Below are 115,343 nucleotides of genomic sequence, written 5' to 3'. Positions count from 1 at the left end.
CCTAGTGCTAGTTCACCATCGTTAGTTGCATAACCTTCGCACAATGGCTGACCTTTAGTTACACGCTGGCCTGTTCTCACAAGAGGAGTCAGGTTGATGCATGTGTCCTGGTTAGTTCTGCGGAATTTGATCAGTTTATAAGTTACATATTCAGCATCGAATGAAACCAGTTTCTCTTCATCGGTAAGGTCGTATTTAACAACGATCTTAGTTGAGTCTACGAAATCAATTACACCGTCGCCTTCAGCTATAACCAGCGCTCTTGAGTCAATGGCTGCTCTTCCTTCCAGACCTGTACCAACTATAGGAGCCTGTGGCTTCAGAAGTGGAACTGCCTGGCGCTGCATATTCGAACCCATCAGGGCACGGTTAGCATCATCGTGCTCAAGGAATGGAATCATTGAAGCCGCTACAGAAACAATCTGGTTTGGCGCGATGTCCATGTATGTATAAGTAGATGGTTCCTCTACTGGGAAGTCACCTTCGAATCTACCTTTTACTCTATCGTTGATGAAGTTACCTTTCTCATCGATCACAGCGTTAGCCTGAGCAATGTGGTGCGTATCTTCTTCCTCAGCAGTCAGGTATTCTACTTCACCGGCCACGTTAACTATACCGTCAACTACCTTACGATAAGGTGTTTCGATAAAGCCCATGTGGTTTACTCGGGCATGAACGCATAGTGAAGAGATCAGACCAATGTTCGGACCTTCAGGAGTCTCGATAGTACAAAGGCGACCGTAGTGTGTATAGTGAACGTCACGTACCTCGAAACCGGCACGCTCTCTAGAAAGACCACCTGGCCCCAGTGCAGATACTCGACGCTTATGCGTCACCTCTGCCAGCGGGTTCGTCTGGTCCATGAACTGAGAAAGCTGGTTTGTACCGAAGAACGAGTTGATCACAGAAGAAAGTGTACGCGCGTTGATCAGATCAACCGGCTTGAAGTCTTCGTTATCTCGAACGTTCATACGCTCTTTGATGGTTCTGGCCATACGTGCCAGACCTACACCAAATTGTGCATATAACTGCTCACCTACTGTTCTTACACGACGGTTACTCAAGTGGTCAATATCATCCACTACCGCTCTCGAGTTGATCAAGCCGATCAGATACTTAACGATCAGAACGATATCGTCATTCGTTAATACCTTCGCTTCCCAGTTAGTATCTTTACCTAGCTTTTTGTTGATTCTGTAACGTCCAACTTCGCCTAGGTCATAACGCTTATCAGAGAAGAATAGCTTCTGGATAATATCACGGGCTGTCTCTACGTCTGGCGCTTCAGTGTTACGCAACTGACGGTAGATCTGCTCTACTGCTTCCTGCTCTGAGTTTGAGTTATCTTTCTGGAGTGTATTATAGATGATGGCGTAATCAGCAATGTTTACATTCTCACGGTGTAACACAACTGACTTAACACCTGAGTCAACTATAACATTGATATCATCTGCCGTTATCTCAGAATCACGCTCCAGTAATACCTCGTTACGGTCAATAGAAACTACTTCACCAGTATCTTCATCTACAAAGTCTTCTGTCCATGTCTTTAATACACGGGCAGCTAACTTTCTACCAACCGCATTTTTAAGGTTTGTTTTGTTCGCAGGCACTTCTTCCGATAAACCGAACAGGTCAAGTATATCCTTGTCTGTTCCGTAGCCTATGGCACGTAGAAGTGTTGTTACCGGGAACTTCTTCTTACGGTCGATATATGCATACATTACGTTATTAACGTCTGTTGCGAATTCAACCCAAGAACCTTTAAAAGGAATAATTCTGGCAGAATATAGTTTAGTACCGTTAGTATGCTTGCTCTGAGCAAAGAATACACCTGGAGATCTGTGCAACTGAGATACTATAACACGTTCAGCCCCATTGATAACAAAGGAGCCTTTCTCAGTCATGTATGGTATATTACCCAGGAAAACTTCCTGCTCGATCGTCTCAAAGTCCTCGTTATCCTCATCATTACAGATAAGACGAAGTTTAGCTTTAAGTGGAACAGAATAAGTTAATCCTCTGTCAATACTTTCATCTACAGAATATTTAGGGGGATCAACGTGATAGTCAATGAACTCCAGAACGAAGTTCTCACGCGAATCGGAGATCGGGAAGTTCTCAGCAAATACTTTGAACAAACCTTCCTGTGCTCTATTTTCAGCTGCTGTTTCCAACTGAAAGAAGTCACGGAACGACTGTAACTGAACATCTAAGAAGTCAGGATAGTCTATTACCGGAGTGATAGAGGCAAAATTTATACGCTCTGTCGTTTTATTCTTAGCCAAGGCCATGGAAATTTAACGTTTACAATAAGTTCCGAGCTACCAAAGCTACGCTTAGCTATTGGCAAAAAAAGGATTCATATTTGAATCCGTATACAAACAGGAAAAGACCTGACTAATCCGCCAGGTCTACCTGTTCTCGATATGTTGATAAAGTGAGATTATTTGATCTCCACTTCAGCACCAGCTTCTTCTAAAGCTTTCTTCAGTGATTCTGCTTCGTCTTTAGCTACACCTTCTTTAAGAGGCTTCGGAGCAGCATCAACTACTTCTTTAGCTTCTTTCAGGCCAAGACCTGTAAGTTCTTTAACAAGTTTAACAACTGCTAGTTTAGATGCACCTGCTGATTTAAGGATTACGTCAAAAGAAGTTTTTTCTTCTGCAGCAGCTCCACCTTCAGCAGCACCACCACCAGCAACCATTACTGGAGCAGCAGCAGCTGGCTCGATACCGTATTCGTCCTTAAGGATTGTAGCTAGTTCGTTAACTTCTTTCACAGTTAAGTTTACTAACTGCTCAGCGAATGCTTTTAAATCTGCCATTTTTATTGAAATTAAAAGTTACTTATTGATTACGTTTTTAAAAAATTATTCTTTTTCAGATAGAGTTTTAAGAATTCCGGCAAGTTTGTTACCACCACCCTGAAGGCCAGAAATAACATTCTTAGCAGGAGACTGAAGTAATGCAATTACATCAGCGATCAGCTCAAACTTAGACTTGATTGTTGATAATGTATCTAGCTGGTTTTCGCCAACATAAATACCGCTATCAATAAAGGCACCCTTTAAAAGTGGAAGCGTGTGACCTTTTTTCCTAAAGTCTTTGATAAGCTTTGCCGGAGCATTGCCTGACTCAGTAGAAAACAGGATACCTGAAGAACCTTTTAATACTTCTGCAAGTGCAGATGTATCAGCGTCCAAAGTATCTAAAGCTTTCTTAATTAATGTGTTCTTGTAAACTTTGTATTCCAGGCCTCTATCGAAAGCCATTCTCCTGAATTGGTTGATACTTGCAACTGTCATAGTAGAAGCATCAGTGATATAGAAATAGCTAGTGTTTGCTAACTTTTCGCTCAGGTCTTGTACAATTATCTCTTTTTCTTCCCTGGTCATTTTCTTAGATAGTTGCGTTCTTATCAACAATTACGGCCGGGCTCATTGTGCTAGACAATGTTATGCTCTTTATGTAAGTTCCTTTCGCTGAAGATGGCTTCAGACGGTTGAGTGTAGCAATTACTTCTGCAGCGTTTGCAGCGATCTGCTCTGGTGTGAAAGACACTTTACCAACACTTGTGTGAATGATACCAGTCTTGTCAACTTTGAAGTCGATCTTACCTGCTTTTACTTCTTTTACAGCTTTCGCTACATCCTGAGTAACTGTGCCAGACTTAGGGTTTGGCATCAGGTTACGAGGACCTAATACTCTACCTAAACGACCAACTTTAGCCATTACAGCAGGCATAGTGATAATCACATCCACATCTGTCCAGCCTTTTTCGATCTTCTGAATATAGTCATCAAGACCTACAAAATCAGCACCTGCATCTTTCGCTTCCTGCTCTTTGTCAGGTGTTACTAGTGCCAGCACTCTAACCTCTTTACCAGTACCATGCGGAAGGGTAACTATACCACGTACCATCTGGTCTGCCTTGCGAGGGTCAACTCCTAAGCGTACATCTATATCAACAGAAGCATCAAACTTTGTAAAAGTGATATCTTTTACAACTGAGGCTGCATCTGTCAAAGAATACTCTTTTGTTAGGTCAGCCTTAGCTAAGGCCGCTTTCCTATTTTTTGATATCTTCGCCATTATCCTCTAACTGTTATTATTCTTTCCACGGAGCAGTACCAGAAACTGTAATACCCATGCTTCTCGCTGTACCTGCTACCATTCTCATGGCAGACTCCAGTTTGAATGCATTCAGATCAGGCATTTTCAATTCTGCGATCTCCTTTACCTGGTCCCAAGTAACTGAACCTACTTTGTTACGGTTTGGCTCTTTTGAACCTCCCTTAATTTTAGCAGCATCCATTAACAATACAGGAGCAGGTGGCGTCTTAACAACGAAGTCGAAGGACTTATCTGCGTACATTGTAATCAATACTGGTAACACCTGGCCTGGTTTATCCTGGGTTCTGGCATTAAACTGCTTACAGAATTCCATGATGTTTAGACCTTTAGAACCAAGTGCAGGTCCAACCGGTGGCGATGGATTCGCGGCACCTCCCTTTATCTGAAGTTTCAGATAACCTTTAATTTCCTTTGCCATTATTTATTTACTACGATTCTTTTTCTACTTGCATGTAATTCAGCTCAACTGGTGTATTTCTTCCGAATATTTTCACCATAACATTAAGCTTCTTACGCTCTTCAAACACCTCTTCCACAGTACCTGAGAAGCCGCTGAACGGACCATCCATTACTTTTACAGTTTCTCCAACTATAAATGGTGTATCCAGTATTTCAGCTTGCTCTTCGGCTTCGTCTACAGTACCCAGTATTCTGTTTACTTCTCCCGGACGAAGTGGAACTGGCTTTTTGCTTGCATCTCCTGTACCCGAACCAAGGAAACCAATAACACCTGGCGTACTGATAATCAGGTGTTCCGCCTCGCCGTGGCTTAGGTCAGCATTTACAAGTACATAACCAGGAAAGAAATTTCTTTCTCTGATTCTTTTTTTACCACCACGCATTTCATACACCTTCTCAGCAGGTATCAAAACTTGCGGCACATACTCACCCAGGTTGTGGCGTAATATCTCGTTTTCGAGATATGCTTTTGCTTTTTTCTCCTGCCCACTAACGGCGCGTACTACATACCATTTTAAATCAGCCATTGCTTCTTATTAAAACTGGTTGTAGAACCATGTTAGCGATGAATCAAAAACAAAGTCCATTGCACCTACTACTAGAGCAAAAACTAAAGAACCTATCAATACCAGCACAGAGCTATTCTGTAACTCTTTAAAGGTAGGCCAAGAGACTTTGTCTCTCATTTCTTCTACCGTTCCGTTTATGTAGTCTTTAACGTTGCTCATCGTATTAAATGCCTGAGTTATTAAACTTGCACGGGTGGAGAGACTCGAACTCCCAGCCAATGGTTTTGGAGACCACTACTCTACCAATTGAGCTACACCCGTAAAAAAATGCACTTCATTATTGAAATGGAGTGCAAATTTATTCAATTGTTTTTTAAAAACAAACCCGTTCCCAATTTTATTATCAGGAACGGGCTGCTTAAGTATAATTAGTCTAAGATCTCAGTTACCTGACCGGCACCTACTGTTCTACCACCCTCACGGATAGCGAAACGAAGACCTTTTTCCATTGCTACTTTGTTGATCAACTTCACAGTGATCGTGATGTTGTCACCTGGCATAACCATTTCTACACCTTCTGGAAGGATGATCTCGCCAGTAACGTCTGTTGTTCTGAAGTAGAACTGTGGACGGTATTTGTTAAAGAATGGCGTGTGACGTCCACCTTCTTCTTTAGAAAGAACGTAAACCTCAGCTTTGAACTCCATGTGAGGCTTAACTGAACCTGGCTTACAGATAACCATACCACGACGGATATCAGTTTTCTCAATACCACGAAGAAGTAGACCTACGTTGTCACCAGCTTCACCTCTGTCAAGGATCTTACGGAACATCTCAACACCAGTAACTACTGATTTCAAGTTTTCAGCACCCATACCCAGGATCTCAACTGGCTCACCAGAGTTGATTACACCACGCTCGATACGGCCTGTTGCTACAGTACCACGACCAGTGATTGAGAACACGTCCTCAACTGGCATTAGGAATGGAAGGTCAACAAGACGAGCAGGAATTGGAATCCAGCTATCAACTGCATCCATTAACTCCTCGATAGTTTTTACCCACTTCTCATCACCGTTCAAGCCACCAAGAGCTGAACCCTGAATTACCGGGATGTTATCGCCATCGAAATCATAGAAAGAAAGTAGTTCACGGATTTCCATCTCAACAAGCTCAAGAAGCTCTGGATCGTCTACCATGTCCACTTTGTTCATGAACACTACAAGCTGAGGAACACCTACCTGACGAGCAAGAAGGATGTGCTCACGAGTTTGTGGCATTGGACCATCAGTTGCAGCAACCACAAGGATAGCGCCGTCCATCTGAGCAGCACCAGTAACCATGTTCTTCACGTAGTCAGCGTGACCTGGGCAGTCAACGTGTGCATAGTGACGGTTCTCAGTAGCGTATTCTACGTGTGACGTATTGATAGTAATACCTCTTTCTTTTTCTTCAGGAGCGTTATCAATTGAAGAGAAGTCGCGTAGTGCAGCCAGACCTTTTTTAGCCAATACTGTAGTAATGGCAGCAGTCAAAGTTGTCTTGCCGTGGTCAACGTGACCGATTGTACCGATGTTTACGTGCGGTTTGGAGCGGTCAAATGTTTCTTTAGCCATTGTATGATATAAAATTAAGGTTAAAACGTTTAAGTTTAAGTTGTGCTCTTTAACACGAACAGACTTAGAGCCAACGATGGGAATTGAACCCACGACCCCTTCCTTACCAAGGAAGTACTCTACCCCTGAGCTACGTCGGCTTTTACACTTTCCTAAATCTTAAGTTATACTAAAAAGGAAATCCATATACATGAAATTCCTTCCTGCAAAAACCCGTAAGATTTAAAATCTGTTCTATTGAGCGGGAGACGAGGGTCGAACTCGCGGCCTATAGCTTGGAAGGCTATCGCTCTACCAACTGAGCTACTCCCGCTTTAAAACTTTAAATGATTGAATAAGTGAAGGAGCAAACAAAATTACGTTCCATTCATTTACTCAATCATTCAGTTTGTGGGGAGAGCAGGATTCGAACCTGCGAAGTCATTACAACAACGGAGTTACAGTCCGTCCCATTTGGCCGCTCTGGAATCTCCCCAAACGCTAAAATTAATCAGCTTTTCTCCTTAAAACTTTTGCGCCAGATGCGCTGTTCGTTCTAAGGAGATGCAAAATTAAGCGCTTTTTTATTACAGTCAAATAATCATTCAAAAATAATTCAAAAAATTTGATGCTTCTATTTTACAATGCCTGTTTATACATCTCTATCAGGCGTTTATCTTTTTCAGCAGCTTTAATTTTTTCTAATCTTTCTTTCACCTCCGGCTTGTCCGACATCACCATTAAGGCCTGGAAGGCTGCCATGCGCACATAATACAGGTTATTATTTTGTGCTATATCAGTTAACAAGTCTATAGTTTCAGGGGTGTTTGTGCTGTTATTGCTTGCCAGGTATGCCCCGAAGCTTTGCAATATGTAATACTTGCCGCTGCTTTTGCTTGTCTTTATCTTATCAACAAACCAGTTATACTTTTCGGGTCCGCCCTGCAAGGCATAGAAAGAAGATAATGCTATAGTTACTTCTTCGTTATCCTCTTTCTCAAACTTACTTAACTTCTGCTTGGCATCTTCAGCTCCGGTGCCAGCATACGCAATTATACCTGCAGCCACTACCTGGTAAGAGCTGTCTTTCAGGGCTACATCATATATGCTTTTATACTTATCCGTTCCCCAGCCTGCCAGTGTAAGTATAGCATCCGCTTTTACCGAGCCTTTCTTATCTTGTCTGGCCATTTGCTCGACCTGCGCAACTATAGCCGGGTTGGCATCGGGCTTTACATCTGCCAGCGCATTCAAAGCTATACTCCGGATAAACCAGAAATCATCTTTCAGCGCATCCTGTATCACCTTTAGTTCTGCTGTCGGGTTCTCGCCTAGTTTGCTTAGCGCCTCATACTTTGCCAGCATCTGCTTGCTGTTGTAAAACTGATAGCGTAGTTCTTCTGCTGATTTTTCATGCTCTATTACGCCCAACAGTTGCTGATCACCATCAAATAGAACCAGTTGTGGCTGTGCTGCTACCGGAATGGAAAACGTCTGCGAAGCTTTTGTGATCTCGATTGGGTGTTCTGTTCTTTTACCACCAGTCCAGACTGCTACTTTAAGTGGTAAGCGGTAAACAGGCATATAGGTCGTGTCCTGCAACTGTTGTACCTGTATGCTGAGTTGGCCATTCTGGTAGGTATGTGCTACTTTAAGTTCCGGATGACCAGGCTTCATAAACCATTGGTCAAAGAACCACATCAGGTCCTCGCCGGTCACTTCTTCAAAAGCCATTCGCAGTTCCGCTACTTCTACATCTGTAAATTTATTCTGCGTCAGGTAACGGTTAAGGGAAGTGAAGAAAGCTTCGTCGCCGATATACTTGCGGAGCATATGCAGTACGCGGCCACCCTTGGCATACGAGTGACTGTCAAACATATCTTCCCTATCACCATAACGATAACGGATAAGCGGCTCCCGTTTGGTTTGTGCTTCCTCCAGGTACTGGCTCATTTCATTCATTTGCGCGTAAGCTGCTTCGTCGGCGCCAAACTTATGTTCTGCCCACAGGTACTCGCTATAGTTTGCAAAAGACTCGTTTAACGGCAGGTTGGCCCACGACTCTGTGGTTACATAATCGCCGAACCACTGATGAAAGAGCTCGTGTGCGATGATGTTGTCCCAGTTCTTATCCAGCAGTTCGCGCTCATTCAGTTGCAGGTCTTCCATAAAAGTGGAGGCGGATGTATTTTCCATTGCACCGGACACAAAATCGCGCACTACCACCTGCGAGTACTTTGCCCACGGGTAGTTTACACCTAACTTTTTAGAGAAAAACTCCATCATTTCCGGAGTATTACCGAAGATCTTTTTGGCTGTACCTTTATAAGCTGGCTCTACATAATAGTTAACCTCCAGATTACGCCATTTGTCTTTTATCACGGCAAACTCCCCTATGGCCATCATAGCCAGATATGGGGCATGCGGCAGCTCCTGTTTCCAATGCTCGGTTTTGGTGCCATCTGCGTTCTGGCGCGAAGACATAAATGTACCGTTAGAGAGCGTGGTGTATTTCTTATCGACGTTGATGTAGATGTCCTGCGTCATGCGCTCGTTAGGTGCATCTATAGTTGGAAACCAGGCAGAGCTTGCTTCGGTCTCCCCTTGTGTCCATATTTGGGTTGGCTTATTGGGATCCTGGCGGAGTGGGTTTATAAAGTATATGCCTTTGTTTTCTGTGATGGCATCGCTTCCTTCGGAGGTCAGTTCGTTAGGCTTCGCGGTATAGTCTATCTCAATGGTATACTTGTCGTCGCGGGTATAAGTCTTTCCTAAATCTATCGTTAACTTTTGTCCATCATAAGTATACTTCAGCGGTGTGCCGTCATACCCTTTCATCAGGTTTATACTATGGATATCAAAGCCTTTCGCGTCCAGCACTAATGTTTTCTGCGGGTAAAAGTATGGCTTTAAGGTAAGCTCGGCTATTCCATTTAGCTGCTGTTTCTGCCAGTCGAAGCTGACGCGCAGGGTAGTGTGCAGCAGGTCATGTTCTTTGGTCCGGGATGGATTGAAGGCATGTTGCTTGGGTGCCCAGACAGGCACATCGCCTTTTGCCGTAGCAGCCTGATTAGTGCTTTTGTTATTTTTTGAGGCGTTGGTTGCTTCTTTATGGGTAGCGCAGCCGCCTGCAAATGCCATTGCCGTTGCCAGGCCAACTATGCTCAGAAAGCGATGATTCATGATGGGATGTTTTATTTTTGACTTCAATTTCTAAAATTACTCTGAGAATTCAACTATCTTTAGGCTCCAAAACCAGAAATAAGAGATGCTGCAGGTAAAAACCGCTAACGACAAAACATGGCAGGTTGACATACAAAAAGATGCTATTCTTCTCAACGAAACTCCTTTCAACTGGGATATCACACCAATAGGCGCCAACACCTACCACATTATTCACAACTATAAATCTTATACTGCAGAGCTGGTACAGGCCGATTATCAGGCTAAAGCTTTCACGTTTAAGATAAACGGAACTACCCATACGGTAAGCGTTAAGGACCAGTTCGACCTGTTGCTGGATAAGCTGGGTATGAGTAATGCCAATGCCCAGAAAGTGAATGATGTAAAGGCGCCGATGCCCGGACTTATACTTGAGATTAAAGTACAACCAGGCCAGGAAGTAAAAAAAGGTGACCCGATCATGATACTGGAGGCGATGAAAATGGAGAACATCCTGAAGTCGCCGGGTGATGGTGTGGTAAAAGAGATAAAGGTAGCCGTAAAGCAGAACGTAGAAAAGAACCAGGTTCTGATCTTATTTTAATTTTTTTGTGTTGCCAACCGGGCAGCACGTCTGCCGCCCGAAACACAGTAGAAAGTATCCATAAACTATACAAACTATAGATCGTGAAGTATAAGAGAATTTTGTTAAAGCTAAGCGGTGAGGCGCTAATGGGTGAGCAGCAATACGGTATCGACTCTGAGCGGTTGATGCAGTATGCGCAGGAAATTAAAGAGGTAGCAGCGCTGGGTGTAGAAGTGGCAGTAGTTATCGGGGGTGGTAACATTTTCAGGGGCGTGCAAGCCGAAGAAGTTGGGCTGGACCGCGTACAAGGCGACTACATGGGTATGCTGGCTACTGTTATTAACAGCATGGCTTTACAAAGTGCTTTAGAAAAATTAGGTGTTTATACACGTTTGCTTTCCGGGCTTAACATACAGCAGGTGTGCGAACCTTACATACGCCGCCGTGCAGTGCGCCACTTAGAGAAAGGCCGCGTGGTAATTTTCGGTGCCGGTACCGGTAACCCATACTTCACAACCGACTCTGCGGCTAGCTTACGCGCTATTGAAGTAGAGGCTGAGGTAGTTTTAAAAGGAACACGCGTAGACGGCATTTATTCTGCCGATCCGGAGAAAGACCCGAATGCTATTTTCTACTCTGACATTTCGTTTAAAGATGTGTTTGAGAAAGGCCTGAACGTAATGGACATGACGGCTTTCACGCTTTGCAAGGAAAACGACCTGCCTATTATTGTATTTGATATGAACACGGCAGGTAACCTGAAGCGCATTGTGCAGGGCGATAAAATTGGTACTCTGGTTTCGATGGACGAGGCGGTGTAACCAGGCCAAAAGTATAAAGTGATAAAATTTAGTATTTTTGCAACCACAACGATTAACTATAGTTTAACAAGAATCTTAAGCTACAATTGATATGACGGAAGAAATTCAGTTTTACCTCAGCGAAGCAGAGGAGTCTATGCAGAAAGCAGTACAGCACACTGGCGCAGAATTAACAAAGATCAGAGCCGGCAAAGCATCTCCTGCTATGGTAGAACACCTGAAAGTTGATTATTATGGAACGCCAACTCCACTTACGCAGGTTGCAAATGTTGCCACTCCGGATGCACGTACCATTCTTATCAAGCCTTGGGAAAAGAACATGCTGGGCGAGATCAACAAATCTATTAAGAACAGCGACCTTGGCCTTAACCCGCAGCAGGAAGCCGATGCTATTCGCCTTAACATTCCGGCACTTACAGAAGAACGCCGTCGCGAACTGGTAAAACAGGTTAAAAACGATACAGAGTCTGGTAAAGTAGCTATCCGCAACATCCGTAAAGACGTGAACGACTCGCTGCGCAAACTGCAGAAAGAAGGCACTTCAGAAGATGCTGTGCGTGACGCAGAAACCAGAGTACAGAAAATGACGGATGCTTATATCGTGAAAATTGATGAACTGCTTACCAAAAAAGAAGCAGAGATTATGACGATCTAAGTATAGCTCAACTATAATTTTAAAGGCCCCGCTGTGTCAAACAGCGGGGCCTTTTGTTTTGCCTACTTATGCGTACAACTGCTGTTAAACTGCAATTTCAACTACTGCATCCTAAACCCGTAAACAGGTGTAAACTATAACTCTTATAACTATGGAAAGATTTTATACAAAAGCACTTGCAGGTTTACTGATACTTGTGTTCCCGTTTATAGTTGGCTGTTCCATTATTGGTGGCAATAGCTACTCCAGCGACCCCAACATACGCAAGCAACAGGAAGAAATAGAACGCCTTGAATCAGAGCACAAAGACCTGAAGCGTTTAGCAGATGAGGCCATTCAGCGGGAGAAAGCGGCCAAGGCCAGGTTAAAAGCTGCTGAGCACGAACTAAAAGCCATGAAATCGCAGTTGGATGCCAATTAAAGCGACACTGTGTTTTGAATTGCTAAAGACAACTATAGTTTTTGCTTTTAGAAAACGAAAGCAAGCATCGAAGTAGAGAAAGCTAGTATAGTTAAAAAGCCTGTCACTTTACGTAACAGGCTTTTTAACTATAGTTTACTTACTGGTACAGCTTATGGACCTTGATGTATGCAATCACCTCGTCGGGCACCATGTACTTTATGCTTTTCTCTTCCCGGATACACTGCCTGATAAACGTAGCTGAAATATCCAGAATAGGTGCTTTCACAAACTTCATGTTCGGATAAGTAGCTATTTCTTCCAGCACAGAACCGGAGCGCGGGTACACATATACCTGATGATATTCCAGGATGCGCTCGTAGTTCTTCCACTTCGGAAACAAGGCCAGGTTATCCTCCCCCATGATCAGCACAAACTCATAACTCGGATACTTCTCCTGCAAATAGGTAAGCGTATCTATCGTATAGCTTGGCTTGGGCATACTGAACTCGATGTTCGATACACCCAGATTCGGATTATCTGCAATAGCCAGTGTTACCATGTGTAGCCTGTCGAACTCGTGCAGCAGCGTATTGCTAGGCTTAAACGGGTTTTGCGGCGACACTACCAACCAAACCGTATCCAAGTCGGTGTTGGTGGCCATGTAGTTGGCAAGAATCAGGTGGCCGGTATGGATCGGGTTAAAAGAACCAAACAGTAGCCCTACCTTCATACTATGGCCGGCTCTGACTTCAGGAAATCGTTTACCAGTTTTTCGGCTTTGGCGCAGGCAGCTTCCAGGTTGTCATTCACTACCACCTCGTCAAACTGATCTTCAAAGCCCATCTCAAATTTAGCTTTAAAAACGCGACTGCTGATACTTGATGCCGAATCGGTGTTGCGGGCTTGTAAACGGTTGGCCAGTTCCTCAATAGAAGGTGGCTTTACGAAAACGGCAAGTGCTCTTTCTTTGTAAAAATGCTTTATACTTAATCCTCCTTTAACGTCTACATCCAGTATGGCGTGTTTGCCACTTTGCCAGATGCGCTCTATTTCTGATTTAAGTGTGCCATAAAAGGCGCCTTCGTATACTTCTTCCCACTCCACAAATTCATCATTACCAATCCGTTTCTTAAAATCTTCCGGGGTGATAAAATAATAGTCTTTTCCGTTTACTTCGGTGCGGCCACGCTTGTCGCGGGTGCAGGCAGATATGGAGAAGCCTAGATTTGGGTTTACGCTAAGCAGGTGCTTTACAATGGTGGTTTTACCGGCACCGGAGGGCGCCGAGAAGATAATGATCTTTCCTTGCATCAGGGTGTTTAAATTGTTTCCTGTATTTTGGCTTTAATGGTCAGTGCCAGGCTCTCGGGCACTATAACACGCTTGAGGTGACCACTAATAAGGCTTTTAAGGAGTTTTTGCTTCTGATGGTTCTCGAAGCAGCTCACGCATTCTTCAAGATGGCTATTAAAGAAGCTTTGCTCTTCTGCAGACGCTTCCCCGTCTACAACTGAGTCCAGCAGGTCTGCCACTTGCCCACACGCTCCATCCTTCTCATCGGCAGGTTCTTTCTGATACATTTCCGTAAATTTCGATTCCATCTTAACTCAACTCTTAAGTATTTTACTAACTGTTATAACCCATAGTTTTAGCGTATTTTTCTAGTTTCTCTTTCAAGGAGTTTCGCGCGCGGTGCAACCTGGATCGTACAGTACCAATCGGGATGTCCAGGATCTTGGCCATTTCCTCGTAGGTAAACCCTTCCAGGTCACAAAGTATAATCACAGTTCTGAAGTCTACGGGCAGGGTATTTAAAGCACTGGCCACTTCATCTCCTATCAGGTCCTGCACACTTTCGGAGCGCATGTCGGTTGTTGTGGCCACGCCATTATCCCCTTCTACGTCTTCGGTGTTATAGTACCCTTCTACTTCGCTATAGTCTACCTTAGCGGGTTGCTTGCTCTTTTTCCGGAACTCGTTAATAAATGAGTTCTTCAGGATTCGGAACAGCCATGCTTTGGCATTAGTTCCTTGTTCAAAGTAGTCAAAGAAGCGGTATGCCTTTAAGTAGGTCTCCTGCACCAGGTCGTTCGCGTCGTCCTCGTCTAAGGTGAGTCTGTAGGCAAAGTTGTACAGAGGATCCAGCACGGGCAGTAACTCGGCCTCGAACCTGGCATCTTTTTCCTCTTTACTCAATTGTTTACCTGTTTGCTCGCTCATCTACGTATGGTTTATACTATCAGTAAAATCCCTCAATGGCGTATTATACGCAAATATAGGAATTTAAATTACATACCTCTCTTGCCACTTCAGGGTTGCACTATCTAAGCCATACTATCAGCAGGCAGGTATTTAACTGCCATATACGCATTTAACGTGCACATTGCTCATATTTTGGCCATACTTTTATACTATAGCACTTTATAATCTTTACTTCTGCTGCAGCCTGATGTTAAAAGCTATAGTTGTTTCTTGTACTTTTGCCAAACTGCTCCTAAAATTATACCTGGCAGTAAACTGTAAACAGGCATGCGTATACTTCAGTTGGTTTCGGAAAAGTCGTGGCGCGGTGGCGAACAACAGGTAGCTTACCTGCTGGAAGAATTGCGCCGCCTGGGCATAACCTGCCATGTGTGCTGCCGCAAAGGCTCTGCTTTCGAGGAGTATTGCAGGCAAAATGGCTTTCCGTATATCGCCCTCTCTTTCAATAAAATCTTCCCGATACCTACGGCGCTGCAGTTAAAAGATTACATTAACAAGCACCATATAGAACTTGTGCACATGCAGGCCAGCCATGCGCATACAATTGGTGTATTAGCGCACAAACTAGGAGCCAACTGCAAACTGGTACTTAGCAGGCGTGTCGAGTTCCCGATTGGGAGTAGCTTTCTATCGAAGTATAAATACAATTACCATGGCATAAAACGGATCATTTGTATCTCGGAAAGAGTGCGCGACGTACTGGCAAAAAGTATAAAAGACAGCAGCAAATGTGTTACTGTGTACAGTGGCATTAACCTCGATCGTTTTAAAGACCTGCCAACTATAAAAACAGATTATCTGCGCCGTACTTATAATATCCCGGCCAACAACCTGCTCATTGGCAATATCTCAGCGATAGATGTACACAAAGATTACTTTACCTTTCTGGAAACAGCAAAGCTCCTGAAAGAAAAAGGCGTAAAGGCTACCTATTTTGCTATTGGCACTGGTAAACTAGAGCAGGAAGTAAAAAAATATGCCACTGACCTTGGCCTGTGGGAGAATGTGGTGTTTACTGGGTTCCTGAAGAATGTACACCAGGTTATGCCGGAACTGGATATGTTTGTTTTTACAACTATAAAAGAGGGCCTGGGAACAACCGTGCTGGATGCATTCGCTAGCCGCGTGCCTGTTGTGGCCTCTGCTACGGGCGGCATACCCGAAATGGTAGAAGACGGCGTAACCGGTATGCTTGCCCCTGTTAAGCAACCAGCAATTTTTGCAGAAAAGGCGTTACAGCTTATAAACAACCCTGACTTAAGAAATGCTATAGTTGCAAATGCAAGCCAGCGGGTACGCAAATTTGCAAAAGAAGAAACAGCCCTGCATACACTTGCCATTTACAAGGATATACTATCTGTTCACTAATTTCCGGAAACCTTTTCTTAAACACCTACTTTTTCAGAACATCTCCGTAGTACAATAAACACTTGCAAAAGTTTAATTAATCTAACCTGGTTATAGTTGCCCTTTGGTACTTCTCCAGCTTTGCCGGATTTGTTGTATGCGCCTTATTTGTTTTTTGTGCTTCTGGGTGGTTACCGGAAATGCTGTACTCGCGCAGCAGTATAATTTCCGTAACTGGACTATAGCAGACGGGTTGCCGCAATCTAATGTTGTAGATATTATACAGGACCAGCGCATGCAACTATGGGTGGCCACACTCGGGGGCGTCAGTCGCTTCGATGGTAACACCTTCCATACGTACAACAAGCAACAGGGCCTGGCCAGCAATACCACCACCTGCCTTTTCCAGGATAGCCGCAACCGCATCTGGATAGGAAGTGCCGACAAAGGACTAACCCGATTTAACGGCGTCAGCTTTACTGTACTAAACACAAACCACGGTCTTCCGGCTGCAGCTATAACAAGTATAACCGAAGATAAGCTAGGTAAACTATGGGTAGCAACTGATTCGGGAATTTACGTCTGGAGTGGCAAAAAATTTAACAGGTCGCCTCACTTTCCGGCACAGCCCTACCAGGTTATCTTACCCGGTGCAGGTGGTGCTATGTGGGCCGGTAGCAAAAACAAAGGGCTTTATAGATTACAGCAAGATAAGCTCCAGCACTTCACCAGCGAAAGCTATAGTTTACCATCCAACAATGTTACAGTTATCTACGCCGAGCCTGGCACCGATAACGTATGGGTGGGCACCACAGAAGGGCCTGCTGTAGTTACTGACGACAAGGTAACTACACTCCCGTTACCACCTTCCGTTACCGATGCGGCTGTTTCAGATTTTGTAAAAGATGGGTATGGCAAAATGCTTATAGGCCTACAGCAGAGTGGTATTTTAAAGATCGACGGCGATGAAATAAAGCACCTGACCAAAGCAAATGGCCTAACCTCTTTGCATATTACATCGCTGTATGTAGATAAGGAGAATAACATCTGGATAGGAAATGAAGGCTATGGTTTGCAGCAATGCAAAGCGCAATGGTTTCTGCACTTTTTTGAACTGGGAGATATAAAAGACCCAAAAATTACGGCCCTGGCCCAGGATACCAAAGGACGCCTGTGGTTTGGCACCGATAACGGAGATGCCGCTTACATGCAGAATGGTAACCTGACCATGCTGGAAGCTAAAGTATGGCCGCCGGGCACCAACCTGTATGGTATGTGGGTAAAGTCAGAGAAGGATGTCTGGGTAAGTACAAGCCAGGGAATTTGGAACTTAGTGCCCGGCAAAGCCAATCATTATACTACCGCACAAGGGTTGCCCTCTGATGAAGTATATACTATAATTACTGATACACAGGGCAGGTTATGGGCTGCCACCTCTACAGGCGTAGCATACCTGCAGGGCAATACGTTTCATGCGGTACCGGTAGCGGGCAACTATAGTTTTACCAAGGCTTACCATCTTTTCCGGGATGGGCAGAACAGAATTTGGGTGGGTACCGATAACGGCATTTACCGGGTTAAAAATAATCGGTTAGAAAAAGTTAAGCTGCTAAAACAACCTTTCGCCGGAGTTATGTCTGTTGCTGCAGATAATAACGGGTGGCTATACTTTGGCGGCTACAACTATGGCCTGCTGGCTTACCACGAAAAAACCGGCAAAGCAAAATTGTTTACCTCTGCTAACGGCCTGCCCAACGAAGGTATAAAAACCCTTTACACCGACCGAAGCAACAACCTATGGGTGGGCACCAACAACAATGTGCTTAAAATAGACCTGCCTTACTTTCATCAGACCCAAAAGTTGAGGTTCAGATCCTATGGCGGCGAAAATGGTTTCAGTGGATTTGAGGTATCGAACAACGGTATTACCCAGACGCCTGATGGGAAAGTATGGTTTGGTACTACCCGAGGGCTAACCCAGTATAACCCCGAAATGGACCGCATCAATACAGCCTCGCCGGAGCTGATGCTCACGGATATTAGCCTGTTTATGCGCCCCACCAACTGGAAAAAACAAGGTTTTAAAACTGATCCGGCAACCGGGTTACCCGTTAACCTGCGCCTCCCTTTCAGAAAGAATCACATTACCTTCGATTTTCAGGGGATTAGCATGGCTGCACCTGCCGGGGTGAAGTACAAATACAAGCTAACCGGCCACGACCAGCAATGGTCCGAAACTACCGACCAGTCTTTTGCTACATACGCCAATTTAGAGCCGGGCACTTATACGTTTAAATTGAAAGCACAGAACAGCGATGGCTACTGGACCCAGAAACCGCTGGCTTATAAGTTCTCGGTTATACCGCCGGTATGGCGGCGCGAGTGGTTTATAGGCATTTTGCTTTTGCTGGCTACAGGTATAGTTATAAGTGTTGTACGGCTGCGTGAAAAGAGCCTTGTTAAAATGAATGCCCTGCTGGAGATGCGTGTAAATCACCGGACCCGGATGCTGGAGCGCAAACACCGCGAAAAAGAACTGCTGCTGCAGGAAGTACACCACCGCGTAAAAAATAACCTCCAGATCGTGATCAGTTTGCTTAACCTGCAGGCCCGCCATATACAAGACCCGGCCACCAAAGAAGTTATGCAGGCCATACGCAGCCGGGTACGGTCTATGGCGTTGCTGCACGAGCGCCTTTACCGCCATAACAACCTTGAGCACATTAACCTGGAAGAATATTTCAGGGAGATATGCGAAAGCCTGTATGCCGCCTATGGCGTGTCAGAAGAAAACGTAACCCTATACCTCAAAATTCCTGATGTAACTATAGACCTGGATTCGGCAATAACACTTGGGTTAATTGTGAACGAACTTATCTCTAACTCGTTAAAATATGCATTTCAGGATGCTGCCACCGGCAAGCTAGGGATAGAACTCCACCAACTGGAAAATGACCATTACCAGCTGATGGTATGGGATAATGGCATTGGCGCTGCTGAAGGGCTTAACCAACAAAAATCTTTCGGTTTACAACTTGTGGCCTCGTTAACTAAAAAGCTTGGCGGGGAGATTAAATATGAAAATAACAATGGCACTAAATTTATATTATATTTTGTTTTGCCATCATAAATTAAAAAATCACGTATGTACCTAATGCTATGACTAAACCTAAAATTCTCATATCAGAAGACGAAGTAATAATTGCAGAGGATATTGCTGCATGCCTGGAGGACATGGGGTACGAGACGTGTGCCATAGATACAGGAGAAGATACGATTGATATGATTCGGGAAACCCAACCCGACCTTGTATTGCTGGACATTAACTTAAAAGGCAATTCGGATGGCGTGGATATTGGCTCCCGCATCAAAGAAGAGTTTAACATACCTTTTATTTACTTGACAGCCTATGCCGACAAATCTACGATAGACCGCGCTAAGAAAACCGAACCAGACGGGTTCCTGGTAAAGCCTTTCGACGAAAAAAGCCTGCGCTCTACCATCGAAATAGCTTTATACAAGCACGACCACCTGAAGCTGAATGGCAACGGAAACGGGCATAGCAAAGCCACCCCGGACGATGCTGTGCAAAAAGAACCGGAGACTTCGCAGGATTACATCTTTGTTAAAGTAAAGCACCGCATTATTAAAGTAATGTACAGCGACATACTTTGGGTAGAAGCCTATGACAATTATTCTTTTATTGTAACTTCTGATCAGAAATACCTGGTAAGCTCTACGTTAAAGGATATGGAACACAAGCTGCCATCGCATAATTTTGTGCGTGTGCACCGCTCCTACATCGCCAACCTGGATAAGGTAGAAGCCCTGGAAGAAAATGCTGTTTTGTTCAGTAAAGGCGAAATACCAATCGGCAAGTCTTACAAAAAAACGCTGATGTCGCGGTTTAACATACTATAGCTATAGTTACTAACTATAGTTGCTGCTAAAAACAAAGGCCGGTGCATTGCTGCACCGGCCTTTTATAGTTTCAAGGGCAAAGCCTATACTTAGTATCTATAGTATTCCGGCTTAAACGGACCTTCTACTTCCACACCAATGTAGGCAGCCTGGTCAGGCGTAAGTTCATCCAGCTCCACACCAATTTTACCTAGGTGCAGACGGGCTACTTTCTCATCCAGGTGCTTAGGCAACGTATATACTTTATTTTCATACGCCTCTGCGTTTGTCCAAAGCTCCAGCTGCGCCAGTGTCTGGTTGGAGAAAGAGTTAGACATTACAAACGACGGGTGACCTGTAGCACAACCAAGGTTTACAAGGCGGCCTTCAGCCAATATAATCACATCCTTACCTTCGATGTTGTAGATATCTACCTGCGGCTTTATTTCGTCTTTTGTGTGACCGTAAGCACCGTTTAACCACGCCATGTCGATCTCGTTGTCGAAGTGGCCGATGTTACAAACGATAGCCTTATCTTTTAATGAACGGAAATGCTCTTCTGTGATAATGTCTTTGTTACCGGTTGCCGTAACTACAATGTCAGCTTCTTTAATAGCATCAGCCATTCTTTTAACAGCAAAGCCATCCATAGCAGCCTGCAGCGCACAGATCGGGTCGATCTCGGTAACTATAACACGGGCACCCGCACCACGAAGCGAAGCAGCAGAACCTTTACCAACGTCACCGTAACCAGCAACTACAGCAACTTTACCAGCCATCATCACATCTGTAGCACGACGGATCGCGTCTACCAACGACTCTTTACAGCCATACTTGTTATCGAACTTAGATTTTGTAACCGAGTCGTTTACGTTAATGGCAGGCATAGTAAGTGTTCCGTTCTTCATGCGCTCATACAGGCGGTGCACACCGGTAGTAGTTTCTTCTGAAAGGCCTTTGATGCCCGGAGCCAACTGCGGATAAACATCCAGCACCATGTTGGTCAGGTCACCACCATCGTCCAGGATCATGTTCAGTGGCTTGCGGTCTTCACCGAAGAAAAGGGTCTGCTCAATACACCAGTCAAATTCTTCGGCAGTCATACCTTTCCAGGCGTAAACCGAGATACCGGCAGCAGCAATAGCAGCAGCGGCGTGGTCCTGGGTAGAGAAAATATTGCATGATGACCAGGTAACTTCAGCACCCAGTTCAACAAGCGTTTCGATCAGCACAGCTGTCTGGATCGTCATGTGCAAACAACCGGCAATGCGGGCTCCGGCAAGTGGCTTGCTTGGGCCATACTCCTCACGGATGGCCATCAGGCCTGGCATCTCAGCTTCAGCCAGTTTTATCTCTTTGCGGCCCCACTCAGCCAGCGAAATGTCTTTTACTTTGTACTTCAGGAATGTATCAACCATTTTATCTATTTTTTCAGATGAAAACTCAAAAATACGGATTTTGTTACGCAACATCAATAATTTGTTAACTATAACAGGTACAGCCAACTATAACTGCATAAAAAACGCCTGCTGTGGGGCAGGCGTTTTAAAGTTAACAAACCAATATCGTGCTATTTTGGCGAAACGTTAGTAATGATCTCAGCACCAAGTGTATTGGCATTGCCTTCGCGCGGTGTAGCAAAACCTTTCGCATAAATAGTATAAATACCACCACTCACCAGCGACACGTTAGCTACTTTAAGAGCCTCAGCACCACCATCAGAAACCAGCACACGCAGGTTATACACGCCAGTTGGCACTTCCTTAAACTCCGTAGCTTCCCGGAACATCACATCATCAAACAAAATGGCCTCGTCTGTAGAGGTAGCAGCAGTTGCTGCAATGTCTACCATGGGCGCATCCGGAGACAGGTGTATGAAACGCACTTTTGCAGTACCATTAGCCGGGGCTGCCAGGTCATCTTCTACTACCAGTGGCTCAATATCATCATCTGCCAATGACCCTGTAGCAAAAATGCTATAGTTCATATCTTTGGTAAAGGTTAACATGCCGTTTATAACGGAAGTCTGTGTACCGGCTGCGTTTACTTTTATGTTTCGCTCGCCGGCCTCCACTGCCAGGTAACCTGTATTAGACGGGTAATTGAGAGCCGATGTGTTTACTTTTTTGTCATCAACCAGCAGGTCTACGCCCGGTGCATCAGGCGATGCGTGCACAACCATTACTTTTGCTTCGCCCATCGAGCTTGGTGGCAGGTCATCGTCTCCGTCTTCGTCGCAGCTTACTAGCATTGCCGCTGGCAGTATGGCCAGCAACATTAATTTCATCCAATTCTTCTTCATAGCGTAATTCGTTTAAGTAATAATTTAATATCCACAACCATATAACTTGATTGCGAAAATTTTGTTTAATCTTTTTTAAAAAAAGTTTAACAAATTATAAACAGGCACCGCACAGATTAATACACTATTTTTGCTGCACAGTCTGAAGATAACGCCCGAAAACCTGGCTGCAGTATGCGTATTTATACAGAAACCGAAAAACAGTTTATAGTTGAGCACCTGCACGAGCAGCCTGCTGCACTTATGCTGCAAGCCCGCCGTTATCCCCAGCTGCCAGTTGCCGAACTGGTGCAACAAATACAGGCGCGCCAGAAAGCTATGACTAAACTCCCGCGTTGGGCTGCAAACCCGGAGTTACGTTTTCCGGCAAATATTTCGGTAGAGCAGAGCTCGTCGGAGGCTACGGCAGCTTTTAAAGCAACTTTAGTTAGCGGTAACTTATTGGCAGACCTGACAGGCGGTTTTGGTGCCGACAGCTACTACTTTTCGAAAAGCTTTGAGAAGGTGGTACACGTGGAACAAAACCAGGAATTGTCTGAGATCGCAAACTATAACTTTGGGGTATTGGGTGCGGCAAACATACAAGCTATAGCTACCACGGCTGCGCAATTTTTAGACAGCTTTACCGGCCACGCCGATGTGTTTTACCTTGACCCCGCCCGCCGTGGTGACCGCTCCGAAAAACTGCACCTGTTACAGGACTGCGAACCCGACATTTTAAACTTACTGCCGATATTGCTGCAAAAAGCTGATAAAGTGTTGCTGAAAGCTTCACCGATGCTGGACATTGACCTGGCTATAGCGCAGTTGGGGAAAGTGGCTAAGGTGTGGGTAGTAGCCGTGCAGAACGAGTGTAAAGAGGTTTTGTACCTGTTGCAGCAAAACCCGCCGGCCCAGATAGTCCGCGAGGCTATTAATATAAAAGCCGATGGAAGTATAAGCACTTTTACTTTTACAAGCGAGCACGAGCAAACTATAAACCCGCCTTACTCCGATCCGCTGGATTTTGTGTATGAGCCAAACGCCGCTATATTAAAAGCCGGTGCTTACAAAAGTTTAACACAACACTATAATGTAAGCAAACTGCACCCTAACAGCCACCTGTATACTTCAGCTATAGTTGTGTCTGACTTTCCGGGGAGGATATTCAGGTGTGTGGGCACAAGCCGTTACAACAAAAAAGAGCTGCTGGCCAGGTTACCTCATAAGCAGGCCAATATCACGGTGCGCAACTTCCCCGATACGGTGGCCAGCATCCGCAAGAAGACCGGTATCCGCGAAGGCGGAAATTTATACCTGTTCTTTACAACAGACATGCATCAGAAGCCGCTTGTGGTATACTGCGAAAAGCTAACCTAGTTTTTTTACACTTATTTTGCTACCAGTTCCAGGGTAATAAAAGCTGCTCTTCCTTAATTTGTGCAGCTATAGTTTAGCCAGATAACAGTGCTATTTTACCCCCGAAGTAGTTACATTTCAATTACATACATCTTTTGTTATAGTTTTATACCCCTATATACACATCTGATAAACTATAGCGGTTAAGTACAACCTCGATCTCCCGGCCAATCTGTATAAAAGCTTAACTGCCTGGAATTTGCCTCGTAAAACAAGATGCAACCCGGAAACGGGAGTATGTTTTACCTAAATTTAAAAGCTATGAAACGCAATAATTCGAGCAATCAGTCTCAAAACAAATCAGGTTCAAATAATAATAATAACTCGCGTAATATGAGTGCTTCCTCATCATCCGGTAGCAGCATGTCATCACAGGGCGGCTCATCCAGCTCCGGACAAGGACGCGGCTGGCACGGCGACTCGCAGGGACATGCCAAAGCAGGAAGCCAAAGCCATAAAAACTCTTCGTCATCTTCTACCAGCAACCTGAATGCATCACGCGGAGGCAGTTCACAGTCTCAGGGCAGAAGCAGCAACCAGGGTGAGGGCAAAGGCTGGCATGGAGACCCACAAGGGCATTCAAAAGCAGGTAGCCAGGGTGGTAGAAATAACAGTGTATCTTCTTCATCCGGATCATCAGACAGATCTGGCAACCGCTAACAGACTATAGCTAAAAACAGGTAAATGGCTCCGGAATGCACCGGGGCCATTTATAGTTTATAAGCAACAACGTAAACCTGAACGCCATGAAAAACAAACAGAACCGTACGATGCAGGACGGTAAAAGCAAACCGGGACCTGCTAACCAAAGCAACGAAAAAGATATCTCAAACAGCCTGGAGAAGGATGCAATTGGTAACCGCGGCGCAAACAACTACACGCCCATGAACCAGACCGATAACGAACTAGGTACTGAAAAGCGCAGAAACAACCGTTAAGCAAATAAAAAGCAACATATGGAGAGCAGTTATAGCCAAACTATAGCTGCTTTTTTTATGCCTATAGTTCTGATTTATAGTTTATATTTACTTTTATTAATATTAAGATATGAAAAGAGAAAACTTAAATACAGGGTTACTTTTAATCTGTGCGGTTCTGTTAGCTGTCTGCACTTATGGTATTCTCACACGACCTACTTTACAAGAGATAGACCAAAGAATCATGTATTGGAATCAGCATTACGGCGCCCATTTTTCAGAAACTATAAAACAGGGTAAATAAGACTAACCTATGCTCAGCCAACGCAATTCCCTTTTACTTAACTCACTTGTACTTGCCTGTTTTATACTCCTGAAGTTTGTGTTGCAATATGTTTTGGTTGATGCAAGCTATGACCTGCACCGCGACGAATTTCTGCACTTAGACCAGGCCAACCATCTGGCAGCAGGGTATGTATCGGTGCCGCCCTTTACGGCTTTTGTGGCGTGGGTTATACAGGCGTTGGGCAACAATTACTTTTGGGTGCGTTTCTTTCCGGCGTTGTTCGGAGCGTTAACTATAGCTACCGTTTGGCTTATAGTTGATGAACTGAAAGGCGGGCTTTATGCGAAAATATTGGGAGCTACAGCTATACTACTGTCGGCGATGCTGCGGATCAATATGCTGTTTCAGCCCAACTCCTTCGATGTACTTTGCTGGACGCTGACTTTCTACCTTTTTATCCGGTTTGCAAACTCGCAGCAAAACAAATGGCTGTACTGGCTGGGTGCGGTTATCGGCTTGGGTTTCCTGAACAAGTATACCATTCTGTTTCTGGTGGCAGGACTGGCCGTGGCCGTGTTGCTTTCGCCGTACCGCAAATTACTGACCCAACCTAAACTGTATGTAGCGGCCCTTATTGCCTTGGTTATTGCTTCGCCCAACATCATCTGGCAGGTGCAGCACAACTTTCCTGTTATCTGGCACATGCAGGAACTGAAAGCGACCCAACTGGTAAACGTAAAGCCCTCCGATTTTTTAAAAGACCAGTTTATCTTCTTCATCGGGTCGGTATTTTTGCTTATTGCAGCGCTGGTGGCTTTTGTAGTGTATAAACCTTTCAGGCCGTACCGGTTTGTGGGTTGGTGTTATGTGCTGGTGCTATTGTTGTTTTTGCTGCTTAAAGCTAAAAGCTATTATGCCATTGGCCTGTACCCGGTGTTGCTGGCTTTTGGCAGCGTGTACTGGGAGCAGCTTTTCAGCAGCGGGTGGCGGCGCTACACCATGCCTTTCTGGGTGTTGGCAAGTATAGCAATTTTTATCCCGATCATTACAGTGGCGTTTCCGGTGCTAAGTCCCGACCAGATACATGCCAAAGCGGAAAAGTTTAAGGACCTGAACCTGCTGAAGTGGGAAGACGGCAAAGACCACCTCCTGCCCCAGGATTTTGCCGACATGCAAGGCTGGAAAGAACTGACAAACATCGCCAACGCAGCTTACCAAACTATACCCGAAACCAGCAAGCAGCACACCCTTATACTTTGCGACAACTATGGCCAGGCAGGCGCCATTAATTTCTACGGCAATAAAACCCTGCCACGCGCCGTGTCCTACAATGCCGATTACATTTACTGGTTCCCGGATTTACAGACTATAGAGTACATTATACTTATAAAAGAGGCCAACGAAGCTCCTTTGCAGGAAGCGGAGAAGAAGTACATCGGGAGTATAAAAAAGGTGGGGCGCATTGCTAACCCTTACGCCCGCGAGGTAGGCACCGCTGTGTATTTGCTAAGCGGTTTAAACCCCGTTGTGAAGAAAGCACTTTACCAAAGGCTAGCCGTTATGCAGCGCAAACCCTTCCCGGTTTCAGATTAACTTATTTTTTGCTTACCCATTTGCTGCCTTTCACATAAAATCGCCACGGAAGCAGGGCATCGTCGCCGGCGTAGTCTATGCCCACACGTGGAACAGCCATTATTTCTTCTTCGGGAATGGTGATGCCTTTATCTTCAAGCCAGATGGTGTTGCCGGTCAGGTCTTCGCCATAATGTTTGCGTTTAATGCCCAGGGCTATACTTAGCACGCCCGGCCCAGCCGTAAGGTTAGGTTTTATAGTTGGCATATTCCGGCGCAGCAGCATTTCTTCTGTGCCAATTTCCGGCGCTATGGCTCTTATCAAAACTGCATCGGCTTTGCCCTCTACGTTTGTAATGATGTTGAACAGGTTATAGATGCCATACACCAGGTACACATAAGCCACACCACCTTCGTGGTACATAATTTCGGTGCGGGCGGTGCGGCGGTTTAAATGCGCATGGCAGGCACGGTCATTCTCCCCCGAATATGCTTCTGTCTCCACAATCATACCGCCGGTCAGCATGCCATCTATAGCGGTATACAGGTATTTGCCCAGCAGTTCCTGCGCTACGTGCACCACATCGGGGCGGGTGTAAAAGTCTTTTGTAAGCTTCAATTTTTAATGATTAATTAGTAATGACTAATTGCTATTGAACCTTGGTACGCATTAATCCTTCCAAAGTAAACATTCGTCTTTTGCTTTATTATTCATTATTCACTCGTGATAATTCATTCTTCATTAATAATTATTCATTACATTTGCTCCCGATTGGTGGCTGTAACTATAGTCTGTAGTTCCGGCCTTAAAAGGGAAACAGGTGCAATACCTGTGCTGTTCCCGCAACTGTATTCTTCATAAAAGGGGTTAGCTCAACACCAAAGCCACTGTACAACAAACCGTATGGGAAGGCGGGCTAACTGAAGAGAGCCAGGAGACCTGCCAGTCCGGACACTATTTGTCGTATGCTTTCGGGTAAAGAGCTGCACAGTTTATGCCAAGCCTGGCTTTTGCTGCACACGTTTCTGGCCCATAAGTATGCTTCGGGATGAAAGCATTATAGTTGTGGCAAACCGCATTTTACTTTTTATAGTTCTGGCTATAGTTGCCTGCCCCGCTTTGGCGCAACAGGATACCTCGCATTACCAGCTGCAAAGCGTTCATGTTTTTGGCAAACCTGCCGAAGTATATTCCGCCGGCAGCCGCGTTACAACTATAGACAGCGCCTACCTGCAAACCTACACCAGTAGTTCACTGGCCGATGCCCTGCAGGCACGCACACCCGTTTATTTCAAAAGCTATGGCGTAAGCGGACTTTCGAGTGTATCGTTTAGGGGAACCAACGCTTCGCAAACGGCCGTGCTCTGGAACGGGCTGAACATTGGCTTACCTACCCTGGGGCAATCTGATTTTTCGACGCTGCCGCTGAGCGGATTTGGAGATGTTTCGGTACAAAGCGGGTCGGCGGGCGCCACATATGGCAGCGGGGCTATTGGGGGAGCTGTTTTGCTGAACTCTCCAACCTATACTACCAAAGGGTTCGGGCTAGACCTGCAACAGCAGTTTGGTGCTTTTGAAGGCAACTTTACAAAATCCGGACTTTCATGCAGCGATATCAGCAGCTACTTCAGTAATGGCCGCATCAGCTATGGCAACGATAAACTACAGGTGGGCATAGGCGCTTACCACAAATCTGCTGAGAATGATTTCATGTACAAAGATCTCTCGCGGGCAGGTAAGCCGGAGCGCACCCAGGACCATGCTGCCCAGCAACAATACGGTTTTACCCAGGACCTTACCTGGCAATTAACACCAGGTACTAAAATAGGCCTGCATGCCTGGTACACCTTTACCGACCGGGAACTACAGCCGGCCATGGGCTCGGCAAGCGGCGCAGAACAGCTCGACAAAAACCTGCGCCTGCTAACGCAATTGCAACACGATGGCAACTGGGGAACTACGGATGTAAAGCTGGCTTACTTTAAAGATTTCCTGAACTATACGGATGACGCAACAAACTCTGTAGCCGATGTGCAGACCTACCAATTGCAGGCTGAACAGACCTATACCAAAGGCAAAAACTGGAGCCTGCGCGGTGGCGTAAACCTGCAACACTTTGTAGCTGAAAATGATGGTTATGCCCAAACAGAACAGGAGAACAGGGCAGCTTTATTCGCGCTTTTCCGTTACGACCCTACCCAAACTATAGACCTGAGCCTGAACCTGCGCCAGGCTTTTGTAACAGACTATAACCCCGCTCCTACGCCAGCCCTGGGCTTTAACTGGAAATTTTACCAACAGGCCCAACACCAGTTGTTTTTAAAAGGAAATGTATCGGGCAGCTACCGCGTGCCTACCTTAAACGACCGCTTTTGGGTCGGCGCCGGCAACCCTACCCTTAAACCAGAACAAGGCTGGAGCAAAGAAGCCGGCTTGCGCCACCTGTTTATAGTTGGCAACACGCTGCTCTTGGAAACCGAAGCCACCACCTACCACATGCTGGTTGACGACTGGATACAATGGACGGAGGATGAAACCGGACGCTGGCGACCTATAAATCTGCAAAAAGTACGGGCAATGGGCCTGGAACTAAGCCAGCAACTGACAGCAACTATAGGAACCCTGAAACTTACCGGCTCGGCGGGCTATACTTATACTTCGTCGGAGCAGGTGGCAGTGTACGAGGGCCAGGGCGACAAAGGCAGGCAACTGATGTATGTGCCACGCCACAAGGCCGTGGTAGCAACCGGCCTTACCTATAAAAACTGGCAACTGCACACCGATTTGAACTATACTGGCCTGCGCTATACTACCAACTCCGAAACCAGGCCCCTCGAAAGTTTTATACTGATAAATGCTGCTCTTAGCAAGCAATTACACCTGAACCAATGTAAGCTTATCCTTTCGCTTCGGACAGAGAACATTACCAACACGGTTTACCAGACCATGGCTTACCGTGCTATGCCGCCCCGTGGCTATACTTTCAGTTTACGATTCATCATTCCTTAACTATAATTATCTAAAACTATAAAAATGAAAAATACTCCCTTGTTCCGCAGCTTTTACCTGGCTGTTCTGCTCTTTACAAGCACTTTTGTATTTACCAGTTGCGACAGCTCCGACACTGAAGAACCCTTCTCGTTATCCGGGAAAGGCGTTTTTATAGTAAACGAAGGCAATTTTGGTACACCCAATGGTTCTGTATCTTTTTACCACAAAGCCAGCAGCCATTTTGAGAACGACATTTTCAGTAAAAACAACGATGACCAGCTGCTTGGCGATGTGGTTCAATCGATGACGCTGTTTGAAGACCATGCCTACATAGTTGCCAATAATAGCAATAAAATAGAGGTAGTAGAAAAGCAGACCTTCAAATCTGTAGGAACTATACAGGGCCTGAAATCGCCGCGCTATTTTGCTGCCTTAAATCATAACAAAGGCTATGTAACAGAATGGGTAGCTTTTGGTGGAAACGGCCGTGTATCTGTCATCAATCTTGAAACCAATACTGTTATTAAAACAATTCCTGTTGGTGCTATGCCAGAGCAACTGATACTGGCAAATGGCAAACTTTATGTAGCCAACAGCGGCGGCAATACTGTTTCGGTCATAAACACGGCTACCGACGTGGTCGAAAATACGTTCGAAACTCCTGACAGCCCATCAGAATTTGTGCAGGACAAAAACAACCACATCTGGGTACTGTGTTCGGGCAAAGTTGTGTATACCGACGACTGGTCTGCGATAGATTACACGAAAACGACACCAGGCGCGCTAGCGAAGCTCAACACAACAGCCAATGCCATCGAAACTACCTATACTTTCCCAAGCAATCAGAGCATTCCTAAAAACCTGTCTGTAAACGGCGCCGGCGATAAGCTGTACTATACTTACCTGGGCAAAACGTACTCGCAGGCAGTAACGGCAACCCAACTGACCTCTACCGTTGTGCTTGGCCGCAGCTTTTACGGCATGGAAGTAGACCCTGAAACAGGAAACATCTATGGCTCCGACAACAATAACTTCAGCAGCGATGGAACTGTGTTTATCTATAGCCCAACCGGCACGAAACTACAAGAGTTTAAAGCCGGAATCGGACCTAATGGCTTTGTTTTTAATTAAGTAAAGTTGGTTGTTTAGTGAAAGCTGCTTCTGTAATGGGAGCAGCTTTTTTTGTTTCGGGTTTATAATTTTATAGTTGCCGTGGTCCAGCCACCCCTAACCCCTCAGAGCAATGCCCACTACTTTCCAACTCTCGTTCTCGGTAGTCAAGGGGGGAGTTTTTACCTCACCCCAGCCCTCTCCTTTTAAAGAGGGCCCCTACCCCCAAAACAGGAGAGGGAGTTTCTGCTACTTTTCTTTTGTCATCCTGGAAGGATCTTGTGAGAAGATACGTTAAGACTTTACTATAACACACCCCTGCCCCTCTCAAGAGGGGAATTTCTGCCTTACCAATTTTTAAACTATAGTTCTATAGTTGCAGTCCAAGATCGGACAGGTCTCGACCTGTCCCTACGGAACTATAGCCACGATCAATCTCGAAGCTTACCAGTTCAAACTATAGATACAGGTAACTATCGAATTGATATCAGTCTTTGGGTTGAGCGCCTTGTAGATTTCTGGTGGCGCAGCCATTTAGAGGCACGAGAAAAAGAAATGTACACAGCGCGATGCCCGAAGACGAGGCCTCCCGGCCGTGAGGGCACCAAAGTGTAATTGAAACGATAGGCAAGTAGAGCTCCCAGGATTGGAAGTAGCTATGAAAGAAAATGTTTGGTATGAGTAAGTATAGATTGCAACTATAGGATTCAGATTTCTCACGCTGTTCGAAATGACGAACTATAAACTTCAACTATAAGCTGAGATAGATCCCTCGGCTGACGCTCGACATGAAAAAAGATCAACTATAGCATGACCTGCGCAAGCGCCAGGTCTTTACCAAAGCCCTACAAAAAAAGGAAGTATAACTTACATTACACTTCCTTTTAATAAAGACAAAAATATATTGCTTTATTGCTTTTCATCAACATCCTCTCTGTCAACACCATCACTTTTACCATCACCGGCGTGTACAGCTCCTTCGGCATCGTTGTAAGGTGCAGCCATGTCAGTGGTATCTGTATTGCTTTCGTCTGAGTTATACCCTTCGTTCATCGAGCCTTCTTCTACGTGGTCGCTGTCTTCGGTATTTGCCTCGCCGGGGCGCTGGCCGGTATCGCAGGCAGTTATAGATAAGCCACCGGCAAAAAAGGCAGCTAACAGTATCGTTTTTAATGGTTTGCTATTCATAGTTGTATTGTTCTGTTTAACATACCTTTTCTACGACCGCATTCAATTTATAGTTAGTTATCCCCGTGCTCCCCAAAACCGTATGAGCAGTATAAACCTCTATAACCAATAGCTATGAAACAGAACAAACCCGTAGACCCACGTAAAGAAACCAGCAAAGACGATTCTTCTGACATCAATAGAGTAAAACAGCAAACACCGTCTGCGCCACCGCAGGCGAAAGCAACTACAACTAACAAAAGCAGCCAGCAGCGCGAGGAGGAGGAAGCACAAAAAGGCCACTCATAAGTTGCCCAACTATAGTTGCCGGTTGTACCTTTGCAGCTATAGTTTAACCACCCATGAAGAAGGCGCTTATCTCTGCACAACTTAAAACCAAACTGCTGGTCATCCTGATCATCAGTATTTTGCTTGCGTCTGCCCTGGAGCTCTATACCTTCGGCATTCCATCTGATTTTATAGTTCGCTGGTTTAATTCCTTTTTCGTTATCTTCTTCATGATCTCGATAACTGTGCTGGGTATTGTGCCTGCTGTAAACTACGCCGTAAACAAAGCAGCAGGCCGCTAACCTATAGTTTCAGATTATTTCCGACACCCGGGTCGCCTCTCATTCCTGGCTCGGAAATTATTTCCGTGACGAACTATAAAGTCGAATCTCAGATTCGACTAAGCCGGGATGCCCAAACTATAGTTTGCTACAAGCGAAGAAGCTTGCCTCAACTATAGCCTACATCTTACCTATAGAACTGAACCCGCGGCTACCTTTCAGCTGTTTCAAAACACTATGCCATAAAATCTGTACTTTTGCAGGACAGGCTTATACTTTAATTTTTATACTTTGGAAACTACGCCCACCATACTGCTCATAACGCCACCACTTACCCAGCTGAATACACCTTACCCGGCTACGGCCTACTTAACCGGCTTTTTGCGCGGACAGGGCTTCAACGTGGCGCAGGCTGATCTGGGCATTGAGTTGGTATTGCGCATGTTCTCCAAAGCAGGTCTGTCAAAAATATTTGGAGCTATTGAAGCGGGCGACTATGAGTTATCGGATAACAGTTTCCGGATTTTGAAGCTGAAACGCGAGTACCTGAACACGGTGGAGCCGGTCATCCGTTTTCTGCAGAACAAAGATTTAACGATAGCCCAGCAGATCAGCTACAGCCGTTATTTACCTGAAGGATCTCGATTTGACCAGGTGGAAGACCTGGAATATGCGTTTGGCAGCATGGGCATTACAGACAGGGCACGTTACCTGGCTACGCTGTACTTAGAAGATCTCGGTGACCTGATCAAAGAAACTGTCTGCCCTTACTTTGCTTTCAGCCGCTACGCCGAAAAACTGGCTTTGTCGGCCACGTCGTTCGACCCTTTGGAAGAAGAACTGCAGCAGGAACCGAACCTGGTAGACCAGTTTTTATTAGAGATTCTGGAAGAGCACTTGCAGCAGGTACAGCCAACTATAGTTGGTTTCTCTATTCCTTTTCCGGGTAACTTGTATGGCGGTTTACGGCTGGCGCAGCATATCAAAACGAACTACCCAACTATAAAAACGGCCATGGGCGGCGGCTACCCGAACACTGAGCTCCGTGGGCTAAAAGAACCGCGCCTGTTCAAGTACATCGATTTTGTAACGCTGGATGATGGTGAAGGTCCGTGGCTGAAACTGATTGAATACCTGCAGGGCAAACGCGAAGCAGAAAACCTGCAACGCACGTTTATGCTGCAAAATGGCGAGGTTACCTACATCAACAACTGCACCGACCCGGATATACCACACACCGAAGTAGGCACGCCCGACTATAACGGCCTGCCGATAAAAGATTACCTGTCGGTGATAGATGTGGTGAACCCAATGCACCGCCTGTGGAGCGACGGCCGCTGGAACAAACTGACCGTAGCGCACGGCTGCTACTGGAAACGCTGCTCCTTCTGCGACATTACCCTCGATTATATCCGCCGTTACGATGTGGCACCGGCAACCTTACTGGTAGATAGAATTGAAGAGATCATTGCCCAGACTGGCCAGACCGGATTCCATTTTGTGGATGAGGCAGCACCGCCTGCTCCGCTCCGCGACATGGCCATTGAACTGTTGCGCCGTGGTGTAAAAATAAGCTGGTGGGGAAATATCCGTTTCGAAAAGACTTTTACGCCCGACCTGTGCCGTTTATTGGCTGAGTCGGGTTGTATTGCCGTTTCGGGGGGATTGGAAGTAGCTTCGGACCGATTACTGGCTTTGATGGAAAAAGGCGTAACGATAGCGCAGGTAGCCCGCGTAACCGACAGCTTTACGCAAGCCGGCATTATGGTGCACGCCTATCTGATGTATGGCTTCCCGACCGAAACTACCCAGGAAACAGTTGACTCCTTGGAAGTAGTGCGGCAGTTGTTCGAGAATAACGTAATTCAATCCGGTTACTGGCACCGTTTCAGCATGACAGCCCATAGCCCGATCGGCAAGAACCCCGAAAAGTATGGCGTGGTGAAAGTGGGCCCCGAAGAAGGCGGCTTTGCTTACAACGACCTGTGGCACAACGACCCGAAAGGTACCGACCATAGTTTGTTCAGCGCTGGCTTAAATAAATCACTTTACAACTACATGCATAGTGTAGGACTGGAAGAGCCGCTCTCGTTCTGGTTCGATTTTAAGATTCCTGGTACAACTATAAAACCGGATCTCATAAGCAGTGCCATCGCACAGCCGCACCGCCCCGACAGTACCCGCATGAACGCCCGCGTACTATGGCTGGGAAGCATCCCGGAAATAGACTTTACCATGGTAGCCCGAAAAGGCCAGACCATAGAGCGCTGCGAACTTACCTTCTACGAAAAAGGCGAAGACTTCCAGGTAAAAACAACCGCAACTATAGGCCAGTGGCTTGTGGATACTATAGAAAAAGTTTCGTTGGAAAGCGCCGAAGCCTATAGTTTGAAGCAGCTGCAGGAGAGTTACCCGGCAGAAGCACATCTTACTTTTGATGAGTTCCTGGCATCACCTACCTGGTTTGAACTGCGCGAAAAAGGACTACTGTTGCTGTAGTCCTTTCCGGTATAGTTAAGCTATTACGCTTTCCTGTTTTGTAATTGCCGCTTTTGTTTTATTGGTATGAGTAGTTTTAAGATAAAGGAAGTTAACGATACAGGCGCAAATACCTATAAACACCAATCCGGTATCAAGCGGACCCCAGAAAAAATCTTCGGTGCCATTGTTAGCTAGTTTGCGCATAACTACAAACCAAGTCCCTGCAAATCCTAGCCCAAGGCCAAGACAGTATAACCTATGCTTATATCTGGCATCTTTCTTTTGTATAAGTTTTATGGTATTAATAACTGCCAGCACCAAATGTGTCAATGCCTGAAGCAAAATACTTAACCCCAACAAGTACATCGTTATTTCGCCCAATGCGCTTCTATTCTCATAAGCCTTATAGATAACACGCTTATCCATATAATAGAAAAGAATGACAGTGGCTAAAGCTGTTGTAATCAGGAAAAAATGTATAATCCTACGTTGCATAATCATTAATATATAATTAAGACTTATTCATAATAGATAGAGAGAGCAATATATTCAAATGACGTTAGTCTCAAACACCCTTTCTTCATTTTTTCCAAAAATTATAACAAAAGTCATTTTTGATAGTAACCTACGTCATACTATAAGACCATTTTAAGAGCCAATATTGTATTGTCTTTAACTATTAAAACTTACAGTATGAAAAAGGTAACTCTTGCCGTAGTAATAGCCATGGGCGCTATGCTGGCATCTTGCAATTCATCAGAACAACAAACCGCAACTACTGAACCACAACAGGAAGCGACAGAAACCGAAGCAGCTGCAGGCGGACAATCAGCAGTGCAGGACGACGAGTCTCAGAAAAACGTAGTGCAGGTAGCAGCCTCGTCTCCGGACCACACCACGCTGGTAACTGCCGTAAAAACAGCCGAGTTGGTAGATGTGCTTACAAATGCAGGGCCGTTTACAGTATTTGCACCTACAAACGCTGCTTTCGAGCAACTGCCTGCGGGCACTGTAGAGGGTTTATTAAAACCTGAAAAACGAAGCGACCTACGCAATATTCTGCAATACCATGTGTATGTTGGTATCCTGAATGCAGACAGCTTTGAAGATGGCCAGAGCCTGGGCCAGGTAAACGGTGGCCGTGTTACGATGGGCGTAAAAGATGGCAAAGTTACTGTAAATGGTGCTAACATCGTTGCTTCCATCCCAACATCAAACGGCGTCATCCACGTAATCGACAAAGTGCTTTTACCGCAATAATTGTTGATACAATAAAGTACATCATCCCCCTACCCCCTTCAAAGGGGGACACTCAGCAATGCGTGGTTCAAAAGTATTGTTTTACGTGAGCAAATAAAGTCCTACTTTGAAGATGACAGGGATGACTAGCCTACAACAAAAAGCACCTATAGCCAAACTATAGGTGCTTTTGATTTTAGAACCCTCGTTAGTAAGACGCAAACTACAGCATCTCTATAAACACAACTTTCTAACTTTCTAACTTTTTAACTTCTAAACTTTCTAACTATAGCCTAGTCTCTTTTTGTCTTAAGCAGGTTGCGGAGTTCTGTTAGTTCGTCTCTGTACTTGGCAGCCTGCAAAAAGTCGAGGTCTTTGGCAGCAGCTTCCATTTGCTTCTCTGTTTTTTTGATGAGCTTCTCCAACTCATCTTTCTTCATCATCTGTATCACAGGTTCAGCCGCTATAGACACTTCCTCCGGACCGGCATACATTTTCACTTCTTTCTTAATGTTATCAGCAACCGATGTCTGCTCCAGAATCTCGTCGCTTGTCTTAAGTATAGTGCGTGGCGTAATGCCGTGTTTCTCATTATAGGCCATCTGGGTAGCACGACGGCGATTGGTCTCATCTATGGCACGCTGCATAGAGCCCGTCATGCGGTCGGCGTACATAATAACTTTGCCTTTCTCGTTACGTGCGGCACGGCCCATAGTCTGTATCAGCGAGCGCTGGTCACGCAAAAAGCCTTCTTTATCTGCATCCAATATAGCAACCAGACTTACTTCCGGTAAATCCAGACCTTCGCGCAGTAGGTTAACGCCTATCAGTACATCAATTACACCTAAGCGCAGCTCCCGCAAAATCTCTACACGGTCCAGGGTTTTTACTTCGGAGTGCAGGTATTTTACTTTTATGTTCAGCCTCTCCAGGTACTTGGCCAGCTCCTCCGACATGCGTTTGGTAAGTGTTGTTACCAGCACACGGGCACCTTCTTTCACGCGCTCATCAATCTCATCCAGCAGGTCATCCACCTGATTGGTACTTGGGCGCACTTCAATCACAGGGTCAAGTAAACCGGTTGGGCGGATGATTTGCTCAACTATAACACCTTCCGATTTCTGTATTTCGTAGTCGCCGGGCGTTGCACTTACAAACACCACCTGCTTCATCATACTTTCGAACTCGTTAAAGGTAAGCGGGCGGTTGTCCATAGCAGCCGGTAACCGGAAACCATACTCCACCAAAGCTACTTTCCTGGATCTGTCGCCGCCCCACATAGCGCGCACCTGTGGCACCGTTACGTGGCTCTCGTCAATCACCATCAGGTAATCATCCGGAAAATAATCAAGCAAACAGAACGGGCGTGCACCCGGCGAACGACGGTCGAAGTAACGGGAATAGTTCTCGATACCGGAACAGTAGCCTAGTTCACGTATCATTTCCAGGTCGAACTCGGTGCGTTCCTTTATGCGCTTGGCTTCAACAGGCCTGTCTTCACGTAAAAAATAATCGTGCTGCGCTACCATGTCGTACTGTATCTCCGAAATGGCTTGCTGCAGCGTGTCTTTTCCGGTAACAAAGAGGTTAGCAGGATATAAGGTGATGGCTTTTTCGTCGGCTAGTTTCTTACCAGTAGCCGGGTCAATGCGGTGTATCTGCTCCAGTTCATCTCCAAAGAAATAAAAACGGTAAGCGAAGTCTGCATAAGCCGGGAAAATATCAACCGTATCGCCTTTCACCCGGAATGTTCCACGTGTAAACTCGGCTTCGGTGCGGCTGTAAAGTATCTGCACAAACGTATAAAGCAGGTTATTGCGACTATAGCGTTGCCCAGGGGCCAGGTGCAAAACGTTCTTCCCAAACTCTTCGGGGTTACCGATACCATAGATACACGACACCGATGCCACCACAATCACATCACGGCGCCCCGAAAGCAGTGCCGAAGTAGTATGCAGACGCAGCTTCTCGATCTCCTCATTTATAGCAAGATCTTTCTCGATAAATACATCGGATGAGGCAATGTAGGCTTCGGGCTGGTAGTAGTCGTAGTAAGAAATAAAATACTCTACCGCATTATCGGGGAAGAACTGTTTGAACTCGCCGTATAGCTGCGCGGCCAGTGTTTTGTTATGGCAAAGTACCAGTGTTGGCTTGCCCGTATTTTTGATAACGTTAGCCATGGTAAAGGTTTTACCGGTACCGGTGGCACCCAGTAAAACCTGAGCAGGCTCTCCATTATTTACTCCTTCTGTGAGTTTTGCAATAGCTTTGGGCTGGTCGCCGGTCGGCTGAAACTCTGATGTTAGCTTAAAATCCATTCGTCGGTTTTACGAAATTAACGATAAAGTATAACATCTGAAACTGTACGTAAGTTTAGCTTTTACAAACATAATCTGGTAACTATAAGTATAAATTTGAACGCACAAAAAAAGCCTGCCGCAAAGCAACAGGCATTTCCAAGTCAGTCAGTTTTAATAATTCAAAATCAATACGTAACCTGGCGTTAAACTATAGTTTATAGTTAGCCCTGCGACCGTGCCGGCTGGCACACGCGGGTTACTTTTACGGCCGGGTACATTACGGTTACCGTTACACAGCGTGGGCCATATTCCCCGTTCAGTTCCAGGGCTGCCTCCAGTTTTGTGCCCGGTTGCCTGTATGCTTCCGGCAGGTTATCAGTAGTCACGTACCCGTTCTGCAACTGCCCCAGGTAATTACCCTGCTGGCCATTTGCATCAGCACCTTCTATTTTAAGAATGTACCAGCTCGAGTCGCAATCCGCCCCGATCACTTCTACTTGCAGGCAGGCTGGGGTCGGGTCTTCTTCTTTCTGGCAGCTAACTGTAAGCAGTGCCAGTGTTAGGTACAGAAAAAGTATTTTAAAAGAATTTTTCATGTTTTATAGTGTACTAACGGATTGCGCAGAAGTATAAACTGGTAAGCTATTGATATAAATAATAAGTATCTGTAAAAGTGGCATAAGGGTCTTTGCCCATGTAAACGCATTCCAGCACCAACTTGCCAGGCTGGTTTTCCTTAACTATATACTTTGCCGACCAAAACCCACGGGTTAACACAATTGCTTCCGGTGAGCTATAGTCTGCTTTAAAAGCATCGAACTGCCGGTTACTGTCAGTGGTATAGTTTAAAAAGGCACTGTCAGCCCTGAACTCGAAATAATCTTTGGCAGCACCGCTATAGTTTGTGGTGTTACAACTGTTTTTGCGGCACACCTTGTAAGCTATCTTTGCTATGCTCCATCTGCCCAGCATTGCTAATTTATTAGACGGGGCAATTGCATTCGGATATATCTGGTCATCGGTCTGGCAGCTTAAACAAAGCACAACCAACAGAAGGACTAATGTAGTCCCGCAACTGCTTTTTTTCATAGCTATAGGTTAGGTGCGTTTAGTTTGCTGTGCCCGCAACAGGTTGCAGACAGGTAAGCTTTATAATTTTAGCTTTGGGTAGGGCAGCCATGCAGGTATAGATGTTATCGTACCTGTTATCGCGTTCTACCTCTATGTAACCAAAACTATATTTTTGCCCAGGCTTAAGGGTTTGCACTGCCGTAGCATTTACCCAGGGTTGCAGGTAAGTGGTATCGTTTAGTTGCAGCCAGGTGTTCTGAAATGCGCCATATCCACAGGCTATAGTTACGGCAGTGCCCTGCAGCACACAATCAGTAGTCGGGAAACAGCCATCCAGTTTTTCTTCTTCTTCCTGCTGCATTATATCGCAACCCGACATAAACAACGAAAAAAGGAGAAGGGCCAACAGCATATACCAACCGGACAAATTTGCTTTCACTATAGCTGTAACATCAGAGAATGCTACAGGTACCGGGCGCATTTTCTTCATAGTTTTAGTAGTACAGGGGTTTGGTTAGAACAGACGGTTAAAAGTGCTGTTGCCCTTCTTCTACTATCAAGAGTCGGTAACGCGGCTGATGGTTGCACCAGCTCTAAAAAATTTATGTATTATTTGCCTGCCTGGCCCAGCATATAATTTATACCCATGTTTACACCTATAGTGTAGGGTTTGCCTTGTTTGGCGTTGGCGTACTCGCTGGCTAGCAGCGACGAAAAGAAATGACGGTATTCCGGACCGAACGAAATGCTGACGGCATCAGTCAGCCGCTTGCCCAGGCCCAACCCTGCATTGCCCGAGAACTGTACTTTCCGGAACGGCGAATCATCACCAGGGCCGTAGCTTACATCAGCTATTTCGGGGTTATCCGCTTTTATAGTTGATTGCATGATAACGTTTGCAGCGCCACCGCCATGTGCGTACCAAAACCATTTCTGCCCTATAGCACCCTCTACCTGCACTTCCAGTGGCACAGACAACATCTGGTAACTATAGTCTACATTAAACGGCTCTTTGGTTTTTATTACACTCACCGAGTCGGTAGTAAACGTGTGCAGCGATGGCAGGAAAACCGTAGTTGGCTTAAGCTTGGACCGCTCATTGTTTCGGGGATTAAACAAAAATTGCTCTACAATATAGCTCGTTCTGGTTTTAGAGGTGTTTTTACTATATCCAAGTCCAGCTAATACCTTAAAACGCTTGTTCAGCCTGAAGCCGGCTTTGGCATCTACATTTATCGCATTGGCGGCCTGTGTATTATCTTCAAACTCTTTATAGGCATTCACCAGGTTTTCTGCTGTCTCTACCGAAACAATCGGGCCTGTATGGCGCATTATACCCGGTCTTCCATCAGAAGCGGCCAGATACTGTTCCGGTATATCAACATTCTGTGTAAAATAAGACGATGCCACACCCATTCCTACATTCCAACGGCTGTTTTTGGTAGCTTTCTCAGCTGTTTCACTTTCTGTCGGCTTATTTAAGGCAAGTAAGAGCTCATCCTGCTTTTGCTGCACTGCACTTTCCGGCACATTCCCGCCTGCTGCTATGGAGCCAAGTGTTGCATTACGGCGCAAAAGCGGATTTAAAACAGTAGGGCTTGTATAGGTATCCGGCACAACAGCTATAGCCTGGCTTGCTGGCATATAGCCTTGCACTTGTGAGCCGGTAACTGAAGGAACCGCATTATTTGCAGTGGTAGCTGCCAATTGCCCAGCACTATAAACGCCTGGTTGCGTAGCCATAGTTGCAGTAGTAGCTGCTACAGTAGTATAGTTTTGTCCGGCGTTATTTTGAACTGATTTGTTGCTTGCTTTAGAATTCCTACTGAACAGAGTAGCCTCTTCCTCAGGTTCAGCATAACTATAGTTTGTTGATGGTACCTGTGCATTGGCAGCTATAGTTCCTTCTTCAGCTTTGGGCAAAGTATAATTTCCGGATGGCTGGGCTGCTTCGGTAGTTGGAGTTGAATTTATAGTTGCGTTGCCAGCAATGGGTGCCTTAGTTTGTGGCTGCGGTTGTTCTGCTGAGGCAAGTAGCTCCTGTTCCTGGTCCTGCTTAAAATGTAGTACCAACGCCGACCCGGAAAGCACAAAAAGTATAAAACATGCAGCCGCCAGTTGCCTGTAAAACAATGCGCGTTTTTTATACTTCTCATTGTCCTGCATGGCAAGCGCATGGTCTATGCGCGACCAGACCTCCGGATCCGGCATAGCTTCCGCATCCTGAAAGCGGCGCCACATGGCCTGCTCCAGATCTCCGTAATCTTTATTATCTGGTGATGACATTCTCTTGATATGGTTTATCCTGGCTTAAGAGCATATTCTGAAGTATAGCCCGTGCTCTTGAATACTGAGATTTTGATGTACCTTCCGAGATCTCGAGCATCTCCCCGATCTCTTTATGGTTGTACCCTTCGATGGCATAGAGGTTAAACACCATGCGGTAACGCGGCGCCAGGCTCTGGATCATGCTTAGTAATTCATCCATACTATAATCGTTCAGGTTATAGTTGCCGGAGCTTATGTTCTCCACTTCCTCTGTTTCATGCGATACGGTAAGCAGCGATTTTTGCCGCAGGTATTTCAGGGCCGTGTTTACGATAATTTTCCTGACCCAGAACTCCAGCGGGCAATCCTTTTTAAAGTTCTGGATGTTGGCAAACACTTTCACAAAACCCTCCTGCACAATATCTTCTGCCTCAAAAGTTGTAGGAGCGTAACGCATACAGACCATCATCATCTTTTTAGCATACAGGTCGTAGAGGAGACGCTGCATATCCCGTTTGCCGGCAATGCACCCATCAATAAGCTTTTCCTCTTCTGACTTGTTACTGGTAAAAAGTTTCAACTGCTGACTGTTTACAGCTCTTACTCACATGAGCCCAATTTCCGGGCAAAGGTTGCAAGGCCGGGTAAATATTTCTTACAGGGTATAATGTAGCCTAAGTATAAAGTGGTCAGTATACTTACGACAAGTAAATGTAAGAAATATCAGCGATTGTAGTGCTATACCAAGAAACTGAAAATCAAGATTATCGACGAAGCGGCAAAAGTGGTAGCTAAACCCATAAAATAAAAAGCGCAGCCTGTTACAGCTGCGCCTTTAAAAGCAAATTTATCTAAAACTGTCAGGCTATTCCCAGGAAAAACATTTTATATACCAGTACGGCCACCACAGTAGCTACCAGCATCCACACGTACCCAATAATTTTGTAAGCTGTAATGCCGCTGCCTGCTACACCGCCCAATGTTTCATAAGCTTGTATGCGGGCCTGGTCCAGCACCAGCTTCGAAATTAACTGGTACGAAAAACCCAGCCCCAGCGTAACGACTACCACATCATCCAGAAACCCGAAAACCGGCACCAGATCAGGCACCAGGTCTATCGGGCTAATGGCATAGCCAATGGCAACAGCTAAAAGCAGGCGCACATACCACTTTACACGCACATCGCGGTACGATAGGTATAAAGCGTAAATTTCGGCATTTAAGGTGTGTGTTTTCTGCTTAAGGGTGGTTAGCTGCGTCATGGTAAAGGGTGGTTAGGGTGGCTCTGTTTATCAGGCTTTTACGAGCACCTGCACGCCTTATGTTACAACAATTGCCAACTATTTTGCTAAAAATAAATTGCATTTCGTTTTAGGCCTTTTGCCAGATCATCCAGGCCGCTTCTGCCTGCCCATGTAGCATGGCAAGGCCGTTTATAGTTTGAGCCCCGACTGCTTTGCCCTTCTGTAAAAAAAGTGTTTCCTCAGGGTTATACACCAGGTCATAAAGGTAATGTAGGGGCGTTAAAGCCTGATAAGGCAAATCGGGGAAGGTTTCTACAGCAGGATACATACCAAGCGGCGTGGTATTAATTATGAGCTGATACTGTGGCATGCGCTCAGGCGTGAGCGTACTATAAGTTAAGTGTCCCGGCTTGGCGGTGCGTGATAAAATTGTATAGTTTATATCCAGGTTTTGGAGTGCCGCGCATACAGCTTTTGCTGCGCCGCCTGTGCCTAATACTAAAGCCCTGCTGTGTTTCGTTGCGGGGTAAAACCGCTCCAGAGAATCCCTGAAACCAATATAATCCGTGTTGTAGCCTTTTGTTTTACCGTTGGTTATTTTAATGGTATTTACGGCGCCTATCCTTGCGGCCGTTTCGTCCAACTCATCCAAGTAAGGGATAACTTCTTCTTTGTAGGGTACGGTTACATTTAAGCCAACCAGTTCCGGGTTTGCTTGCAGCAGTTGCGGCAGTTCGGCTATAGTTGGCAGTTCGTATAGTTCGTAAACCGCATCGGTTATACCTTCCTGTTCAAACTTTTGTGTAAAGTAGCGCTTTGAGAACGAGTGCCCCAGCTTTTTACCAATCAGACCAAACTTATGCATATAGCTATAGTTGTACTTAAAACAAAATTGCCCGCCAGACTTAACTAACGGGCAATTTATACTTTATATCCGAATTGAATTAACTTTTCAGGCCGGCATCATCCATGTTAAGGAAGTGGTGGAAGGTATCGCCACGCAGACCTAATCGGATAGTTTCTAAAGGTATCACTTCGCTTGGCGCAATGTTACCAAGGTTTACGTTAGCACCCAGTAGTTTTATAAACCATACCTGCTGTGCTTTCTGCGGCGCTTCCCACAATATCTTCTCAAACGGGATCTTCGTCAGGATCTCTTCAACCAGACCGCTACGTACCTCGCCCGTTGAACGGAACAAACCAACGTTACCACCTTCGCGTGCTTCACCAATCACTTTCCAGGCACCGGCATCCAGTTCCGATTGCATCAGCTGTATCCACTTATAAGGCGGAATGATCTTCTCCGCATCTTTAGAACCTACTTCTGATAACACGGTTACCTGCTCGGCCAATGTCTGAATATACTGCAGTTTCTCTTCATGGTTCATCTCCAGCGAACCATCCGATACTTCTGCAAAAGTCATTTGATACTTGTCCAGGATACGGCGGTAGTCCTCGAACTGGTTACGGGCAATAAAAGCCTCGAATAAGGTACCTCCAAAGTATACCGGTATACCGGCAGCTCTGTAAGCATCCAGCTTTTTTTGCAGGTTAGGCACCACATACGAGGTAGCCCAGCCCAGCTTCACAATGTCAACATATTCTCCGGCTACATCCAGAAAGTCTTCCACTTCCCGTACACTCAGGCCTTTGTCCATAGCCATGGTAAAACCCCGCTCGCGTGGCTTAAGCTCGCGCTCCGGCAGGTTATTCAGCGTATAGTTCATCTGATATTATTTGCGATACTGATCAATTAATCTGGCTAATGCCCGCTGCGACTCCAGTTCCGGGAAGAACTCAAACAACAGCTTATGTTTTTCGAAGTCCAAAATTAAGGCATTTTCAAGATAATTGTAAGCTTCGCGGTATTTTCCTGCAGAAAGTAAGTAGGCGCAGGCCCTGTAATATAGCTCTGCTTCGTCTGGCTGCAGTTCTATGGCATTTAAAATAATGTCAGTGGCCTCATCATAATTGCCCTGTTCGTACAAAATGATGGACCAATTCAGGTATATGTCCTTATCATTTGGCTGTATCTCTGCGGCACGTGCATAACTTTCCAGCGCCGATACTACATGGCCTACATGATACTCGGCAGCAGCAAGGGCTACCCAGTAATCAGAGCTGTCGTCGTATAGTTCAACTGCTTTCTTAAAGAAATGTACAGCCTCATACCACTTGCCCTGCGCATCCAATATCACCCCAATGCCAAACCAGGCTTCATCCATTTCCGGGTCCAGGTCCACTGATTTCTGGTAGTAGCGGCGCGACAGGTCCCATTGCTCCAGCTTTTCGTAGCACTCGCCAATGTTGCAGTATACTTCTGCCGACGGCTCTCCGTGCTCCAGCATGGCGTTAAACGCTTCGATAGCCTTTACATATTCACCAATAAACACATAGGCATTGGCCATGTTGTTATAGGCTGTAATAAAATCAGGTTTGATGATAGTGGAGTAATCGTAAGCCGCAATAGCTTTGTCGTAAGCACCTGTTTTATTCAGCACATTGCCCAAGTTAAACCACGCCACATACGAGTAAGGGTCATCGTCTACAAACTTCTGGAAAAATGGCAGGTGCTCGCGCAACGTTCCGGTCACTTCCATACAGTATACTATTTCCTGCATGGCGGCTTCGTTCTCTACGTTCAGCTCGATGCACTTTTTATAGTACTTTATAGCCGACCCAAATTTACCCCAGCTCTGGTAAGCCAACCCGATGTTAAAGTAAATATCGTCGCGGTCTTCGGCAAAAGCCAGGGCTTTCTTAAAGTAATCGATGGCATCACGGTACTCGCCGCGCTGCGAAAAAATAATGCCACGCGTCAGGTGTATATCCGGGTTACCTGATTCTACTTCGGCTACCTCATTTATAAGCGCAAGCGCGTCATCCAAACTACCGGACATGGCCAATAGCTGTGCTTTATCTATCTGTAGTTCCGAAGAAAAAGGGTATTGGGCGATGGCTGCATCGCAGGCAGTCAGCGCTTTCTTGTATTCGAAGTTAGCCGTGTAATGGTCTATGATCACTTCGAAGTCGTTAATATCAAAGAAAGCAGTGTCGTTGTTTTCGAGTGTCTGCTCGAAACGTTGTATCAAATCCAGCTCTTCGCTGTTATCTTCAAAATTATCTTTCATCTCAAATCCCATCCGGCTGCGCATTTGCAGCCTTTGTTACATTACATTTTATACAGGCAAATAGTTTATAGTTGGCTGCGCTAAAAAGCTACTTTACAGCCTGCTGTTGCAGTAATTCGGAGCAGGTCCAGGCTATAGTTTCAGGTAACGCCCTGAACTCCAACCCGATGGCCTTCTGCACCTTTGCATTGCTGAAAAAATGATTTTTTGCGGACACTCTGGCCGTATCTTTTGTGATAAGCGGACGCGCACCTGTAAGCCATGAGCGGAGCCGTTCGGCGCGCCATACAAGTTCTGCCAGCACCGGGTTTACTCTGCGCGAGGGCGCTTTACGATGCATACAGCCTGCCACCTGTTCAAAAAAATCTTTATAAGCCAGCTGCCCCGCATTCAATATAAATCTTTCGCCGGATATTTCCGAGAACGTGAGCTGCAACATAGCATCCACTACATCGCGAACATCTACAAAATTAGCTTTACCGCCTGTATAAAAGGTGTTCTTGTTATATACATATTTAAAGAGACGTGTGCTGCTACGGTTCCAGTCGGCAGGGCCAAGCACTACAGACGGGTTAACTATAACTGCATCCAAACCCTCCGAAATACCACGCCATACTTCCAGTTCGCCGAGGTGTTTTGAGCTGGCATAGGCCGAGTGTTCTTCTGCCGGGTTCCATTTGCTGTTTTCAGTCAGCACATCAGCATCAGCGGGGCGGCCAATGGCAGCTATGGAACTTACATGGCACAGTTTTATACTTCCGGCCTCCAGGCAGGCATCTACTATATTGGCAGTGCCTTCTATATTTATCTGCTTCAGTAATTCTTTGTCCTGCGGGTCGTAAGACACCAAACCGGCACTATGGAAAACGTAGTGTACATCCTGCAACGCCTGCCTCAAAAGTACGGGATCCTGTATATCTCCTTCTACCCACTCTACACGTTCGGCCATAGGTATAGCTGGTACCTGCCCGCGGTAAAGCGCACGCACGCTATGCCCTTGTCCTAGAAGCGCAGGTATCAGGAAACTGCCGATAAGGCCACTACCGCCTGTTACAAATATCATTCTGAAGTATAGCTAACGGAGACAGGAACTATAGTTGCGGGTTAAGCAAGGGCAACGACAGCAATTTATTGATATACTTGGTACTTAGTACCCTGTTAAGGGCGGCGATGTGTTTTAAACTATGCACATCAGAACCTACCAGGTCAACCAGGCCATTGTCTATTAACTTTTCGGCTACGTTTTTTGCCGCCGGCGAATAGTATCCTGTAAGCGAGTTTAGGTTTGGTTGTAGCAATACGCCTTGCTCACGTAGTTCTACCAGGTCGTTAAACTTGCCATAAAAATAGGTGTAGCGTTCTGGGTGTGCCATTACCGGTTTATAGCCTTTAGAGCGCATCATAAAAATGGCTTCGCGCAGGTTAAGCGGCTCGTTCAGGAAGGAGGTCTCGAAAAGCAGGTGTTTATCTCCGAAAGTTAACAGTTCCTCGTTATTCTCTAGCTTCTGCAGAAACACTTCATCCAGGTAATATTCGGCAGCGCAACCCAGCTCCATTTCTATACCGGCTTCGGCAATGGCATCTTTCAGGTAGTGCAGGCGTTCGCGTATACCTTCGGGTGTGTTGCGGTAAAAGTCGCTCATCACGTGGGGCGTCATGATCAGTTTTCGGTAGCCCAACTGCTGCATGGCCCGCACCAGCTCCAGCGAATGCTCCAGTGTTTCCGCTCCATCATCCAGGCCAGGCAAAATATGCGAGTGCATATCTACCCCAATGGCACCCAATGATTCCAGCGTAGCGGTATCTCCCCCAAATAAGTTTTTGAAAAACTGCTTCATTTACTGCTATTTAGCTAATTACCTTTATTGCCATCCCAAAGTTCAGATAACTGGGTTCTTAGCATCTTCAAAATAACGCAATTAAAATACGCTTTCAAAATGAACGCCCTACCTAAAACGCTATACTTTGCCTAATATATTATACTCCATTTCAGGTAGCCGGATTGTCGTTTTGCCTTTAAATATATAGTTTTGTGAACATGCGGATCTTTAAACCGTTATATACGCGACTCAAAACCCTACAATCAAACTATAAATGGAATTAAAATATACAGAGAACCAGCGCATGATAGCGGACATGGTTCGTGACTTTGGTGCCAAGCACATTAAACCTAACATGATGCAGTGGGACGAAAGCCAGGAATTTCCGGTGGAAGTTTTCAAGAAGTTGGGCGAACTAGGGCTAATGGGCGTTTTAGTGCCAACAGAGTATGGTGGTTCAGGCTTTGGTTACCTGGAGTATGTTACTGCTATAACTGAGCTTTCTAAGATAGATGGTTCTATCGGTCTTTCGATGGCGGCACACAACTCACTTTGCACTGGTCATATACTGGCGTTCGGCAACGAAGAGCAGAAGCAGAAATACCTGCCTAAACTGGCAACTGCCGAATGGATCGGTGCATGGGGCTTAACCGAGCCAAACACAGGTTCGGATGCAGGCAACATGCGTACAGTAGCCGTAGAAGATGGTGATTACTATGTGATAAATGGTGCTAAAAACTTTATTACGCATGGTAAAATCGGTAATGTAGCGGTGGTTATAGTTCGTACCGGCGAAGTAGGCGACTCGCATGGCATGACGGCTTTTGTGATTGAGAAAGGCACACCGGGCTTTAGCGCTGGACGCAAAGAAGACAAACTGGGCATGCGTGCCTCTGAAACCACAGAGCTCATCTTCCAGGATTGCCGCGTACACAAAAGCCAGATATTAGGCAACGTAGGCGAAGGCTTTATACAAGCTATGAAAGTGCTTGATGGTGGTCGTATTTCTATTGCTGCCCTATCACTGGGTATTGCGCAGGGTGCTTTTGAAGCAGCTCTTCAGTATTCCAAAGAGCGTAGCCAGTTCAACAAGCCAATTTCATCGTTCCAGGGTATTGCCTTTAAGCTGGCAGATATGGCTACCGAAATTGAAGCAGCAGCTCTGCTTACCTATCAGGCAGCCGACATGAAAAACCGCGGACTGAACGTGAACAAAGAATCGGCGATGGCGAAACTATACGCGTCTGAAGTATCGGTGCGTGTGGCTAATGAAGGCGTGCAGATTTTTGGCGGCTATGGCTTTACCAAAGACTACCCTGCCGAGAAGTATTACCGCGATGCTAAGCTTTGCACAATAGGCGAAGGCACCAGCGAAATACAGAAACTGGTAATTTCCAGAGCTGTACTGAAATAGGTAGCTAAATTTTGCTATATTTGCAGCCTGAAACCATTGATTCAGAATATTTTAGATATTAACAGATAAAAATCGCTTAAATAGTTGATTTTTAACTATAAGGTTTATTAAATTTGCAACCCTAATTCCAAGAGAAGCGAAACAAAAACATGATTATTGTAAACGTAAAAGATAACGAGTCTGTAGACCGTGCATTAAAGAGATTTAAGAAGAAGTTCGAAAGAACTGGTGTGTTGAAAGAGCTGAGAGCCAGAACATTCTTCGAAAAACCATCTGTTTCTAAAAGAAAGCAGAAGGAAAGAGCTAAGTATAAGCAAACGCTTTTCGCTAAGGATAACTACTAATTCATTTCCGAATTAATATATTTTTCCATAAATTGGTATAGCTGCTTAACCAAGCGGCTATACTAGTTTATGGATCTATTTTTTAAGTACCTACAGTACGAAAAGCGGTACAGCCCGCACACCCTTACCTCCTACCACACCGATCTGGGGCAGTTCTCTGATTACTTACTCCAGATTTACGAGATCACCGATCCGGCTGAGGCCGACCATACCATTATCCGTTCCTGGATCCTTTCACTGGTACAACAAAACATACAGCCACGGTCTATCAACCGTAAAATTGCCTGCTTACGCTCCTACTATAAATTCCTTTTATCACAGGAAAGAATAAAGGCTAACCCGATGCTGCGCATTAAAGCGCCCAAAGTAACTAAAAAGTTGCCGGGTTTTGTGCCAGAAGAACCTTTTAATAATTTGCTCGATGGCTTTGAGTTTGAAGACAGTTTTGAAGGCCAGCGCGACCGCGTTATACTTGAGTTTCTGTATGGTACCGGTATGCGACTTGCTGAACTCATCGGTATCAGCGAACAGGATATAGACCGGTACCAGAAAACGGTACGCGTGCTGGGCAAAGGCAATAAAGAGCGCATTATCCCTATCAACGACTCTTTATGGCAAAGTATAAACACCTACCTGGCGCACAAGAAAAGGGAGTTTGGCGATAACAATTCTGAAAAGCTGCTCGTTACAACTAAAGCACGCCCACTGTATCCAAAGTTTATATACCGCGTGGTCAAAAAATACATTAGCTTGATAACAACTTCAGAACATAACAGCCCGCACGTGCTGCGCCATTCCTTTGCTACGCACCTGCTTAACAAAGGCGCTGACCTGAATGCTATTAAGGATCTGCTGGGCCACGCCAGCCTGGCAGCTACACAAGTATACACCCATAACTCAATAGAGAAGCTTAAATCGATCTTCGAGAAAGCTCATCCGAAAGCATAAGTTAAACCAATAAATTTTACGACTATGAAGTTACAGATGCATTCCATCCACTTCGAGGCTGACCAACAGCTGTCCGATTTTATTCAGCAGAAAGTAGATAAACTGGAGACATTTTACGACCGCATTGTGGAAGGTGAAGTGTTTATAAAACATAACAACAGCGACGGCATTAATACCAAGACCGTAGAGATAAAACTATACGTACCGGGAGCTACACTTTACTCAGAGGAAAACGCTGCATCTTTTGAGGCAGCCGCTGACGCAGCCGTAGAAGCCATGCGCCGCCAACTTAAAAAGTACAAAGACAAGCAAACTGCTTACTAGGAAAGCTGAGCATTTCAATGATGAATTAGAAACAACGAATTATGAATGTCTCCTGAAGTGAGACAAACTATAAAACAGAAAGGCCCGCTATAGTTAGCGGGCCTTTCTGTTTTATAACTATAGTTCAGACTATAGACCGAACTCTTGTTTGATCTTGTCCACATAATCAAGTTTCTCCCAGGTAAAGGTCTCAAACTCTTTGCTTTCTTTGTGGCCGTTAACCGAGAACTCTACTTTCTTTTTGCCTGGCGTGCGGCCCATGTGGCCGTAAGCTGCTGTTTCAGAGAAGATCGGGTTCTGTAAACCAAAGCGCTGTACGATAGCATAAGGACGCATATCAAACAGTTTGTTCACTTTCTCTGCAATCTCGCCATCGCTCATAATGTTACCGTTCGCATCCTTTACTTTCGTAGAGCCATAGGTTGTAACATATAAACCAACCGGTTTGGCAACACCAATAGCATACGCTACCTGCACCAGTGCCTGATCTGCTACACCGGCAGCTACCAGGTTTTTAGCAATGTGGCGGGCTGCATACGCTGCCGAACGGTCTACTTTAGAAGAGTCCTTACCAGAAAAAGCGCCACCACCGTGTGCACCTTTACCACCGTAGGTATCAACTATAATTTTACGGCCAGTCAAACCAGTATCGCCATGCGGACCACCGATCACGAATTTTCCCGTTGGGTTAATGTGATAAGTAATGTCTTTGTTAAACAGGTTCTGGATACGTTCCGGCAGCTGCTTCAGCACACGCGGGATAAGTATAGCTGCTACATCTTCACTGATCTTGGCTACCATTTCCTGCTCCGCTTTGTCCTTGGCTTCAGGGGTGTTGCTTTCCGGAAGTATAAACTCGTCGTGCTGTGTAGAGATAACGATCGTGTCAATTTTCTCTGGCACGTGGTTGTCGCTGTAACGAATCGTAACCTGCGATTTTGCATCCGGGCGCAGGTATGTCATTTCTTTACCTTCTTTACGGATGGCTGCAAGCTCTTCCAGTAACAGGTGCGAAATGCTTAGCGCCAATGGCATGTAGTTGTCGGTTTCGTTGGTAGCATACCCAAACATCATACCCTGGTCACCTGCTCCCTGATCTTCCGGGTTAGCACGCTCTACACCCTGGTTTATATCCGCAGACTGCTCATGTATAGCTGAGATCACACCGCAGGCATCGGCATCAAACATGTATTCAGACTTGGTATAACCGATACGCTTGATCACGTCGCGGGCTACTTTCTGTACATCCACATAGGCTTCAGACTTAACCTCGCCGCTCAGTACCACAAGGCCGGTTGTAACAAGGGTTTCGCAGGCAACTTTAGACTGCGGGTCCTGCTTTAAGAATTCATCAAGAAGGGCGTCGGATATCTGATCCGCTACTTTATCAGGGTGTCCTTCTGACACTGACTCAGAAGTGAATAAATATGGCATTGCTTAAATTTTATATGACAATTGAAAACTATGGCTCTTATGGGCCTGTGGCTACAAAGCTAAGACAATTCCGGCATACTTAAAAAAATCAGGATTTATACCTTGGCTCTGCAAAAAGGCTACGGGCGCAGTCCGGTTCTGATACGGGAAGCAGCACTATATAGATATATAAATTTATAAAAAGTTAGCATTCACCTATAGTGCTATATCGCAATCCAAGTATAGTACAAAACTTTTTACCTAAGCCCGCGTTTCAAAAGCATTCATTGAAGACAGAAAACTAAGAATACACGTATGAAACCGATTCTATCATTATTGATAATATTCACAATCATTACCGGCCCCGTATCGGCGCAGGATAATGACTCGCCTTATAAAACCAAACTTGCAGTAGATGGCCCGGTTATACTTGCCGGTATGGGGCTAAGTGCTTATGGTTTATCGCTGATACAGGATAAAGATGGCTTTACACCGTTTGAGGTTAGCACTATGGATAAATCAGATGTAAATGCGTTTGACAGGTTTAGCGCAGGCTACCACTCTGATAAAGCAAAAAAGGCAAGCGATTACCCGTTTTACGGTTCGTTTGCAATGCCACTGGCCATGATGCTGAACCAAAATGTAAGAAGCAAAGCCGGCCAGGTACTGGTATTGTATGTAGAAACGATGGCCGTGACCGGTACACTATTTACACTGGCAAACGGAAATACCACTCGTGCACGCCCTATGGTGTATAGTGATGAAGTAGACATAAGCGACAGAACAGAAGCAAACGCACAAAACTCGTTTTTTGCAGGACACACAGCAGCTACCGCTTCAGCTACGTTCTTTGCTGCCAAGGTATTCCATGATTTCAACCCGGACTCACCAGCCAGACCTTATGTGTGGGCAGCCGCTGCGGCTGTACCTGCTACAGTCGGTTACCTGCGCCTAAAAGCTGGAAAGCACTTCCTGAGTGATAACCTGATCGGCTATACAGTTGGTGCATTATCTGGTATACTTGTTCCGCAGTTGCATAAGAAGAACAACTATAGCGGCGTTGCACTTTCACCGGCTGTGTTACCTACTTTTAATGGCTTAGCAGCACAAGGCGCAAACCTTAGCTATACGTTCTAACTATAGCTGTAAACTATAAAATACAAAAGCACGGTAACTCAGGCTACCGTGCTTTTGTATTTTATACTATAGCTGTTTACTTCTTTTTCAGGTTCTCTTCAAAGAGCTTGTAGATACGCTTATACTCGTCTGTCCAGCTGGCAGGTTCTGTAAAGCCATGGTCCTCTACCGGGTAAACAGCCAGTTCCCAGTTATCTTTACCCAGCTCTATCAGGCGTTGTGTCAGGCGCACCACATCCTGGAAGTGTACGTTGGCATCCACCATACCATGGCAGATCAGCAAGGCACCTTTCAGCCCCTCGGCGTAATAGATAGGTGAGCTTTTGGCATACGCCAGGCTATCTGTCTGCGGCGTATTCAGGATGTTGGAAGTATAGCCATGGTTATAGTGTGCCCAGTCAGTTACAGAACGTAGCGCAGCACCGGCAGCAAATACATCCGGTTGGGTAAACATCGCCATCAAGGTTATAAAGCCCCCGTAAGAGCCACCATAAATACCGATCTTTTTAGGATCAACATTATACTTTTCTACCAATAGTTTAGCGCCATCTACATGGTCGCTCAGGTCTTTGCCCCCCATAAACTGGTAAATACCGGTACGTACATCACGGCCATAACCGGCACTTCCTCTATAGTCTATATCCAGCACGGTATAGCCCTGGTCTACTAAAAAGTTATGGAACATGTACTCTCTGAAGTAACTACTCCACCATTTATGCGCATTTTGTAAGTAACCTGCGCCATGCACGAATATCACAGCCGGTCTGTTGGTAGCTGCATTTTTAGGCTGATATAAACGGGCATACACATCCTCGCCATCTTTCGCTTTAAATGAGATTACTTCAGGTTCGCGCCAGTTGTAAGCTTTAAATTCATCGGTCAGGGAGTTGGTAACCTGCTTTGGCTTCGCACCCTTTTTGTTCTCCATCACATACAGTTCCCATGGCTTGTTGCTATAAGAGTAACGGAAGGCCAGCATCTTCTCATCCGGCGACAGTTCTACTTCGTAAGCACCCGGCATGATAGTAAGCTGCACCATGTCGCCACCGTTTACAGGCATTTTGTAGAAATGTTTTTCGCCGGGGTGTACTTTATTAGCAGTAAAATAAAAGTGCTTTTTATCGTCTGATAATTTCGCATCCGATACTTCAAACTTGCCGCTAGTCAGCGCTCTCTTTTTACCGGTTTTTACATTGACAGCATACAAGTGCGAGTAGCCACTTTCTTCAGACTGAAACCAAACCGATTCGTTATCTGGCAACCAACCAATATCCCCGGCACCATAACTAATACCCGGGCCGTTTATCCAGGCATCGTCGTGCTGACGGTCCAGTAAGTTCAGTTTGCCTGTAGCAGGGTCCAGCGAAAGTATCCAACGGTCTTTATTATCGGCAGAGCGGGCTACCACAACCGCATGTTTCCCGTTATCAGACCAGAACGGGCCATACAGCGTAGTGGCACGCATTTCGGGCTTTTTGGTTTTAGCGTCTGCAGCGTCCTTAGCTATACTTGCTTTTTTGTTTTGCTCTAATTGGTAAGCAGGCACATCAAATATACCTTCCACCTCTTTCATAGTTACTGCATATGTAGAGTCACGTTGGGTATCATATACAAAGAACTCATAGGTACTTTGTTCATCGCCAACTTTAGTGCGGGTACTGATGTCTTCGGTGTATCCTGAAGAAGTAACAAAATCCGGAACTATAGCTACCTTGGCATTTTTCGGACGAGAGATCAAACTATAGGTAATGAAACGCTCGTCCGGGCTAAGTATAATGCTGCTTACCTGTTTGTCATCTACATAAATATCCAACGGACGGGAAGGGGCATCAGCTTTTTGCTGTTTTTTTAATGCTGCATTATCTGCTTCGCGCTCTTTTACAATATTTAACAGGCCAAGTTGCTGGCTGCGCAACCATACGCGCTGCGGATCTTTTTCAGTTGCATCGGCTGGTTTACGCCCTTTCCTGAAATCGGTAAGTTGTGCCAGTTGTCCGTTTGCAATGCTCCAGGCATATAGGTTATTGTCTTTCAGGAAGGTTACTTCACGCTCATCAAAAGTAAAAGCAGGGCTGCTTTCGCGCTCCACGGTATTAGTAATGCGGGTTGTTTTTCCGGTCTTTACATCCAGTAAAAAGATGTCGCCATTCTTTTCATACACCTTGCGTGTTTCAGCCTGGTTATAGGTCCCGAACGGAGAAGGTAAAGCGCGGCGCTCGGCTGAAGATACTTTCTGTATGGTTTTGCCATTGGCGCTTACAGCATAAAGCGAGTCTTTCCGGTTGCCCTCCGGGTTCCAGTTAAAGTATACTTTCTTGCTATCTTCAGACCAGAAAATGTTGCTTGGCGCTATACCAATCCATTTCGGGTCGCGCATTATCTTTTCTATGGTCAGTCCGGTACTTTTTGTTTGTGCCTGCAATGTACCTGTGGCCAGTATACCGAAAAGCGCTACTGCTATAGCTTTGCTCTTTAAAAACATAGGGTTATAGTTTGGTAGGATGATTGTGTGCATCAAATTAACAGAAATGTCCCGATTTCTCAAGTATAACCTTGCAAACCGGGACATTACTATGAAAAACTATAGTTTACTTTTTTGACAGAAAAGCTGTCGGATGCTTCTCTTCGTACGGTGTCAGGTCCTGGTATAGTTTAGCTAAGGCCAGCGCTTCTGCTTCTCCGAACAATTTACCCATAAAGGTTATAGTTGTCGGCATACCATTTTTCTGGAAGCCGGTTGGTACCACTACACAAGGGTGCCCTGTAAGATTTGTAACTACTAAGTTGCTGCTGCCAAACGATGGGCTGATATATACATCTATATCCTTTAGTTTCTCCTGCATCTGCTGTACCAACAAAGTACGAACACGCTGTGCCTGAATATACTCTACTGCAGGTATAAACCTTCCTGCTCTGAATATATTCGGCCATGCTCCCTTATGCTGCTGTTTCAGCATACTGTCTTTGCCACTTCTGGTCAGTTCATCAAAAGCAGCTGCCCCTTCCACCGAAATAGTCATCACCAGGTCATTTGCTGGTAGGTCAGGCAATTCGATTGGCACCAGTTCTATACCTGCTTTTTTCAGATCTTCCAGTGCTTGCTGGTCATTTTCTTTAAAGCCATACTTGCCCTCGAAGTCCTTTTTAAGATAGCCTACCCGCAGCTTTTTAGCATCTATTTTGGAGCTATAGTTGAACGGAGCATCATACACCGACAGGTCTTTACCATCCGGGCCGTAAATAGCGTTAAAAACGATAGCTGCATCCTCTGCAGAACGAGTTATCGGACCAATCTTATCCATAGACCAGCTTAAGGCCATGGCGCCATGACGGCTTACCCGCCCAAAGGTTGGTCTTAGCCCGGTTGTACCACATGCCGTAGACGGCGAAACGATAGAACCTAATGTTTCGGTACCGATAGCATAAGGCAGCAAGCCGGCAGCTACGGCCGAGGCTGAACCTGCAGATGAACCACTGGAACCTTTGCTCAAATCCCACGGTGACTTTGTTTTACCACCATACCAAACATCACCCATAGCCAACGCGCCTAGTGTAAGTTTTGCAACCAGTACACCACCTGCATTTTGCAGTCTTTCTACTACTGTCGCATTTAGGTTCAGTTGCTGGTCTTTATATGGTTCTGCGCCCCAGGTAGTTTTATAGTTTTTGGTTGCCAGCAAGTCTTTCACCCCGAATGGTATACCGTGCAGCATGCCTTTATACTTACCCGCTTTAATTTCTTTATCTGCCTGCCGCGCCTGCTGTAGTGCCAGTTCTTCGGTAAGCGTTGTTACACACTCTAGTGTTGGGCCATATTGTTTCAGCCTGTTCAGGTAAAAAGTAGTTAACTCTTCGGAGCTTATTTGTTTTGATTTGATCAGGGCTGCTAGTTGCGGAATGCTATAGTAGGCCAGCTCTTCTTTGTTAGCCGGCAGCTTTACTTTTTTGGGCAGATCAACTTTAAACTTCTCTTTCTCTTTAGGCCATTCAAACCCTACAGGTATAGGATTAAAAGTAATTGCCGGTGCTACCTCATTTGGTAATGCTACCTTACGAATCCGTTCATAACCGGCTTTAAAATCTTCCAGTTCTGTTGTAGCGGAGTCTAGCTGAGCATTGGTAAAATGTAAGCCCATCAACTGCTGTGCCTGCTGTAGCATAGGTACGGTTATTTTATCTTCAGCCACCTTCATGGCAAATGCGCCTAAGGTAAAGCAACCGGCTGCAAGTAGTGCTGGTTTTATCTTTCTGTTCATTTTCATTTTTAGGTTTCTTAAATATAAAGAAATATGTTATTCATGAGTTGACTAAAACAAAAAAGCCGCACTGGTTTCCCGGTGCGGCTTTTTAATGTAATTACTGATTAAGGGTTCTGATCAGATTCAGTTAACTCGTCGTTCGCGTCGATCTCTGTCTGAGGAATTCTGAACAGGTACTGAGGATCAGTGATTGAACGCTGCAGTACTACTGCTAAACCTGCTGCATGCTCACCGTTAACCGGATCGCCTGCAATTCTGTTAAGGCCTTTGTTTAGGCGTTTCATATCAAGCAAAGAGAAACCTTCACCCCAAAGTTCGATTCTTCTCTGTAGAAGGATCTCATTTATAAGCGCCTGGTTATCTGTTGCTGCAGCTACAGGAAGTACGTAGGCAGAGTTTCTTGCTTTAACTAAAGCTTCCAGTACTGGTATAGCTTCAGCACCTCTGTTTAATCTCGCCAATGCTTCAGCTTCGATCAGGTACATTTCAGAAGCTCTCATCATCACGTAGTCACCAGTCCAGGTTTTTGCATCTGGCTTGCGGAATTTGAAAGCTGTATAGTTCTGCCAGTCAGTTGGCTTTGGGTTTGGAATTGGATTCTTGAACAGGCCTTTACGGATGTCTGTAGCAGGAATTTGATCATAAAGTTCTTTTGTGATCAGTTTTGTGCTACCTAAACCTGCATAACCACCTACTGTGTTATCCATGTGCGAGAAGAAAGACGCATAGATAGTTGCCTGGTCGTTCGGGATTTGAAGACCCCAGATCCACTCAGCGTTAGCGATACCGAAACCGTTGTTGTAAAGTGTTGCACTCATTGGAGCACGACCTGCACGAGCTTCGTTCGCTTTAACAGCTGCTGTTGCATAATCTTCCATCTGTAACGCTACTCTTGCATACAATCCTTTTACTACTTTAGAATCGATATGTGATGGAGTAACTTTTTTGGCTTTGCCTTCCAGTAACGTTTCAGCCTGCTTCAAGTCAGCTATGATCTGATCGTAAACTTCTTTTACTGTACCTCTACCTTTACCAACTGCATGAACTGGCTCAGTATAAAGTGGCACACCTGGTGCATTCTCATGACCTTTGTAAGTGTGCTGATACAGGTTGATCAAGTAGTAATAAGCATAAGCTCTTAGAGCCAGCGCGTTACCTTTCAGGTACTCCTTATCTGCCTGAGGACCAGTAGCATCATCTATATTAGCTATAATTTTGTTAGCATTAAAGATAATTCTATAGTAATGTCTCCAGGTATAGCCTGAACGTGATGCATCTGTAGTAGTAGTGATAGATGACAAGTTATAGTCAGCTACAAACCAGCCATAACCTCTTACAGGAGTAAACATATCGTTACCCATGTAATCCATAGTTATGTCCATTGCTTTCTGACCAAATTTATCATGGTCTTCACTTGCCCACATAAATCTGAATATACCATTCAGAGCTACAGTTGCGCCATCTGTTGTACCGAATACTAATTCTTCCGGTGCATCAGAGTACGGAGTTGTATCTAAATACTCCTTTTCGCAACCCGTAAGCATCAGCACAGACAGTGCTAATGGGAGAGCTTTTTTAAATATATTTCTCATAAAATTTAGATCTCTTAATTAAAAGTTAGCGTTAAGACCTACTGTATAAGTACGCATTACCGGGTATGTATAATCAGCTGTACCGTTGAAGTCGCGCTGAGGGTCCATACCTTCGTTTTTAGTAAAAATCATGGCGTTATCTATAGAGCCGAATGCTCTTACATTGCTAAGACCAATTTTGCTGACAGCATTCTGTGGTAAAGTGTAACCTAAGTTGATGTTTTTAATGTTCAGGTAAGAAGCATCAAATAACCATCTTGTAGAGTAACCATCCTGCAGTGTAATTGCATTTTGCAATCTTGGCACATCGGTGATGTCACCTGGTTTCTGCCATCTGTTCAGGGCGTCTTTGTGCATAGCAGTACCATAAGCACCTCTGTGCATCAAAGCCTGGTAGTTAGAGTCGTAGAACTTACCACCAACCTGGAATGTAGTTAAGATAGCAAGGTCAAAACCTTTATATCTGAATGAGTTAGAGATACCACCAGTGAAATCAGGAATTGCTGAGCCATGGTAAGACTTATGCGCGTTAGCAATTCTGTTTGTTACTGTATCGCCATTTATAATCTGATACTGGCTTGGCAGCGTAGCATCATAGAACTCGTGGTTTGTGCGGTATAATGCATCACCATTGTTTGGATCTACACCATAATATTCAGGAGCCCAGAATTCGTAGATATCATGACCTTCAGCTAATCTCTTAGAACCATTGATGATTGGCTTACCACCTGGCATCTTAGTGATCTCGTTTTTGAACGTTGTAGCGTTTACATCAATTCTCCAGTCGAAATCGCCGGTTGAGATAGCATTGTAACCTAACTGTAGTTCCCAGCCTTTGTTAGTCATTGTACCAACGTTAGCCCACTGCTTCAAATCACCTGCAGATGAGAACGGAAGCTGAACGTTGAATAACAGGTTATCAGAAGTTCTCTGGAAGTATTCAATAGTACCATCAACTTTGTTGAAGAATTTGAAGTCAGCACCAACGTTGAAGTTTGCGTTAGTTTCCCACTGCAAATCTTTCGCTTCAAGATTTGTTACGATAGCACCTGCATTTACACCGTTGTTCCAGCCTAAGCCGTAAAGCTGCTGCCACTGGTAAACGCTTGATGTAGCTTCGTTACCTTGCTCACCATAGCTACCTCTAAGTTTCAACTCATCGATCCAGTCAGCGCTCATGAATTCTTCTTCAGAGATTCTCCAGCCTGCACCAACAGAGTAGAAGTTACCCCAACGTGCATCCTGGAAGAAACGAGATGTACCATCTCTTCTGAAGCTGGCAGACGCCATATACTTATCTTTCAGGCTATAGTTTAACTGAGAGAAGTAACCCTCAATTCTGTGCTGAGAGAAATCTGAGCTAGCAGCTGTGATTGTTGGAGCTGTAGCTAATTCTGTAGTACCTGGGAAAGGGAAACCTGTTTTAGTAGCTGAAACGCTTCTTGATTCCCATGCATAGTTTTCGTGACCAGCTAAAACGCTTAAGCTATGCTCACCAAATTTCTTGTTCCAAGATAACACCTGGTTAAAGGTATAAGAAAGCACTCTTGTATCAGATTTAGTTGATCTACCTTTATCACCGGCTGCATCACCAAACTCTGAGTTTTGGAATGTAGTAGCATAACCGTTGTAGTAGTTACCACCAAACGTAGTTTTGAAAGTAAAGTCTTTTAAGAACTTAGCTTCAGCATATGTATTTGCAGTAGCTTCGCTTCTTCTCATTGATCTTTCATCAAGAGCAAGTGTACCTAAAAGGTTTGAGTTTGGCGCATATGGTCTGACACCCATTGGAGCGTTAGTACCGCCACCCCAGTCAAGTGCGTTACCACCACGGATAGGGTCGGTTACGAATTTACCTTCGCCATCACGCTGCCAGATCGGGTAAATAGGACCCATGTAGCGAGAATAGTAGAATGGGTTAGAAGTAGCAGAACCTGTAGCAAAGTTACCCTGGTTTTCAGAAAGGTTACCAGTCATATTTATACCAGTCTTTAACCAGTCAGTTGCCTGCATGTTTATGCTTGCACGGGCATTTACGCGGTCGTAGCCAGAGAATTTAGCGATACCTTCTTCGTCAATATAACCAACAGACAGGTAGTAATCGCTTTTATCAGCTGCGCCAGAAATGTTAACGTTTAAGTCCGTTCTGCTAGCCTGCTGGAATAAAGCATCAGCCCAGTTATCCTGGTATAATAAACGTGCATTCGGGTTCAGTTTACCTGTAGCAGGATCGATGATATCTGTACCAGCTACATTGAATGGGTTGTAAACAAGTCCGTTTTTAGTAGCAATGTTTGCAGATGCGTAAGCCGCAGCTTCAGCCGGAGTATAAAGTACACCAGTTGCAGGGTTTTTGGCAGCAAGACGGTTGTTTCTCATTGCCTCCCAGTTCAGCTCATAATATTCCTGTGAGTTTACACGCTCATATTCAGGGATAGCACGCTCAGAAACACCTTTTCTCAGGTTAACAGCAATACCAGCTTTGCCTTTTCTACCTTTTTTAGTTGTGATCATAATCACACCGTTAGCAGCACGTGAACCGTAAAGCGCAGCAGCAGCAGCATCTTTCAGTACAGTTACCGAAGCGATATCATCTGTGGATATAGAAGAAAGCGTACCATCGAAAGGAATACCATCCACTACATATAATGGAGAGCTGCTTGCGTTGATTGAACCAATACCACGGATACGAACGCTTGCGCTTGAACCAGGACCGCCACCACCGTTAGTAGTCTGGATACCAGCAACAAGACCTTCAAGCACCTTGGTAACAGAAGTAACCTGCTGTCTTTCGATAGCTTTGGTAGAGATTGTAGACTCAGCACCTGTAAAGGCTGTTTTTGCAACTGTACCGTAAGGCACCTGTACAACAACTTCAGAAAGCATTTTAGCATCCGGAGCAAGTACAACATTAATGTTGCTGTTGTTACCGATTGCTACTTCCTGGTTTGCATAACCAATGTATCTAAACATAAGGGTTGTTGCATTCGCAGGAACGTTGAGGGAGAAAGAGCCGTCCATACCAGTGGCCGTACCGGTAGTTGTGCCCTTTACAATAACAGAAACGCCTGGCAGACCCTGACCAGAATCCTGGTCGGTTACCTTACCCGTCACTGTTCTGTTTTGTGCCAGCACTTGCACCACAAGCGCAAACACAAAAATGAAACTGAGTAGTAAACTCTTCTTCATACTAGAGTGTGTTAAATAAATAGTTATAGATTTGTTTGTGTCCAAATATAAGTACAGGTTCTATCATTTAAAATACTTTATACCTGATTTCTAGTAAATAAAATTTTACTATACATTTTCACATATTAAATATAACTATAATAACAACCATTTACCCATACAGGCTATACGTTCACTTTAAAGTTTAAACATCTTACTAAATTGCGCATCTTATTCATGCTATGCCTTTGCAATCGGGAACTATAGTTTCATACTAAATTAAATATATAGAATCTATATATTTTACCATATACCATCGCCTTTGAATAGTACAAAACTTAGCAAACATTTGATTTAACCTCTTAAATAAGGGTGGCTACTAATCGTGCCGGGAAAATGAAAAGGCGTTTGTAGAAAGGAATTGTGGAAGTAGAAGCCCAGCAAAGGCTGGCCTGTTGCTGTATAAAAGGCATCAGGTTTACTATTTGGCTAAGCTCGGTGGCTAAAATACTCTTCTTTTTATCACTCCACTTACGAACTACCGCCTGCAACAATGGGGCTGCCACAAATACCCAGCAGGAGGTAAGCAAAACAGCTCTGAAAAATATACTGTAGGCTGTGTTATACGCTATAACATTCAGGTATAAAGCAGCAGCCAAAAGTATGGCTACACTAATGAACAGGAAAGAGAAATACCGTTTATAAGGGCGCTTCTTTTTTGAAGTAACTATAGTTAGCGGATCTTGCATGATAGCATCCGTTATATGTGCCTTAAGTTGTTGTTGCTGATTATGTAGCATGTGAGGTAAGCGTCCCGCCAGCCAGCCAACCAAAATGCCCATCAGCGCATGCAAGCCAATGTAACCAATAACTACATACAGCACATAGTTACCTTCTGCCACGCCGGCTTTCTGCAGTATATAGTTTACAAATTCGTGGGCAACTTTATACAGGTCTGCGCCAAAGATAAAGAACATGACTACCAGCCGCTGCAACGCCGACTGTAACTGGGTAAGCACGCCTAGCAGCAGGCAGCTCAGCTTAAAGTAGCGCCTGCTCTGGAACAATATATACCCTAAACCGCCTTGTATAAACACCGCCAGGTAAGCCCCCGGCGGAGTGTGCGGACTTAAGATACCTTTTATAAGAATAACCAGCACTGTTGCTTTAAGTATAGCCCGGCGGTCGGGGCAATGGGTAGCCAGCAGACTAATGCAAAGTACCGAGGCGCCACCAACAAATAACCCGGTACCTGGCAAGTGCAGCGCATGCAATATACCGCCCAGAAAGGATTCGCTGATGGCCCAAAGTGCAGTTATGCGGTAAAACACATTTACTTCCGGCGCTATAGTTGTACTGCTTTGTACTGGTTGGGCTATTACTTTTTCCATGCTGCTACTGTTATCTCATCGCCTATAGCTATAGTTCCTTTGCCGGTATGTACCAGGTTCTGGCCAAAAAGCACTTTGTTGTTTTGTGTGCGGTAGGTGGCAAGTGTTTTTAAGGGTTCAGCGCCTTTTATACCTGTTTGCTGGTCAACGGTGGTGAGCACGCAGCGGGCACATGGTTTGGCTGCCCGGAACTGCACCTCTCCTATTGTAAAGGTCTCCCAGGTATCTTCTTCGTGTGGCTGCCCACCCGTAAACACGATGTTTGGCCGGAACCGGTTCATGGGTACAGGTGCATCCAGTTTGGCGTTCAGGTTATTCAGCGCTTCCTGCCCGATCAACAGAAACGGGTAAGCATCGGCAAAACTTACAACTTCTTCGGCAAAAGCATAGTCCGGGTCTACGTGGCGTCGGGAGCTTTCGGGCATGTACACCAGGCGGGCAGGCATTCCAAGCGCTTTTGTAAACCACTCCGAGGTTATGCCATCTACTTCTTTTGCGGTAAAGGTATCGTCCCAGACAGTTACGGTTATTTCTTTTTCCTGCGGGGCATCAAACGGAATAAATAAAGGCCTGAGAACATTATGTTTATGAGCCACCAGCAAGCCATCATGCTGCAAGTGTACCTGCAATAGCGCCATCTGTGCAAATTTGCGCTGCGACAGGAAACCGCCCTTTTCATCTACCAGCATCCAGCGGCGGTCGTATTGCAGGCCGCGTTCCTGCACTGTTGCCTCTTTTAGGCTTATGCCGCCCAGCGACTTTATCGGGTAAATGTAAAGGCTGCTTATTTTGTAAGTTCCCATGCAGGCTAAACTATAGGTATGGTTTCTACAAACTTTCTTAAAATTAAGCAAAGGTATTGGTCATCTGACATATATTTACATACCAATTAAATATTATCTTTACACAAGAACTAATTTCACCCTTATGATACGTTTATACAACCGCCCGTTTTTAGTGCTTTTGCTGGCATTATGTATAACCTTGCCATCGCTGGCGCAGGCTCCTGCAGAGCAACCAAAGGCCTTGCTCTGGGAAATTAGCGGTAAGGGCCTGAAGCAGCCATCTTATTTATTGGGTACTATACATGCCATCTGCCCCGAAAACTTTAACCTGACCGACAAGGTGAAATCGAGACTGGAAAAGTCGGAGCGTTTGTCGCTGGAGGTGGATATGGATGCGCCTAACTTTATGGTAGAGCTGCAACAGGCGGCTTTGTTGCCAAAGGGTAGCACACTCCGGGGCTTCTTCTCAGAGAAAGATTATGCCCTGCTCGCCAACCATTTTAAGAAAACTATGGAAATAGACCTGCAGCAACTGGACCGTATGAAACCTTTTATGCTGCATTCTATGCTTTTGTCGCAGTTGACGGAGTGCCAGGCTGTGTCGTATGAGCAGAGCCTGATGGAACTGGCCCAGAAACAAGGCAAAGAAGTAATTGGCCTTGAAACAGTAAGCGAGCAGCTAAGCGCCATAGACCAGATGCCTGCTGAAGTACAAACCAGTATGCTTACCCACATGGTAGGCAACATGGAGGAAGCCCGCCAGAACTACCGCAACATGGTGCAACTATACCTGCAGCAAGACCTGGCCGGTTTAGATAAACTATCCAGAGAAGATTATAACTCCGAAGAATACCAGGTATATGAACAGGCATTTTTAGTGGGCCGTAACAAACGCTGGATACCAGTAATGGAGCGCGAAGCACACATACAGCCTACATTTTTTGCCGTTGGCGCCGGCCACTTAACCGGCAAAGACGGCCTGTTGGAATTGCTGCGCAGCAAAGGCTATACCGTATTACCGGTTCAGTAATTTTTACTTTTGCTATACTTCAATTACTACTCTCTATGAAAAAGGCTTTCCTGCTTCTGCTGTTATGGGCTGGCATGTTACCGTGTGTAAAGGCACAGCTACTGGCAGACGTTACCTGCGCCAATAGCAGAACAAGCAGCATAGCACGGCAGGCCGTTACTACCCCGCAGCACCTGCAGTTAATGAACATGTATGATGTTACGTTTTATGCCCTTGACCTTGCCCTGGAATGTAACAGCGTGTACATTTCGGGGAGCGTAACCACGCATGCAACTATAAAAGGAAAGCCGCTAACTGTTTTTGCGTTTGAACTGCATCCTAATTTCACCATCGAGTCGGTAACTATAAACGGCATTGCGCAAACAAGTATAGCCCGAAACAACAGCGATGTTGCCGTTACGCTAACTTCGGCGGTGGCTGCCAATGGCACCTTAAAAGCTGTGATAAAGTATAGCGGCAGTGCCCCGCAAAGCAACAATGCAGCTATCGGCAACGGCTTTAATACGGCCATCGAAAATCAGTGGAAAAACAATGTTACCTGGAGCCTGAGCGAACCATATGCCGCATACGAATGGTGGCCGACCAAACAGGTACTGACCGATAAAGCTGATTCGGTGCATGTTTCGGTTACAACCAGCCCCGAAAACAAAGCAGGCTCCAACGGCCTGCTTACCAAAACAGAAACACTGCCCAACGGCAAAGTACGCTACCACTGGAAAAGCAAATACCCTGTCGCTTATTACCTGATCTCAGTTGCGGTTTCGGATTACGAGGAATATGTGCAGTTTGCAAACCCGGCGGGCGCAGCCAAGCCCATACCTATCGTGAATTATGTGTACAAAGGTGGCGCTTTAAACCTGTACAAGCCATCAATAAACCAGACTGCTCCTTTGCTGGAACTATACTCGCAGCTGTTTACGCTATACCCCTTTGCCAAAGAGAAGTATGGCCATAGTATGGCCCCGATTGGCGGTGGTATGGAACACCAGACCATGACCACCCTCGACAACTTTAACTTTACGCTGGTAGCCCACGAGCTTGCCCACCAGTGGTTTGGCGATAATGTAACCTGTGCCTCGTGGCAGGATATCTGGCTGAACGAAAGCTTCGCCTCTTACGCCGAGTACCTGGCCCTGGAAAACCTGTACCCTGAAGCCGCCAGTGGCTGGATGAACGATGCTCATTCCCGTGCTATGCGTGCTTTACAAGGCAGTTTACGGGTGCCGGACACAACCAATGTTAACCGAATCTTTAACTATAACATCACCTACAAAAAAGGGGCGGCAGTAGTGCACATGCTTCGGTATGAGATTGCCAACGATGCCCGTTTTTTTGAAGCGCTGCGAAATTACCAGACGCAGTACAGGGGCCGCACTGCTACCACTGCCGATATGCAGCGCGTTTTTGAAGAAGCGACCGGCAAAGACCTGGATTACTTTTTTAAGCAATGGTACGAAGGCGAAGGCTTCCCGGACTTTAGAATACAATGGAACCAGGAGGGCGAAAACGTAGTGCTGGAAGCTACGCAGACCACAACGGGCAAAACTCCTTTTTTTAAGACAGATGTAACCTATAGTATACAAACAACTGCCGGCACCGAAACTTACCGTGTTACACAAAACACCCCTAAGCAACAATTTGTATTTAAGGTAACCGGCGACGTAACCAATCTTGAAGTAGACCCACAGAACTGGATCCTGAACAACGTAAGCCAACTTTCCCGCAATAACAGCTTGAAAGTGCCACAGCTGGCGCCAATGTTATATCCAAACCCGGTTAGTGCCAACACTATAACTATAGCCGACCTGCCTTTTGGGGCTACCTCTGCTATAGTTTACGACCGTGTGGGCCGACGTGTAGGCACATTCCAGCTTTCATCGCAGCAGCAGGTAGTATTACCTATACATCATCTCCCGGCTGGCTTATACGTGGTGCATTTTACCGACGGAAAGCAATCTTATAAAGCGAGGTTTGTGAAACTATAGTTTAAAAACACCTCTACCTATAAAACAAAAGCGCAACAGGTGTAGATCTGCTGCGCTTTTGTTATTTTAAGTAAAACGTATTTAGTAGCGTAACATGGCTTTCACGGTCTGGGCTTCTTTTACATTATACTCGTAGGTCAGGCGCTTATAGTTCAGCAGGTCCAGGATAGTACCTACAAAGCAGAGGCCGCCAGTAAAAAAGTATAAAAGGCCCATGCCTACCTGCCCCAGGTAAAAACGCTGCAGGCCGGCCAGCAAAAAGAAACCAACAATTACCAGCAGCAACACATCCTGCGGTTTTTTGCGGCGCGAACGATAAATATTTGCAAACTGCTGTGTTTCGGCGTAAGGCATATCATTTACCAGGGCCTGCACATAGTGTAGTTCATCGGGCTCCAGTTCGGGCATTAATTCCAGTATTCTTGACATAGTATAGGTGGTTTAGATTAGTTTGAAAAGTATAGATCAATTATGGTAAAACTGCCTCTTTTGCTTTATATGCAAATTTATCAACTGCCAGCTACGGTATAGCAGCATACTTACCGCCGGCACGCCCAACGGATGTGCCTGCCACGAGGCCTTTAGCTCTCCGCGCGCCAACCAGGCAATCGCATGCCCTAACCCACAACCCGGACACCACTCCAGCACATAACTGAAAGGGCAAAAACTGAATAAATGGGCTTCGTCGGGTTGCGTCAGGGCAAGGGCAATCAGTGCAGCTACCCAGGCAAAAGCCTCCGGCAAGTATAAACTTTTTGTAAAGCCTGCTATACTATAGTTCCGTGTTTTATGCATCTGCTACCGATAAGTGCGGCTCATTATCAACTAAAATTTTTTAAAAATTAACAAATAAAATTCACATTCAAAAACACACCTGAGCCGATCTTAAAACTTTACTACCACCAATACCCGACAAAGCCACCCTGCACCCGTAAGTATAAACTATAACCTTAAAACTAATAACTATGGAATGCAACGTCGGACTTAAAGAACAGAAACTGCGCGTGCTGGCAGGTATGGCAATCATTGGCCTGGGAGCTTATTATAACACGAAGGCACTTGCCGCAATTGGGCTAATCCCGATACTCACCGGCATGATCCGCTGGTGCCCCATAAACCAGGCAATCGGGTATAACGGTTGTGCTGATGAACTTGTTAAAGATTATACCTGACCAAGCAGACCAATCCGTTAATTTTACAGCTACCACCCTACAGCCAGGCAGGCTGCTACCGCCACAACAACTATGGAGATCATTATTATACTTATACTTACACTGCTTAATGGCTTTTTTGCCCTGTCCGAGATCGCGCTGGTATCGGTTAAGCGAAGCCGGATAGAACAGAAAGCCGCCAAAGGCAGCGGAAGTGCTAAAGATGTGTTGAAATTACTGGATGAGCCGGAAAATTTTCTGTCGTCGGTGCAGGTTGGTATAACCCTGATAAGTATTGTAGCTGGTGCTTATGGCGGCGCGGCCCTCTCCGAAAAATTTACGCCGGTGGTGGCAGGCATAGCGCCGTTGCAGCCTTACGCCGAAGAGATTTCAATCATCGTTATAGTTGGCCTGATTACCTATTTTACGATAGTTATAGGCGAGCTCATCCCTAAAACCATTGCCCTGAATAACCCCGAACGCATTGCCCTGGCGGTTGCGCCCATCATTAAAGTATTTACTAAGTTTACTTATCCGCTGGTAAAACTGCTGTCGGGCTCTACCAACCTGGCCATAAAGCTGCTGGGCATAAAGCAAAACCAGGGCGGTGCCAGCCTTACCGAAGAAGAACTGCGCCACATGATAAAAGTAGCAGGGCGTGAGGGGGTGCTGGAAAAAGAAGAGGAACGCCTGCACGACAACCTGTTTTACCTGTACGAGCAGCGCAACCGCAGCCTGATGACTTACCGCACCGAAGTGGAATGGCTGGACCTGAGTAGCCCCGCCGGAGAAGTGCACCAGCGCATTATGCAAAGCGCACATACCAAGTTCCCGGTGGGCAAAGGCTCGCTTGATAATATGGTGGGCATACTGGCTGTAAAAGATTATTTTGAACAGGTAGATAAGCAGGGCGTGCCCCTCGGAAATGTATTGAAGCAACCGCTGTTTGTATCGGAATCGATGTACGCGATGCAGACCCTGAAAATGTTCCAGCGGAAGAAGCAGTACCTGGCTATAGTTGTAAATGAATTTGGCGCCGTGGAAGGCATTATTACCCTGCACGATATTATGGAAGCTATAGTTGGTGACCTGCCGGATGTGGATGAGACCAGCGAACCAGAGGTGTTCCGGCGCGAAGACGGCTCGTACCTGGTAAGCGGGGCCATACTGGTACGCGACCTGAACCGCGAACTGAATTGCGACCTGTTACCCGACTACCCCGAGCGTTACACCACACTGGGCGGATTTATATTGTACACCCTCTCTAAAATTCCTAAAACCGGCGACACGATAAAACTGCGTACCCACGAACTGGAAGTAATGGACATGGATGCCAGCCGCATTGATAAAGTGATGGTACGCGCGCTACCTGCAAAACCTGAATCCGAAGTATAAAAACTACGCTATGAGACAGATCATACTATACATTGCTGCCAGCCTGGATGGCTACATTGCCCGCCCCGACGGAAGTATAGACTGGCTCGAAAACGAGAAATTTGCTATCGAAAATGAAGATTACGGATACAGCGAGTTTCTGCAAACTATAGATACCACCCTGATGGGGCACAGCACCTATAAAGTGGTAACAGGTTTCGACACACCTTTCCCGTATGCAGACAAGACCAACTATGTGTTTAGCCACTCGAAGCAACCAGACACAGAACATGTGCAATTTGTACATAGCAACGTAGCCGGATTTGTGAAGCAGTTAAAACAACAGTCCGGAAAGGATATATGGCTGATTGGTGGCGGGCAGTTAAATACCCATTTACTGAATGCCGGCCTTATAGATGAAATTATACTTACCTATATACCAGTTATACTTGGCAGTGGCATACCCTTATTTGCTACCGGCGCCCAGGAAAAATTTTTGAAGGTAACAGAAAGCAAGACGTTTGCAAACGGGTTTGTACAGGTCAGGCTTGATTTTTAGGAGTTTGTGAGAGATTTAAAAAACCAAAACCACTCGGCTTGGTAACAGGGTGGCTTTTGGTTAGCAGAACCAGCGTCAGGACAAGGCTTTTCTGCTTTTGTAGGTTTTGGCAATCAACAGTGTTTTACTCCTCGGTTTATAAGCAGTTTTGCTCAGGTTTCGGACCAGGCCCGTGGTTAGATCTTAGTTCCGGATTTTGGTGCGTCTTGTTTTGCACTGACTTGTGCTGCTCTTCCTCGTGCTTATGTTCTATCCTTTCATCTTCCATCATGCCTTCGTTTATGGTATCGGCATAATGCCTGCTGTGGGTAAAGCTTTCTTCCACTGTCTTTTCCTGCCTGTCCCCGGTATTAAAAAATAATCCTGAAAGGGGCATCAATCTACTTCGTCTCATCACGTACTCCTTTCTTTTAGAGTGCAACAAACTATTGCACATTTATACATTCGTTTATACTATGTTATACGAGTTATATGCAAGGTTGTGCAATATATATCAGGAAATAATACCACTATAAATTGTACTAAAAAACCGCCTGTTTTATACTTTAGCAGGCACAAAAAAGCCGCTGTTCAGATACAGAATCCAAACAGCGGCTGAAACATTCAATGGTGCTATTTCTTTTTCTTGGCTTTGGCGCGGGCTTTCTTGCTTTTAGCGGCTTTTATTTCTTTCTCGTCCTGCTCTGCTTCTTTCATCAAAGCTTTCCAATCGTATTTGGCAGCGGCGCTAAAATCTATAGTTGCCTCGTAGTCTTCGGCTTCAACTTCGATGGTTTTGATCTCTTTGGTCAGGTATTGCTGTATCTCGTCAAGTATAGGTTTTTCTTCGGGAGCACAGAAACTTACGGCTATACCTTTGGCTGTGCCACGCCCTGTACGGCCCACGCGGTGCACATAATTCTCAGGTTGTTCCGGTAAATCGTAGTTAATAACATAATCTACGTTCGGGATGTCGATGCCGCGCGCACTTACATCAGTTGCAATCAGTAGTTTTACATCGCCTTTCTTGAATTTCTTCATCACATCGAGGCGGTCTTTCTGCTCTTTGCCGCCGTGTATGCTCAGGGCCTCTATGCCTACGCGCTCCATGGCTGCCAACACGCGCTCGGCCCGCACCTTGGTACGCACAAACACCAGTATCTTTTTATCCGGGTTCTGGTTCACGATCCGCTCCAGGAAAAAGCGCTTGTCATCCATCTCCACGTACATTACCGAATGGTCTACGTTTTTAGAAACACGGTCTTTAGGCGATATCTGTATACGAACCGGTTTGTTTACCAGCGAGTAGGCAAGCTCTTTTATCTTCTCATCTATAGTTGCCGAAAAAAACAGCGTCTGCCGGTTGCGGGGCAGTTTGGTTATCAGTTGGCGGATGTCATGTATAAAACCCAGGTCCAACATGTGGTCGGCTTCGTCCAGCACCAGCACTTCTACGCGATGCAGTTGTATATAGCCCTGGCTTACCAGGTCGAATAAGCGGCCTGGGGTGGCTACCAGTATATCAATGCCATCCTGTAGTTTTGCTATCTGCGGTCCTTGCTCTACGCCACCGTACACGCAAAATGTTTTTACACGCGTGCCACGGCCTATCTCTTCAAACACTTCGGTTATCTGGATGGCCAGTTCGCGGGTGGGCACCATTACCACGCATTTTATACCATCTTCGCGTTTGCGGTTTTTACTGAACTGCAAATGATCTAAGATAGGAATGGCAAAAGCGGCTGTTTTACCGGTACCGGTCTGGGCAATGGCCAGCACATCCTCGCCTCTCATAATTGGCGGAATGGCTTTAAACTGAATATCAGTAGGTTTTCTGAATCCCAGTTTGTCCAGGCTTTTTTTGATCTCGTCGGATATGCGGTAATCTTCGAACTTCATGCAAATGGTTTTTACGTGGCAACTGCCTATACTTACGGCAGAAAGCAACTGCAAAGGTAGCGTTAATTGCTGATTATTGGCTTTGTTAATTACCCTGGCCGGTTTCAGCTTTTAAAACCAACCAACTCCTGCACCGCAACACTTAGCTTTTTAAAATCGGAGCCGCCCGAGCCATAGGTGTCGTAAGCAAACTTGATGATAATGCCCGTAACCACGATCAGGAACAAAACGCGCACAAAGCCAACCCCACGTTTAAGGGCCGTGCGCGTACCAAGTTGCGAGCCGATAATGCTGCAAACCGCCATCGGGATGGCTACCTGGTAAAGTACATGGCCTTTGTAAATAAAGTACCCCAGTGCCGACAAATTAGTAGCCACGTTTACTACCTTAGCCGCCGCCGAAGCTGCCAGAAAGTTAAAACCGAAAAGCCCGATAAAGATAAAGATGAGAAAACTACCGGTGCCAGGCCCAAAAAACCCATCGTAAAAACCAATAGCAGCACCAATCAGCAAACCGTAAAGCTTCTCTTTGCTGTCAGTTAGCTTGGGCGCATGCAGGCTCCCGAAATCTTTTTTGATGAACGTATAAACTGCCACAAGTATAAGCAACACCAATATAAGCGGCTTTAGCAGGTTGGCATCTATATGACTAAGGGCACGCGCCCCTAAAAACGAGAAAACAAAAGCAGTGCCCGCTGCCGGAACTATAGCCCAGTAGTTGATTTTAACGCTGCGCACATATTTTACCATGGCGGCTGTAGTACCCGCAATGCCAGCAAACTTGCCCGTACCAAAAGCGGTTGGCAACGGCACACCCGGCAAAAACACCAGCAAGGCTGGCAACTGAATAAGGCCTCCCCCACCCACTACCGAATCAATAAAGCCTGCCATAAACGCAAACAGGCACAGGTACACAATATTCTCCACTACAGTAAAAGCCTTAAGAAAGTATAATTCTGAACTATGAAAAAAGAGCGGTGCAAGTTAAGGGTTTGTTTGAGTATTATAGCATCGACCTCACAGTGTTTTTAAACCTGTGCACGTCTTTATAGCTTAGAAATCAAACACTCACAGGTCTGAAAAACGCTGTGAGGTTCAGGGAAACTGCAGTTCAGGATTACAGCCTCCCTCCCACAACCACTTTTTCTTTAAACTCACTTTTCTCGCCATTTAGCCCGAATAGCTCGATATAGAAAACATAATACCCTATCGTTGCTTTCGAGCCGTCCTGTTTCAGGCCATCCCACCGGAAATAACCGTTAGCAGCCAGCAATTCGTTACGCACCAGTTTATGTACTTCGCGGCCCTGCGCGTCATAAATTGTGATGTTAGCTGTTAAGCCCGTTTGGCTGGTGTTATAGTTGATGGTGGTAAAATCGTCGATCCCGTCGCCATCCGGGGAGAAAACCTGTGGCTCTATTTCAAATACCTGCGCCGTTGCCATACCCTCCTGCGACTGCGAATTTTTGTAGCTAGGCGTTGCAAAAACTGTAGTTGCCGCTGAATGGAAATTATTAGCCATGGTTTCGCCATCTAACCTAATGCGCTCCAGCGACACGCCATTTACATCATCCAGCAACGCAAAATGCATCTCTGAACTATAGCTGAACCTGTCGGCTACCTTACCATTGGGCTGCAACACAACTATAGTTCCGGCATCGTCGGGGTAGCTGGGCAGGCTGGCCATTTTCAGAAAAGCATTGGTGTTAGCTGCCGGGTAGTTGGTTTTTATGTTTTCGGGGTTGGATGTGAGCACTACATATTGCCCAGGCGCCAACACGTAGTTTGCTATAGTTATTGTTTTAAGGTTGCTGATAGTGTCGCCACTGGTGTTGGCCAGCTGCCAGTTTTTCAGGTCGATGTATTTGTTGCTGCGGTTTACCAGTTCTACAAAATCCACACCGTTAGGCCGCGGATTAAAGAGCACTTCGTTGATAACCACATCGCCGGGCTCGGGGAGGGATGGCAAAGCAAAGGTTATAGTTTGCGGTTGACTGTTGAGGTTACCGGAGCAGTCTGTTAAGTTGGTAGCCGTTAAGGTGTAAAGCTGCTTTTCTTGCAAGGGAGCGCTGAACGTAAGTATAACTTCCGTATAAAGCGGCCCCTGTACCTCTGCGTTGCTTACAGCTATAGTTGGACTGATGCCATAGTTGGTAATTGTTGCAGCCTGTGTGCTATCGAGCCGTTCGTTAAAGCGGACTAAAACCTGTGTGGCTGAAATGGCGGTGGCATTAACTATAGTTGGCGGGATATTATCGGGGTTTGCGGCTGCTACAGAGTTAGGCTGTGCTGGTGTGCCGCCTTTGGGGTCTTTAGATGCGGTCCAGTTTCCGGCACCGGCACAGGGGTTGGTCACGTCAATCATTTCCAGGCTCCAGCCACCTTCGCGCTTAGCTGCGTCTTTATACCAGGCATCGCTATAGTTTACCGCATAAATCAGTTTGCCATCGGGCCTGCGCAATTGCAAAAGTTCGCCACTGTTGTTTAGCCCCGGAAAATTACTGATGCCGATTACCTTGCCAAACGGTGTAAAGTTCGCGGCCTGCGTAGTAGGCACCACTACCGCATATTCGCTGGGCAAAAGCTGTACATCCGGCAACGTAGTAGTTGCAGTAGCATCCGACAATTTAATACCTTTCAACGAAAGCACTTTTTCGGTAGGGTTGTAGATTTCGATGTATTCCTGAGCGGGTAAGCCAACTGCAGGCGTTTCGTCGGCCATTATTTCGGTAATAATAAGTTCGTTATAGTTAGGCAGCACTGCCGGCGGCACAAAGGTAAAGTTACGCGTGGTCGGGCTGTTTAGTACATTTCCATACAGGTCCTGCAGGTTAGCTATCGTTACAGTATTGCTGCCTGTCTTAAAATTCTGGCCGAACACAAGCCGCAGGGTAGTTGGGCTTTGCAGCTCGGCTATAGTTGGTTTTATGTTTCCGTTTAAGGTATAGTTGGCTATAGTTTGCGCTGCTGCTGGTTGTAAAGGCTCGTTAAATGTAAGTATCAGCTCTTGCGGGGTTTTAGTTTGCAGTTCTTCCAGCACCGGCGGCTGGGCATCCACTATAGTAAAATCATCGAAGTAAAAGTTTTTACTGTTAGCAGATGTATACTTTAGCACTACCCCAAAATAGCCGGAGCTTTTATGCGTTGCATCAGTAGCCACGCCCTGACTAACATAACTCTGGCCTGTGCCGGTAACATCTATACTTAGCTGCCATTCATAGTTTACACTTCGGGTTACGCGTACACGCACCACGTTATCTGTGCTGTTAATGGTATTGTCCTGGCCATTTATAAGTATAACGGATGATTTGCCGGCATCTTTGCGGTACAGGCTCACGTCGTCGGTGGTGTTGCCGATGCGCACAAAATAGCCGTTCAGGTCTGCTGCATTCAGGTCCTGCTTGTCGGCAACCAGATAAACATCGGTATAGTTGGTAGCTGATGTGGCCAGTTTCAGGTTTGCCCAAAATTCCCAGGTGGTGCCAACTATAGCCTGCGACGGCGTTACAAGTTGTAGCGTGGTTCCGGTTACGGCCGGCCCGTTACTTTGCAACCGGCTTTGGGTATTAACTATAAAACTGGTTACATCGCCGGTCCAGGTGGGGTTTTGGGTAAAGTTGCCATCCGAGAAACTCTCTTGTAACTGGGCCAGCGCCATGAACGGAAACACCAGAAACAGAATAAGTAAAGTTTGTTTCATGCACAGAAATTGTGGTAAAAACTTACGTAATTTGCAGCCGCAACTGCATGATTAAGATGCCTGCAGGGGCTTTGCACGCTGCAAGGTAGGGCTCCTAACCATTTTTATAGTTTCAGAACTATTACGGGAGGCAGATTGGTTAGTTAAGACAGTTAGAGAGTTGAGAAGTTAGAAAGTTTGGAAGTTAGAAAGTTTGGAAGTTAGAAATCCTGTTCATCCTTTAATCCTGAAAATTCTGATTCGGACAATTTAACGATCAGCAATTAACCCCTAACAATAAGAGCATTAAACAATTAAATACATACTCTAAATGAAAGTAGCAGTAGTAGGCGCCACCGGATTGGTAGGCGGCGAAATTTTGAAAGTACTGGCGGAGCGCGACTTCCCGGTAACAGAGTTGATGTTGGTTGCTTCTGAGAGATCTGTTGGTAAACAGATGGAGTTTAAGGGTAAACAGATAAAGGTTATCGGGATGCAGGACGCGATCGCGGCTGCCCCGCAAATTGCCATTTTCTCGGCTGGCGGAAGCACCTCTACGGAGTGGGCCCCAAAATTTGCCGAAGTAGGTACCGTTGTCGTGGATAACTCGTCGGCGTGGCGCATGGACCCTACCAAAAAGCTGGTAGTACCGGAAATTAACGCCAAAGAACTGACCAAAGAAGATAAGATCATCGCGAACCCAAACTGCTCTACGATACAAATGGTAGTGGCTCTGAACAAACTGCACGAAGAACTACAGGCAAAGCGTATAGTTGTAAGCACCTACCAGTCGGTAACAGGTACCGGCGTGAAGGCAGTGGAGCAACTAATGAACGAGCGCGAAGGCAAAGAAGGCGAAAAAGCTTATCCGTACCAGATCGACTTGAATGTGTTGCCGCATATTGACGTGTTTACCGATAATGGCTATACCAAAGAGGAGATGAAAATGATCCTCGAGACCAAGAAGATCATGGGCGACGACTCGATCCGGGTTACTGCTACCGCAGTGCGCATTCCGGTTATGGGCGGCCACTCGGAGTCGGTGAACGTGGAGTTTGAGAAGGACTTTACGCTGGATGAAGTTTACCGCATTTTAGGCCAGACCGAAGGTGTGAAAGTGGTAGATGACGTAAAAAATCTGCAGTATCCGATGCCCAAAGATGCCCACGGCAAAGACGAAGTACTGGTTGGCCGCATACGCTTAGACGAAACACAGCCACGCACCGTAAATATGTGGATTGTAGCCGATAACCTGCGCAAAGGCGCTGCTACTAATGCCGTGCAAATTGCTGAATATTTGGTAAAAAATGAATTAGTGTAGATTGCTGCATTATAAAGTATACACTTATAAATGGGGGCTTTCGGGTCCCCATTTTTTATGTTATGCCATAAAGTATAAAGCACTTCTACCTATCAGTCAGAAGAATTTGTATCTTGAGACCGCTATATAAACCTATACTTTATGAAACAACTTAATGCCCTTACCCGCCTAGCACTGCTCGTTTTCCTTTTTGCAGTAAGCATACCCCAGTTAGTTTTAGCAGCTGAAAACTATAAAACCGGCGACAAGCTGTTTGTAGCGCCTACCTCCGGACTAAAAATCAGAATACAACCTAACTTAGAAGCTCCTGCAATTACAACTCTAGGCTACACCACACCGGTAACTATAGTTGACGATACTGCCGTTGCTAAACCCCTGCAAATAAAAGTTTCAGATTTTAACGAAGGCACGTTGCTGCTTACCGGGCATTGGGTAAAAGTAAAAGCTGGCAACACTACAGGTTTTGTTTTCGACGGAATGCTTTCTAAGTATAAAGGGCTGGCGTTAAGCGATTACCAGGAAGATGCCTATTACACTGCTACATTTGGGAAACCTACATCGGTAACCATCCCGAAAACCAAAATGGAGCAAGGGCACAAAGTTGCTTATGAGACTGTGATCAAAACCTATCCGGAAGGCCTTACTGAGGAAGTTACTGTTTATGACGGCTGCCCGAATGTGACGTATACTTTCAACCTCTCGTTTAATGAGGCGTACTGGCTGATCTCGCGTATGATGATTGGTGCTGATGCCGTTCAAGATGCTAAGATCAACAACACAGGCAAAACCACTACCCTAACTTACTATAGTTGCTCTTAAGTTAAACTGCTATAGTTTGAGATTGTAAACAGTACACAGCAGCTTACATGAAAGCTCAGCCCATCCATACTATCAGGCTTATACTTATCCCCTTCACGCTGGAGATTACCAAAACACTGATGGCTGGAGATACAAGTATACTTCAACAGCTTGGTTTGCAGCTTACTCCTTATTGGCCCGACCAAGAAGCCATTGACACCTTCCCGAAGATCATCCACAACCTGGAAAAAGTACCGGAGCCGAACGGTTTTGAGTCGTATATGGTGGTGCACCGGCACAGCATGACCGTAATTGGCGATGCCGGTTTTAAAGGTTTACCTAACACGGAAGGTGAAGTGGATTTAGGCTATGCAATTATAACACAGGCGCAGAAAAACGGCTATGGTTTAGAGGTAGCGCAAGGCCTGGTAAACTGGGCTTTTCAGCAAACAAACGTAAAAGCTGTTACTGCCCGGTGCTTGTTAGCTAATGTGGCTTCGGCGAGGGTATTGGAGAGACTTGGTATGCAACAGGTCAGTTCCGATGCCGAACTGATCCGTTGGAAGTTACCAAAACCAGTTACGCAGGCAACTATAAAATAGCATCTATTCTGCTTTCTTAACCTCGGTACACTTGTTTTGCTGCAGTTCCTTAATGTTGTCGTAGCAAGGCTCAGGAATAAAGGCATATACTTCTTTTTCGCCCTGGCAGTACTTAAAAGCGGCAAACATGCTTCGGTTACGAGGGTAAATCCATTGGTCGGTGTTGCACCCGAAAACCTGCAACGGAAACTCACTCAGGTCATAATCCACAAAACTTACTACTTTATTATCCTTCACAAAAATAAGCCTGTCGTGGCCACCCGGAATTTTACCGCCATCCCACTTAATACCGATCTGGTCATTTATTTCTTCGGGGCTAACCTGGCCGGCAAAATAATATAGCGTGTCCCACTCAAAATCGGTTATACTCTCGAGTTTTACTTGAGTATAGCCTGCCTTACCGGGCTCCTTTTTAACGGCCGTTTGCAGCTTGTCCAGTAGCTTGTTGTTGGTATCGGAGCAGGCAGTTAGCGCAAAAAAAGCAAGTATAAGCAGTAAGGTATTTTTCATGTCGATTATCAGAAAGTATAAAGCGAAGGTAAAGTAATTTCAGGTTATTCTAAAAGTCTACGCGGTACAGGTCTTCCATCTGGTGCTGCGTTACAAAAGCCGGCGTAGCCCTGAAAATGGCATTTCGCGCCTTAATAAGCAACGGATTTTCCCACTGCGATACCCACCCCAGCATCCGCGACAACCGGACAACTTTAGCTGTACGGGCAAGCCTGCGTTTTTCGTAACTAGCCAGCGCTTCAGCTATAGTTGGTTTTTGCTCCAGGCACTGCCCCAGAACTACCGCATCTTCTATTGCCTGGCACGCCCCCTGCCCCATGTTAGGCGTGGTAGCATGTGCCGCATCGCCCAGTAAAACTATACGGTTGTATACAAACTTTTTCAGCGGTTTAAGGTCGTTAATATCACCCCAGATAAGTTCTTCGGGCTTGGTGGCAGCTAAAACCAGTTGTACGGGCGCGTGCACCCCGGTAAAATGTTTGGCGAGTTGTGTGGGTGTCATGTGTCGCATTTGTTCGCTCTGCTCCGGTGCGTTAATGCAGGCATACCAGTAAATGCGATTACCTGGAAGCGGCGCCATACCAACCCTACCCTGCGGAGCCCACGTTTCCGCCGAGATCATGGTATTAAGTTCTACCCCGGGGTTTTGAATAACGCCCCGCCAGCAAGTATAGCCTGCATAACGCGGTTTGCTATGTGGCAGCAACTGTTGCCGAATTATAGAATTTATACCATCCGCAGCTATCAGCAAATCTGCTGAATCCTGGGCGCCGTCTGCAAAATCAATAGTGATTTTATCTCCTAGCTGACTTACATTTTGGCAGCGCTTGTTCAGGTATAAGGTGCCGGCTTTCAGGTGTTGGGCCAGCACATCGTGCAAATCAGCACGGTGAATTACGAAGTTGCTGATGCCATACTTGCGGCTAAGCAGGCGCGTGTCCTGGTTGGTGATGATGTTGTCGTGTTCATCAAATATAGTAAGCGCTTCCAGTTCTTTGCCCCGGGCAATTACGGCATCAGCCACTCCCAGCCTTGCAAGACCTTGCATGGCGTTAGCTGCCAGCCCCACACCCGCCCCAACTGGTTTTAGTTCTGGTGCCGCTTCGTAAACCAGGGTCTCTATACCTTGCTTCTGCAGTGCAATAGCGGCACACAACCCACCAATTCCACCACCAATAACTATAACTTTCATGGTTATGCTTTTATAGTTCTAAAACAAAGGTACACCGGGAATGATGAAGTAAAAATTGAGAATTGGTTTAGCGTTAGAAGTGTGAGGGTACAGGCAATAGTTTTATAGTTGACGTATTAACCCACCCCTACCCCTGACGAGAAGGGAATTTCTGCCTTGGCTATAGTTGAGTTTATAGTTTCATAGGTGCTGTTTTACCTCACCCCAGCCCTCTCCTAAAAACAGGAGAGGGAGTTGATGCCTTAGCTATAGTTGCAGCCTATCCACGGACAGGTCGCGACCTGTCCCTACGGAACTATAGACACGATAAAAGTTCAAAGCTTAACACCTCAAACTATAGTTAAGCGGTACATAGTAGAAAGATCTCAGTCTTTGGGTTGAGCGCCTTTGACTTGTTGCGGTGCCGTCAGGCAATCCGACGCAGGAGGATAGTAAGAAGGCAGCAGCGCGGTGCCCGAAGACGGGGCCTCCCGGCCGTGAGGGCACCAAAGCTTGTTTGAAACTATGGGTAACTAAAGCTCCCAGGAATAAAGGAAGTTTGAAAGGATAGCTTTTGGCAGAGAAGTACAGGCTTAAACTACAGGACACATAAAATCCCTCGACTTCGCTCGAAATGACAGAAAAAATTTAGAACCCAGATTTTTCGCAAAGGCTCAAAATGACATTACTTAATACAAGAGGGCTAATGCTGTTGCTTATACTTTATCGTTTCATTTCAGAAGCTAGTTCCTCTTGCGGTACTGCATTGCGCCCGAAAACTTTTGCAATCCACTTTGGAAGGAAGATAGAGCCCAGTACCAGGTAAGGGTAGTACGTGATCAGGCGGTAAAGCATAACAACCACATTACTGAAACCACCCAGAAACAGACCGAAGAAACTCGGAAAAGCCATCTCAACTATACCAGCGCCACCCGGCGTAATGGCAATCAGCATCACGATCCAGAAGATAAGGTTACGGGAAATGATAAGCGCGTGCTCGGCTAAGGTTACATCGGTAAAGGCGGCAATAAGGCAGTTTAGCAGGAAGTAACGGGCACTCCACACAAACACCGTAGAAAGTATAGCCTTGGTCCAGTAGTTCGCATTTTTGCCTTTTAGCTGTTCAGAAGCCCAGATAATCTCGTTACCATGATGAAACGCACTTACCCGCCATTTGCGCAGAAACCCGATGGACGTAATTTTGAGCAACAGCCATTTAAACGCTCGCGGATTGACGAACAGCGCATAAATCATCAGCAAGGTATAAAGCGCTATTAAACTATAGCTAACGTAAAAAGCCATCTTTAACTTACTGACATCCGAAGGGTCTAACCCAAATGTGGGGAAAACATCGCCTTGTGTGGCTAGCAGGGCTATAGGTGCCGCAACTATAAAAAACATGTTGTCCAGCACAGCAGTCAGCATCACATAGGCCAGCGACTTACCTAATGGAATTCCTTCTTTGTTCAGGATGATGGTGGCAACCGTAGTACCGCCGACTACCGATGGCGTAACGGCCGAAGCAAACTCCCAGAGCATGATTACATCCAGACTGTTGCGCCAGGTCAGGAATTTATCAGTAAGAGCCCGGATGCGGTAGATGTAGCCAAAGTCGCGGATAACAAGCACCAGCAGCGAGGCAAGCAGCCACCAGATATTGGCATCGGCTATACTTTTCAGGTCGCCCAGTTTGTCGTCCTTAATAAACAGCCAGGCCGTAGCAGCCAGCCCCAGCACAACCGGGATCAGCACCTTAACCGGGCTAAAGCTTTTAAGTATCGTTTTCTGGTTCTGATCCATGCGGGGTTACCTGTCTTGCTGCATTTATGCGTTGTTACTACTCTACCAGCAGTTGTGTTACCTGATTGGCCTGCCCTTCGGCTATCGTTATAGTAAAATCATTAAATCCTTCGCCCACTTCAATGCCTATCAGGTTCAGTTGCAGCATGTCCAGTATCGCCAAAAAGTTAAAGATCATCCCGATCTTATCCGGAAAAGCTTTTATTACTTCTGAAAAAGTGGTGCGCTGGCGTGTGGTTACCATCTGCATAATAACATGGCGCTGCTCCTCAATGGTGTAGGGATATTGAATGACGGTATGCTTCGGGCGGTTCTGTTCCTCCTCGTAGCGATGCATTACTTTCTCAAACACCCGCATGATACGGTACAGGTTCAGGTCCTGCAGCTCGTACTCAAAGTTGTTGGCGTTGGCTATTACCTGCAGTTCGTCGTGTATGTTTCCGCGGTTTTCCTGGGCAAGACGCAAATCCTCCATTTCTGATAAAGCCGGAACAGCGCTTTTATACTTTTTATACTCCAGCAGGTGCTGTACCAGTTCCTGGCGCGGGTCAATTTCGTTGCCTTCTTCGTCTTTCTCGGTGCGGGGCAGTAGCATTTTGGCCTTAATGCGCATCAGGGTGGCGGCGGTCAATATAAAATCGCTGGCAACTTCAATATTCAGCTGTTCCAGTTGCCGTATGTAGCCCACAAATTCGTTCGCGATCTGGAAGATCGGAATGTCGTGTATGTCCAGTTCATCGCGCTCAATAAAGAAAAGCAACAGGTCGAACGGCCCCTCAAACAACGGTAATTTTATCTCGAAACTCACTATTCTTTCAGTTTATTGCGGCAGCGCCAGGCGCCATACTATCAACAAATTTAAACATTTTTAGCTGATTTGGTGTAACCCCAAGTTTATAGTTGGTTATAGCGGCCCTGTTGATATAAAGCATTGCTAAAGTAACCCTAGGCCGGCAACTATAGTTCTGCAACACCCTACAGGCTTTTCGGTATAAATTTTGATTACTCCGGACATGAAAATAAGACGCGGAGTAATTCGTTCGTAATTTTTATTTAATTTTACGTTTTGCCCGGACGTTTACAATTTTACCGCCCGCAAACTTTTAACAAAATAAATTGTTGAGGGTCTATAACGAGAATCGTATGATCATTAAACCCGGAGAGTTGCTTGCCTCCATCAACACACCTGCCGACCTGCGAAAGCTGAAGCCGGAACAATTGCTGCAGGTAACGCAGGAATTAAGGCAGTATATTATTGATGTGGTATCGATACATGGCGGGCACTTTGGCGCCAGCCTGGGGGTGGTAGAACTTACCACAGCACTGCATTATGTGTTTAATACGCCTTACGACCAGCTGGTTTGGGACGTAGGCCACCAGGCTTACGGGCATAAAATTCTGACAGGCCGCCGCGATGTGTTTCATACCAACCGTAAGTACGGCGGCATTTCCGGTTTCCCGAAGCGTAAAGAAAGCGAATACGACACCTTTGGCGTAGGCCACTCCAGCACGTCTATTTCGGCAGCGCTGGGTATGGCTGTTGCATCAAAGTATAAAGGCGAAAAAGAGCGCCAGCATATTGCTGTAATAGGCGATGGCGCCATGACAGGCGGTATGGCTTTTGAAGCCCTGAACCACGCCGGCGTAGCCAATGCTAATCTGCTGGTTGTATTAAACGACAACTGCATGAGCATCGACCCTAACGTAGGTGCTCTGAAAGAATATTTAACTGACATTACCACTTCCCGCACCTATAACAAGGTTCGCGACGAAATCTGGAACATACTGGGTAAGATCAGTAAGTTTGGACCTAATGCACAGCATATTGCTTCTAAAGTAGAAAGCGGCATTAAGGCCTCTATCTTAAAACAGAGCAACCTGTTCGAAGGTCTTAAATTCCGTTACTTCGGCCCGATAGATGGCCACGATATCAATCATCTGGTGTCGGTAATGGAAGACCTGAAACACATACCGGGTCCGAAAATATTACACTGTGTAACTACAAAAGGCAAGGGCTACGCTTTAGCCGAAAAAGATCAGACCAAATGGCACGCACCAGGCCTGTTCGATAAAATTACAGGCGAGATTTATAAAACTGTTCCGGATAAACCACAGCCACCGAAGTACCAGGATGTTTTTGGCCATACTATAGTGGAGCTTGCCGAACAGAACCCTAAAATTATGGGTGTAACGCCTGCCATGCCATCGGGCTGCTCGCTTAACATTATGATGGAAGCCATGCCGGACCGCGCGTTTGACGTAGGCATTGCCGAGCAACATGCCGTTACCTTCTCGGCTGGTTTGGCCACACAAGGCATGATCCCGTTCTGTAACATTTATAGTACGTTTATGCAGCGCGGCTACGACCAGGTGGTACACGATGTGTGTTTACAGAACCTGCCGGTAGTTTTCTGTCTGGATAGAGCTGGCTTTGCCGGTGCCGATGGCCCTACGCACCACGGCGCTTACGACATTGCTTACATGCGCTGCATCCCGAACATGGTTGTATCTGCCCCCATGAACGAACAGGAACTACGCAATCTGATGTTTACCGCCACGCAAGATGGTGCTGGTCCGTTCACGATCCGCTACCCACGCGGTGAAGGTGTGATGCCAAACTGGAGAACGCCACTGGAAGTAATTGAAATAGGCAAAGGCCGTACCGTACAGGAAGGCGAAGAAGTAGCGATACTTACCTTCGGCCATATTGGTAACTATGCGGTGGAAGTTTGCAAGAAACTGAGCTTCGACGGTATAACCCCAGGCCACTATGACATGCGTTTCGCCAAACCATTGGATGAAGAGTTGCTGCATCATATTTTCTCGAAGTACAGCAAAGTAATTACCATAGAAGATGGCTGCCTGCAAGGTGGTTTTGGTAGTGCCGTGCTGGAGTTTATGGTTGATAACGGCTATACTTCACAGGTTAAGCGTTTAGGTATGGCTGATACCATTTATGAGCACGGCTCACAGCTGGAACTACACCGCGAAGCAGGTTTTGCCCCGGAAGATATTGAGCGCACGGTACGTGAGATGATCGGTGTAGCGGTTAAAGTATAGTTTCTCCGGTTGAGCTCCTGACGAAGGAGTATTTGACAAAGGACATAAGATTGAAGCCCTGTAGTTTTAAGAAGCTACAGGGCTTTTTTTGTTTGAATCAGGATTTACAGGATTTTAGGATTGACAGGATTTCTTTAGTTAGAAATTAAAAAAGCAGCTATACATTTATAGTTTGGGCCGTATATCAACCCATGAATTTAGATGATATCACATTTAAAATAATTGGCTGCGCCATGAAGGTGCATAATACAATGGGCAATGGCTTTCAGGAAGTGATTTATCAGCGATGCCTGGCTATTGAAATGGAATTGGCCGGATTAGGCTTTGAGCGCGAAAAAGACCAAACAATCTATTATAACAACATAGAAGTAGGTAATCGAAGAGCCGATTTTATAGTTGAGAATGATATTGTAGTCGAACTAAAAGCGATAATTACTTTAGAAGATGTACATTTAGCACAAGCCAAGAATTATGTTTTTGCTTACAATTTACCAATCGGCCTTCTTATTAATTTTGGAGCAAGCAGCTTGCAACACAAAAAGATATTCAACAGCAGGTATAAGGGAAAATAAGAGCAGGATTGATCTCAATCTTTATAGTTTTGAAGGTAATCCTGCAAATCCTAAAATCCTGTAAATCCTGATTCAGACAAACTATAACCTATGCCACACACTACATACACCGATGCCGGCACCGGCGACACATTGGTTTTCTTACATGGCTTTGCCGAGAACAAACAAGTATGGGCCGATTTTAAAAAACCGCTGCAACAGAAGTTCAGAACGATTGCTTTGGATTTACCCGGCTTCGGAAATAATACCTCCAGCGTATCAGATTATAGTATGGAAAGTATGGCCAACCATGTAAAGCTGCAACTCGACAAACTTGGCGTAAAAAAGTGTATCCTGATTGGCCACTCGATGGGCGGTTATGTAAGTATGGCTTTTGCGGAGAAGTATAGCAACATGCTGAATGGCCTTTGCCTGTTCCACTCCTCTGCCCTGCCCGACACCGACGAAAAGAAGGAAAACCGCAACAAGACCATTGAGTTTGTAGAGAAGCACGGTGTAGAGAAGTTTATGCAGTCGTTTGTAGAGCCTTTGTTTTTTACAGATAACCGTGAGAAGCTTCGCAGTAAAATAGACCTGATGAAAAAGATCGGGACAGCCACACCAAAAGAAAGTATAACCGGCGGGTTAGCTGCTATGCGCGACCGAAAAGACAGAACCGATGTACTGAAAACTGCTAAGTTTCCGGTGTTGTTTATTTTTGGCAAGGAAGATGGAGCCGTACCAATGGATAAAGCCCTGGAGCAATGCCACCTGCCCAACAACAGCATGGTATACTTCCTGGGCCAGACCGGGCACATGGGCATGTTCGAGCGCCCTTACGAAACCCGCAAAGCCATCGAAAAATTCGCCGAAACGATCTATGGATAGTCAGAAAGTTAGAAAAGTATAAGTTAGAAAGTTGTTTTCTTCTACAGTTTAACTTTCTAACTTTCTAACCTTCTAACTTCCAAACTTTCTAACTTCTCTCATGCGCCGCATTCTGCCTGCCATTGTTTTTACCCAGTTTGCGGGCACATCGCTTTGGTTTGCGGGCAATGCGGTGTTGCCGGAGTTACAAAAGGAATTACATCTGGAGCAGGATGCTTTAAGCCTGATCACCTCGTCAGTACAGTTGGGGTTTATTCTGGGTACACTTTGCTTTGCTATACTTTCGCTGGCTGACAGAGTATCACCACGACTACTGTTTATGCTGTGTGCAGTGACCGGAGCTACAGCCAATGCCCTGCTCGTATTTTTACCAGCCAATGTAGCAACTATACTTTTACTGCGCGTAGTAACCGGCTTTTTGCTGGCTGGCGTTTACCCTGTGGGTATGAAGATAGCGGCAAGTTGGTACAGTGGCAATCTGGGTAAGGCAATAGGTTACTTGGTTGGGGCATTGGTGCTAGGTACGGCATTTCCGCATTTGTTACGGGCTTTAGGCACTGACCTGCATTGGCAAACCATATTGCTAACTATAAGCATGCTGGCCGCTACAGGTGGACTACTTATGTTTATACTTGTACCCGATGGGCCATACTTACGCAAAGGCGCTACTTTCGATATCCGGAATATGTTGCAGGTTTTTAGGGTAAAGGAGTTCAGGGCAGCGGCTTTTGGTTACTTCGGGCATATGTGGGAGCTGTATACATTCTGGGCATTTGTGCCGGTTATACTTGCATATAGTTTGCCGCAGCTTTCTGCGGTTCAAATCTCCTTTTATAGTTTTTGTGTGATTGCAGCAGGTGCTGTGGGCTGTATTGGAGGCGGTTACTTGTCGCAGCGGTTTGGTAGCGCAAAGGTGGCTTTTGTGCAGCTGTTATTATCTGGATTTTGTTGCCTGGCAGCTGTGTTTATACTTCAGGTTAGCGCAACTATAGTTATCGTACCTTTCCTGATATTTTGGGGTATAGTTGTAGCCGGCGATTCGCCACAGTTTTCTGCTTTATCAGCAAGAACCGCTCCGCCACATTTAGTGGGCACGGCACTTACTGTAGTTACCAGTATCGGCTTTGCCTTAACTATAGCCAGCATCCAGTTTACAGCACTGGTCATTAAACTTACCTCTATTCCGGTAGCTTTATTTTTATTAGCAGCTGGTCCTGTTTTGGGGCTGCTATCGCTTAAAAAACTGGTTGGCCGGTAAAAGAAAAAGCCGGCTATTACACCGGCTTTTTCTTTCATACTATAGTTTGATTCTATTTTTCGGCTTCCATTATCATCTCAGAGCCATCCGCCGCTTTCAGGCGAAGTTCATCGTCGCTCAGTTTCAGCACATCAAATGTTTCCTGCACATCCTGGCCTTCAAACTGTAACGATAGTTTTTTAGAAGCCTGGTCATACGTCCAAGTGCCTGTTTGTAAGGTGCTTGCGCCACCCATAGCAAAACGGCCATCGGCATACATCTGTAGGTTCTGCTCCTTTTCGGCATCAGTCAGTTTATCTTTGTCGCCTTCCGCATTCATTTCTTTTTTAGCTTTCCAGGTTTTGCTGCTTGCTCCTGACAGCATGCTTTCAGTACCGGCTTTGTCGCCACCGCAACTTACCAGCACAATTGCCAGCATCATGGCTAAAGCTGTTTTCATAAAGTGCAGCATCGTGTTCTGTTTCATTGTGTTACTTTCCATAGTTTTATAGTGTATGTTATGCATTTTAAACGGCCTTATACGTGCTAAGCCTGTGCATATCCTACGTTCCCTTTCCCTTTAAAGTTGAAATTTTACTACCTCCTATAATTCAATAGCTTATTACAACTAACTGCACGCAAAGGCGTATTTATAAAGCAATCTTTTTTGCATCAGATTGCTTTATAAAGAAGTTTTACATTAATTATGATATTATGGGATTGTTTGATTTTTTAAAGAAGGGAAAGGAAGAACCTGCTAAACAACCAACAGGTACACCACGATCTACGCAAATGCCTGGCCAGCAGCCAAATGCTACTACAAGCAACCAGCAAATGCCAGGCGCTACCTCAACTCAGGACACATACACTGTAAAGTCTGGCGACTCACTTTCTAAAATTGCAAAAGCACACTATGGCAATGCCAACGCCTGGACAAAAATCTATAACGCAAACAAAACTACTATCGGCGATAACCCTGACCTTATAAAACCAGGCCAGCGCTTAACCATCCCGAAAGAGTAAGTATACTTGCGAAGTATAAAACCAAAAAGCCAGTTCTTTTACAGAGCTGGCTTTTTGGTTTAGATCGGGTAGGTAGTAAAACTATAGTTTGTGTGTAAAGCGGTCTTTCTTCAATTTTCAACTATAGCATCAGGCCATCCGAATAAAAAAAGCCTGCCGAAGTATAACCCCGGCAGGCTTTTAAATCAATAAGTAAACTTTATAGTTTCTGCTTAGAAACGCTCGTCAGCAGAGAAAAAGAAATCACCTTCTATCTGCGCGTTTTCGTCAGAGTCAGAACCGTGAACGGCGTTAGACTCGATAGACTTGGCATAAACCTTACGGATAGTACCTTCAGCAGCCTGCTCCGGGTTAGTAGCACCAATCAGTGTACGGAAATCTTCTACTGCGTTGTCTTTCTCAAGGATCATCGCCACGATAGGGCCTTTAGACATATATTTTACAAGGTCGCCATAGAAAGGACGCTCTTTGTGTACTTCGTAAAATTTACCGGCACGCTCTTCAGTCAGTCTTGTCTTTTTCATCGCTACAATTCTGAAGCCGCCTTCTTCGATCATTTTAGTGATGCCGCCAATATGGTTATCAGCCACTGCGTCCGGCTTGATCATGGTAAATGTGATGTTTCCTGCCATGGTATGTCGTATTTAATAGTTATGTTTCTGTTTTTAAGGTCGCAAAATTAGTGCATTTATACTTAATATTGCTACACTTTACGCTTATAGTTTGCCAAAACCATAGTTACAACCCGGGCCACTTTACGCTGCAAAGCGGCCTTTATATTGTTTTAGAAGTTATTTCTTCAGAAATTCGCAACTTATTTCCCTATTAATCAGAGGAATTATACCTAACCTATGTATGATGTTAGCGCTCTAAAAGAGCTTCTGAAGGAACCTAAAGAGGTGATGATCACCACGCACCATAAACCGGATGCCGATGCACTGGGGTCGTCTTTGGGTCTGGCAGGTTACCTCAAAAAGAAGGGGCACCGCGTTACGGTGGTTACGCCTTCTGATTACCCTAACTTCCTGAACTGGATGAGCGGCAACGATGATGTGATCGTTTATTCAGAGAAGAACGAACAGTTGGTGCAGCGCATCATTGCAGAGTCGCAGGTTATTTTTTGCCTCGATTTTTCGAACCTGTCGCGTATAAACGAGATGGGCGAATACATACGTGCCGCAAAAGGCACCAAAGTATTGGTTGACCACCACCTGCAGCCCGAGGCTTTTGCCGATATACAGTTCTCCAATACCAATGCCGCTGCTACTGCCGAAATCGTGTATGACCTGATTAAAGCATCAGGAGATGGCAATTTGATAGACACCAGCATAGGCGAATGTTTGTATGCCGGTATCATGACAGATACAGGGTCGTTCCGCCACCCGAGCACGTCGCCGAATGTGCACCTGATCATTGCCGACCTGCTGAACGTGGGCGTGAAAACATCAAACATACACCGCTTAATTTACGACAGCTCCTCAGAACTGCGCCTGCGCTTTTTAGGCTATGCCCTAAAAGAAAAGCTGGTAGTTTTGCGTGAGTATAATACCGCCTATTTTGCTATTACCTCCGAAGAACTGAAAGCCTACGACTCCAAGACTGGCGACACCGAAGGTTTGGTAAACTATGCATTGTCTATAGAAGGCATTATTTTTGCAGCCCTGATCATCGATCGGTCGCAGGCGGTTAAAATGTCGTTCCGTTCGGTAGGTGATTTTTCGGCTAACGAGTTTGCCCGCGACCACTTTAACGGTGGCGGACATAAAAATGCAGCTGGAGGCATGTCGATGGATAGCCTGGAAGCAACAGTTGCTAAATTTGAAAGCCTGCTGCCACAGTATAAAGAGCAATTACAGGCAGCTGCTCAAAATCATTCTTAAAAAATCTAACCTTAAATAATCAATGTTATCTAAAATCAAATTCCTGTTGCCGGTTGTAGCTGGCGCCGTAATGGTACAAGCCTGCAATAAAAACAATGACGAGTTTTATACTTCAGCTGATGGCCTGACATATAAAGTATTCGAGAAAAACGATAAAGGCGAGTACGAGAACAAAGGCGAAGTAAAAGCTGCTGACAGCACTGGCGCTAAAGTTGGCCAGGTAGTTACGTTCCATTGGGCTATCAAAAACTCAGAAGACTCTACGTTTGCTGATACCCGTACACAAGGTCCTAAAATGCCGATCGTGCTTCCGTTAATGGAGCCAACCATGAAAGGTGGTTTAGAAAATGCACTTTCTATGATGTCTCCGGGCGATAGCGGTGTGTTCAAGATCAATGCCGATACTCTTTTCACAAAGACTTTTGGTCAGCCTTTGCCTCCGTTCATTAAGCCAGGTTCGCAGCTAACATTCTTCATCAGCATGCAGAAAGTACAGTCTAAAGCAGAAGCTGAAGCGGACTATGCAAAAATGATGGAAGAGCAGATGAAAAAAGCACAGGAGCACGCTTCTAAGCAGATAAAACTGGATGATGCCAAAATTCAGGCCTACATTAAGGAGAACAACCTACAGAACGTTCAGAAAACAGAATCTGGTGTGTACTATGTAGTTACCAAAGAAGGCAAAGGCCCACAGGCAAAAGCTGGTAACCAGGTAGCAGTACACTATAAAGGTACTTTCCTGGACGGTAAAGAGTTTGACGGCTCGCGCACTAACCCAATGGCTGGTGGCAAACCATTCGAGTTCACACTTGGTCAGCAGATGGTAATTAAAGGCTGGGACGATGCTATAGTTAATCTAAAAGAAGGCAGCGAAGCAATTTTGCTTATCCCTTCTCCGTTAGCTTACGGCGACCAGGACCGTGGTCCGGATATGCCGGCTAACTCTATCCTGCGCTTCGATGTGGAGCTGGTAGACGTAAAATAATAAGTACAGAACAGAATTAAGTAAAGCTATGACCTTACAAGCCCTTAAAAACCAGTTCCTTAAAGGCAGCAGCCTGCTTCAGCTCCTGTTTTTAGCGGTAGCGGTATTTACCTTTAGCTCCTGCGAAAAAGACAATACAGACATGTTCTTTTTCGATGCGGAAGCACAGAAAGTGAAAGATGAAGCCATTATCCGACAGTACTTCCGTGATAACGACGTGGATACGACTGTCGTGGAACGTACAGCTTCCGGGTTATACTTCCTGGAGGTAACGGAGGGCGAAGGCGAGCAGGTAGAACTTGGCGATACAGTAAGTGTGCATTACATTGGTCGCTTCACCAATAACTCAAAGTTCGATTCTTCTTATGACAGAGGTAAGCTATTTACTTTTGTTGTTGAGGAAGAACAAGTGATAGATGGCTGGTTAGAAGGCGTGCAGAAAATGCGTGTAGGCGGCGAAGCTTTCCTATACATCCCGTCTCACCTTGCTTACGGACGCTATGGAAGCCAACCATCTGTACCACCTAATACTGTTCTTGTATTTGATATTGAAGTAAAAGCTAAGAAATAGCTTAGCTATAGTTTAAAACAGAAAGGGCGACGCTAGTAGTGTCGCCCTTTCTGTTTATTTTACTCGGCCAGCACTTCGGAAAGTATGGTCAGTGATTTTATCTCGCCCAGCCGGTCGACGTGTAGTTGGTAATAGCGCACCAGCACCGAGAGCAGTTCCCGCCTTACCCGGCCATTTGGTATAGTTGTTCGTGCAGGGTCGTGCATCAGTTCATCAAAATAAGCTTCGTAGGCTTGTAAGGCCAGCACTGTAGGCGCCGACGTAGCCGATTGTGCATTTGCAGAAAAAGCGACCTGTTCTACTATCTCCTGCCCCGAAGTTGGCCCGAACCCCAGGTGGTGGCTTAGCTGCAGCAGAAACACCAGGTGAAAGTTCTCAAATCCTTCCTCCAGGTCATCAAACGCAAGTATAGCCTCATACAAAAACTGGAAAAGCGGCGGATTCTCTTCTTCTTCTTTCACAGTTCTGGATACCATTTCCGATAAAAACAACACCATGCTGCTCTTCCGGATATCAAATGGAATAGAATGAAAGGGGTGTACTGCTTTGTATTCGGAGATGCGTGTAAGGCCACCCTGCCTGGATGTATACACCACCATATCGAGCAGCGTGAACGGCTGAAACAAAGCAATACGTGAGCCCTTGCGTTGGGTGCGCACACTGTTTATGATATATGACTGCAACCCCAGTTGCTCTGTGTAGATGCGGGCAATAATGGAGGTTTCCCGGTACTTGATGTAGTTGAGCACAACGCCCTTTGTCTTGATCAGCATTTACTGCAATACGGCTATTTTAGAGATACAGGTTTGCTTGCCATCAGCATCGGAACTGAGCACCAGGTATACGCCTGCCCTGGCCCGTTTGCCGTTGTAATCGCGCACATCCCAGGTAGCAGTGCCGCCCGCAGCTTTGGTTTTGTAAATGAGCGTGCCACTGATGTCGGTGATGTGTACTTCGGCGTTGTTAGGCAGGTTTGAGATGGCTACCAGGCCTGTAAAGCTTTTACGCACCGGGTTCGGGAAAACTATAGCGCAATCCGGAGTGCCTTCGGTTATAGTTGCGCCGGCCCGGTAAGAGGCGATGCCTGCGTTGGTGGCTACAAATACATTCCCGGTTTTATGCTCTACGGCAACGCTGTGTACTTTATTTGCTGGCAACGGGCTGTTTTGGGTTGTAAAATGGCTGATCAGTTCGTCGCCGTCCGGACCGAAAAGCCAAAGGCCGTTATCAGTTCCTACCCACTTGCGGTTCGCACCATCTATAGCTATACTCAATACACGCTGCCCATCCAGCAAAGGCCTTCTATCTATTATGGGTAAATGGGCATCGTAAGCGCCGGTCTCAAAAACGGAGAACGGATTATAGTATACAGCTACGCCTTTGTTTGTACCTACCCAGATATCCCCATTCATATCTTTAGCCAAACTATAAACTGCACCTCCGGGCAAATTGCCATTACCTGTCCCAGTGCCTAGTCTCCGTATGCTTTGCTGCTTTTCGTCAAACACCAGTATTCCGGCGTTACTTTCTTTACTTCCAGTCAGCCATTTGTAGCCATTATCATCTAGTAGTAGTTGCTCCAGGCTTGTGCCATCCGCTACAGTAGGCAAACTATAGCCGCGCAGCTCCCCATCCGGAGACAAGCTAAAAAGACTTGGAACATTACTTTTACCACTCGGGTTTACCAGCCAGATAGTACCCTCTGCATCGCGGGCTATACTTGTAACCGGTGTGTTTGCAGGATTTTCGAAGGCGCTTTGTAAGGAACTGTTTGTGCTGTTAAAAGAAGTATAGTTCTTACCATCCCAAACTATAAGTCCGTTTTTGAGTGATGCTAAGTATAGTTTACCTGTTGCCGCATCGTACAAGCCGTCTACAATGTCTGTCACTTCATCGGGGAAAGCGGTATCTGTAAACCTGTTATAGCTCTGCCAACTATAGTTCTCGAAAATACTGAAGCCGTTGCTGTTATCGGTTGGGGTATAGCTCTCATTATAGTTGCCACCAAATGCAAAGAGTTTTCCGGAATTGGCTTTTAAGCTAAAGGCTTCTCCAGCGTAGGGGCCGCCGGGTGTAAATACCTGCGCTGCGCCGCCTGTTATACTTTTCTGTAGCAAACCCGCCCGTGCATCTGCCACCCAAACTATATTCCCATCCACTGCCGCGTCTTTCGGGGCTTGTAGTAAAGGGTCTGTTATTTCTGTTATAGCGCCTGTTTTTATGAGGAGTAGTACCTTTGCAGGTGATGTTATAGCCAGGTAATCAGAAGAAGCTTGAAGTGTTTGTATTGGTTGAATTATACTTGTAGCCTGCCAACCGTCGCCGGTATACTTAAACAGACCAGCCGTTGTGCCGACATATACCGCATCGTTAAAAGTAACTATAGAAGTTATACCTGTACCCTGCGGCAGGCCATTGCTTTCATATTGCCAGTTGCGGAAATCCTGCAGGTTGGGGCCGTTCAGTTTGCCTTTCAGAATACCTATACTTGTAGCCAAGAATAAATTACCGTCGTGTATAGTTGTAGCCAGTATGTTTACTGGCTCGCCATTCGGGCCCAGGTTACTATAGGTATCGCGGATCTCCTTTTTTGCAATATCAAGCACAACTACGCCAAAGGTTGTTGCCAGGTATGCCTTCTGATTAAACGAATAAATGTGGTTGATCTTCTTCTCGCCGGGCAGGTTCTTCCGGAAGATATCGCTGATGGTGTGAAAAGTGTTGCCTTGCAGTAAGTCTACGTAGGTGTTACTGTAAGCAAGTATAAGTGTCTGGCTGGGGTTGTCGTAGGCAATGGCGCTGATCTGTTGCTCACGCAGGCCATCGGCTTTGGTAATGGCTTTGGTAGTGTTGAATTCTTTGTCGTAATAAAACAGACCCTGCTCTACTACTGCGTATACTTTACCATCGGCTACAGTTACGGCTTTACCCTGTCGATACGGTATGTGCAGCTGCCAAGCTCCTATGGGCACCTGCGCTAAACTTGCATACGTCTGCAGCAACCCGAAAAGCAGCACCAGCAAACGTATAGAAGTATAAAATCGCATCAGGTTATTTTATTTCTTGTTCTTTAGGCCTTCCTGGAAGCAATGGCGGCAGCGGGCTTCATACGAATCGGTTTCGCCTAACAATACCTGTTGCTCCGAAGCGGCGCTGCGGTAAGAGTAGGTGGCAATATCGCCGCACTGCACACAAATGGCGTGTACTTTGGTTACATATTCGGCTACGGCCATCAGGGCAGGCATCGGGCCGAAGGGGTTACCCAGGTAATCCATGTCCAGGCCGGCGGCAATTACGCGCACGCCACTATTTGCCAGTTTTACGCAAACTTCGGCCAGGCCTTCATCAAAGAACTGGGCTTCGTCAATACCAACCACATCGCAGCTGCCACCCAACAACAGCATATCCTGTGCAAAATCTATGGGCGTAGAGCGAATGGCATTGGCGTTATGCGACACCACATCCTCGTCGTGGTAACGTTTGTCCAGCGATGGCTTAAAAATTTCCACCTTCTGCTTCGCGATCTTGGCACGGTTCAGCCTCCGGATAAGCTCTTCCGTCTTTCCCGAAAACATCGACCCGCAGATCACTTCTATCCATCCTCTCTTAACTGTGTGGCTTGCGCCGCCAACGCGTGGTTCTATAAACATTGTACTAGTTGATTGCTGGTTGTTGATTGTTAAATTGTCTGAACCAGGATTTTCAGGATTAAAGGATTTGCAGGATTTATACTTTGAAATCTTCCTGAGATAATCACTACCTCTTAACAAGACGCAAAATATTGCGTCTCTACATCATTTTAACTTTCTAACTTCTAAACTTTTTAACTTTCTAACTGCAGGAACTTTCTAACTATAGCTCTGATGGGGCAGTTTTGTCTGTTCGGGTACTTTGCCTGTAATATCGCCGCCGTGCAATATACACTGGCAGGTCAATCGTTCGTTATCTTTCAGGCGGCCGTTGTTGCGGTAGCGTTGCTCGGCCGGACTGAGCTCGCCCAAATGCTCCATGCCCTGCAACACAATAATGCGACAGGTAGTACAACGGCCTTTAGCCCCGCAGGCATGCATCCAATCGATGCCGGCAGCCTGTATGGCTTTAAATAAGGTCTGACCTTCATCAACGGCCACGTGGCGCTGATTCAGGTTTTGCACAATCAAATCCGGCATGTTACCTTTATACTTCAGAGAAGAAAGCTACTCCCAATGGAAGACAAATATAATCAATTACACCTTGAGCGTTACAGCAAAGAGCTGGCAAATATGTTATGCGACCGTCATTTTGCATCGCATGATACTATAAATGGCCCGCAACTGCTTCATTTTGTACCTGTTAAGCAGGTAAATCTTTTTGTGATCAAAGAACTGCTCCTGAAATGGCACCAGGAGATGGCCAACCTGCGCAGCCCTTACTTCGATTTCGAGAACGAGGATGTGAAGGAAGCCCTGCTGAACTTTATGAATGTGCTGTCGCGCAAAATACGGATGAAGCGCGATGCCTTTGAGCCCTTATTGCAGAAAGCTATAGGTGATACGTTCCTGGTGGTGCTGGCGCCTTCGGTTACCCTGGAAGAGAAATTCCTGCGCATACAGGAAGAGATCACGTTATCAAAACTACAGGAGAACCTGAAGTATATCGATATCGACAAATCGCTTTTTGCTGGTTTTATCGAAACGTTATCCAGCAGCAGCCGCGACCGTGAATATATCCTGAGCCGTTTTAAGCTATACCTAAATGCACACCAGGGCGAGCGCACCACTATAGAACAGCTGGCCGGTCAGTTTAATGCTTTGTTACCGATAAGCGCCGAAGAACTGGTAAACCCTAATGCTGCTCCTACTCCATCTCCTGAAGCCAAGCCAACACCTGCAGCGCCTATTGAGGAAGTGGATATAGTGGCCCCTATACACATGGCCCAGCGCGAGGCAAGTATAGTTACGCCTGTAGCTGCACCTGTTAAGCACCACGACCATAACCTGAACGAGCGCTTTAAAGCTGCCGAGCGACCAACCCTGAACGAGAACTTCAAGAAAGCGGCTTCTGCTTCGCTGGCCGATGCGCACACCAACCAGAAAATAGACTCGCTGAAAAATGCGATCTCTATTAACCAGCGCTTCAGCTTTATAAACGAATTGTTTGAAGGCGATAACCTGACCTATTACCAGGCTATACAGTCTCTGGATGCCATGACAGACCCGAACCAGGCAACCCGTTTTGTAACCCAGGACCTGGCCGGCAAGTATGACTGGAGCAAAAAACAGGACCACGTAAATAAACTGCTTCGGCTGATAGAGCGTAAGTTTGCGTAACAACGTCAACTATAAAAAAAGGGGCTGCAAGATCGCAGCCCCTTTTTTTATAGTTTTATTCAATGGTAATATCCGGCTTTACCTCCGTAATAGTGGCAGTTTTGGTTTTCTCATCCTTTTCTACTAAGTAAATGTGTTTCAGGTTATTAAAGTAAGAACCACCGTAATAACCAGATTCTTCGCCCCCTTTGTAATTCTCGCTGATGAATTTGTGCAGTTGCTCTATAGTAACTACAGGTAGTTTCTTTAGCTCTTGGTTAGTTATTGTTTTAGCTTCCCTTTTATCTTTAGTAATGAATTGTAAAGGATACCCATCGTATAATCTTGACTTCTTAAAGTCTGAATTTGCAAACAGGTATTGAACTTCCCATCGTTCTTCTAAAGTCTTAGGCACTACAATTTTAGAATCGTATCTTCTATTTTCTACAGTGTTAAATAATATGTAAAGCTCCGTATCTTTTTTGCTCAACTCCTGCCCCTGTACTTTGCATGAAATTAACACCAGCAATAATAAACTTGTAAAATAAGTCTTTGCTCTCATATCAGTCTTTGCAGGTTAAAATTGTAAACCAGTCCATAATAAACTTTCTATCATTAGTTATTTTATCTCTAACTGTTTGTTGTAAATTATTCCATGCAGTCGATTGTTCCAATCCATCCCACGCCAGCGCTCTATAATGATCTATAGTTACTTCTGGGTTGTTGTGATTCATTGCATCAAACTCTTGGAGTCCTTTTGCTATCAATTCAACATAATGTTTGGCCATCTCTTCGTGGTGAACCCTGTTGGCTACAGCATCCATACTTGTTCCACTCTTTTTGGCATTTACATAAGCCTCATACATGACTGGAAAGTTATCCTTATCCAAATTTTCGTAGCCTTCAATCTGCCGCAAGTATGAGAAGATTTTTGCATGCACACTCTCATGCAGAAATGTTCTGGCAACCTGTATAGTTCTGGCTGAGTTAATGTAGTTTTCGTCTATAGTAATCACAATGTTCTTAAACGTATTATCCGTTGGATCACACTCACCATTTCTACCTGACGTTAAAGAACCAACCTTATAAGTTAAATTCACAGTTCCACCATTACTTTCATAGTCGGTCACTAGAGACTTCATAGTTGCACCCCCACCTAACTTATCATAGATACAGTTTGCTTTTTGATTATATAAAAGGGTGGAATCCTTTACTATGTCACGAATCGGCTCAACTGGTTCTGCAACACCAACATACTCATCAAACTGTAAGCTGCTATCTGAACTGCTTCCACCAGGGCCTGTTGTACCTCCTGTTCCTGGGCCAGTTGTACTACTACCTGATCCATCACTACAAATGAACCACCAGTCCCCCCGCAATCGCCATAAGTATACACCATATAGGATTGTGTTATAGGCGTACATCCACCATAATCAATTCCAGTATTTGATGATTCTTTAAAAGGACTTTCAACTGTTGGTGAATAAGAGTCATCACATTCTTCACCAATAACTTCTGATGCAATGTAAGAAGATACTACACAAATGGATGCCATACGCGCATTTGCTTTCTGCTGGTTTACCTGCACGCCATTCTCATATCTGATAGTAAACAAAAGCTTACCTTCTAAATCAAATCGTTTTAAGGTACCGGTAAAAGCCTTTATATCAAATTTACCGTTGCTCTTATAAGGCAATTGTTCTTCAGCTGTGTATTCTAGCATAAACCCTAAATAACCTCCCTTTACTTCTTTTAAAACAAGGTTTTTAAGAATCTTATTTAAGTCATCGGATTTAATAGCAACAGAGAATGCATAACTGGTACTATCAGGCTGAAGCACTTTTATAATATTTTCAACACTTAAATTTGCAGATGTTGCTACTCTGCCATTATTAAGCGAAAGATAACCTAATTTAGATAACGCAACAGAGAGCTGTTTCTCGTTTTTAATGCTTGTAATCTGTAGTTTATTAGGGTTAATTATTGTTGAATGATTGGGCTCAACATTTTCATCATTCTGCAAATCGCAGGATGGTAGTAGAAAAATAAGTCCTACAAATAATAAAAGTAATTGCAGTGTTTTCATTAGTTTAAGTTAGATAATAAAACAATGCAACAAACATATACCTAAAACTATATACAAAAAAGCCTATTTACAGACACATCGTAACATCATTAAAAATGCGCCCTAATAGCGCTTTAGTGCCTATATAAATAACAAACAGCTAAAACCTGTTAAAAAATTAACCACTTTCAACCATTTTGTAACATCAGGTCTAAATTTATTTTTAATTTATTGATTTAACCCACCATATAGTCAACACCTTAAAATTGCTTCAAACACTTGTTGTTAAAAAAGATGTAAGCATGAACTCACTAGTATTGCAAATATTCATCTGAAGTGCTAATTATGCAGTTACTTTATACTTTGCTGCCCGGTAAATAACCAAACTTTAGCCTAAAAACTGAAGTATATCTGACACAAAGAGAAAGTTAGCCCGTACTATCAACATTAAAACTTTTATTATTAGCCATGAGAGACGATTTAGATTTCGACGAGGATTTCAGCTATAGTGATTTCGACGATGAAGAGGATGATGACCTGGGAATAACGTTTGAGGAAGATCTTTACCTCATGATACGGGAGAAGCTGCGCGATACTGTGCAGGAATTTAAGGCACAGTACCCAATGCTGAAGAAGCTGGAAAATGCGATCAGCAACTTTAAGGTAAATGCCAAAAACACCGACGACTCCAAATTTTACCCATTGGCAGCCAAATTACTGAGCGAGCACATAAAACCGCTTACTGCTGAGTCTGAAGAGATAGAAGAGATTTACAATAACCTGCAAACCGACATTGCCCGCTTCAAAAACCAGCGTGCTCACGGCCACGAAGGCGAGTTCTACCTTTCGTAGGTAAGTATAAACTATTATATAACTATAAAAGCCACTTCTGTAACAGAAGTGGCTTTTATAGTTATATAGTTTGAGAATCAGCATGTAGGAATTACATTTTCAGCAATATCTTTCTAGCCTGGCCAATTTGTCCGCCTTTGCTTAGCAGGTGCTCTTTTTTTAACTCAAAGCTGGCAGCATCAATCGGTCGGCTGGCATCTTCTATCAGGGTTGTTTTAAAGCCGAGTTCTAAGCCATCTAGTGCAGTAAAGTATACACAATAGTCGCTGGCAAGGCCACATACCCATATTTCTGTTACGCCGCGGCCTTTCAGGTAGGCGCCCATACCAGTTGCTTTGCGGTGGCCGTTGTCGTAAAAGCCGCTATAGCTGTCTATGTCCGTTTCCATGCCTTTCCGGAAAATCGCTTCGACGTGGTTCATGTTCAGGTCCGGAGAAAACGTGGCTCCTTCTGTGCCCTGCACACAGTGGTTCGGCCACAACACCTGCTCCAATCCTTCCAGGTCAATCATCTCGAATGGCTTTTTACCGGGGTGTGCCGAGGCAAAGCTTTTGTGCCCGGGCGGGTGCCAGTCCTGTGTGGCAACAACCAGATCAACATATTGCTGCAGCTCATTTATAAGCGGAATAACTTCGTCGCCATTAGGTACAGCCAGTGCGCCGGCAGGCAAAAAATCAAGCTGAACATCAACTATAACCAGTGCTTTCATACTTATAGGTCTTTTTTATACTTGTTGCGAAGTTCTGTACGCAGGTCCAGGAGTTGTTTGCTTACCCCCACTTTGTAAATATGCGGGTTCTCGAAACGTTTATACTCTTCTGTTAATTTGCTTAAACGCTCCGTAGCATAGGCAGCCACTTCTAAAACCGGAACAGGTGCATTAGTCGGCTTCCCATCCTGCATAACCAGCTCCAGCAACGGCTGCGAGGTATAGCCCTGCAACGACATACTTTTATCGGGCTCGTAAGGGTGATGGATAGTATCCGGAATGGCATCTCCTATTAAAGCAACGGCATCAGCTACAAAATTACCGGCTTCATCTGTAAACCTGTAAACTTGCTTCAGGCCGGGCAGAGTTGTTTTCTTAATGTTCTCGGATAGTTTTAAACGTGGTTCGCCGTCGGCCATACTTAGTTTGTATACGCCATCCAGGGCGGCGTCGGGTTTGCCGGTTGCCAGGTTGGTGCCCACACCAAAAACATCTATAGGAGCGCCCTGCTCAAACAAACTTTTAATGATGTGCTCGTCGAGCTGGTTAGAGGCTACAATTTTCACATAGTTCAGGCCAGCCGCATCCAGCATCTCCCGCGATTGCTTGGCCAGGTAAGCCAAATCGCCGCTATCGAGGCGTATGCCCATCAGCTTATGGCCTTCCTGTTCCATTTCTTTTGCAACTGTAATGGCATTCGGTACACCACTTTTCAGGGTATCGTAAGTATCAACCAACAGTACACAACCTTCGGGGTTTACCTTGGCAAAACTTCTGAAAGCTTCCAGTTCGCCATCATAGCTCTGTATGTACGCATGCGCCATAGTGCCTACTGCCGGCACATCGTAAATACTGGCAGCCAGCACGTTTGATGTACTGGTAAAACCGCCTGTTAGTGCCGCTCTGCTGGCAAACATGCCGCCTATACCTTGCGCCCTTCGCAAACCAAACTCGCTAAGTGCTGCGCCTCTCGCTACCAACTTAATACGCGCCGCCTTGGTAGCCACCAACGACTGAAAGTTCAGGTAATTCAGCAACACGGTTTCGGCCAGCTGGGCTTCTACAATATTCCCTTCCACGCGCACAATCGGCTCCTGCGGAAAAACGATCTCGCCTTCGCGCATGCTGTGCACCGTTCCTTTAAAGCTGAAGTCCCGCAGATACTCCAGGAAACCATCGTTAAAGCCATGTTTGTACAGCCAGTCAATATCCCGGCTACTGAATTTAAACTCCTGCAACAGCGCCAGCAACTCGCCCAAGCCCGAAAAGATGGTGAAACCACCGCTATATGGCTGCTTCCTGAAAAAATAATCGAAGGCTACCTGTTCGTTCTGCCGGCTATAGTTAAAGTGCGAATGCGCCATCGAGATCTGGTACATATCGGTGTAAAGGGCAGAGGTGAGATCGGTGTTGAAGATGTGTTGCATGAGCAATGTGTTTCGATGTATGCTTAATTTCTGCAAGTATAGTTTACTGCTGTTTACTATACCAGAACTATAATTTTATTGTTCTGAAGCGGGCAACCTGCGCTGCCATTTGTTTTAATATAACACAACTGCTACACAATAGCTTGGCAGTAATGGCGTAATATAGCTATATTAGGGTCGTTTTTTCAGAACCCATGAGTTTTATGCCAGTAGAAGAGATTGCTTACGAAGACAGAGTGAAGGCAAACCAGCTAAAGATAAAGCAGGTTTTTAGTGAAGTGGGCAAAGTAGTAGTAGGGCAATCGTACATGATCAACCGACTACTGATCGGTCTGTTTACCGGTGGGCATATTCTGCTGGAAGGCGTGCCCGGGCTGGCAAAAACCCTGACCATTAACTCGCTATCCAAGGCACTGCGTTTAGATTTCCAGCGTATCCAGTTCACCCCGGACCTGCTGCCCTCCGACCTTATCGGAACGATGATCTACAACCAGAACGCATCTATTTTTGAAGTAAAGAAAGGCCCTATTTTCGCCAATCTTATACTTGCCGATGAGGTGAACCGCTCTCCTGCCAAGGTGCAGTCGGCACTGCTGGAGGCGATGCAGGAAAAACAGGTAACAATCGGTGAGACTACTTTTAAACTGGATTTGCCTTTTCTGGTTCTGGCCACCCAAAACCCCGTTGAGCATGAAGGTACGTACCCGCTACCCGAAGCACAGGTAGACCGTTTTATGATGAAAGTGTACATCGACTATCCTAAGAAGTCTGATGAGCTGGAGATCATGCGCCGCATGGCTAACATGGCCTTCAACGACTCGATCAATACGATACTTTCAAAGGAAGATATTTTCCATATCCGCAACGAGATAAACCAGGTACAGCTTTCCGAAACGCTGGAGCGATACATCATTGAATTGGTTTTCGCTACCCGCCGCCCAGCCGAATACGACCTGAACGAGTTTGCCCCTTACATCCAATTCGGTGTTTCCCCGCGTGCAAGTATAGCGTTAAACCGTGCCGCCCGCGCCGTTGCTTATTTCGATGAACGCGATTACGTGTTACCGGAGGATATCAAGGAAGTTGCCCATGACGTGATGAACCACCGTATTATTCTGAATTATGAAGCTGAAGCAGATGGTATTAAGACGAAGGATTTTATAGAGGCTATACTTCGTAAAGTTCCAATCAGTTAATTATTACCCCTTCCCAACCTTCCCCTAAAAACAGGGGAAGGAGTCCGGCTTTAGTTTTATAGTTGATGTGATCCAACCACCCCTAACCCCTCTCCCGAATCAAGTCCGGGATCTGCGACTTGTCTAAGGCGGGTATTCCTCTTCCACTACCTAAGTATAAGCTTTCGTTCTATAGTTACAGTCCACGAGCGGACAGGTCGCGACCTGTCCCTACGGAACTACTATCACGATAAATCTCGGAGTATCACGATAAATCTCGGAGCTTAGAAGTTCAAACTATAGATAAAAGGTTAATAGTAGAAATATCGCAGTCTTTGGGTTGAGCGCCTTTGATTTATTGCGGTGCCGTGAGGCAATCCGAGGAACGAGGATAGAAAGAAAGCAGCAGCGTGATGCCCGAAGACGGGGCCTCCCGGCCGTGAGGGCACCAAAGCTGGATTGGAACTATAGGTAAGTAAAGCTCCCAGGATTAGAGGAAGTTTGAAAAGATAGCTTGGTTAGAGTTTGTAATTATTTAGGCCAGAGACTCAACTATAGGAAAAATAAGATTTCTCGACTACGCTCGAAATGACAATAAAGAAACTTACCCTTACTACAAAAAAGAAACCCGCCTGGGACCGGCGGGTTTCGTGCGGGCGGGAGACTAATCCGCGCCGCTAACGATTGTGATGCGTTATCTCACCAATGCATACACAACCAGACGTAAAGAAGGGAAATTAGTAATCAGTATTCTGAGGGTCGAAGTTAGCCCAGCCGGCAGTCCAGTCGGTTGCCCCGAAAGCTCCAACAAACTGCACCTGTTCAAAACCACTTAGATTGCTGAAAGATGCACCAGACAGTAACTCAGAACCTGTACCTGGCAGCAACGTTGGCGCACCTGATTGCCTGTAAGCATTCTCAATTTTCAGGTCCGTATTTGAAGCTCGCTGTAGATTGCTATTAGTATTGAACCAGTTCTGGATGTTAAATGTGCTGCCCGATGCTACTTTTAGTGGCGTTGTGGCTGCCACCACATAGTTGTTCTTAAAGTTAAGTTCGTTATTTGTCGCACCACCTTCTACTGCAGAACCATCTAAATATATACCAGTCGGCCAGCCGGCAATTACAGAGTTATAAACCGATATCTTCGTGTTCTTTTTAAAGTGGATACCGCTGCCATAGTTTGACTGCGCCGTTGTGTTGGCTGTCGCCAGTGGGCCAAACAAGCTTACGTTCGAGAATTTAGCAGTTGTGTTCGGGGTTGCCGTGTCGCCGGCTTTGTTGTTATCCGACTCAAACCCATTTGACTTTGAAACGTCAGCCACATTTGGGTCGCTGATACCAACTGCATACTGCACAGTACCTGAATAGCCGTTATCAGTATCAAACATATCGTCCACGGTTTTGTAAGCGATCAGGTGTTTTGCATTTACGGTGCCGCCAAACCACTCAAAAGAGTCGTCGCCGCTATAGGATACCTGCACGTAATCGATCTCAGTTCCGCTGCCCACACCACCAAAAGTAATGCCGTTAATCTCGTTATCCGGCTGGAAGGCGATACCTGCAAACTCTACCCGCACATATTTCAGCACTCCTGAATTATCAGCAGCCTGCGTGCCGCCATACTGCCTGTCCACGCCACCTTCTATAGCAGCTGAGCTACCTAAGTTTACAGGCGCATTACCAAGTATAATCAGTCCGCCCCAGTCGCCGGCTCTGCGGGCGCCTTTAGCTTCGTTAGAGGTGAATACAATTGGCTTCTCTACAGTACCTCGGGCAATTATCTGGGCACCGCGCTCAATAATAAGCGAGCCTTTTGTGGCTTTATCACCTTTGATGATACTGCCTGGTTCTATCGTTAGTTTTGCAGGGGCCTGCACGTAAACAAAGCCTTTCAGGAGGTATTTTTTATCGGCTTTCAGTGTCATGTCGGAGGTTATGTTTCCGCTCAGTTCCACTACTTCTTTATTCTGTTCGATGGGCGTTACTGTGTCGTCGCCGTCTTCTTTACAAGCTACTGTGGCTACACCTAATAAGGCTAGCATTAATAAAGTGCTTACTTTTTTCATGGTCAATTAAAATTTGGTTAAAAGGTTATTTGGGTTGGTTAAGATGTTTTTCTAGAATTTATAGTTGACGCCCAGCGTAGTATAGCTGCCGCGTTTATAGTTGGTAAAGTCGTCGTCCTGGGAGCTGATCTTTGCATCGCGGTTCGAGTCCTGCATCAGTTTTACTTTCTGGTTCAGGATGTCCTGTATACCAGCCTTTAGCTCGAAGTGCTTGCCTATACCTTTTGTTACCGACAGGTCGAGCACGTTGCGTGGCATTTCGTAAACCGTTGGAGCCATATCGTCGCCAACTGTAAAAATGCGCTTGCCAATTACATTGTAGAGCATATTTACCTGCAGGGCTCGGTTCTCGTCGTTAAAGTATAAGCCGGCATTCACAATAAAAGGCGATTGTCCGTACATGGCTCTGTTTCTTTCCTGCCCTTCGGTTTCTTTGCCCAAGTCTACCTTGCTTTCAATCAGCGAGGCATTCAGCACAAAACTCATGTTCTGGATAAGACTGCGGTTCGACAGGTTCAGGAACGATTTCCGTATCTCAGTTTCGATACCATAGCTTTGTGCGTTGCTGGCATTTTTTGGCTGGTAGATCGGGTTGCCTGAGGCAGGTATACTATAGATCTCTATCGGGTTTTTGAAATATTTGTAGAACACACCCACTGACAGTAGCTCTGTAGGATTCGGGTAAAACTCGTAGCGCAGATCAGTGTTATGTATGGTAGCGGTGGTCAGGTTCTCGTTACCTTTTATCTCGGCATTCAGCTGGAAATCGTAGTAAGTAAAAGGTGCCAGCTCTCTGAACTCAGGACGGTTTATGCTTATACTATAGCCACCGCGTAATAATGCTCTTTCCGTTAAATTATAAGTAGCGTTAAGCGACGGAAGTATACTGGTGATCGGGTTGCTTACTTTGGTTTTGCCGCCGCCATACTTTGAAGTGCTCAGCTGTTGCTTGTTAAACTCTACCCGCAAACCACCTGAAAGATTCAGCTTATCATTTACCGGCAGGTTACCGCCCACATAACCAGCTACCAGCATACTTGATGCATCATATTTATCGGTTGGGTTGGTGCCTTCTGCTAGGCTAAAGCCAGATGAATTTATATTCTGAGAGGTAAAAAGCGCACCTAAAGGCAATGTTAGCAGGCCATTGTTAAACCGGCTTGGGTCGGAGATGATATACGACATCCAGCGCGCATCAAAATTCCTGTTCTTGTTCTCGGCATAAAAACCCGCTCTCAGTTTTGGCTGATTTTCTGTAAGTGTGTCTTTACCTGTAAACCTGCGTTCTATTTGTCCGCCGGCCAGCACGGTGTTTTCCTGCATTTCCGAATCAAACCGGCCTGCATCCAAAGTAGTGGCTGATTGCGGAAAGTACCATCTGAAAGGCTCGTTGCTATCTATGTTACGCTGCGACCTGATGCGCTTATAGCTTGGTTCGTTTCGGTTGCTATAGTTGTAGCCGGCTGTCCAGGTATAGGTGGTTTGGTCTTTATCGTGGGTACCTTGTAACTGGCCCGAGTAAACGGTTCTGCTTTCGTAGCGCTGGGCATAGTTGCGCACATCCACATCTTTGCCTTGTAGTTCTTGGCCGGTACGTTCAATTACCTGCGACTGCCCCATCTGGTTAAACAGGTTCCGGAACTCTATCTTGTTGTTGTTATCTAACCGGAAAGCCCAGTTACTGATCAAACCTACCCTTGCGTTTTGGCTCGATTCGGTGTCGTTGTAACTATATTCTATCAGGTTGGTTTTCTGGTCGGCTACGTTGTAAGTATAGCGGTAGCGGTTTACGTTTTGAACCTGGCTGGTATTGCTGTAGCTTAAAGCAGTAAGGCTGTTGGCTTCGGTGTTACCGATAAAGAACCTGCGCGTTAAACCAAGCGATAAACGTTGGTCTGGTGCAGCTGTTTTGGTAGTAAATGCCCAGTCGTTCCGGAGTTGTTTGGCAGCTGTTATCAGGCCTTCGCTGCTTACGTTATACAGGTGTTTCGGAAAAGAACCCGGCAGTGCTCTGTTGCCATTATCAAATCCTAAAAAGTCTGTAGGGCTGCCTTGCTGTGTATTGATGTTATTAAAAGTTGTACCGGCACGGTAGCCTCCCGAAATACCAAAGCTGGTTGTGTTCTCTGAAGCATTATTCTTGGTGTATACTTTAATTACACCGCCACCAAACTCACCCGGCAGCTCCGGCGACCTGGATTTAAAAACCAGGATCCTGTCTAAAACACTGGTTGGAAGTATATCGAAAGAGAAGGCGCGGGAGTCTGGTTCTGTGCTTGGGGTAAGCGCATCGTTTAGCATAACGGTGTTGTAGCGCTCGCCCAGGGCGCGTATCATAATGTAGCGGTCGTTCATTACGGTTACGCCTGGTATGCGGCGTACCACGGCGGCAGCATCCCGGTCCAGCGACTTGGTAATCTGCTCCCCCGACACACCACTTACTACTATCTCGCTTTGTTTTAAATCCTGCAGCAGTGCCAGATCGGTGTTGGTCTGGCGTGTGGCTACTACTTCCACTACATTCAGTTCGGTGCTGTTATCTTCCAACTGTATATTAAGTATGGTGGGCTGGCCCGGCTTTATAGTTACACCTGCATTTTCAGAGGGTTTATAAGAAAGGAAGGTTACTGATACGGTGTGCGTGCCCGGCTCTAAGGTTAAGCTATAGTTGCCTTCGTAGTCGGTGCTGGTGCCTTTGGCTGTTCCTTTTATAAAAACTACGGCTCCTATTACACCTTCGCCGGTGGCTTTGTCGGTTACTCTGCCTTTTACAGTTCCCTGCTGGGCATTAGCAAAATTTATGGTTACTAATGTGGTGAGAATGGTAAGTAAAAACTTCATAGCGATGTACTGTTGTTTAGTCTCGCTGCAAAAGTAGAGTGGCTATTTTACCTGAAGTTTAAGGCGCGGTTATGTTAGCGTTAAGCTTTAGAGGGAAATGTTAAGTTGCTTTTAAGACAGTGTTATCTATAGATTAAAACTTAGAGTCTGAGCGCAGTAAACCAGCACCTGGCACAAGCTAAAATAGCGGTTAAACAGCCACTTACCTATTTACGTTACTTAACATTAATATAACATTGGGGTAACTTTTGAGTAATACGCAGTTGTTTATTTTGCACCGTGATACAGCATACGTATGGAAGCAGTCTGACTAACTGCACCTGCCGAGTATCTAATATTTAAGTATCGCCTTTGAGCTATACTACTTTATTTTATAGTTTCACGACTAAGGATTAATTCTCACCTAAACCAAGTACCGTGAATTTAAATAGCAGTTTGCGTGGTATCTTTTTAGCGGGTACCATTACCTTAATTTCCATAAGCAGTGCCGCTGCACAGAGCACTAACGAATCGAAACTTGGCAAAGGCCTGCAGTTTGTAGCAGCAGATTCTTCTTTCAGCGTTAAAATAGCCCCACGTTTTCAGGTCCTATACCAGGGTGGCAACAACCCAACTACTCATGCCTGGGACGATCGTTTTCTTATCCGCAGGGCACGCCTTAAGTTTGAAGGTTTTGCCTACAGCCCTAAACTGGAATACAAAATAGAACTTGGCCTGAGCAACAACGACATCGGCAGCGATACTCCTGAAGAAAATGATAATGCCAGCAACATTGTACTGGATGCAGTCGCAAAGTGGCATATCACGCCAAACCTTTCGCTATGGGTAGGCCAGACCAAATTGCCAGGCAACCGCGAGCGCATCGTTTCTTCCCAGAAAATGCAGTTCGTAGACCGTAGCTTGCTTAATGCCCGCTTTAATATAGACCGCGATGCCGGCCTGCAGCTACACCACCAGCATGAAGTAGGACAAGTAGTGCTGCGCGAGATCGTATCAGTGTCGTCGGGTGAAGGCAGAAATATTACTATAAATAACCAGGGAGGCTACGACTATACAGGCCGTTTCGAGATATTACCATTTGGTGGTTTTGAGGGAGAAGGCGAGTATGTGGGCGGTGATCTGGCGCGCGAACAAACTCCGAAACTGGCACTGGCTGCAGCGTACGATTTTAACCAAGATGCCTCCAGAGAGCAGGGGCAGTTAGGTGATTTCCTGGGCAGGCAACGCAACCTTCATACCTTGTTTATAGATGCCATGTTTAAGTATAAAGGCTTCTCAACTATGGCTGAATATGCCAACAAACGAGCACCGCGCGGACCAGTAGTTTTGGTTAATGATACCGGAGGTGTAGAAGAAACATTTGTTACCGGCGAAGCACTTAATGTGCAGGCAGGCTACCTGTTACCAACGAACTGGGAAATTGCAGGCCGCTACACCAGCTACGACCCTACTAAAGAGACAGCCCTTACACCCGAAAAACAGTACACCTTGGGTCTATCAAAATATATAGTTGGCCATGCTTTAAAAGTACAGGGCGATGCCACCCTGCGCGATCTTGAAGGCCGCCGTGAAAGTTACCTGTTCAGGTTGCAGTTAGAAGTTGGCTTGTAAGCAAAAGTTAACATAAAGATAACATACTATACTTCCGGTAATGTTTAATTCTGGTTCTCTTTGTACCCTGTAAACTATAGCTATTGCCTTTAAAAGCAATTATTTGCAAAAAGAGGCAGCCTGAAGCCTACAAAACAAGAACAAATAATAACAATATACAGTAGCCTGAAAAACTATCTTAAATCTTTTATATATGCTGCACTTTAAACTTAACAACCTCGCTACTGCTGCACTTGTACTGCTTGTGGCAGCTTGCGGGCCTAAGTATAACGAGGACGCAGACTTTAGCCTGAAAGGCGATATCTCCATTGATGGTTCTTCTACGGTTTACCCAATTACAGAGGCAGTTGCGGAAGAGTACAGGTACGAGGCACCCAATGTGCGTACAACTATAGGCGTTTCGGGCTCAGGTGGTGGCTTTAAAAAGTTCTCGCGCGGCGAAATCGACATCAGCAACGCTTCCCGCTCTATTAAGGATGAAGAGGCGGCAACTGCTAAAGAAAATGGCCTGGACTTCGTAGAGCTTTCGGTGGCCTACGACGGCCTGACGATAGTTGTAAACCCGGAAAACAACTGGGTAAAAGACATTACCGTAGCCGAACTTAAAAAAATATGGGAGCCTGCTGCCCAGAACAAGATAACCCACTGGAACCAGGTGCGCCCCGAATGGCCTAACCGCGAAATACACCTGTATGGCGCCGGCGTTGAATCAGGAACCTACGATTATTTTACGGAAGCTATAGTTGGCAAAAGCCACGCCAGCCGCGGCGACTATACCGCCAGCGAAGACGACAACGTGCTGGTACAAGGCGTATCAACTGACGTAAATGCGCTGGGCTTTTTCGGGTATGCTTATTACGAAGAGAACAAAGCCAAACTAAAAGCCATCCCTGTCAGCGACGAAGACGAGAGTAATGGCAAAGGCGCTATTCTCCCATCACTTCAAACTATAAAAGACGGCTCTTACGCACCACTGTCGCGCCCCTTGTTTATTTATATAAACTCTGCCGCAGCGCAAAAGCCAGCCGTAGTTAAGTTTGTGGATTTTTATTTTGAGAATGCTGCCAAACTTAGCCGCGAAGTTGGTTTCATACCGTTGCCTGATGCAAAGTATACAGAAGAGCATCAGAAGTTTAAAACGTTTGTAGCCGAGTCTGCTGGCAAACCCGCAAAGCAGGATAACGTTGCCCCCGGAAACATAGGACATTAATAACACGAACTATACGCTGTGAGAGTACAGGAAAGAATAATTGAAGGTTTGTTATGGCTGTCGGCCGTGATAACCATTTTTGTTACTGTGGGCATTATCTGGGTACTGTTATCTGAGTCGCTTACATTTTTCTCAGAAGTATCAGTCCTGGATTTTTTGACAGACAAACAATGGACGCCCCTGTTTGCTGAAAAGCACTTTGGTATACTTCCGTTGGTGGCAGGCACCTTGTTAACTACAGCCATTGCCATATCTGTTGCCCTTCCTATTGGTTTAACTATAGCCATTTACCTGAATACCTACGCGCCTGCCGGGTTCCGGGCAACTATAAAACCCATGCTTGAGATACTGGCCAGTATACCAACGGTTGTGTATGGTTTTTTTGCACTGACTGTGGTAACGCCGTTTCTGCAAACATTTATACCTAACCTGGCTGGTTTCAACTCGCTTTCGGCAGGCATTGTGATGGGCATCATGATCATCCCGATGATCTCTTCACTGAGCGAGGATGCTATCAGCGCGGTGCCAAAATCGTTGCGCGAAGGAGCCTATGGCATGGGGGCTACCAGGTTCCAGACGGCTTTTGGTGTATTGGTTCCTGCGGCATCGTCGGGCATTTTGGTATCCATTATACTTGCTATATCCAGGGCCGTAGGCGAAACCATGATCGTGGCCATTGCTGCCGGTCAGCAGCCGCGCTTAACAGCAAACCCACTGGTACCCGTAGAAACTATAACCACTTACATTGTGCAGGTTAGTTTAGGCGATGTGCCGCACGGCTCTCTGGAGTACCGCACCATTTTCGCGGCAGGTATCACCCTTTTCATCTTTACATTCGCCCTGAACAACCTTAGCTTCTGGATCAGGAAAAAATATCAGGAAAAATATGACTAACTCCGAACTAAACAGATTTAAAGACAAAGCCTTTCAGGGGTTCGGTATTTTCTGCACCTTTATCGGGCTTATCGTGCTGGCCATTTTCCTGATCAATATCCTGATCGACGGGCTGGGCCGCATTGACTGGGAATTTCTGAATAACCTGCCATCGCGCCGGGCACACCGTGCCGGTATTTACACCGCCTGGATCGGTACACTCTGGATTCTGGTGCTATCATCAGTTGTTGCTTTTCCGTTGGGCATAGCTGCAGGCGTTTACCTGGAAGAGTATGGCAAAAAGAGCCGTATCGCTAATTTCCTGGAGGTTAATATTTCTAACCTGGCCGGTGTACCATCCATTATTTACGGTTTGCTGGGCCTTGAGATCTTCGGGCGTGTTTTTGGCTTAGGTGGCAGCCTGCTGACCGGTGCTTTAACGCTTGCCTTACTCATGCTCCCGATCATAATCGTAACTACCCGCGAGGCTATTAAAGCAGTGCCACGCAGCATACGCGATGCATCTTTTGCGCTGGGTGCCTCAAAATGGCAAACTATATGGTTCCAGGTATTGCCTGCTTCATTTGGCGGGATACTTACGGGGGTTATACTGGCCCTCTCCAGAGCGGTAGGCGAGGCAGCGCCGCTTATAGTTATCGGTGCGCTGGCCTATGTGCCGTTTGCCCCAACCTCGCCGCTCGACGAATTTACTGTTCTGCCAATCCAGATCTTTAACTGGATATCGAGGCCGCAGGCTGCTTTTGCTACCAATGCTGCCGCTGCAATTATTATACTACTTTTAATTACATTTATACTTAATGGCATTGCCGTATACTTGCGCAACAAGTGGCAGAAGAAAGTTAAGTGGTAAAAATAACCATGAGTAAGAAACCTTATAAATTAGAAGCCCGAAACCTGAATGCCTATTACGGCGGTTTCCACGCGCTTAAAGACATTAATATTGCCATGGAAGAAAAGGCTGTTACAGCTTTTATTGGACCTTCGGGCTGTGGTAAATCTACTTTCCTGCGCACCCTTAACCGCATGAACGACTACATAGACGGCTTTAGGGTAGAAGGCGACATTCTGCTGGATGGCCGCGACATCTATAACAAAGACATTCGTGTAGATGAATTGCGTAAAGAAGTAGGTATGGTGTTCCAGAAGCCAAACCCGTTCCCGAAAACTGTTTTTGAGAACGTAGTGTATGGCCTTAAAATACAGGGCATTAAAGACAAGAAAGTGCTTGCCGAAGCTGCTGAATCTTCACTCCGTAAAACTGCTCTTTGGGAGGAGGTAAAAGACAAAATGGATAAATCGGCACTGGCATTATCTGGTGGCCAGCAACAGCGTTTGTGTATTGCGCGCGCGCTTGCCATTTCGCCATCCGTCGTACTTATGGATGAGCCAACTTCAGCCCTTGACCCAATCTCGACAGCCAAAATAGAAGAGCTTATTTACGAGCTAAAAAACGACTATACAATAGTTATAGTAACGCACAACATGCAACAAGCCGGCCGCGTGAGCGACCAGACAGCTTTCTTTTATATGGGCGAACTTGTTGAGTATGCCAAAACAAAGACAATGTTTACCAGTCCGAAGCACGAGCGCACGCAAAATTATATAACCGGCCGCTTCGGGTGATTTGTTTATACTTGTTGCCGAAGTATAAAATATGTTATCAATCTTAAAAGAGACTAACGAATGAACCATATAGATGCAGAACTTAGTGGCCTGAAGGTTAAGTTAATGGAAATGTGGGACCTGGTGGAGTACCAGCTGCAAAGTGGCCGCGATGCCATGGTTAATGCCGATCAGGAACTGGCCCGTAAAGTGGTAAAGCTTGGCAAAAAGGTAAATAACTTTGATGTGAAGATAGACCGCATGTGCGAAAACCTGCTGGCCCTGTACACGCCTGTAGCCGTAGATCTTCGCCTGGTATTGGCTACGCTTAAGATCAACGCTAACCTGGAGCGCATCGGCGACACTGCAGAAGGCATATCAATGTATGTGCAAAACAGGAAAGAACCTTACAACCCAGAAATGCTGGAAGTAACCAATGCAATCCCTATGTTTGATGAGGCGCTGGCTATGTTCCGCGATTGCCGCGTTGCCTACAAATCAAATAACACAGACCAGGCCCGCGCCATGCTGAAGCGTGACAAGATGCTGAATAAGATCTACCGTAAGTCAGACAAGATCATAGCAGATTATTTACGTAACAACCCGGATAGTATTGAAGAAGGTCTGGCTATACTTGCCATCATCAAAAAACTGGAGCGCGTCGGCGACCAGATCACGAATATTGCCGAGGAGATCATTTTCTACCAGGATGCCAAAGTGGTAAAACACAAGTCTAAAAAGAAGAATAAGGACAATGGTGATAAGGAATAATATTGTTTGAAAAGCATGGAAGAGCACGGGCTATTATAGTTCGTGCTTTTTTATTTCACCTCACCCCAACCCTCTCCTGCCGAGGGAATAGGCAGCTACTGCTCTCCATCTGTCATTTCGACCACCAAGAGAAACCTGGAAGCGTTTTAACCCACCCCTACCCCTCCCGAGAGCAGGGCTGTTTCATTCTCCTTTTGCTGGCGCGGATCTGCGATCCGTGACTTACTTATAAAGTCGGATTTGCAATCCGACTGGGCCAGAGGCCCAACTATAGTTCGACACGAGCGAGGACGCTCG

At 45.7% G+C, this 115,343-nt stretch carries 107 protein-coding genes, 4 tRNA genes and 1 riboswitch (1 of these 112 running past the window's edge); of the genes, 47 read left to right on the top strand and 64 right to left on the bottom strand.

Annotation, left to right across the window (positions count from 1 at the left end):
• From rpoB to GWO68_RS09435, 13 genes are all read right to left on the bottom strand, one after another.
• Positions 1-2,294: the 5' portion of a DNA-directed RNA polymerase subunit beta gene (rpoB, locus tag GWO68_RS09495; protein ID WP_162346202.1), read on the bottom strand. The gene continues 1,585 nt to the left of window position 1, outside the view; only the first 2,294 of its 3,879 coding nucleotides appear in the window; its start codon is at positions 2,292-2,294; the stop codon falls past the left edge of the window.
• 152 nt (positions 2,295-2,446) lie between these two features.
• The gene (rplL, locus tag GWO68_RS09490; protein ID WP_162346201.1) at positions 2,447-2,827 is read right to left on the bottom strand and encodes a 50S ribosomal protein L7/L12; all 381 of its coding nucleotides are present in this window, start codon (positions 2,825-2,827) and stop codon (positions 2,447-2,449) included.
• Between the two features lie 45 nt (positions 2,828-2,872).
• Entirely contained in the window at positions 2,873-3,397 is a 525-nt protein-coding gene (rplJ, locus tag GWO68_RS09485) for a 50S ribosomal protein L10 (RefSeq protein WP_162346200.1), read from the bottom strand.
• Between the two features lie 4 nt (positions 3,398-3,401).
• The gene (gene rplA, locus GWO68_RS09480; protein ID WP_162346199.1) at positions 3,402-4,094 is read right to left on the bottom strand and encodes a 50S ribosomal protein L1; all 693 of its coding nucleotides are present in this window, start codon (positions 4,092-4,094) and stop codon (positions 3,402-3,404) included.
• A gap of 16 nt (positions 4,095-4,110) precedes the next feature.
• Positions 4,111-4,554 (bottom strand): 50S ribosomal protein L11, encoded by a 444-nt coding sequence (rplK, locus tag GWO68_RS09475; RefSeq protein WP_162346198.1) that lies wholly within the window; start codon positions 4,552-4,554, stop codon positions 4,111-4,113.
• A gap of 10 nt (positions 4,555-4,564) precedes the next feature.
• Positions 4,565-5,122, bottom strand: a complete 558-nt coding sequence (gene nusG / locus GWO68_RS09470) for a transcription termination/antitermination protein NusG (RefSeq protein WP_162346197.1) — start codon at positions 5,120-5,122, stop codon at positions 4,565-4,567.
• Between the two features lie 9 nt (positions 5,123-5,131).
• A complete protein-coding gene (secE, locus tag GWO68_RS09465; RefSeq protein WP_162346196.1) occupies positions 5,132-5,323 on the bottom strand; it encodes a preprotein translocase subunit SecE in 192 nt (63 codons plus the stop codon).
• A gap of 29 nt (positions 5,324-5,352) precedes the next feature.
• Positions 5,353-5,425 (bottom strand) — tRNA-Trp (locus tag GWO68_RS09460).
• Between the two features lie 107 nt (positions 5,426-5,532).
• Positions 5,533-6,720, bottom strand: coding sequence for an elongation factor Tu (tuf, locus tag GWO68_RS09455; protein ID WP_162346195.1), 1,188 nt, complete (start codon positions 6,718-6,720; stop codon positions 5,533-5,535).
• A gap of 68 nt (positions 6,721-6,788) precedes the next feature.
• A tRNA-Thr gene (locus GWO68_RS09450) sits at positions 6,789-6,860 on the bottom strand.
• A 100-nt stretch (positions 6,861-6,960) separates the two neighbouring features.
• Positions 6,961-7,033 (bottom strand) — tRNA-Gly (locus tag GWO68_RS09445).
• Between the two features lie 78 nt (positions 7,034-7,111).
• A tRNA-Tyr gene (locus GWO68_RS09440) sits at positions 7,112-7,195 on the bottom strand.
• Between the two features lie 143 nt (positions 7,196-7,338).
• Complete coding sequence (locus GWO68_RS09435; RefSeq protein ID WP_162346194.1) at positions 7,339-9,882, bottom strand: M1 family aminopeptidase; 2,544 nt, start codon at positions 9,880-9,882, stop codon at positions 7,339-7,341.
• An 85-nt stretch (positions 9,883-9,967) separates the two neighbouring features.
• On the opposite strand from GWO68_RS09435, the gene GWO68_RS09430 reads away from it, so the two are divergent.
• The 4 genes from GWO68_RS09430 (at position 9,968) to GWO68_RS09415 (ending at position 12,344) form a co-directional block, all read left to right on the top strand.
• Entirely contained in the window at positions 9,968-10,465 is a 498-nt protein-coding gene (locus GWO68_RS09430) for a biotin/lipoyl-containing protein (protein ID WP_162346193.1), read from the top strand.
• Positions 10,466-10,548: 83 nt separating this feature from the next.
• Positions 10,549-11,268, top strand: coding sequence for a UMP kinase (pyrH, locus tag GWO68_RS09425; RefSeq protein WP_162346192.1), 720 nt, complete (start codon positions 10,549-10,551; stop codon positions 11,266-11,268).
• Positions 11,269-11,359: 91 nt separating this feature from the next.
• Complete coding sequence (gene frr / locus GWO68_RS09420) at positions 11,360-11,923, top strand: ribosome recycling factor (protein ID WP_162346191.1); 564 nt, start codon at positions 11,360-11,362, stop codon at positions 11,921-11,923.
• A gap of 151 nt (positions 11,924-12,074) precedes the next feature.
• The gene (locus GWO68_RS09415; RefSeq protein ID WP_162346190.1) at positions 12,075-12,344 is read left to right on the top strand and encodes a hypothetical protein; all 270 of its coding nucleotides are present in this window, start codon (positions 12,075-12,077) and stop codon (positions 12,342-12,344) included.
• Positions 12,345-12,483: 139 nt separating this feature from the next.
• Here the strand turns inward: GWO68_RS09415 and nadD are convergent, their stop codons facing one another.
• Genes nadD through GWO68_RS09395 form a run of 4 tightly spaced genes read right to left on the bottom strand, consistent with a single transcriptional unit; the run spans position 12,484 to position 14,546 of the window.
• A complete protein-coding gene (nadD, locus tag GWO68_RS09410; RefSeq protein WP_162346189.1) occupies positions 12,484-13,056 on the bottom strand; it encodes a nicotinate (nicotinamide) nucleotide adenylyltransferase in 573 nt (190 codons plus the stop codon).
• On the bottom strand, positions 13,053-13,637 hold the full coding sequence (gene gmk / locus GWO68_RS09405) for a guanylate kinase (RefSeq protein WP_162346188.1): 585 nt from the start codon (positions 13,635-13,637) through the stop codon (positions 13,053-13,055). Before gmk ends, nadD begins: the two co-directional genes overlap by 4 nt.
• An 8-nt stretch (positions 13,638-13,645) precedes the next feature.
• Positions 13,646-13,927 carry an anti-sigma factor family protein gene (locus GWO68_RS09400; RefSeq protein ID WP_162346187.1) on the bottom strand — a complete coding sequence of 94 codons (282 nt, stop codon included), beginning with the start codon at positions 13,925-13,927 and terminating at the stop codon, positions 13,646-13,648.
• Between the two features lie 25 nt (positions 13,928-13,952).
• Entirely contained in the window at positions 13,953-14,546 is a 594-nt protein-coding gene (locus GWO68_RS09395) for a sigma-70 family RNA polymerase sigma factor (RefSeq protein ID WP_162346186.1), read from the bottom strand.
• Positions 14,547-14,855: 309 nt separating this feature from the next.
• On the opposite strand from GWO68_RS09395, the gene GWO68_RS09390 reads away from it, so the two are divergent.
• The 3 genes from GWO68_RS09390 (at position 14,856) to GWO68_RS09380 (ending at position 19,856) form a co-directional block, all read left to right on the top strand.
• Positions 14,856-15,956, top strand: coding sequence for a glycosyltransferase family 4 protein (locus GWO68_RS09390; protein WP_162346185.1), 1,101 nt, complete (start codon positions 14,856-14,858; stop codon positions 15,954-15,956).
• Positions 15,957-16,092: 136 nt separating this feature from the next.
• A complete protein-coding gene (locus tag GWO68_RS09385; protein ID WP_162346184.1) occupies positions 16,093-19,065 on the top strand; it encodes a ligand-binding sensor domain-containing protein in 2,973 nt (990 codons plus the stop codon).
• Positions 19,066-19,094: 29 nt separating this feature from the next.
• A complete protein-coding gene (locus tag GWO68_RS09380; protein WP_162346183.1) occupies positions 19,095-19,856 on the top strand; it encodes a LytTR family transcriptional regulator DNA-binding domain-containing protein in 762 nt (253 codons plus the stop codon).
• An 89-nt stretch (positions 19,857-19,945) separates the two neighbouring features.
• Here GWO68_RS09380 and ahcY read toward each other — a convergent pair whose 3' ends face one another.
• Positions 19,946-21,253, bottom strand: coding sequence for an adenosylhomocysteinase (gene ahcY, locus GWO68_RS09375; RefSeq protein WP_162346245.1), 1,308 nt, complete (start codon positions 21,251-21,253; stop codon positions 19,946-19,948).
• Positions 21,254-21,405: 152 nt separating this feature from the next.
• Positions 21,406-22,137, bottom strand: coding sequence for a DUF4397 domain-containing protein (locus tag GWO68_RS09370; RefSeq protein ID WP_162346182.1), 732 nt, complete (start codon positions 22,135-22,137; stop codon positions 21,406-21,408).
• Between the two features lie 174 nt (positions 22,138-22,311).
• On the opposite strand from GWO68_RS09370, the gene GWO68_RS09365 reads away from it, so the two are divergent.
• The 4 genes from GWO68_RS09365 (at position 22,312) to GWO68_RS09350 (ending at position 26,331) form a co-directional block, all read left to right on the top strand.
• Entirely contained in the window at positions 22,312-23,496 is a 1,185-nt protein-coding gene (locus GWO68_RS09365) for a THUMP-like domain-containing protein (protein WP_162346181.1), read from the top strand.
• Positions 23,497-23,796: 300 nt separating this feature from the next.
• Positions 23,797-24,195: a hypothetical protein gene (locus GWO68_RS09360; RefSeq protein ID WP_162346180.1), complete on the top strand. Its 399-nt coding sequence runs from the start codon at positions 23,797-23,799 to the stop codon at positions 24,193-24,195.
• A gap of 86 nt (positions 24,196-24,281) precedes the next feature.
• Entirely contained in the window at positions 24,282-24,473 is a 192-nt protein-coding gene (locus GWO68_RS09355; RefSeq protein WP_162346179.1) for a hypothetical protein, read from the top strand.
• Between the two features lie 292 nt (positions 24,474-24,765).
• Entirely contained in the window at positions 24,766-26,331 is a 1,566-nt protein-coding gene (locus tag GWO68_RS09350; RefSeq protein ID WP_162346178.1) for a glycosyltransferase family 39 protein, read from the top strand.
• Position 26,332: 1 nt separating this feature from the next.
• Here the strand turns inward: GWO68_RS09350 and GWO68_RS09345 are convergent, their stop codons facing one another.
• Positions 26,333-26,929 carry a DNA-3-methyladenine glycosylase gene (locus GWO68_RS09345; RefSeq protein ID WP_162346177.1) on the bottom strand — a complete coding sequence of 199 codons (597 nt, stop codon included), beginning with the start codon at positions 26,927-26,929 and terminating at the stop codon, positions 26,333-26,335.
• A 137-nt stretch (positions 26,930-27,066) separates the two neighbouring features.
• A riboswitch (cobalamin riboswitch) is annotated at positions 27,067-27,272 on the top strand.
• A gap of 77 nt (positions 27,273-27,349) precedes the next feature.
• Between GWO68_RS09345 and GWO68_RS09340 the strand changes: the two genes are divergently transcribed.
• Positions 27,350-29,320 carry a TonB-dependent receptor gene (locus GWO68_RS09340; protein ID WP_162346176.1) on the top strand — a complete coding sequence of 657 codons (1,971 nt, stop codon included), beginning with the start codon at positions 27,350-27,352 and terminating at the stop codon, positions 29,318-29,320.
• A gap of 24 nt (positions 29,321-29,344) precedes the next feature.
• Positions 29,345-30,433 carry a YncE family protein gene (locus GWO68_RS09335; RefSeq protein WP_162346175.1) on the top strand — a complete coding sequence of 363 codons (1,089 nt, stop codon included), beginning with the start codon at positions 29,345-29,347 and terminating at the stop codon, positions 30,431-30,433.
• Positions 30,434-31,321: 888 nt separating this feature from the next.
• Here GWO68_RS09335 and GWO68_RS09330 read toward each other — a convergent pair.
• Entirely contained in the window at positions 31,322-31,600 is a 279-nt protein-coding gene (locus GWO68_RS09330) for a hypothetical protein (protein ID WP_162346174.1), read from the bottom strand.
• 114 nt (positions 31,601-31,714) lie between these two features.
• On the opposite strand from GWO68_RS09330, the gene GWO68_RS09325 reads away from it, so the two are divergent.
• The 3 genes from GWO68_RS09325 (at position 31,715) to GWO68_RS09315 (ending at position 34,647) form a co-directional block, all read left to right on the top strand.
• Positions 31,715-31,888 carry a hypothetical protein gene (locus GWO68_RS09325; protein ID WP_162346173.1) on the top strand — a complete coding sequence of 58 codons (174 nt, stop codon included), beginning with the start codon at positions 31,715-31,717 and terminating at the stop codon, positions 31,886-31,888.
• A 53-nt stretch (positions 31,889-31,941) separates the two neighbouring features.
• Complete coding sequence (locus GWO68_RS09320; RefSeq protein WP_162346172.1) at positions 31,942-32,169, top strand: DUF2798 domain-containing protein; 228 nt, start codon at positions 31,942-31,944, stop codon at positions 32,167-32,169.
• 270 nt (positions 32,170-32,439) lie between these two features.
• Entirely contained in the window at positions 32,440-34,647 is a 2,208-nt protein-coding gene (locus GWO68_RS09315; protein WP_162346171.1) for a B12-binding domain-containing radical SAM protein, read from the top strand.
• A gap of 15 nt (positions 34,648-34,662) precedes the next feature.
• On the opposite strand, the gene GWO68_RS09310 is transcribed toward GWO68_RS09315, so the two are convergent.
• Positions 34,663-35,124 carry a hypothetical protein gene (locus GWO68_RS09310; protein WP_162346170.1) on the bottom strand — a complete coding sequence of 154 codons (462 nt, stop codon included), beginning with the start codon at positions 35,122-35,124 and terminating at the stop codon, positions 34,663-34,665.
• A gap of 198 nt (positions 35,125-35,322) precedes the next feature.
• Here GWO68_RS09310 and GWO68_RS09305 point away from each other — a divergent pair, with 198 nt between their 5' ends.
• A complete protein-coding gene (locus GWO68_RS09305) occupies positions 35,323-35,889 on the top strand; it encodes a fasciclin domain-containing protein (RefSeq protein ID WP_162346169.1) in 567 nt (188 codons plus the stop codon).
• A gap of 272 nt (positions 35,890-36,161) precedes the next feature.
• Here the strand turns inward: GWO68_RS09305 and uvrB are convergent, their stop codons facing one another.
• From uvrB to GWO68_RS09245, 12 genes are all read right to left on the bottom strand, one after another.
• Positions 36,162-38,189, bottom strand: coding sequence for an excinuclease ABC subunit UvrB (gene uvrB, locus GWO68_RS09300; RefSeq protein ID WP_162346168.1), 2,028 nt, complete (start codon positions 38,187-38,189; stop codon positions 36,162-36,164).
• A 203-nt stretch (positions 38,190-38,392) separates the two neighbouring features.
• Complete coding sequence (locus GWO68_RS09295) at positions 38,393-38,767, bottom strand: hypothetical protein (protein ID WP_162346167.1); 375 nt, start codon at positions 38,765-38,767, stop codon at positions 38,393-38,395.
• Between the two features lie 46 nt (positions 38,768-38,813).
• Positions 38,814-39,260, bottom strand: a complete 447-nt coding sequence (locus GWO68_RS09290) for a hypothetical protein (RefSeq protein WP_162346166.1) — start codon at positions 39,258-39,260, stop codon at positions 38,814-38,816.
• Between the two features lie 19 nt (positions 39,261-39,279).
• Entirely contained in the window at positions 39,280-39,732 is a 453-nt protein-coding gene (locus tag GWO68_RS09285) for a hypothetical protein (protein ID WP_162346165.1), read from the bottom strand.
• A 119-nt stretch (positions 39,733-39,851) separates the two neighbouring features.
• Complete coding sequence (locus tag GWO68_RS09280) at positions 39,852-41,528, bottom strand: hypothetical protein (protein ID WP_162346164.1); 1,677 nt, start codon at positions 41,526-41,528, stop codon at positions 39,852-39,854.
• Complete coding sequence (locus GWO68_RS09275; protein ID WP_162346163.1) at positions 41,512-42,090, bottom strand: RNA polymerase sigma factor; 579 nt, start codon at positions 42,088-42,090, stop codon at positions 41,512-41,514. Before GWO68_RS09275 ends, GWO68_RS09280 begins: the two co-directional genes overlap by 17 nt.
• Positions 42,091-42,370: 280 nt before the next feature.
• Positions 42,371-42,772, bottom strand: coding sequence for a YkvA family protein (locus GWO68_RS09270; RefSeq protein WP_162346162.1), 402 nt, complete (start codon positions 42,770-42,772; stop codon positions 42,371-42,373).
• 109 nt (positions 42,773-42,881) lie between these two features.
• Positions 42,882-43,619 carry a shikimate dehydrogenase family protein gene (locus tag GWO68_RS09265; protein ID WP_162346161.1) on the bottom strand — a complete coding sequence of 246 codons (738 nt, stop codon included), beginning with the start codon at positions 43,617-43,619 and terminating at the stop codon, positions 42,882-42,884.
• A gap of 79 nt (positions 43,620-43,698) precedes the next feature.
• Positions 43,699-44,481, bottom strand: coding sequence for a phosphosulfolactate synthase (locus GWO68_RS09260; protein WP_162346160.1), 783 nt, complete (start codon positions 44,479-44,481; stop codon positions 43,699-43,701).
• A gap of 6 nt (positions 44,482-44,487) precedes the next feature.
• Positions 44,488-45,909, bottom strand: coding sequence for a tetratricopeptide repeat protein (locus GWO68_RS09255; RefSeq protein WP_235942007.1), 1,422 nt, complete (start codon positions 45,907-45,909; stop codon positions 44,488-44,490).
• A gap of 64 nt (positions 45,910-45,973) precedes the next feature.
• Entirely contained in the window at positions 45,974-46,948 is a 975-nt protein-coding gene (locus GWO68_RS09250) for an NAD-dependent epimerase/dehydratase family protein (RefSeq protein ID WP_162346159.1), read from the bottom strand.
• Positions 46,949-46,976: 28 nt separating this feature from the next.
• A complete protein-coding gene (locus tag GWO68_RS09245) occupies positions 46,977-47,723 on the bottom strand; it encodes a tyrosine-protein phosphatase (RefSeq protein ID WP_162346158.1) in 747 nt (248 codons plus the stop codon).
• A 256-nt stretch (positions 47,724-47,979) separates the two neighbouring features.
• Here GWO68_RS09245 and GWO68_RS09240 point away from each other — a divergent pair, with 256 nt between their 5' ends.
• The 4 genes from GWO68_RS09240 (at position 47,980) to hpf (ending at position 50,735) form a co-directional block, all read left to right on the top strand.
• On the top strand, positions 47,980-49,119 hold the full coding sequence (locus GWO68_RS09240) for an acyl-CoA dehydrogenase family protein (protein ID WP_162346157.1): 1,140 nt from the start codon (positions 47,980-47,982) through the stop codon (positions 49,117-49,119).
• Between the two features lie 149 nt (positions 49,120-49,268).
• Complete coding sequence (rpsU, locus tag GWO68_RS09235) at positions 49,269-49,463, top strand: 30S ribosomal protein S21 (protein ID WP_162346156.1); 195 nt, start codon at positions 49,269-49,271, stop codon at positions 49,461-49,463.
• Between the two features lie 69 nt (positions 49,464-49,532).
• On the top strand, positions 49,533-50,411 hold the full coding sequence (locus GWO68_RS09230; RefSeq protein ID WP_162346155.1) for a tyrosine-type recombinase/integrase: 879 nt from the start codon (positions 49,533-49,535) through the stop codon (positions 50,409-50,411).
• A gap of 24 nt (positions 50,412-50,435) precedes the next feature.
• The gene (hpf, locus tag GWO68_RS09225) at positions 50,436-50,735 is read left to right on the top strand and encodes a ribosome hibernation-promoting factor, HPF/YfiA family (protein ID WP_162346154.1); all 300 of its coding nucleotides are present in this window, start codon (positions 50,436-50,438) and stop codon (positions 50,733-50,735) included.
• Between the two features lie 129 nt (positions 50,736-50,864).
• Here hpf and metK read toward each other — a convergent pair whose 3' ends face one another.
• Complete coding sequence (metK, locus tag GWO68_RS09220; protein WP_162346153.1) at positions 50,865-52,169, bottom strand: methionine adenosyltransferase; 1,305 nt, start codon at positions 52,167-52,169, stop codon at positions 50,865-50,867.
• Between the two features lie 294 nt (positions 52,170-52,463).
• On the opposite strand from metK, the gene GWO68_RS09215 reads away from it, so the two are divergent.
• Positions 52,464-53,285: a phosphatase PAP2 family protein gene (locus GWO68_RS09215; RefSeq protein WP_162346152.1), complete on the top strand. Its 822-nt coding sequence runs from the start codon at positions 52,464-52,466 to the stop codon at positions 53,283-53,285.
• Positions 53,286-53,361: 76 nt separating this feature from the next.
• Here GWO68_RS09215 and GWO68_RS09210 read toward each other — a convergent pair whose 3' ends face one another.
• The 6 genes from GWO68_RS09210 to GWO68_RS09185 all read right to left on the bottom strand — a co-directional run bounded on the left by GWO68_RS09210 (position 53,362) and on the right by GWO68_RS09185 (position 64,498).
• Positions 53,362-55,767, bottom strand: coding sequence for a prolyl oligopeptidase family serine peptidase (locus tag GWO68_RS09210; RefSeq protein WP_162346151.1), 2,406 nt, complete (start codon positions 55,765-55,767; stop codon positions 53,362-53,364).
• A 106-nt stretch (positions 55,768-55,873) separates the two neighbouring features.
• A complete protein-coding gene (locus tag GWO68_RS09205; protein WP_162346243.1) occupies positions 55,874-57,541 on the bottom strand; it encodes an amidase in 1,668 nt (555 codons plus the stop codon).
• Between the two features lie 107 nt (positions 57,542-57,648).
• On the bottom strand, positions 57,649-59,136 hold the full coding sequence (locus tag GWO68_RS09200) for a RagB/SusD family nutrient uptake outer membrane protein (RefSeq protein ID WP_162346150.1): 1,488 nt from the start codon (positions 59,134-59,136) through the stop codon (positions 57,649-57,651).
• An 18-nt stretch (positions 59,137-59,154) separates the two neighbouring features.
• Positions 59,155-62,325 carry a SusC/RagA family TonB-linked outer membrane protein gene (locus tag GWO68_RS09195; RefSeq protein WP_162346149.1) on the bottom strand — a complete coding sequence of 1,057 codons (3,171 nt, stop codon included), beginning with the start codon at positions 62,323-62,325 and terminating at the stop codon, positions 59,155-59,157.
• Between the two features lie 341 nt (positions 62,326-62,666).
• Entirely contained in the window at positions 62,667-63,695 is a 1,029-nt protein-coding gene (locus GWO68_RS09190; RefSeq protein WP_162346148.1) for a hypothetical protein, read from the bottom strand.
• Positions 63,683-64,498, bottom strand: coding sequence for an MOSC domain-containing protein (locus tag GWO68_RS09185; RefSeq protein ID WP_162346147.1), 816 nt, complete (start codon positions 64,496-64,498; stop codon positions 63,683-63,685). Before GWO68_RS09185 ends, GWO68_RS09190 begins: the two co-directional genes overlap by 13 nt.
• A 124-nt stretch (positions 64,499-64,622) precedes the next feature.
• On the opposite strand from GWO68_RS09185, the gene GWO68_RS09180 reads away from it, so the two are divergent.
• Together GWO68_RS09180 and GWO68_RS09175 are read left to right on the top strand one after the other, a co-directional pair.
• Complete coding sequence (locus GWO68_RS09180) at positions 64,623-65,510, top strand: TraB/GumN family protein (RefSeq protein WP_162346146.1); 888 nt, start codon at positions 64,623-64,625, stop codon at positions 65,508-65,510.
• Positions 65,511-65,545: 35 nt separating this feature from the next.
• On the top strand, positions 65,546-67,495 hold the full coding sequence (locus GWO68_RS09175; protein WP_162346145.1) for a M1 family aminopeptidase: 1,950 nt from the start codon (positions 65,546-65,548) through the stop codon (positions 67,493-67,495).
• Positions 67,496-67,576: 81 nt separating this feature from the next.
• Here GWO68_RS09175 and GWO68_RS09170 read toward each other — a convergent pair whose 3' ends face one another.
• Both GWO68_RS09170 and GWO68_RS09165 read right to left on the bottom strand, forming a co-directional pair.
• Positions 67,577-67,924: a TM2 domain-containing protein gene (locus GWO68_RS09170; RefSeq protein ID WP_162346144.1), complete on the bottom strand. Its 348-nt coding sequence runs from the start codon at positions 67,922-67,924 to the stop codon at positions 67,577-67,579.
• A 36-nt stretch (positions 67,925-67,960) separates the two neighbouring features.
• Positions 67,961-68,290, bottom strand: a complete 330-nt coding sequence (locus GWO68_RS09165; protein ID WP_162346143.1) for a DUF2752 domain-containing protein — start codon at positions 68,288-68,290, stop codon at positions 67,961-67,963.
• Positions 68,291-68,460: 170 nt separating this feature from the next.
• On the opposite strand from GWO68_RS09165, the gene GWO68_RS09160 reads away from it, so the two are divergent.
• From GWO68_RS09160 to GWO68_RS09150, 3 genes are all read left to right on the top strand, one after another.
• On the top strand, positions 68,461-68,667 hold the full coding sequence (locus GWO68_RS09160; protein WP_162346142.1) for a YgaP family membrane protein: 207 nt from the start codon (positions 68,461-68,463) through the stop codon (positions 68,665-68,667).
• A 72-nt stretch (positions 68,668-68,739) separates the two neighbouring features.
• The gene (locus GWO68_RS09155; protein ID WP_162346141.1) at positions 68,740-70,041 is read left to right on the top strand and encodes a hemolysin family protein; all 1,302 of its coding nucleotides are present in this window, start codon (positions 68,740-68,742) and stop codon (positions 70,039-70,041) included.
• A 10-nt stretch (positions 70,042-70,051) separates the two neighbouring features.
• Positions 70,052-70,579 (top strand): dihydrofolate reductase family protein, encoded by a 528-nt coding sequence (locus GWO68_RS09150; protein ID WP_162346140.1) that lies wholly within the window; start codon positions 70,052-70,054, stop codon positions 70,577-70,579.
• 136 nt (positions 70,580-70,715) lie between these two features.
• Here the strand turns inward: GWO68_RS09150 and GWO68_RS09145 are convergent, their stop codons facing one another.
• From GWO68_RS09145 to GWO68_RS09130, 4 genes are all read right to left on the bottom strand, one after another.
• Positions 70,716-70,973: a hypothetical protein gene (locus GWO68_RS09145; protein WP_162346139.1), complete on the bottom strand. Its 258-nt coding sequence runs from the start codon at positions 70,971-70,973 to the stop codon at positions 70,716-70,718.
• A 218-nt stretch (positions 70,974-71,191) separates the two neighbouring features.
• Entirely contained in the window at positions 71,192-72,457 is a 1,266-nt protein-coding gene (locus GWO68_RS09140; protein ID WP_162346138.1) for a DEAD/DEAH box helicase, read from the bottom strand.
• A gap of 104 nt (positions 72,458-72,561) precedes the next feature.
• Positions 72,562-73,383 carry a sulfite exporter TauE/SafE family protein gene (locus tag GWO68_RS09135; RefSeq protein ID WP_317164505.1) on the bottom strand — a complete coding sequence of 274 codons (822 nt, stop codon included), beginning with the start codon at positions 73,381-73,383 and terminating at the stop codon, positions 72,562-72,564.
• Between the two features lie 190 nt (positions 73,384-73,573).
• Positions 73,574-76,156 carry a lamin tail domain-containing protein gene (locus tag GWO68_RS09130; protein WP_162346137.1) on the bottom strand — a complete coding sequence of 861 codons (2,583 nt, stop codon included), beginning with the start codon at positions 76,154-76,156 and terminating at the stop codon, positions 73,574-73,576.
• A 310-nt stretch (positions 76,157-76,466) separates the two neighbouring features.
• Here GWO68_RS09130 and GWO68_RS09125 point away from each other — a divergent pair, with 310 nt between their 5' ends.
• From GWO68_RS09125 to GWO68_RS09115, 3 genes are all read left to right on the top strand, one after another.
• Positions 76,467-77,456 carry an aspartate-semialdehyde dehydrogenase gene (locus GWO68_RS09125; protein ID WP_162346136.1) on the top strand — a complete coding sequence of 330 codons (990 nt, stop codon included), beginning with the start codon at positions 76,467-76,469 and terminating at the stop codon, positions 77,454-77,456.
• A 141-nt stretch (positions 77,457-77,597) separates the two neighbouring features.
• Positions 77,598-78,275 (top strand): SH3 domain-containing protein, encoded by a 678-nt coding sequence (locus tag GWO68_RS09120; RefSeq protein ID WP_162346135.1) that lies wholly within the window; start codon positions 77,598-77,600, stop codon positions 78,273-78,275.
• A gap of 47 nt (positions 78,276-78,322) precedes the next feature.
• The gene (locus GWO68_RS09115) at positions 78,323-78,856 is read left to right on the top strand and encodes a GNAT family N-acetyltransferase (protein ID WP_162346134.1); all 534 of its coding nucleotides are present in this window, start codon (positions 78,323-78,325) and stop codon (positions 78,854-78,856) included.
• Between the two features lie 3 nt (positions 78,857-78,859).
• Here GWO68_RS09115 and GWO68_RS09110 read toward each other — a convergent pair whose 3' ends face one another.
• The 4 genes from GWO68_RS09110 to GWO68_RS09095 all read right to left on the bottom strand — a co-directional run bounded on the left by GWO68_RS09110 (position 78,860) and on the right by GWO68_RS09095 (position 83,145).
• On the bottom strand, positions 78,860-79,366 hold the full coding sequence (locus GWO68_RS09110; RefSeq protein ID WP_162346133.1) for a hypothetical protein: 507 nt from the start codon (positions 79,364-79,366) through the stop codon (positions 78,860-78,862).
• A gap of 49 nt (positions 79,367-79,415) precedes the next feature.
• On the bottom strand, positions 79,416-80,558 hold the full coding sequence (locus GWO68_RS09105) for an FAD-dependent monooxygenase (RefSeq protein WP_162346132.1): 1,143 nt from the start codon (positions 80,556-80,558) through the stop codon (positions 79,416-79,418).
• Between the two features lie 702 nt (positions 80,559-81,260).
• Positions 81,261-82,337 carry a lysylphosphatidylglycerol synthase transmembrane domain-containing protein gene (locus GWO68_RS09100; RefSeq protein ID WP_162346131.1) on the bottom strand — a complete coding sequence of 359 codons (1,077 nt, stop codon included), beginning with the start codon at positions 82,335-82,337 and terminating at the stop codon, positions 81,261-81,263.
• 37 nt (positions 82,338-82,374) lie between these two features.
• Positions 82,375-83,145: a segregation and condensation protein A gene (locus tag GWO68_RS09095; protein WP_317164503.1), complete on the bottom strand. Its 771-nt coding sequence runs from the start codon at positions 83,143-83,145 to the stop codon at positions 82,375-82,377.
• 335 nt (positions 83,146-83,480) lie between these two features.
• Here GWO68_RS09095 and dxs point away from each other — a divergent pair, with 335 nt between their 5' ends.
• The 4 genes from dxs (at position 83,481) to GWO68_RS09075 (ending at position 88,094) form a co-directional block, all read left to right on the top strand.
• Positions 83,481-85,397: a 1-deoxy-D-xylulose-5-phosphate synthase gene (dxs, locus tag GWO68_RS09090; RefSeq protein WP_162346130.1), complete on the top strand. Its 1,917-nt coding sequence runs from the start codon at positions 83,481-83,483 to the stop codon at positions 85,395-85,397.
• Positions 85,398-85,588: 191 nt separating this feature from the next.
• A complete protein-coding gene (locus GWO68_RS09085) occupies positions 85,589-85,969 on the top strand; it encodes a GxxExxY protein (protein ID WP_162346129.1) in 381 nt (126 codons plus the stop codon).
• 90 nt (positions 85,970-86,059) lie between these two features.
• Positions 86,060-86,836, top strand: a complete 777-nt coding sequence (locus GWO68_RS09080; protein WP_162346128.1) for an alpha/beta fold hydrolase — start codon at positions 86,060-86,062, stop codon at positions 86,834-86,836.
• A 100-nt stretch (positions 86,837-86,936) separates the two neighbouring features.
• The gene (locus GWO68_RS09075) at positions 86,937-88,094 is read left to right on the top strand and encodes an MFS transporter (RefSeq protein ID WP_162346127.1); all 1,158 of its coding nucleotides are present in this window, start codon (positions 86,937-86,939) and stop codon (positions 88,092-88,094) included.
• A gap of 52 nt (positions 88,095-88,146) precedes the next feature.
• On the opposite strand, the gene GWO68_RS09070 is transcribed toward GWO68_RS09075, so the two are convergent.
• Complete coding sequence (locus GWO68_RS09070; RefSeq protein ID WP_235942006.1) at positions 88,147-88,575, bottom strand: lipocalin family protein; 429 nt, start codon at positions 88,573-88,575, stop codon at positions 88,147-88,149.
• A gap of 212 nt (positions 88,576-88,787) precedes the next feature.
• On the opposite strand from GWO68_RS09070, the gene GWO68_RS18030 reads away from it, so the two are divergent.
• Positions 88,788-89,096, top strand: coding sequence for a LysM peptidoglycan-binding domain-containing protein (locus GWO68_RS18030; protein WP_162346126.1), 309 nt, complete (start codon positions 88,788-88,790; stop codon positions 89,094-89,096).
• 212 nt (positions 89,097-89,308) lie between these two features.
• Here GWO68_RS18030 and GWO68_RS09060 read toward each other — a convergent pair whose 3' ends face one another.
• On the bottom strand, positions 89,309-89,728 hold the full coding sequence (locus tag GWO68_RS09060; RefSeq protein WP_162346125.1) for a nucleoside-diphosphate kinase: 420 nt from the start codon (positions 89,726-89,728) through the stop codon (positions 89,309-89,311).
• A 219-nt stretch (positions 89,729-89,947) separates the two neighbouring features.
• On the opposite strand from GWO68_RS09060, the gene GWO68_RS09055 reads away from it, so the two are divergent.
• The 3 genes from GWO68_RS09055 to GWO68_RS09045 are packed head-to-tail and all read left to right on the top strand — an operon-like array spanning position 89,948 to position 92,532.
• The gene (locus GWO68_RS09055) at positions 89,948-90,976 is read left to right on the top strand and encodes a DHH family phosphoesterase (RefSeq protein ID WP_162346124.1); all 1,029 of its coding nucleotides are present in this window, start codon (positions 89,948-89,950) and stop codon (positions 90,974-90,976) included.
• A 22-nt stretch (positions 90,977-90,998) separates the two neighbouring features.
• Complete coding sequence (locus tag GWO68_RS09050; RefSeq protein WP_162346123.1) at positions 90,999-91,961, top strand: FKBP-type peptidyl-prolyl cis-trans isomerase; 963 nt, start codon at positions 90,999-91,001, stop codon at positions 91,959-91,961.
• Positions 91,962-91,989: 28 nt separating this feature from the next.
• Positions 91,990-92,532, top strand: a complete 543-nt coding sequence (locus GWO68_RS09045) for an FKBP-type peptidyl-prolyl cis-trans isomerase (protein WP_162346122.1) — start codon at positions 91,990-91,992, stop codon at positions 92,530-92,532.
• 59 nt (positions 92,533-92,591) lie between these two features.
• Here GWO68_RS09045 and recO read toward each other — a convergent pair whose 3' ends face one another.
• From recO to GWO68_RS09025, 4 genes are all read right to left on the bottom strand, one after another.
• The gene (recO, locus tag GWO68_RS09040) at positions 92,592-93,305 is read right to left on the bottom strand and encodes a DNA repair protein RecO (RefSeq protein ID WP_162346121.1); all 714 of its coding nucleotides are present in this window, start codon (positions 93,303-93,305) and stop codon (positions 92,592-92,594) included.
• A complete protein-coding gene (porZ, locus tag GWO68_RS09035; protein WP_162346120.1) occupies positions 93,306-95,579 on the bottom strand; it encodes a type IX secretion system anionic LPS delivery protein PorZ in 2,274 nt (757 codons plus the stop codon).
• 9 nt (positions 95,580-95,588) lie between these two features.
• On the bottom strand, positions 95,589-96,182 hold the full coding sequence (locus GWO68_RS09030; RefSeq protein WP_162346119.1) for a thymidine kinase: 594 nt from the start codon (positions 96,180-96,182) through the stop codon (positions 95,589-95,591).
• A 198-nt stretch (positions 96,183-96,380) separates the two neighbouring features.
• Positions 96,381-96,701 carry a 2Fe-2S iron-sulfur cluster-binding protein gene (locus tag GWO68_RS09025; RefSeq protein ID WP_162346118.1) on the bottom strand — a complete coding sequence of 107 codons (321 nt, stop codon included), beginning with the start codon at positions 96,699-96,701 and terminating at the stop codon, positions 96,381-96,383.
• Positions 96,702-96,737: 36 nt separating this feature from the next.
• On the opposite strand from GWO68_RS09025, the gene GWO68_RS09020 reads away from it, so the two are divergent.
• Complete coding sequence (locus GWO68_RS09020) at positions 96,738-97,841, top strand: hypothetical protein (RefSeq protein ID WP_162346117.1); 1,104 nt, start codon at positions 96,738-96,740, stop codon at positions 97,839-97,841.
• A 55-nt stretch (positions 97,842-97,896) separates the two neighbouring features.
• Here the strand turns inward: GWO68_RS09020 and GWO68_RS09015 are convergent, their stop codons facing one another.
• The 3 genes from GWO68_RS09015 to GWO68_RS09005 form a co-directional block, all read right to left on the bottom strand.
• Positions 97,897-98,382: a hypothetical protein gene (locus GWO68_RS09015; protein ID WP_162346116.1), complete on the bottom strand. Its 486-nt coding sequence runs from the start codon at positions 98,380-98,382 to the stop codon at positions 97,897-97,899.
• 1 nt (position 98,383) lies between these two features.
• Positions 98,384-98,962, bottom strand: a complete 579-nt coding sequence (locus GWO68_RS09010; RefSeq protein ID WP_162346115.1) for a hypothetical protein — start codon at positions 98,960-98,962, stop codon at positions 98,384-98,386.
• Between the two features lie 71 nt (positions 98,963-99,033).
• Positions 99,034-99,906: a hypothetical protein gene (locus GWO68_RS09005; protein ID WP_162346114.1), complete on the bottom strand. Its 873-nt coding sequence runs from the start codon at positions 99,904-99,906 to the stop codon at positions 99,034-99,036.
• A 447-nt stretch (positions 99,907-100,353) separates the two neighbouring features.
• On the opposite strand from GWO68_RS09005, the gene GWO68_RS09000 reads away from it, so the two are divergent.
• Complete coding sequence (locus tag GWO68_RS09000) at positions 100,354-100,737, top strand: hypothetical protein (RefSeq protein ID WP_162346113.1); 384 nt, start codon at positions 100,354-100,356, stop codon at positions 100,735-100,737.
• Positions 100,738-100,828: 91 nt separating this feature from the next.
• On the opposite strand, the gene pncA is transcribed toward GWO68_RS09000, so the two are convergent.
• Positions 100,829-101,446 (bottom strand): bifunctional nicotinamidase/pyrazinamidase, encoded by a 618-nt coding sequence (pncA, locus tag GWO68_RS08995; RefSeq protein WP_162346112.1) that lies wholly within the window; start codon positions 101,444-101,446, stop codon positions 100,829-100,831.
• A 2-nt stretch (positions 101,447-101,448) separates the two neighbouring features.
• Positions 101,449-102,873: a nicotinate phosphoribosyltransferase gene (locus GWO68_RS08990; protein ID WP_162346111.1), complete on the bottom strand. Its 1,425-nt coding sequence runs from the start codon at positions 102,871-102,873 to the stop codon at positions 101,449-101,451.
• A gap of 203 nt (positions 102,874-103,076) precedes the next feature.
• Here GWO68_RS08990 and GWO68_RS08985 point away from each other — a divergent pair, with 203 nt between their 5' ends.
• A complete protein-coding gene (locus GWO68_RS08985; RefSeq protein ID WP_162346110.1) occupies positions 103,077-104,069 on the top strand; it encodes an AAA family ATPase in 993 nt (330 codons plus the stop codon).
• Between the two features lie 716 nt (positions 104,070-104,785).
• Here the strand turns inward: GWO68_RS08985 and GWO68_RS08980 are convergent.
• Complete coding sequence (locus tag GWO68_RS08980; RefSeq protein WP_235942005.1) at positions 104,786-106,093, bottom strand: T9SS C-terminal target domain-containing protein; 1,308 nt, start codon at positions 106,091-106,093, stop codon at positions 104,786-104,788.
• A 75-nt stretch (positions 106,094-106,168) separates the two neighbouring features.
• A complete protein-coding gene (locus GWO68_RS08975) occupies positions 106,169-108,958 on the bottom strand; it encodes a TonB-dependent receptor (protein WP_162346108.1) in 2,790 nt (929 codons plus the stop codon).
• A gap of 417 nt (positions 108,959-109,375) precedes the next feature.
• Between GWO68_RS08975 and GWO68_RS08970 the strand changes: the two genes are divergently transcribed.
• The 6 genes from GWO68_RS08970 (at position 109,376) to phoU (ending at position 115,046) form a co-directional block, all read left to right on the top strand.
• Positions 109,376-110,569: a porin gene (locus GWO68_RS08970; RefSeq protein WP_317164500.1), complete on the top strand. Its 1,194-nt coding sequence runs from the start codon at positions 109,376-109,378 to the stop codon at positions 110,567-110,569.
• Between the two features lie 193 nt (positions 110,570-110,762).
• The gene (locus tag GWO68_RS08965) at positions 110,763-111,779 is read left to right on the top strand and encodes a PstS family phosphate ABC transporter substrate-binding protein (protein WP_162346107.1); all 1,017 of its coding nucleotides are present in this window, start codon (positions 110,763-110,765) and stop codon (positions 111,777-111,779) included.
• 18 nt (positions 111,780-111,797) lie between these two features.
• The gene (gene pstC, locus GWO68_RS08960) at positions 111,798-112,673 is read left to right on the top strand and encodes a phosphate ABC transporter permease subunit PstC (RefSeq protein WP_162346106.1); all 876 of its coding nucleotides are present in this window, start codon (positions 111,798-111,800) and stop codon (positions 112,671-112,673) included.
• Complete coding sequence (gene pstA / locus GWO68_RS08955) at positions 112,666-113,523, top strand: phosphate ABC transporter permease PstA (RefSeq protein ID WP_162346105.1); 858 nt, start codon at positions 112,666-112,668, stop codon at positions 113,521-113,523. The genes pstC and pstA overlap by 8 nt, the downstream gene beginning before the upstream one ends.
• A gap of 8 nt (positions 113,524-113,531) precedes the next feature.
• Positions 113,532-114,296 carry a phosphate ABC transporter ATP-binding protein PstB gene (pstB, locus tag GWO68_RS08950; protein ID WP_162346104.1) on the top strand — a complete coding sequence of 255 codons (765 nt, stop codon included), beginning with the start codon at positions 113,532-113,534 and terminating at the stop codon, positions 114,294-114,296.
• A gap of 60 nt (positions 114,297-114,356) precedes the next feature.
• Complete coding sequence (gene phoU / locus GWO68_RS08945) at positions 114,357-115,046, top strand: phosphate signaling complex protein PhoU (RefSeq protein ID WP_162346103.1); 690 nt, start codon at positions 114,357-114,359, stop codon at positions 115,044-115,046.
• The last annotated feature ends 297 nt before the right edge of the window (positions 115,047-115,343 follow it).

This window comes from Pontibacter fetidus (assembly GCF_010119545.1).
In the GTDB taxonomy this organism is placed as follows: domain Bacteria; phylum Bacteroidota; class Bacteroidia; order Cytophagales; family Hymenobacteraceae; genus Pontibacter; species Pontibacter fetidus.
Note: the sequence above shows the minus strand (reverse complement) of the source record. Positions and strands in the feature narration are given on the sequence as shown.

Coding starts and splice junctions, on each gene's coding strand:
- GWO68_RS09005 (WP_162346114.1), bottom strand. CDS start 99,906: ATGAAAACACTGCAATTACTTTTATTATTTGTAGGACTTATTTTTCTA.
- GWO68_RS09125 (WP_162346136.1), top strand. CDS start 76,467: ATGAAAGTAGCAGTAGTAGGCGCCACCGGATTGGTAGGCGGCGAAATT.
- rplK (WP_162346198.1), bottom strand. CDS start 4,554: ATGGCAAAGGAAATTAAAGGTTATCTGAAACTTCAGATAAAGGGAGGT.
- GWO68_RS09020 (WP_162346117.1), top strand. CDS start 96,738: ATGGAAGACAAATATAATCAATTACACCTTGAGCGTTACAGCAAAGAG.
- GWO68_RS09045 (WP_162346122.1), top strand. CDS start 91,990: ATGACCTTACAAGCCCTTAAAAACCAGTTCCTTAAAGGCAGCAGCCTG.
- GWO68_RS09395 (WP_162346186.1), bottom strand. CDS start 14,546: ATGAGCGAGCAAACAGGTAAACAATTGAGTAAAGAGGAAAAAGATGCC.
- GWO68_RS09350 (WP_162346178.1), top strand. CDS start 24,766: ATGCTCAGCCAACGCAATTCCCTTTTACTTAACTCACTTGTACTTGCC.
- GWO68_RS09270 (WP_162346162.1), bottom strand. CDS start 42,772: ATGACGCAGCTAACCACCCTTAAGCAGAAAACACACACCTTAAATGCC.
- tuf (WP_162346195.1), bottom strand. CDS start 6,720: ATGGCTAAAGAAACATTTGACCGCTCCAAACCGCACGTAAACATCGGT.
- hpf (WP_162346154.1), top strand. CDS start 50,436: ATGAAGTTACAGATGCATTCCATCCACTTCGAGGCTGACCAACAGCTG.
- GWO68_RS09080 (WP_162346128.1), top strand. CDS start 86,060: ATGCCACACACTACATACACCGATGCCGGCACCGGCGACACATTGGTT.
- GWO68_RS09195 (WP_162346149.1), bottom strand. CDS start 62,325: ATGAAGAAGAGTTTACTACTCAGTTTCATTTTTGTGTTTGCGCTTGTG.
- uvrB (WP_162346168.1), bottom strand. CDS start 38,189: ATGGATTTTAAGCTAACATCAGAGTTTCAGCCGACCGGCGACCAGCCC.
- GWO68_RS09435 (WP_162346194.1), bottom strand. CDS start 9,882: ATGAATCATCGCTTTCTGAGCATAGTTGGCCTGGCAACGGCAATGGCA.
- ahcY (WP_162346245.1), bottom strand. CDS start 21,253: ATGGTTGATACATTCCTGAAGTACAAAGTAAAAGACATTTCGCTGGCT.
- GWO68_RS09130 (WP_162346137.1), bottom strand. CDS start 76,156: ATGAAACAAACTTTACTTATTCTGTTTCTGGTGTTTCCGTTCATGGCG.
- GWO68_RS09145 (WP_162346139.1), bottom strand. CDS start 70,973: ATGAGACGAAGTAGATTGATGCCCCTTTCAGGATTATTTTTTAATACC.
- GWO68_RS09310 (WP_162346170.1), bottom strand. CDS start 35,124: ATGCAACGTAGGATTATACATTTTTTCCTGATTACAACAGCTTTAGCC.
- GWO68_RS09175 (WP_162346145.1), top strand. CDS start 65,546: ATGAAAAAGGCTTTCCTGCTTCTGCTGTTATGGGCTGGCATGTTACCG.
- GWO68_RS09010 (WP_162346115.1), bottom strand. CDS start 98,962: ATGAAGTCTCTAGTGACCGACTATGAAAGTAATGGTGGAACTGTGAAT.
- GWO68_RS09210 (WP_162346151.1), bottom strand. CDS start 55,767: ATGTTTTTAAAGAGCAAAGCTATAGCAGTAGCGCTTTTCGGTATACTG.
- GWO68_RS09295 (WP_162346167.1), bottom strand. CDS start 38,767: ATGAAAAATTCTTTTAAAATACTTTTTCTGTACCTAACACTGGCACTG.
- gmk (WP_162346188.1), bottom strand. CDS start 13,637: ATGCAAGGAAAGATCATTATCTTCTCGGCGCCCTCCGGTGCCGGTAAA.
- porZ (WP_162346120.1), bottom strand. CDS start 95,579: ATGCGATTTTATACTTCTATACGTTTGCTGGTGCTGCTTTTCGGGTTG.
- GWO68_RS09185 (WP_162346147.1), bottom strand. CDS start 64,498: ATGGGAACTTACAAAATAAGCAGCCTTTACATTTACCCGATAAAGTCG.
- nadD (WP_162346189.1), bottom strand. CDS start 13,056: ATGAAGGTAGGGCTACTGTTTGGTTCTTTTAACCCGATCCATACCGGC.
- rpsU (WP_162346156.1), top strand. CDS start 49,269: ATGATTATTGTAAACGTAAAAGATAACGAGTCTGTAGACCGTGCATTA.
- secE (WP_162346196.1), bottom strand. CDS start 5,323: ATGAGCAACGTTAAAGACTACATAAACGGAACGGTAGAAGAAATGAGA.
- GWO68_RS09015 (WP_162346116.1), bottom strand. CDS start 98,382: ATGAGAGCAAAGACTTATTTTACAAGTTTATTATTGCTGGTGTTAATT.
- GWO68_RS09430 (WP_162346193.1), top strand. CDS start 9,968: ATGCTGCAGGTAAAAACCGCTAACGACAAAACATGGCAGGTTGACATA.
- GWO68_RS09340 (WP_162346176.1), top strand. CDS start 27,350: ATGCTTCGGGATGAAAGCATTATAGTTGTGGCAAACCGCATTTTACTT.
- GWO68_RS09305 (WP_162346169.1), top strand. CDS start 35,323: ATGAAAAAGGTAACTCTTGCCGTAGTAATAGCCATGGGCGCTATGCTG.
- GWO68_RS09385 (WP_162346184.1), top strand. CDS start 16,093: ATGCGCCTTATTTGTTTTTTGTGCTTCTGGGTGGTTACCGGAAATGCT.
- GWO68_RS09115 (WP_162346134.1), top strand. CDS start 78,323: ATGAAAGCTCAGCCCATCCATACTATCAGGCTTATACTTATCCCCTTC.
- GWO68_RS09180 (WP_162346146.1), top strand. CDS start 64,623: ATGATACGTTTATACAACCGCCCGTTTTTAGTGCTTTTGCTGGCATTA.
- GWO68_RS09365 (WP_162346181.1), top strand. CDS start 22,312: ATGCGTATTTATACAGAAACCGAAAAACAGTTTATAGTTGAGCACCTG.
- GWO68_RS08975 (WP_162346108.1), bottom strand. CDS start 108,958: ATGAAGTTTTTACTTACCATTCTCACCACATTAGTAACCATAAATTTT.
- GWO68_RS09215 (WP_162346152.1), top strand. CDS start 52,464: ATGAAACCGATTCTATCATTATTGATAATATTCACAATCATTACCGGC.
- GWO68_RS09205 (WP_162346243.1), bottom strand. CDS start 57,541: ATGAACAGAAAGATAAAACCAGCACTACTTGCAGCCGGTTGCTTTACC.
- rplJ (WP_162346200.1), bottom strand. CDS start 3,397: ATGACCAGGGAAGAAAAAGAGATAATTGTACAAGACCTGAGCGAAAAG.
- rplL (WP_162346201.1), bottom strand. CDS start 2,827: ATGGCAGATTTAAAAGCATTCGCTGAGCAGTTAGTAAACTTAACTGTG.
- GWO68_RS09360 (WP_162346180.1), top strand. CDS start 23,797: ATGAAACGCAATAATTCGAGCAATCAGTCTCAAAACAAATCAGGTTCA.
- GWO68_RS09290 (WP_162346166.1), bottom strand. CDS start 39,260: ATGAAAAAAAGCAGTTGCGGGACTACATTAGTCCTTCTGTTGGTTGTG.
- GWO68_RS09165 (WP_162346143.1), bottom strand. CDS start 68,290: ATGCATAAAACACGGAACTATAGTATAGCAGGCTTTACAAAAAGTTTA.
- GWO68_RS09240 (WP_162346157.1), top strand. CDS start 47,980: ATGGAATTAAAATATACAGAGAACCAGCGCATGATAGCGGACATGGTT.
- GWO68_RS09110 (WP_162346133.1), bottom strand. CDS start 79,366: ATGAAAAATACCTTACTGCTTATACTTGCTTTTTTTGCGCTAACTGCC.
- recO (WP_162346121.1), bottom strand. CDS start 93,305: ATGCTGATCAAGACAAAGGGCGTTGTGCTCAACTACATCAAGTACCGG.
- GWO68_RS09400 (WP_162346187.1), bottom strand. CDS start 13,927: ATGGAATCGAAATTTACGGAAATGTATCAGAAAGAACCTGCCGATGAG.
- GWO68_RS09390 (WP_162346185.1), top strand. CDS start 14,856: ATGCGTATACTTCAGTTGGTTTCGGAAAAGTCGTGGCGCGGTGGCGAA.
- GWO68_RS09245 (WP_162346158.1), bottom strand. CDS start 47,723: ATGAAGCAGTTTTTCAAAAACTTATTTGGGGGAGATACCGCTACGCTG.
- GWO68_RS09085 (WP_162346129.1), top strand. CDS start 85,589: ATGAATTTAGATGATATCACATTTAAAATAATTGGCTGCGCCATGAAG.
- GWO68_RS09190 (WP_162346148.1), bottom strand. CDS start 63,695: ATGGAAAAAGTAATAGCCCAACCAGTACAAAGCAGTACAACTATAGCG.
- nusG (WP_162346197.1), bottom strand. CDS start 5,122: ATGGCTGATTTAAAATGGTATGTAGTACGCGCCGTTAGTGGGCAGGAG.
- GWO68_RS09100 (WP_162346131.1), bottom strand. CDS start 82,337: ATGGATCAGAACCAGAAAACGATACTTAAAAGCTTTAGCCCGGTTAAG.
- GWO68_RS09170 (WP_162346144.1), bottom strand. CDS start 67,924: ATGTCAAGAATACTGGAATTAATGCCCGAACTGGAGCCCGATGAACTA.
- GWO68_RS09070 (WP_235942006.1), bottom strand. CDS start 88,575: ATGGAAAGTAACACAATGAAACAGAACACGATGCTGCACTTTATGAAA.
- GWO68_RS09105 (WP_162346132.1), bottom strand. CDS start 80,558: ATGAAAGTTATAGTTATTGGTGGTGGAATTGGTGGGTTGTGTGCCGCT.
- GWO68_RS09320 (WP_162346172.1), top strand. CDS start 31,942: ATGAAGAAGGCGCTTATCTCTGCACAACTTAAAACCAAACTGCTGGTC.
- GWO68_RS09415 (WP_162346190.1), top strand. CDS start 12,075: ATGGAAAGATTTTATACAAAAGCACTTGCAGGTTTACTGATACTTGTG.
- GWO68_RS08990 (WP_162346111.1), bottom strand. CDS start 102,873: ATGCAACACATCTTCAACACCGATCTCACCTCTGCCCTTTACACCGAT.
- GWO68_RS09075 (WP_162346127.1), top strand. CDS start 86,937: ATGCGCCGCATTCTGCCTGCCATTGTTTTTACCCAGTTTGCGGGCACA.
- pncA (WP_162346112.1), bottom strand. CDS start 101,446: ATGAAAGCACTGGTTATAGTTGATGTTCAGCTTGATTTTTTGCCTGCC.
- GWO68_RS09200 (WP_162346150.1), bottom strand. CDS start 59,136: ATGAGAAATATATTTAAAAAAGCTCTCCCATTAGCACTGTCTGTGCTG.
- GWO68_RS09060 (WP_162346125.1), bottom strand. CDS start 89,728: ATGGCAGGAAACATCACATTTACCATGATCAAGCCGGACGCAGTGGCT.
- phoU (WP_162346103.1), top strand. CDS start 114,357: ATGAACCATATAGATGCAGAACTTAGTGGCCTGAAGGTTAAGTTAATG.
- pstB (WP_162346104.1), top strand. CDS start 113,532: ATGAGTAAGAAACCTTATAAATTAGAAGCCCGAAACCTGAATGCCTAT.
- frr (WP_162346191.1), top strand. CDS start 11,360: ATGACGGAAGAAATTCAGTTTTACCTCAGCGAAGCAGAGGAGTCTATG.
- GWO68_RS09255 (WP_235942007.1), bottom strand. CDS start 45,909: ATGCGCAGCCGGATGGGATTTGAGATGAAAGATAATTTTGAAGATAAC.
- GWO68_RS09230 (WP_162346155.1), top strand. CDS start 49,533: ATGGATCTATTTTTTAAGTACCTACAGTACGAAAAGCGGTACAGCCCG.
- GWO68_RS09150 (WP_162346140.1), top strand. CDS start 70,052: ATGAGACAGATCATACTATACATTGCTGCCAGCCTGGATGGCTACATT.
- GWO68_RS08985 (WP_162346110.1), top strand. CDS start 103,077: ATGCCAGTAGAAGAGATTGCTTACGAAGACAGAGTGAAGGCAAACCAG.
- GWO68_RS09380 (WP_162346183.1), top strand. CDS start 19,095: ATGACTAAACCTAAAATTCTCATATCAGAAGACGAAGTAATAATTGCA.
- GWO68_RS09155 (WP_162346141.1), top strand. CDS start 68,740: ATGGAGATCATTATTATACTTATACTTACACTGCTTAATGGCTTTTTT.
- GWO68_RS09000 (WP_162346113.1), top strand. CDS start 100,354: ATGAGAGACGATTTAGATTTCGACGAGGATTTCAGCTATAGTGATTTC.
- GWO68_RS09330 (WP_162346174.1), bottom strand. CDS start 31,600: ATGAATAGCAAACCATTAAAAACGATACTGTTAGCTGCCTTTTTTGCC.
- metK (WP_162346153.1), bottom strand. CDS start 52,169: ATGCCATATTTATTCACTTCTGAGTCAGTGTCAGAAGGACACCCTGAT.
- GWO68_RS08980 (WP_235942005.1), bottom strand. CDS start 106,093: ATGCTAGCCTTATTAGGTGTAGCCACAGTAGCTTGTAAAGAAGACGGC.
- GWO68_RS09250 (WP_162346159.1), bottom strand. CDS start 46,948: ATGATATTTGTAACAGGCGGTAGTGGCCTTATCGGCAGTTTCCTGATA.
- GWO68_RS18030 (WP_162346126.1), top strand. CDS start 88,788: ATGGGATTGTTTGATTTTTTAAAGAAGGGAAAGGAAGAACCTGCTAAA.
- GWO68_RS09160 (WP_162346142.1), top strand. CDS start 68,461: ATGGAATGCAACGTCGGACTTAAAGAACAGAAACTGCGCGTGCTGGCA.
- GWO68_RS09120 (WP_162346135.1), top strand. CDS start 77,598: ATGAAACAACTTAATGCCCTTACCCGCCTAGCACTGCTCGTTTTCCTT.
- rplA (WP_162346199.1), bottom strand. CDS start 4,094: ATGGCGAAGATATCAAAAAATAGGAAAGCGGCCTTAGCTAAGGCTGAC.
- GWO68_RS09335 (WP_162346175.1), top strand. CDS start 29,345: ATGAAAAATACTCCCTTGTTCCGCAGCTTTTACCTGGCTGTTCTGCTC.
- GWO68_RS09265 (WP_162346161.1), bottom strand. CDS start 43,619: ATGCATAAGTTTGGTCTGATTGGTAAAAAGCTGGGGCACTCGTTCTCA.
- GWO68_RS09355 (WP_162346179.1), top strand. CDS start 24,282: ATGAAAAACAAACAGAACCGTACGATGCAGGACGGTAAAAGCAAACCG.
- GWO68_RS09285 (WP_162346165.1), bottom strand. CDS start 39,732: ATGAAGAAAATGCGCCCGGTACCTGTAGCATTCTCTGATGTTACAGCT.
- GWO68_RS09370 (WP_162346182.1), bottom strand. CDS start 22,137: ATGAAGAAGAATTGGATGAAATTAATGTTGCTGGCCATACTGCCAGCG.
- GWO68_RS09280 (WP_162346164.1), bottom strand. CDS start 41,528: ATGTCATCACCAGATAATAAAGATTACGGAGATCTGGAGCAGGCCATG.
- GWO68_RS09055 (WP_162346124.1), top strand. CDS start 89,948: ATGTATGATGTTAGCGCTCTAAAAGAGCTTCTGAAGGAACCTAAAGAG.
- GWO68_RS09025 (WP_162346118.1), bottom strand. CDS start 96,701: ATGCCGGATTTGATTGTGCAAAACCTGAATCAGCGCCACGTGGCCGTT.
- GWO68_RS08965 (WP_162346107.1), top strand. CDS start 110,763: ATGCTGCACTTTAAACTTAACAACCTCGCTACTGCTGCACTTGTACTG.
- GWO68_RS09325 (WP_162346173.1), top strand. CDS start 31,715: ATGAAACAGAACAAACCCGTAGACCCACGTAAAGAAACCAGCAAAGAC.
- GWO68_RS09260 (WP_162346160.1), bottom strand. CDS start 44,481: ATGAACTATACGCTGAATAACCTGCCGGAGCGCGAGCTTAAGCCACGC.
- dxs (WP_162346130.1), top strand. CDS start 83,481: ATGATCATTAAACCCGGAGAGTTGCTTGCCTCCATCAACACACCTGCC.
- GWO68_RS09140 (WP_162346138.1), bottom strand. CDS start 72,457: ATGAAGTTCGAAGATTACCGCATATCCGACGAGATCAAAAAAAGCCTG.
- GWO68_RS09030 (WP_162346119.1), bottom strand. CDS start 96,182: ATGTTTATAGAACCACGCGTTGGCGGCGCAAGCCACACAGTTAAGAGA.
- pstA (WP_162346105.1), top strand. CDS start 112,666: ATGACTAACTCCGAACTAAACAGATTTAAAGACAAAGCCTTTCAGGGG.
- GWO68_RS09050 (WP_162346123.1), top strand. CDS start 90,999: ATGTTATCTAAAATCAAATTCCTGTTGCCGGTTGTAGCTGGCGCCGTA.